The organism is Flavobacterium inviolabile (genome assembly GCF_013389455.1).
Classification (GTDB): Bacteria; Bacteroidota; Bacteroidia; order Flavobacteriales; family Flavobacteriaceae; genus Flavobacterium; species Flavobacterium inviolabile.
The window spans coordinates 1,326,446-1,441,788 of the sequence record NZ_CP058278.1 but is presented as its reverse complement, the minus strand read 5'-3'; the positions used below and the strand labels follow the sequence as shown (position 1 = coordinate 1,441,788).

General features: G+C 40.5%; 91 protein-coding genes, 3 tRNA genes and 1 riboswitch (2 of these 95 running past the window's edge). Of the genes, 34 read left to right on the top strand and 60 right to left on the bottom strand.

The annotated features are described in order from the left end of the window. Positions 1-437, top strand: the 3' portion of a protein-coding gene (locus tag HW120_RS06270) for an SIMPL domain-containing protein (protein ID WP_177732150.1). It extends 295 nt beyond the left edge of the window; only the last 437 of its 732 coding nucleotides appear in the window; the start codon falls outside the window, past its left edge; its stop codon occupies positions 435-437. A 63-nt stretch (positions 438-500) separates the two neighbouring features. On the opposite strand, the gene queA is transcribed toward HW120_RS06270, so the two are convergent. From queA to HW120_RS06205, 13 genes are all read right to left on the bottom strand, one after another. Further along, positions 501-1,550: a tRNA preQ1(34) S-adenosylmethionine ribosyltransferase-isomerase QueA gene (queA, locus tag HW120_RS06265; RefSeq protein ID WP_177732147.1), complete on the bottom strand. Its 1,050-nt coding sequence runs from the start codon at positions 1,548-1,550 to the stop codon at positions 501-503. 87 nt (positions 1,551-1,637) lie between these two features. Continuing rightward, complete coding sequence (locus tag HW120_RS06260) at positions 1,638-2,873, bottom strand: 3-phosphoshikimate 1-carboxyvinyltransferase (RefSeq protein WP_177732144.1); 1,236 nt, start codon at positions 2,871-2,873, stop codon at positions 1,638-1,640. 37 nt (positions 2,874-2,910) lie between these two features. After that, positions 2,911-3,237 (bottom strand): nucleotide pyrophosphohydrolase, encoded by a 327-nt coding sequence (locus HW120_RS06255; RefSeq protein WP_177732141.1) that lies wholly within the window; start codon positions 3,235-3,237, stop codon positions 2,911-2,913. Between the two features lies 1 nt (position 3,238). Continuing rightward, positions 3,239-5,176: a DUF3857 and transglutaminase domain-containing protein gene (locus HW120_RS06250; protein WP_246297044.1), complete on the bottom strand. Its 1,938-nt coding sequence runs from the start codon at positions 5,174-5,176 to the stop codon at positions 3,239-3,241. 71 nt (positions 5,177-5,247) lie between these two features. Further along, a complete protein-coding gene (locus tag HW120_RS06245; protein WP_246297043.1) occupies positions 5,248-7,152 on the bottom strand; it encodes a DUF3857 domain-containing protein in 1,905 nt (634 codons plus the stop codon). Positions 7,153-7,242: 90 nt separating this feature from the next. Next, positions 7,243-9,186, bottom strand: coding sequence for a DUF3857 domain-containing protein (locus HW120_RS06240; RefSeq protein ID WP_177732139.1), 1,944 nt, complete (start codon positions 9,184-9,186; stop codon positions 7,243-7,245). Positions 9,187-9,274: 88 nt separating this feature from the next. Continuing rightward, on the bottom strand, positions 9,275-9,727 hold the full coding sequence (dtd, locus tag HW120_RS06235) for a D-aminoacyl-tRNA deacylase (RefSeq protein WP_177732136.1): 453 nt from the start codon (positions 9,725-9,727) through the stop codon (positions 9,275-9,277). 11 nt (positions 9,728-9,738) lie between these two features. Then, on the bottom strand, positions 9,739-10,707 hold the full coding sequence (gene rsgA, locus HW120_RS06230) for a ribosome small subunit-dependent GTPase A (protein WP_177732133.1): 969 nt from the start codon (positions 10,705-10,707) through the stop codon (positions 9,739-9,741). Between the two features lie 71 nt (positions 10,708-10,778). Next, positions 10,779-12,434 (bottom strand): hypothetical protein, encoded by a 1,656-nt coding sequence (locus tag HW120_RS06225; protein ID WP_177732130.1) that lies wholly within the window; start codon positions 12,432-12,434, stop codon positions 10,779-10,781. A gap of 53 nt (positions 12,435-12,487) precedes the next feature. Next, a complete protein-coding gene (locus tag HW120_RS06220; protein ID WP_177732127.1) occupies positions 12,488-13,570 on the bottom strand; it encodes a bifunctional 3-deoxy-7-phosphoheptulonate synthase/chorismate mutase type II in 1,083 nt (360 codons plus the stop codon). Beyond that, positions 13,560-14,453: a prephenate dehydrogenase gene (locus HW120_RS06215; RefSeq protein WP_177732124.1), complete on the bottom strand. Its 894-nt coding sequence runs from the start codon at positions 14,451-14,453 to the stop codon at positions 13,560-13,562. Before HW120_RS06215 ends, HW120_RS06220 begins: the two co-directional genes overlap by 11 nt. After that, complete coding sequence (locus HW120_RS06210; RefSeq protein WP_177732121.1) at positions 14,453-15,598, bottom strand: pyridoxal phosphate-dependent aminotransferase; 1,146 nt, start codon at positions 15,596-15,598, stop codon at positions 14,453-14,455. The genes HW120_RS06215 and HW120_RS06210 overlap by 1 nt, the downstream gene beginning before the upstream one ends. Then, entirely contained in the window at positions 15,595-16,422 is an 828-nt protein-coding gene (locus HW120_RS06205; RefSeq protein ID WP_177732118.1) for a prephenate dehydratase, read from the bottom strand. The genes HW120_RS06210 and HW120_RS06205 overlap by 4 nt, the downstream gene beginning before the upstream one ends. A gap of 294 nt (positions 16,423-16,716) precedes the next feature. On the opposite strand from HW120_RS06205, the gene gldA reads away from it, so the two are divergent. Further along, on the top strand, positions 16,717-17,619 hold the full coding sequence (gldA, locus tag HW120_RS06200) for a gliding motility-associated ABC transporter ATP-binding subunit GldA (RefSeq protein ID WP_177732115.1): 903 nt from the start codon (positions 16,717-16,719) through the stop codon (positions 17,617-17,619). Between the two features lie 2 nt (positions 17,620-17,621). On the opposite strand, the gene HW120_RS06195 is transcribed toward gldA, so the two are convergent. The 12 genes from HW120_RS06195 to HW120_RS06140 form a co-directional block, all read right to left on the bottom strand. Then, the gene (locus tag HW120_RS06195; RefSeq protein ID WP_177732112.1) at positions 17,622-18,383 is read right to left on the bottom strand and encodes a head GIN domain-containing protein; all 762 of its coding nucleotides are present in this window, start codon (positions 18,381-18,383) and stop codon (positions 17,622-17,624) included. After that, the gene (locus HW120_RS06190) at positions 18,383-19,474 is read right to left on the bottom strand and encodes an acyloxyacyl hydrolase (RefSeq protein ID WP_177732109.1); all 1,092 of its coding nucleotides are present in this window, start codon (positions 19,472-19,474) and stop codon (positions 18,383-18,385) included. Before HW120_RS06190 ends, HW120_RS06195 begins: the two co-directional genes overlap by 1 nt. A 192-nt stretch (positions 19,475-19,666) precedes the next feature. Continuing rightward, positions 19,667-20,623 carry a methylenetetrahydrofolate reductase [NAD(P)H] gene (gene metF, locus HW120_RS06185; protein WP_177732106.1) on the bottom strand — a complete coding sequence of 319 codons (957 nt, stop codon included), beginning with the start codon at positions 20,621-20,623 and terminating at the stop codon, positions 19,667-19,669. Positions 20,624-20,647: 24 nt separating this feature from the next. Continuing rightward, the gene (gene metH, locus HW120_RS06180; RefSeq protein WP_177732103.1) at positions 20,648-23,329 is read right to left on the bottom strand and encodes a methionine synthase; all 2,682 of its coding nucleotides are present in this window, start codon (positions 23,327-23,329) and stop codon (positions 20,648-20,650) included. Continuing rightward, positions 23,329-24,330 carry a homocysteine S-methyltransferase family protein gene (locus HW120_RS06175; protein ID WP_177732100.1) on the bottom strand — a complete coding sequence of 334 codons (1,002 nt, stop codon included), beginning with the start codon at positions 24,328-24,330 and terminating at the stop codon, positions 23,329-23,331. Before HW120_RS06175 ends, metH begins: the two co-directional genes overlap by 1 nt. Positions 24,331-24,510: 180 nt before the next feature. Beyond that, positions 24,511-24,632: riboswitch (SAM riboswitch) on the bottom strand. A 77-nt stretch (positions 24,633-24,709) separates the two neighbouring features. Then, positions 24,710-25,882, bottom strand: a complete 1,173-nt coding sequence (locus tag HW120_RS06170) for a trans-sulfuration enzyme family protein (RefSeq protein ID WP_177732097.1) — start codon at positions 25,880-25,882, stop codon at positions 24,710-24,712. 40 nt (positions 25,883-25,922) lie between these two features. Next, positions 25,923-28,334 carry a bifunctional aspartate kinase/homoserine dehydrogenase I gene (gene thrA, locus HW120_RS06165; RefSeq protein ID WP_177732093.1) on the bottom strand — a complete coding sequence of 804 codons (2,412 nt, stop codon included), beginning with the start codon at positions 28,332-28,334 and terminating at the stop codon, positions 25,923-25,925. Continuing rightward, positions 28,331-29,323 carry an alpha/beta fold hydrolase gene (locus HW120_RS06160; protein ID WP_177732090.1) on the bottom strand — a complete coding sequence of 331 codons (993 nt, stop codon included), beginning with the start codon at positions 29,321-29,323 and terminating at the stop codon, positions 28,331-28,333. Before HW120_RS06160 ends, thrA begins: the two co-directional genes overlap by 4 nt. Before the next feature lie 108 nt (positions 29,324-29,431). Next, the gene (locus tag HW120_RS06155) at positions 29,432-29,890 is read right to left on the bottom strand and encodes an OsmC family protein (RefSeq protein ID WP_177732087.1); all 459 of its coding nucleotides are present in this window, start codon (positions 29,888-29,890) and stop codon (positions 29,432-29,434) included. Continuing rightward, positions 29,887-31,185, bottom strand: a complete 1,299-nt coding sequence (locus HW120_RS06150; protein WP_177732084.1) for an O-acetylhomoserine aminocarboxypropyltransferase/cysteine synthase family protein — start codon at positions 31,183-31,185, stop codon at positions 29,887-29,889. The genes HW120_RS06155 and HW120_RS06150 overlap by 4 nt, the downstream gene beginning before the upstream one ends. 564 nt (positions 31,186-31,749) lie before the next feature. After that, entirely contained in the window at positions 31,750-32,685 is a 936-nt protein-coding gene (locus HW120_RS06145; RefSeq protein ID WP_177732081.1) for a T9SS-dependent choice-of-anchor J family protein, read from the bottom strand. A gap of 177 nt (positions 32,686-32,862) precedes the next feature. Next, positions 32,863-33,861: a T9SS-dependent choice-of-anchor J family protein gene (locus tag HW120_RS06140; RefSeq protein ID WP_177732077.1), complete on the bottom strand. Its 999-nt coding sequence runs from the start codon at positions 33,859-33,861 to the stop codon at positions 32,863-32,865. Positions 33,862-34,172: 311 nt separating this feature from the next. Between HW120_RS06140 and metK the strand changes: the two genes are divergently transcribed. Beyond that, positions 34,173-35,423: a methionine adenosyltransferase gene (metK, locus tag HW120_RS06135; RefSeq protein ID WP_177732074.1), complete on the top strand. Its 1,251-nt coding sequence runs from the start codon at positions 34,173-34,175 to the stop codon at positions 35,421-35,423. A gap of 56 nt (positions 35,424-35,479) precedes the next feature. Here metK and HW120_RS06130 read toward each other — a convergent pair whose 3' ends face one another. Both HW120_RS06130 and HW120_RS06125 read right to left on the bottom strand, forming a co-directional pair. Continuing rightward, a complete protein-coding gene (locus HW120_RS06130; RefSeq protein WP_177732071.1) occupies positions 35,480-38,191 on the bottom strand; it encodes a TonB-dependent receptor in 2,712 nt (903 codons plus the stop codon). A 132-nt stretch (positions 38,192-38,323) separates the two neighbouring features. Then, positions 38,324-39,169: a GLPGLI family protein gene (locus HW120_RS06125; RefSeq protein WP_177732068.1), complete on the bottom strand. Its 846-nt coding sequence runs from the start codon at positions 39,167-39,169 to the stop codon at positions 38,324-38,326. Between the two features lie 142 nt (positions 39,170-39,311). Here HW120_RS06125 and HW120_RS06120 point away from each other — a divergent pair, with 142 nt between their 5' ends. After that, positions 39,312-40,733: a sensor histidine kinase gene (locus tag HW120_RS06120; RefSeq protein WP_177732066.1), complete on the top strand. Its 1,422-nt coding sequence runs from the start codon at positions 39,312-39,314 to the stop codon at positions 40,731-40,733. Then, positions 40,726-41,406, top strand: coding sequence for a response regulator transcription factor (locus HW120_RS06115; protein WP_177732064.1), 681 nt, complete (start codon positions 40,726-40,728; stop codon positions 41,404-41,406). The genes HW120_RS06120 and HW120_RS06115 overlap by 8 nt, the downstream gene beginning before the upstream one ends. A 102-nt stretch (positions 41,407-41,508) precedes the next feature. Here HW120_RS06115 and HW120_RS06110 read toward each other — a convergent pair whose 3' ends face one another. Then, positions 41,509-42,387, bottom strand: a complete 879-nt coding sequence (locus HW120_RS06110; RefSeq protein ID WP_177732061.1) for a GLPGLI family protein — start codon at positions 42,385-42,387, stop codon at positions 41,509-41,511. 122 nt (positions 42,388-42,509) lie between these two features. Between HW120_RS06110 and HW120_RS06105 the strand changes: the two genes are divergently transcribed. The 4 genes from HW120_RS06105 to HW120_RS06090 all read left to right on the top strand — a co-directional run bounded on the left by HW120_RS06105 (position 42,510) and on the right by HW120_RS06090 (position 45,475). Next, complete coding sequence (locus HW120_RS06105; protein WP_177732059.1) at positions 42,510-43,301, top strand: hypothetical protein; 792 nt, start codon at positions 42,510-42,512, stop codon at positions 43,299-43,301. Continuing rightward, positions 43,301-43,915 (top strand): deoxynucleoside kinase, encoded by a 615-nt coding sequence (locus HW120_RS06100; protein WP_177732056.1) that lies wholly within the window; start codon positions 43,301-43,303, stop codon positions 43,913-43,915. Before HW120_RS06105 ends, HW120_RS06100 begins: the two co-directional genes overlap by 1 nt. A gap of 456 nt (positions 43,916-44,371) precedes the next feature. After that, positions 44,372-44,737 (top strand): hypothetical protein, encoded by a 366-nt coding sequence (locus HW120_RS06095; protein ID WP_177732053.1) that lies wholly within the window; start codon positions 44,372-44,374, stop codon positions 44,735-44,737. 141 nt (positions 44,738-44,878) lie between these two features. Next, a complete protein-coding gene (locus HW120_RS06090; protein WP_177732050.1) occupies positions 44,879-45,475 on the top strand; it encodes a DUF6705 family protein in 597 nt (198 codons plus the stop codon). Between the two features lie 248 nt (positions 45,476-45,723). On the opposite strand, the gene HW120_RS06085 is transcribed toward HW120_RS06090, so the two are convergent. From HW120_RS06085 to HW120_RS06055, 7 genes are all read right to left on the bottom strand, one after another. Then, the gene (locus tag HW120_RS06085; RefSeq protein ID WP_177732047.1) at positions 45,724-48,207 is read right to left on the bottom strand and encodes a beta-mannosidase; all 2,484 of its coding nucleotides are present in this window, start codon (positions 48,205-48,207) and stop codon (positions 45,724-45,726) included. Then, positions 48,207-48,875, bottom strand: coding sequence for a copper homeostasis protein CutC (locus HW120_RS06080; RefSeq protein ID WP_177732044.1), 669 nt, complete (start codon positions 48,873-48,875; stop codon positions 48,207-48,209). The genes HW120_RS06085 and HW120_RS06080 overlap by 1 nt, the downstream gene beginning before the upstream one ends. Next, on the bottom strand, positions 48,876-49,871 hold the full coding sequence (locus HW120_RS06075; RefSeq protein WP_177732041.1) for an isoaspartyl peptidase/L-asparaginase family protein: 996 nt from the start codon (positions 49,869-49,871) through the stop codon (positions 48,876-48,878). Beyond that, positions 49,871-52,144, bottom strand: a complete 2,274-nt coding sequence (locus HW120_RS06070; protein ID WP_177732038.1) for a glycoside hydrolase family 20 protein — start codon at positions 52,142-52,144, stop codon at positions 49,871-49,873. The genes HW120_RS06075 and HW120_RS06070 overlap by 1 nt, the downstream gene beginning before the upstream one ends. A gap of 80 nt (positions 52,145-52,224) precedes the next feature. After that, the gene (locus HW120_RS06065; protein ID WP_177732035.1) at positions 52,225-52,758 is read right to left on the bottom strand and encodes an inorganic diphosphatase; all 534 of its coding nucleotides are present in this window, start codon (positions 52,756-52,758) and stop codon (positions 52,225-52,227) included. A 112-nt stretch (positions 52,759-52,870) separates the two neighbouring features. Beyond that, a complete protein-coding gene (locus HW120_RS06060; protein WP_177732032.1) occupies positions 52,871-55,384 on the bottom strand; it encodes a DUF5686 and carboxypeptidase-like regulatory domain-containing protein in 2,514 nt (837 codons plus the stop codon). 63 nt (positions 55,385-55,447) lie between these two features. Beyond that, a complete protein-coding gene (locus tag HW120_RS06055; protein ID WP_262888440.1) occupies positions 55,448-56,449 on the bottom strand; it encodes a pyruvate dehydrogenase complex E1 component subunit beta in 1,002 nt (333 codons plus the stop codon). Positions 56,450-56,701: 252 nt separating this feature from the next. Between HW120_RS06055 and HW120_RS06050 the strand changes: the two genes are divergently transcribed. The 6 genes from HW120_RS06050 to HW120_RS06025 all read left to right on the top strand — a co-directional run bounded on the left by HW120_RS06050 (position 56,702) and on the right by HW120_RS06025 (position 61,031). Next, positions 56,702-57,448, top strand: a complete 747-nt coding sequence (locus HW120_RS06050) for an electron transfer flavoprotein subunit beta/FixA family protein (protein ID WP_177732026.1) — start codon at positions 56,702-56,704, stop codon at positions 57,446-57,448. Between the two features lie 34 nt (positions 57,449-57,482). Beyond that, positions 57,483-58,451: an electron transfer flavoprotein subunit alpha/FixB family protein gene (locus tag HW120_RS06045; RefSeq protein WP_177732023.1), complete on the top strand. Its 969-nt coding sequence runs from the start codon at positions 57,483-57,485 to the stop codon at positions 58,449-58,451. A gap of 226 nt (positions 58,452-58,677) precedes the next feature. Then, complete coding sequence (locus HW120_RS06040) at positions 58,678-59,304, top strand: bifunctional nuclease family protein (RefSeq protein ID WP_177732020.1); 627 nt, start codon at positions 58,678-58,680, stop codon at positions 59,302-59,304. A 33-nt stretch (positions 59,305-59,337) separates the two neighbouring features. Continuing rightward, positions 59,338-60,162 carry a thymidylate synthase gene (locus HW120_RS06035; protein ID WP_177732017.1) on the top strand — a complete coding sequence of 275 codons (825 nt, stop codon included), beginning with the start codon at positions 59,338-59,340 and terminating at the stop codon, positions 60,160-60,162. Positions 60,163-60,207: 45 nt separating this feature from the next. After that, the gene (locus HW120_RS06030) at positions 60,208-60,549 is read left to right on the top strand and encodes a 2TM domain-containing protein (protein ID WP_177732016.1); all 342 of its coding nucleotides are present in this window, start codon (positions 60,208-60,210) and stop codon (positions 60,547-60,549) included. Continuing rightward, complete coding sequence (locus HW120_RS06025) at positions 60,546-61,031, top strand: dihydrofolate reductase (RefSeq protein ID WP_177732013.1); 486 nt, start codon at positions 60,546-60,548, stop codon at positions 61,029-61,031. Before HW120_RS06030 ends, HW120_RS06025 begins: the two co-directional genes overlap by 4 nt. An 82-nt stretch (positions 61,032-61,113) precedes the next feature. Here the strand turns inward: HW120_RS06025 and HW120_RS06020 are convergent, their stop codons facing one another. Next, positions 61,114-61,428, bottom strand: a complete 315-nt coding sequence (locus HW120_RS06020) for a hypothetical protein (RefSeq protein ID WP_177732010.1) — start codon at positions 61,426-61,428, stop codon at positions 61,114-61,116. A 184-nt stretch (positions 61,429-61,612) separates the two neighbouring features. Between HW120_RS06020 and ubiE the strand changes: the two genes are divergently transcribed. Both ubiE and porT read left to right on the top strand, forming a co-directional pair. Then, positions 61,613-62,344: a bifunctional demethylmenaquinone methyltransferase/2-methoxy-6-polyprenyl-1,4-benzoquinol methylase UbiE gene (ubiE, locus tag HW120_RS06015; RefSeq protein WP_177732007.1), complete on the top strand. Its 732-nt coding sequence runs from the start codon at positions 61,613-61,615 to the stop codon at positions 62,342-62,344. A 1-nt stretch (position 62,345) separates the two neighbouring features. Next, the gene (gene porT / locus HW120_RS06010; RefSeq protein ID WP_177732004.1) at positions 62,346-63,047 is read left to right on the top strand and encodes a type IX secretion/gliding motility protein PorT/SprT; all 702 of its coding nucleotides are present in this window, start codon (positions 62,346-62,348) and stop codon (positions 63,045-63,047) included. 3 nt (positions 63,048-63,050) lie between these two features. Here porT and HW120_RS06005 read toward each other — a convergent pair whose 3' ends face one another. Then, positions 63,051-63,779 (bottom strand): TrmH family RNA methyltransferase, encoded by a 729-nt coding sequence (locus HW120_RS06005; RefSeq protein WP_177732001.1) that lies wholly within the window; start codon positions 63,777-63,779, stop codon positions 63,051-63,053. A 36-nt stretch (positions 63,780-63,815) separates the two neighbouring features. Between HW120_RS06005 and tamL the strand changes: the two genes are divergently transcribed. From tamL to accD, 3 genes are read left to right on the top strand one after another with little or no spacing between them, the layout of a single operon-like run. Next, positions 63,816-66,374: a translocation and assembly module lipoprotein TamL gene (gene tamL, locus HW120_RS06000; protein ID WP_177731998.1), complete on the top strand. Its 2,559-nt coding sequence runs from the start codon at positions 63,816-63,818 to the stop codon at positions 66,372-66,374. Positions 66,375-66,421: 47 nt separating this feature from the next. Then, positions 66,422-67,489, top strand: a complete 1,068-nt coding sequence (gene fbaA, locus HW120_RS05995; RefSeq protein WP_177731995.1) for a class II fructose-bisphosphate aldolase — start codon at positions 66,422-66,424, stop codon at positions 67,487-67,489. A 42-nt stretch (positions 67,490-67,531) separates the two neighbouring features. Next, positions 67,532-68,386 (top strand): acetyl-CoA carboxylase, carboxyltransferase subunit beta, encoded by an 855-nt coding sequence (accD, locus tag HW120_RS05990; protein ID WP_177731993.1) that lies wholly within the window; start codon positions 67,532-67,534, stop codon positions 68,384-68,386. Positions 68,387-68,415: 29 nt separating this feature from the next. Here the strand turns inward: accD and galE are convergent, their stop codons facing one another. Continuing rightward, positions 68,416-69,435, bottom strand: coding sequence for a UDP-glucose 4-epimerase GalE (gene galE / locus HW120_RS05985; RefSeq protein ID WP_177731990.1), 1,020 nt, complete (start codon positions 69,433-69,435; stop codon positions 68,416-68,418). Positions 69,436-69,471: 36 nt separating this feature from the next. Beyond that, positions 69,472-70,602 (bottom strand): DegT/DnrJ/EryC1/StrS family aminotransferase, encoded by a 1,131-nt coding sequence (locus HW120_RS05980; protein WP_177731987.1) that lies wholly within the window; start codon positions 70,600-70,602, stop codon positions 69,472-69,474. Between the two features lie 177 nt (positions 70,603-70,779). On the opposite strand from HW120_RS05980, the gene HW120_RS05975 reads away from it, so the two are divergent. From HW120_RS05975 to HW120_RS05960, 4 genes are all read left to right on the top strand, one after another. Further along, the gene (locus tag HW120_RS05975; protein ID WP_177731984.1) at positions 70,780-72,024 is read left to right on the top strand and encodes a 3-deoxy-D-manno-octulosonic acid transferase; all 1,245 of its coding nucleotides are present in this window, start codon (positions 70,780-70,782) and stop codon (positions 72,022-72,024) included. Continuing rightward, entirely contained in the window at positions 72,008-72,457 is a 450-nt protein-coding gene (locus HW120_RS05970) for a GNAT family N-acetyltransferase (RefSeq protein ID WP_246297042.1), read from the top strand. The genes HW120_RS05975 and HW120_RS05970 overlap by 17 nt, the downstream gene beginning before the upstream one ends. Before the next feature lie 103 nt (positions 72,458-72,560). Continuing rightward, positions 72,561-74,702 carry a S46 family peptidase gene (locus HW120_RS05965; RefSeq protein WP_177731981.1) on the top strand — a complete coding sequence of 714 codons (2,142 nt, stop codon included), beginning with the start codon at positions 72,561-72,563 and terminating at the stop codon, positions 74,700-74,702. A gap of 206 nt (positions 74,703-74,908) precedes the next feature. After that, positions 74,909-75,157, top strand: coding sequence for a hypothetical protein (locus HW120_RS05960; protein WP_177731979.1), 249 nt, complete (start codon positions 74,909-74,911; stop codon positions 75,155-75,157). A gap of 46 nt (positions 75,158-75,203) precedes the next feature. Here HW120_RS05960 and HW120_RS05955 read toward each other — a convergent pair whose 3' ends face one another. Then, positions 75,204-75,353: a hypothetical protein gene (locus tag HW120_RS05955; protein WP_177731976.1), complete on the bottom strand. Its 150-nt coding sequence runs from the start codon at positions 75,351-75,353 to the stop codon at positions 75,204-75,206. Positions 75,354-75,357: 4 nt separating this feature from the next. Beyond that, positions 75,358-76,884: a GH3 auxin-responsive promoter family protein gene (locus tag HW120_RS05950; protein WP_177731973.1), complete on the bottom strand. Its 1,527-nt coding sequence runs from the start codon at positions 76,882-76,884 to the stop codon at positions 75,358-75,360. A 147-nt stretch (positions 76,885-77,031) separates the two neighbouring features. Between HW120_RS05950 and HW120_RS05945 the strand changes: the two genes are divergently transcribed. Further along, positions 77,032-77,826 (top strand): DUF2797 domain-containing protein, encoded by a 795-nt coding sequence (locus HW120_RS05945; RefSeq protein WP_177731970.1) that lies wholly within the window; start codon positions 77,032-77,034, stop codon positions 77,824-77,826. Between the two features lie 30 nt (positions 77,827-77,856). On the opposite strand, the gene HW120_RS05940 is transcribed toward HW120_RS05945, so the two are convergent. Beyond that, positions 77,857-80,454: an AsmA-like C-terminal region-containing protein gene (locus HW120_RS05940; RefSeq protein ID WP_177731967.1), complete on the bottom strand. Its 2,598-nt coding sequence runs from the start codon at positions 80,452-80,454 to the stop codon at positions 77,857-77,859. Between the two features lie 190 nt (positions 80,455-80,644). After that, complete coding sequence (gene sppA, locus HW120_RS05935) at positions 80,645-82,411, bottom strand: signal peptide peptidase SppA (protein ID WP_177731964.1); 1,767 nt, start codon at positions 82,409-82,411, stop codon at positions 80,645-80,647. Positions 82,412-82,559: 148 nt separating this feature from the next. Here sppA and folK point away from each other — a divergent pair, with 148 nt between their 5' ends. After that, positions 82,560-83,696, top strand: coding sequence for a 2-amino-4-hydroxy-6-hydroxymethyldihydropteridine diphosphokinase (gene folK / locus HW120_RS05930; RefSeq protein WP_177731961.1), 1,137 nt, complete (start codon positions 82,560-82,562; stop codon positions 83,694-83,696). On the opposite strand, the gene HW120_RS05925 is transcribed toward folK, so the two are convergent. Next, complete coding sequence (locus HW120_RS05925) at positions 83,693-84,229, bottom strand: RNA methyltransferase (RefSeq protein WP_177731958.1); 537 nt, start codon at positions 84,227-84,229, stop codon at positions 83,693-83,695. The two genes, folK and HW120_RS05925, sit on opposite strands and share 4 nt — an antisense overlap. A gap of 159 nt (positions 84,230-84,388) precedes the next feature. On the opposite strand from HW120_RS05925, the gene mutS reads away from it, so the two are divergent. From mutS to HW120_RS05890, 8 genes are all read left to right on the top strand, one after another. Continuing rightward, the gene (mutS, locus tag HW120_RS05920) at positions 84,389-86,995 is read left to right on the top strand and encodes a DNA mismatch repair protein MutS (protein WP_177731954.1); all 2,607 of its coding nucleotides are present in this window, start codon (positions 84,389-84,391) and stop codon (positions 86,993-86,995) included. A gap of 145 nt (positions 86,996-87,140) precedes the next feature. Further along, a tRNA-Gly gene (locus tag HW120_RS05915) sits at positions 87,141-87,213 on the top strand. A gap of 15 nt (positions 87,214-87,228) precedes the next feature. Next, positions 87,229-87,314: transfer RNA gene (locus HW120_RS05910), tRNA-Leu, on the top strand. Positions 87,315-87,552: 238 nt separating this feature from the next. After that, complete coding sequence (locus tag HW120_RS05905) at positions 87,553-89,109, top strand: OmpA family protein (protein WP_177731951.1); 1,557 nt, start codon at positions 87,553-87,555, stop codon at positions 89,107-89,109. A gap of 4 nt (positions 89,110-89,113) precedes the next feature. Further along, positions 89,114-89,248 (top strand): hypothetical protein, encoded by a 135-nt coding sequence (locus tag HW120_RS17780; protein WP_262888438.1) that lies wholly within the window; start codon positions 89,114-89,116, stop codon positions 89,246-89,248. A 70-nt stretch (positions 89,249-89,318) separates the two neighbouring features. Then, on the top strand, positions 89,319-89,657 hold the full coding sequence (locus HW120_RS05900; RefSeq protein ID WP_177731948.1) for a YegP family protein: 339 nt from the start codon (positions 89,319-89,321) through the stop codon (positions 89,655-89,657). A 201-nt stretch (positions 89,658-89,858) separates the two neighbouring features. After that, positions 89,859-89,944: transfer RNA gene (locus HW120_RS05895), tRNA-Leu, on the top strand. A gap of 179 nt (positions 89,945-90,123) precedes the next feature. Beyond that, positions 90,124-90,288, top strand: coding sequence for a hypothetical protein (locus HW120_RS05890; protein ID WP_177731946.1), 165 nt, complete (start codon positions 90,124-90,126; stop codon positions 90,286-90,288). 490 nt (positions 90,289-90,778) lie between these two features. Here the strand turns inward: HW120_RS05890 and HW120_RS05885 are convergent, their stop codons facing one another. The 16 genes from HW120_RS05885 to HW120_RS05810 all read right to left on the bottom strand — a co-directional run. Further along, complete coding sequence (locus HW120_RS05885) at positions 90,779-91,609, bottom strand: hypothetical protein (protein ID WP_177731943.1); 831 nt, start codon at positions 91,607-91,609, stop codon at positions 90,779-90,781. Positions 91,610-91,617: 8 nt separating this feature from the next. Continuing rightward, positions 91,618-95,742 carry a DNA/RNA non-specific endonuclease gene (locus tag HW120_RS05880; RefSeq protein WP_177731939.1) on the bottom strand — a complete coding sequence of 1,375 codons (4,125 nt, stop codon included), beginning with the start codon at positions 95,740-95,742 and terminating at the stop codon, positions 91,618-91,620. Between the two features lie 167 nt (positions 95,743-95,909). Continuing rightward, positions 95,910-97,220, bottom strand: a complete 1,311-nt coding sequence (locus tag HW120_RS05875) for an ATP-binding protein (protein ID WP_177731936.1) — start codon at positions 97,218-97,220, stop codon at positions 95,910-95,912. Between the two features lie 288 nt (positions 97,221-97,508). Then, the gene (locus HW120_RS05870) at positions 97,509-102,377 is read right to left on the bottom strand and encodes a pyocin knob domain-containing protein (RefSeq protein WP_177731933.1); all 4,869 of its coding nucleotides are present in this window, start codon (positions 102,375-102,377) and stop codon (positions 97,509-97,511) included. Position 102,378: 1 nt separating this feature from the next. Then, a complete protein-coding gene (locus tag HW120_RS05865; protein ID WP_177731930.1) occupies positions 102,379-102,810 on the bottom strand; it encodes a hypothetical protein in 432 nt (143 codons plus the stop codon). Between the two features lie 201 nt (positions 102,811-103,011). Further along, complete coding sequence (locus tag HW120_RS05860; RefSeq protein WP_177731926.1) at positions 103,012-103,209, bottom strand: hypothetical protein; 198 nt, start codon at positions 103,207-103,209, stop codon at positions 103,012-103,014. Between the two features lie 53 nt (positions 103,210-103,262). Further along, on the bottom strand, positions 103,263-106,139 hold the full coding sequence (locus HW120_RS05855; RefSeq protein WP_177731924.1) for a hypothetical protein: 2,877 nt from the start codon (positions 106,137-106,139) through the stop codon (positions 103,263-103,265). Between the two features lie 93 nt (positions 106,140-106,232). Next, positions 106,233-107,672 (bottom strand): BspA family leucine-rich repeat surface protein, encoded by a 1,440-nt coding sequence (locus HW120_RS05850; protein WP_177731922.1) that lies wholly within the window; start codon positions 107,670-107,672, stop codon positions 106,233-106,235. Positions 107,673-107,676: 4 nt separating this feature from the next. Then, the gene (locus HW120_RS05845; RefSeq protein WP_177731919.1) at positions 107,677-108,036 is read right to left on the bottom strand and encodes a hypothetical protein; all 360 of its coding nucleotides are present in this window, start codon (positions 108,034-108,036) and stop codon (positions 107,677-107,679) included. Between the two features lie 159 nt (positions 108,037-108,195). Continuing rightward, complete coding sequence (locus HW120_RS05840; RefSeq protein ID WP_177731916.1) at positions 108,196-109,854, bottom strand: BspA family leucine-rich repeat surface protein; 1,659 nt, start codon at positions 109,852-109,854, stop codon at positions 108,196-108,198. An 81-nt stretch (positions 109,855-109,935) separates the two neighbouring features. Further along, the gene (locus HW120_RS05835) at positions 109,936-111,270 is read right to left on the bottom strand and encodes a hypothetical protein (protein ID WP_177731913.1); all 1,335 of its coding nucleotides are present in this window, start codon (positions 111,268-111,270) and stop codon (positions 109,936-109,938) included. Between the two features lie 170 nt (positions 111,271-111,440). Beyond that, positions 111,441-111,608: a hypothetical protein gene (locus tag HW120_RS05830; RefSeq protein ID WP_177731910.1), complete on the bottom strand. Its 168-nt coding sequence runs from the start codon at positions 111,606-111,608 to the stop codon at positions 111,441-111,443. Positions 111,609-111,621: 13 nt separating this feature from the next. Beyond that, a complete protein-coding gene (locus tag HW120_RS05825) occupies positions 111,622-113,133 on the bottom strand; it encodes a BspA family leucine-rich repeat surface protein (RefSeq protein ID WP_177731908.1) in 1,512 nt (503 codons plus the stop codon). Continuing rightward, positions 113,133-113,492 carry a hypothetical protein gene (locus HW120_RS05820; RefSeq protein ID WP_177731905.1) on the bottom strand — a complete coding sequence of 120 codons (360 nt, stop codon included), beginning with the start codon at positions 113,490-113,492 and terminating at the stop codon, positions 113,133-113,135. The genes HW120_RS05825 and HW120_RS05820 overlap by 1 nt, the downstream gene beginning before the upstream one ends. A 752-nt stretch (positions 113,493-114,244) precedes the next feature. Further along, positions 114,245-114,976, bottom strand: coding sequence for a hypothetical protein (locus tag HW120_RS05815; RefSeq protein WP_177731902.1), 732 nt, complete (start codon positions 114,974-114,976; stop codon positions 114,245-114,247). Positions 114,977-115,320: 344 nt separating this feature from the next. Then, positions 115,321-115,343 carry the end of a hypothetical protein gene (locus tag HW120_RS05810; RefSeq protein ID WP_177731899.1) on the bottom strand. Its footprint extends 373 nt past the window's final position, so only the last 23 of its 396 coding nucleotides appear in the window; its start codon lies off the right edge, out of view — the gene reads right to left on this strand; the stop codon is at positions 115,321-115,323.

Genomic DNA, 115,343 nt, shown 5'->3' with positions numbered 1-115,343 from the left:
ATAAGGATTTTGAAAACACTTATGACAACGACGGCAACACCCGTCAGCAAATCTTTACCGGTTTTTCGCTTTCCCAGAATGTTCAGATAGAAAGTAAAGAGGTTGATAAAGTAGAAGGCATTTCGCGTGAAGTGACCGAGCTGATCAATTCGGGTGTGGAACTTTATTCCAATCCGCCGGAATATTATTACACCCAACTTGCCGCACTTAAATTGGAAATGATTGCAGAAGCAACTAAAGACGCCAATTCCCGTGCCGAAAAGATTGCCGAAAATGCCGATGCTAAATTGGGTAAATTGAAGCGATCGGATATGGGGGTTTTCCAGATCATCGCCCAGAACTCATCTGAGGAATACTCCTGGGGCGGTTCGTTTAATACGGCTTCCAAAAAGAAAACTGCCAATATTACCATGAAACTGGTATATCAGGTAAATTAAAAATATGTCATAAAAAAAACGTTCCGGAATGGAACGTTTTTTATTTATATTATAATTCTCAGATTACAAGATTAACATAGCATCACCGTAAGAGTAGAATTTATAGCCTTCTTTGATTGCTTCATCATACGCTTTACGCATTAAATCATGTCCGCAGAATGCTGAAATCATCATTAATAAAGTCGATTTCGGAGTATGGAAATTGGTTACCATACAATCGGCTACACTGAAATCGTAAGGAGGGAAAATAAATTTATTCGTCCATCCTTCATACGGATTTAATGTTTTAGCAGAAGACACAGAACTTTCCATTGCACGCATGGTTGTTGTTCCGATAGCGCAAACTCTTTTTTTGTTGGCTTTTGCCGTATTCACTATTTCACAAGCTTCTTCGGTAATTCTCAATTCTTCCGAATCCATTTTGTGTTTGGATAAATCTTCTACCTCAACCGGGTTGAATGTTCCCAAACCTACGTGTAATGTTATTTCGGCAAAATTAACACCTTTAATTTCCAAACGTTTCATTAAGTGTTTTGAGAAGTGCAATCCTGCGGTTGGAGCAGCTACAGCACCTTCTTCTTTAGCATAAATAGTCTGGTATCTTTCTGCATCTTCCGGCGTTACATCACGGTTGATGTATTTTGGTATCGGAGTTTCTCCCAGTTCCAGTAATTTTGCTCTGAATTCTTCGTAAGAACCGTCATATAAGAAACGTAGTGTTCTTCCTCTTGAGGTTGTGTTATCAATAACTTCCGCTACTAAGGAATCATCATCACCGAAATATAATTTATTACCAATACGGATTTTACGGGCAGGATCAACCAATACATCCCATAAACGCTGCTCGGCATTTAATTCTCTCAATAAAAAAACTTCAATTCTTGCTCCCGTTTTTTCTTTGTTACCATAAAGACGAGCCGGAAAAACTTTAGTATTATTCAACACCATTACATCTCCTTCATCAAAATAATCCAGAATGTCTTTAAAAAGCTTGTGCTCGATAGTTTGTGTTTTTCTGTTCACAACCATCAAACGAGCTTCGTCTCTGTTTTCAGCAGGAAATTCCGCCAACAATTCCGCTGGCAAATTGAAATTGAAATGAGATAACTTCATTGTACAAATTTTAAATTGAGTGCAAATATACTATCGCACGATAGGGGTTGTCAAGTCTTTTAAGGTTTATTTTTAAAAACTTGGATTTTACTCATTTATTTCCTGTATTTTAAAGCCGATTTTCTTAAGATCTTCCCAAAAATCCGGATATGACTTTGAGACTACTCCGGCTTCCTCTATAACTAACGGAACCCGTAATGCCAAGGGTGCAAAAGCCATCGCCATGCGGTGATCCTGATAGGTTGCAATACGGACGTCGGGGTTTATAACCGCAGCGGCTCCCAGCGTAAGACTGTCATTAGTGACTGTAATTACAGCGCCTAATTTTGTCAGCTCATTTTGCAATGCCAGCAAACGATCCGTTTCTTTAATTTTTAAAGTGTGCAAACCGCTAAGGTGGCAGCTTATTCCCAAACCAAAACAAGTCACGGCAATCGTCTGGGCGATATCCGGCGTGTTCTGCAGGTTAAACGATAGTGCGTCTTCGATCTTTACAGCTGTTTTTTTCAGCATAAGCGTATTGTTCTCAAAAGCGGATTCGACTCCAAAATGACGGTATAGTGCCACCAGGTCGCTATCGCCCTGAAAGCTGTTTTCTTTATAGCTGGTCAGTGCAATCGTTGTTCCGGGTTTTGCCATGGCGGCAATCGAATAAAAATAAGATGCCGAACTCCAGTCGCTTTCCACCGTTACTTCCTGTGCTGTGATTGTTTTTGCCTGATGGGCAACCGTGATTGTATTGCCTTCAAATGTTGTGGCTATCCCGATTTCGGCTAACAATGCCAGTGTCATTTTAATATATGGAATAGACGTGAGTGTTCCTTCCAGCGTGAGCTCCAGTCCGTTTTCCAGACCGGGTGCCACTAAGAGCAATGCCGAAATATACTGGCTGCTGACATCCGCTTTCAGGCTTACCTGCCGTTTCTCAATTTTTGTTCCTTTTATACGGATGGGCGGATACCCTTCCGTTTTTTCGTATGTGATATCGGCACCCAATTGTCGCAGCGCATCCACTAAAATACTGATCGGGCGTTCCTGCATTCGGGAAGAACCCGTTAATACCACTTCTCTGCCCTGCTGAACTGCAAAATAGGAAGTCAGAAAACGCATCGCTGTTCCGGCATGATGGATGTCCACAACCGTTTCTTCCGACTTCAATGCTTTGGTCATGACCTGACTGTCATCGGAATTGGATGTATTTTTTAAAATCAGTTCCGGATACAAGGCCTGCAGCAATAACAGCCTGTTGGTTTCACTTTTAGAGCCGGTTATGGCAATTGCAGACGAACTGTTTATTTCGGAAGGCAGGAGTTTTATTTTCATTGTTCCAGGTATTACAGGCACTTATGCCCTGATGCGTCTATTTTAATTTTTCATTGTTGTGATGACGATCGTGATCCCGCTTTGTTTTTAAGTCCAGTTTTTTATCAAACGCCGCCTGTAAATCGACTCCCGTTTGATTCGCCAGACATAAAACCACAAAAACAACATCTGCCAGTTCTTCACCCAGATCTTTATTTTTATCACTTTCTTTTTCCGATTGCTCCCCATAACGGCGGGCAATGATTCGGGCTACTTCTCCAACTTCTTCTGTAAGCTGCGCCATGTTCGTCAGTTCGTTAAAGTAACGAACCCCGTGGTTTTTAATCCAGTTATCAACGTCCTGTTGTGCGTTTTTTATATCCATCTTATGCTTTTTTAAGAACTATTTTTTCTGTTTGTTTTTCAATAATTGTCTTATAGAAATTTTTAAGTATTTCATAGTGACTTGCCGGAACCAATGACCAGTTAATATCTACAGATGCCACCAGCTGTACTTTATTTCCGGAAGTATTAATATTAAAATTAAAGCTTCCCATGTCTTCTTCCATTGCCATACTTATTGGCGCCGGAACCGATTCTACCACATAACCATCCGGTATGGTCAGGTTAATCATGTATTTTTCCTGATTCGGGAAGGAGAAATCAATCGGATATTCTCTTTTTTCCTGTTTAAAAGGATTTTCCGTCTGGGCAAAAAACAACATCGGATCAACATATATTTTATCGCCAATTCTTTCAACTATTGCCTCATGCGTAAAATTATAATCTTCTACAACTGGTTTCGCCATATCCTTTGCATTGGCTACTTTATAGGATTCTATCTGAATTCCGGTATATTTCTTCTCCAGTTTTTCCAGATATTTTTCCTGATTTAAATCGCCATACAACGCTCTGTACATATAGGCAAAATAATCGAAATGCTGTTCGCGTACCATTCCTTTCAATACTCCGTCTGCCCCAATGGTTGCCATGATATTTACTACGTTTCTGGACAGGTTTTTAGGAACCAGTTCCACATCGTCTGAACTTCCGTCTTTACGCACCATTCTTCCAAACCAGTTCAGCGCTCTGAAAGGCATAATATCGACACCTGCATTCTTATCTGTCGCATCTAAAAGCAACAAACGATCACCAGACTGAACTCCGGCTATAACATAGTTATAAGAAGATCTGTTTGGGAAAAAGGCAATTCCGTTGCTTCTTGTACTCAACAAAATAGGATTCACATCTATTCCCGCTTCTCTTAGCATCGCTATCAGGATCAGGTTTATTTCTGCGGTGTTTCCTACTTTTTCCTTATAGGCTGTACGCACTCCTTTTTCGCAGATATAGCCCACATATTCATTCCAGGTCATTCTGGATTTTACAAAGTTAAAAATAGTTGTAATCTTTTCATCCGGATTACTGATTCCTTTTAATATTGCCGCCAGATCCTCTTCAAAATAACTTCTTTTGTTCAGCTCGCTTCCAAACTCTCCTTCATAAATTCTTTTTACCAGCGTATTCCAATCTGTAGAAAGATCTTTATATGGCTGGTTCGGATATTTAATGGACGTCAGTTCATGCAGTAATGCCGTTCTGTAATTATTGATGTTATTGATATAGCTTTCATCTTTCATTGCCGGAATATCTTTTAAGGTATAGGTGATGTTCGCTTCCTGATAATCCAGATCCAGATTGGATTTTACATTACTGTATCCTCCGTCGCCATTTACTTTTTGTGTTACCTTTCCTCTATAACTTCCGGTAGAACTTGTCTTTTCTATTTTTGGCACAAGTGCTCCTTTCATTTGTGTCTTATAGATATAATATTCCGGAATTTGCGTTACATACTCCGAATGATTCACCGGAATTGCCATCTGGAAGTTCCAATCTTTAAAAGCACCGATAAACGGAGATTCCTGGGTATATTTAAACTCAATAACCGACAATTCCTTTACGTTAGGAAGTACAATTTTGTTGCGCTCTCTGTATTTATTGGTTTTTTCAACAAAAATACCTTCGCTTTTCAGCTTGGTTTTTTCAATTTTCCCGTCAACTAAGTTATATGTACAGGCATTGGTAAACGAAACATTCTCCTTGGAATTATTGTCTACATAATTATCAATGACAAAATTTGCCCAGTCGTAACCTTCTTTTTTATAAATTTTAATTCGTGTTTCCACCTCCGTAATGGTTCGAAATCCTTTGTCCGGGTGAAACTCAAAATAGGTTCTTCCTTTTTTATACAAAACAGCCGCTTCTGCTTTGGGATCTTTAGGGTGTTCCGTTTGTTTTAATTCTTCAACCGTCACTTTTCCCATATCGAACTTTTGGGCAGATATTTGTACCGTTATGAAAAAAAACAAAGCACTAAGTAATGTTACTCTCATCATTATTTATTTTTAATTAAGCTAATTTTTGCATTGTCATTTCTGGCAATGAGTTCCTGGAATTTTCTAAAATCTTCATATTCTTCTTTTGCATAATACCCTCTGAATATTGTTACAGAGCGTATCGCAAGCAATTTGTCCTTTCCTTCAAGTTTATAGTCTGTTTTATACTCGCCAAACTTTGTTTTTAAGGCAATATTCTGCGGTAATCCTTCCACAGAAAATCCTTCCGGCAACTGTACCGTTACTTCGTCATAATCATGGTATCCCCTACCGATTTCAAACGGCAGTTTTCTGTTTCTGTAACGTTGCGGCAATTCCCGGCTTACATTAAAAGCATTGACAGGAAAAAGCATTCGCTCCCCGGAAATAGTAGCATATCGTTCTGCCTGAACCGCAATATTTTCCAGGAATATTACCTTGTCCCTATCATTTTCAAACTGAACTTTATTAATTTTCAGGTTATTGATATTGGAAAAATAGTGTTTATAAAACCGTTCCTGGTCTTCTTTGGATTTTCGTTCCATCAGGTATTTGTTCTCATACTGCGTTCCTCCGGATCGAATAGCAATTTCGCCGCTAAAGTTTCCTTCCGGATCAATGGTATAACGTCCCTTTGATTGCTGCGCATTGTCTTTATCCGGAATATCATTCGTTTTGACCAGTTCGCCTCCATCCGGTTTTACAATTAAAGCATAGCGGTCATCTGTAAATTTTCCCTGATAGGCAAAAGGATACACCTGGCTGGTACATTCCAGAAAATAATACTGTCCATTGTCCGGCACTGTTAAAATAGCATGATTCCCCTGGATTGAAACAAGATCGTTTTGCAGGTTTTCCTTTTCTTTTCCGCCATAGATCACGGTATAATAAGAGGGGATTCCAACCACATTCAATAACGATTTTGTATAATTAGACAGCGCTTTACAGTCGCCATAACCCAACCTGTCTACATCTGCGGCTTTCATTGGTTTCCATCCCCCAATACCTACCTGAATACTGACGTATCTGGTTTTATCCTGTACATACCGGTATATTTTTTTCGCCTTTTCTATCGGGCTCTTTTCATTTTCCACCAGTTTTTTTATCGTGTTCTGCGTTTCTAACGGCAGTTCCTGTACATCCTGAAGCAATTTATCATTCATCCACAATCCGAAGTCTTTCCAGTTGTCTGCCACACCATCCGTGCCTTCTAACGAGAATTTGCCAAATCCAAACCGGACATAGGGTATTAACTTCGTGAAACCGGGTGCATATTCTTCATATTTTAAGGCCGGAACATTTTCGAGTACAAAAACAAGTTCGGTACCTTTAGCTGTTTTTACGGCTTTAAATTTATCCAGATTGTATTCCTTATACTTAAGCTTCAGGTCATACGGATAGGTAATCCTGTATTCACTTTTCATCAGGCTCTGTCCATAGCCGGTAATCGGATACCAGGTGGTTACAAATCCGGTATTGGACGTTTCCGTTTCGCTGTTCAGCTCAATCGTAAACGGATATTCCGTGGCAACATAGTTTAATGTAAGTGCCCTGTTATCTGAAAAAACAGAAAAACCATCTGCCACACTATGGTCAAAAAAATCTTTTCGCTTTAATTTTTTGATCTCTTTTCCGGATTTGTCATAAATAATCGCTTCAACATTTTTTATTTTAGTTGAGTTATCATAATACAAATCCCCTTCGATACTGGAAAGCCCTTGTTCATTGAGTACAATGACCGTTTTCTTTTTACTGATCAGCATATTCCTGACCGACAAAACCTGAATTAGCGTTTTATCCGTTTTTACAATGGCATTTGCATTTTCCCGAAGACTGTCAGGAATAACAACGGCTTCCTGAGCAAATGCCCACAGCGAACAAAACAGGATCAACAGTACGGTATATTTAGTTTTTGAATTCATCATTATGGCTTTAATTCTATTTCCCTTTCTGCAATTAAATAACATTCCCCGTTACTTTCACGACCGACCTGGCCGGATAGAAACGTTAGGATTTCAGCTTTTTTTAAGTACAATTTTTTCTGTCTGCTTCTTAATGACCTCATTAAAAAAACCTTTCAGGTTATCATAATACGATTCCGGTATATTGGCATAATTAATATCAAACAACACCATGAGTTGCAGTTGCCGGTCATTGTCAACAATATCGTATTTAAAAGTTCCTATTTGCTCTTCCATCGTAATGGTCGCCGATTTTGGCAACGATTCAACCACATAACCTTCCGGAACTTTGATACTGACTACATATTTCCACTGAAAAGGATAAATAAAATCAATCGGATATTGTCTTTTTTCCAGTTTAAAAGGATTGTCGTTCATTGCCAGAAACAATAGCGGCGCAAAATACAATCTGTCGCCAATTGCCTCAATCATATTGCTATGCGAAAACGAATAATCTTCGGTTACCGGTTTAGAGAAATCTGCAGGATACACTACCGAGTAGTCCCCCAATTCGATTCCGTCGTACTTTTTCTCGATATTTTCAATCCTTTTCTCTTTTGTAAAACCGCCATAATCTCCTTTAAATTCAAAAGCATTATAGCCCTGGTATTGTTTTCGGATCTTGCCTGAAAGCACGCCTTCCTTATTCAGCTCGGCCATTATCATACTGTTTTCTCTGGATTTAAATTTCGGCATCAGCTCTACTTCTTCCGAACTTTCATCTGCTCTGATTATTCTGCCTACCCAGTTTATTGCCCTGAAAGGGATAATATCCGGTTCGGCATTTTTATCTGTTGCATCCAGAAAAATGGTTTTATCTGCAGTTTTAACGGCGGCAATAACATAATTAAAAGCGGTACGGGAAGGAAACGGGGCAATACCATTATTCCTGGTACTGACCAAAACAGGATTGGCATCCAATCCAGCATACCGCAACATTGCCGTGAGCATTAAGTTAATCTCGGCCACATTACCCGCTTTATTCTTAAAGGCTGTTTTTACACCATCCCGGCACAGGTAACCGTTTTTTTCATTCCAGACCATTCTTTGCCTGACAAAATCAAAGACCGTTTTCATTTTTTCATCCTTATCTACGGCTCCTTTTAAAACCAGCCCCAGTTCTTCTTCAAAATAGGATTTAAGATTCAGCTGTCTTCCGAAATCGGTATCCTCATATATATTCTTCGCTACATCATTCCAGTTCTGAGCAAAGGATTTACTTCCCAGTTTATTACTGGCTGCTACCAACTCAAATTTTAAGCTTGAAATATAGTTTTTGATATTGTTCACATATTTTTCTTCTTTGATGGCAAGAATATCTTTTACGGTATAGGTTAGCTTTGTTTCCGCATAATCTCCGTTCAGACTACTTGCCACAGCCGATTCCTTATTGATGGTTGTTGATCCGGTAATGATCTGATTATAGACCAGATGGCTTGGAATATTGATCTGGTAGGTCACAAAATCTGCCGGGATGGAATATTGAAAGTCCCAGTCCCGTAAATCTGTAATAAACGGAGAAACAATCGTATACTGATATTCCACGACCGAGCCTTCCTTTACGGCAGGCATAACAATCTTTTTAATATCCCAGTTTTCGTTGAACTTTTCTTTAAACTCCCCTTCTTTATTCAGTTTTGTTTTTTCTATTTTGCCATCCACTAAATTGTAGGTAAAAGCATTTTCGAAGACTACTTTTTCACCGGCTCCCTCATTATTGTAATACGGCACCTGCTTGTTTGCATAGCCATAACCTTCTTTTTTATAGATCTTGATCCTTTCCTGTACTTCCGTATAGACATACCATTTGGAGTCGGTACCTACTTTAAATGTTGTCAGCCCTTTTTTAAACACGACTGCAGCGGCAGCACTGGTATCTTTAAGATGCCTTTTCTGCTGCAATTCTTCGGCAGAAACCCTGCCCAGCATTCGTGTCTGGCCATAGCTGCCGGCTACCACACAAATCAGAGCATAAAAAAATAGTAATTTTCTTCTCATTCCTTAATTATTAAGATGTTAGTGTGGGGGCTTTATTTTAGTAACAGTCCTGAGAATGCCTTTAGCATTACGCCATCGATCTGCTGTTTTATTCTTTATTCTTCGTATCAATAATGATCGTTACCGGCCCGTCGTTTAACAAGCGGACTTTCATATCGGCACCGAATTCACCGGTCTGGATTTTTTTACCGAGTTCTGTCTCCATCTGGCGCACAAAACCTTCATAAAGCGGTATGGCAACATCGGGTTTTGACGCTTTAATATACGACGGGCGATTGCCTTTTTTGGTCTGGGCATGTAAGGTAAACTGACTTACCACGATCATCGCGCCATCAACATCTTTCACGGATAAATTCATCACCTCATTTTCGTCGCCAAAAATGCGGAGATTCGCTATTTTAGAAGTCAGCCATTGTATGTCGTCTGCTCCGTCGGCATCTTCTATTCCTATTAACACCAATAGTCCTTTTTGAATTTCGGCGGTAATTTTTCCGTCTATGGTTACCGAAGCTTCCGAAACCCTTTGTATTACTGCTTTCAAATCGTATTTTTTTATTCGGTATCTTTTGCTTTTCCTTCGCCGTAAATATCCGTTCGGTAATGTTCGTCTTCTCCTTCCAGAATCTGGATATAACTTTTATAACGCGACCAGGCTATTTCGTCATTTTCCAGAGCATCTTTAACCGCACAATGCGGTTCTTCTTTATGCAGGCAGTTATTGAATTTACACTGGTCTTTTAACGCAAAGAATTCCGGAAAGTAGTTTCCTATTTCCTGTTTTTCCATGTCTACAATTCCAAATCCCCTGATGCCCGGCGTATCGATGATGCGGGCTCCGAAAGAAAGTTCGAACATTTCTGCAAAAGTGGTCGTATGCTGTCCCTGCTGATGCTGATCGGATATTGCTTTGGTTTTTAAATTCAAAGTAGGCTCCAGAGCATTAACCAGTGTTGATTTCCCCACACCCGAATGTCCGGAGAACATGGATACCTTATCTTTCATCAGGCTTTTTAGTTCTTCAATCCCTTTACCTTCAGTTGAAGAAATACGCAGGCATTTGTAACCGATATTAGAATAAACATATTGCAGATACAATTGCTCGTCCAGCGTTGCCTCATCGTAAGTATCGATTTTATTGAACAGCAACACCGCTTCAATTCCGTAAGCTTCCGCTGTTACCAGAAAACGATCGATAAAACTGGTTGTGGTTGGCGGATTATTAATTGTCACCAAAAGAAAAACCATATCGATATTCGCCGCGATAATGTGCGTCTGCTTCGACAGATTAACCGATTTGCGGACAATATAATTTTTCCGGTCGTGTATATTGTGAATAACACCGGCAATTTCATCGGTGGAATTGTCCAACTCAAAATCAACAACATCACCCACTGCAATAGGATTGGTACTCTTAATACCTTTCATTCGGAATTTACCTTTTATACGGCATTCAAAAACCTGATTATCTTCGGTTTTAACGCTGTACCAACTTCCTGTAGATTTATAAACAACTCCTGTCATACTGCAAAGATAGCCATCTTTATTTATTACAAAAAAAAGGTTGCTTTTTAAGCAACCTTTTCTGAATCTTATTATTGTAAAACCATTCTTCCTAACTTATCCTGAGATTTTCTGGATGCATAGATCAAGAATTCTTTCTCATTTTTTCTGTAGTAAATTCCTGGTCGGATTACAAGTTCATTTTTAATTGCTTCTTCCGGATCTTTTCTGGAAATCTGCCCTTTATCATCAAAAACAAATACCGTAGGAACCGCATTATTATAGTTTCCTAACGATTTGATCTCTTCGATATCGGTAATTCCTTTATTCTTTTTATTGTCATTGAAAAGGATACTCAACTGCCCGTCTTTATAAATAGGAATAGCACTTAAATACTCCGGTCCTTTCCCCATAACCCCTAACGGGATCGATAATCCCAGTGCTACGTTAAAGTTTGACGATCCGCCTCCTACTCCAAAGAAGTTCAGCGAAGCCACCGTAACGGTAGCCGACTGGTCTTTTGCCACCACATTACTCCAATCCAATGAACCGTCCGGTTTTAACGACGTAACAATCATTTCGTTAGTTGTATAGGTTATCGGCTGTACTCCTAACGGTCCGATTCCCTGTTTCTGACCAACATATACAAATCGGTATTCTGAGATCACGATAAGCCCGCCGTCATTTTTCTCAATAATAGAGTGAATGATATACAACGGTTTTAAATCCTTCCCTTTTTTCGCTCTTCTCTCTCCTAACAATTTCACTTTGGTTGCATAATCGAACTCGTTAAATTTCAGATTATCGTTCGTATTAGTCCCTAAATTAATTGTAGCATTGTAAACGCCTTTCAGCTCTTTATTCGCTTTTCCGTTTTCGCGGACACTGGAATAAAAACCTACCAATTGTACCGTGTTTTTACTGGTTGACAACATTTTACAGTTAATAATTTCTTTTCCTGTAAAATTGATATCAATCACATCTTTCTTGTATCCGTTTTCATTTTTGAAAGCAAATACCTGAAATTTCTCTACTTTTTCTTTTTTCTTTTTGTCGCGGTAGCTTTCATTGATTACCACAAAAGCATCGTCTTTGGTATTCACGTCAAAATCGGCAATTGTGAATTCAAAATCTTTCTTATCGTCATCATACGACACTTTTTCAATGTTCGTAAAAACCGGTTTCAGACTTGGATCAAACAATTTCAATTCATATTTCATCGCATCTTCTTTTTCATAAAGCGCCGTGTGCATGGCAAGCAGCATGTGCTCGTCCGGCGATGTTTTAAAATAGAATCCGCCACGGTCTGAACTTCTGGCAACCTGTGCCTCAAACATCGTGGTCATGTTATTGCTCAGCTTACCATCTTCCGAATATTCGATTCCTACCAATGTAAAAACCTTGTCTTTTCTGTGGTAAACACTTCCAATCACATACAGTCTGCCGTTCAGTATAACTATTTCCTCAAAATCAATGTCTTTGTCTTTCAGTTCCGGCAATACAATAGGCTTATTCGAAATCAGCTTCATTGCTTTGGATTCGAAGATCTTTAAGAAATAATCGCTTTTCCCTTTCAGACCCAGCGCATAAATTTTGTTATTGGTCTCTCCAATAATCTTGATAATTTTACCTTTCTCTTCGGTGATCTCTTCACCGTAAGTCATGGAAACATTTTCCATTTTATACTGTGAGAAAGCTGAAAAATTACTGAATAACGTAACAGCCAATAATAGTAATAGTTTTTTCATACATCGTTTTTTAAAAAATCCCGCGATGATACGAATTTTCTTCAAAAAAACTGTTAACTATTTATAATTTTTTCCTGATGCGCAATACTTTCCTGGTGAATCGCTTTAAACATTTTCAAAATAAACTCTTCACTCAACCCTCTTTCTTCTCCTTCAAGTACCATTTTACCTAAAATCTCATTCCAGCGTTTGTTTTGTAAAACCGCAACATTGCGTTCTTTTTTCAACGCCCCGATACTGTCTGCGATCTTCATTCTCTTTCCTAAAATATTCAGAAGCTTGCTGTCGATTTCATCAATCTGCGTACGCAGTCCGGCTAATTTCTGATTGTATTCATCTGCTTCGTCCGTTTCCTTACGGATTCGCAGGTCTCTGAAAATTTGTTTTAAAGCTGCCGGGGTTACCTGCTGTGCGGCATCGCTCCATGCATTTTCAGGATCAATATGGGTTTCAATAATCAAACCGTCATAATTCAGATCCAATGCCTGTTGCGATACTTCCAGTATCATATCCCTTTTTCCGGTAATGTGCGACGGATCACAGATTAGCGGCAAATCAGGGAATTTGCTTTGCAGCTCTATCGGCAGCTGCCATTCCGGATTGTTTCTGTATTTTGTTTTCTCGTAGGTCGAAAATCCTCTGTGGATCACTCCCAGCTTTTTAATATTCGCATTGTACAAACGCTCTACACCGCCCAGCCATAAGGACAAATCGGGATTCACCGGATTTTTAACCAATACGATTTTATCGGTATCTTTTAAAGCATCGGCAATTTCCTGAACGGCAAACGGGTTTACCGTTGTCCGGGCACCAATCCACAACACATCCACATCGTGCTCCAATGCCAGCTGCACATGGTGGGCATTGGCCACTTCCACAGCCAGTAACAGCCCTGTTTCCGCTTTTGCACGCTGCAGCCATTTCAAACCGATAGCGCCCACGCCTTCAAATCCGCCCGGTCTTGTTCTCGGTTTCCAGATACCGGCTCTGAAGATACTCACGTCAGAGTCTTTTAATTCGTGTGCTATTTTTAAAACCTGTTCTTCTGTTTCGGCACTGCATGGTCCTGCAATTACCAGCGGATGGCTTAAATTGAATGCGTCTAACCATGTTCTCATTCCTGCATTATTCTCCATAACTTATCTCTTTTCTTAAATGTATTCCTTTTAATATCTCTTTTATCTTATTGGTTTGCTCCATTTCGGCATAAACCGATCCGAAGTCTTCTGTTACTAATAATTCTTTAAAATTATTCAAATTGTCAATGTATTCCGAAAGGGATTTTAATACCATCTCCTTATTTTGCTGAAAAATGGGCGTCCACATAGCCGGGGAGCTTTTTGCCAGCCGCACCGTACTTTCGAATCCGCTTCCGGCCATATCAAAAATATCCCGCTCGTTTTTTTCTTCTTCAATAACCGTTTTTCCTAACATAAACGAACTGATGTGCGACAGGTGCGAAACATAGGCAATGTGTTTATCATGCGATTTCGGATCCATATAACGGATTCTCATTTTTAGCTTTTTAAACAGCTGCAACGCTTTTTCCTGAATGGTAAAAGCCGTTTTTTCAACTTCACAGATAATATTTGTCTTTCCTTCAAACAATTTTTCCTGTGCTGCGGACGGTCCGGAAAACTCGGTGCCCGCTATCGGATGCGTAGCAATAAAATTACGCCTTTTAGGATGATTTTCAACGGCTTTACAGATTTGTTCTTTCGTGGAACCCACATCCAAAACTACGGCATCTTCTTTTACGATATCCAGTATTTCCGGCAAAACGCTTACCATTTTATCAACCGGAATGGCCAGTATGACCCAGTCGGCTTCCGGCAGGGCTTCAAAACCGGCTTTCCGGTCAATGATCCCCAGCTGTAATGCTTCTTCCAGATGGGCATCGCTATGGTCTATTCCATAAATAACCGCAGCGGCATTTGCCTTTTTGATATCCAGTGCCAATGAGCCGCCTATCAATCCCAATCCTATTATAAAAACATTTTCTTTTTCATTATCCTCCATCAAAACCGGTTTAGAATTTCTTTTATTTTCGCTTCTTCCACACACAATGAAAAACGGATATATCCTTCTCCATTGCTTCCAAATATAGTTCCGGGTGCGATAAATACATCTTTATCGTACAATAACCGGTCTACAAAGGCTTCCGCCGATGTTTCCCCTTCCGGAAGTTTTGCCCAGACAAACAGGCCCACACTGTTTTCATCATACGTACAGTTCAGCTTTTGTGCCAGTTCAAAAACTAGCTGCCGCCTTTGGGTATAGATCTCATTTTGCTGTCCGAACCAGGCGGCATCACTTTTCAGGGCTTCAATAGCGCCTTTCTGAATGCCGTAAAACATACCGCTGTCCATGTTGCTCTTCACCTTTAATACGGCCTGGATCAGTTTGCTTTCGCCCAGCACCATCCCTACTCTCCAGCCAGCCATATTAAAGGTTTTGCTCAGTGAGTTTAGTTCCAGGGCTACTTCTTTAGCGCCTTCCACCTGTAAAACAGACTGCGGATTGTCATTCAGTATAAAACTATACGGGTTGTCATTTACCAGTAATATATGATGCTTCTTCGCGAATGCCACCAGTTTTTCGAACAATTCCAGGCTTCCGGTGGCTCCGGTTGGCATGTGCGGATAGCTTACCCACATTAATTTCACGTTGGAAAGGTCCTGTTTTTCCAGGGCTTCAAAATCCGGTTCCCAATTGCGGCCGGCCTTCAGATCGTAAAAAATACTTTCTGCTCCTACCAGGTTGGCTACGGATGCATAAGTCGGATAGCCCGGATTGGGAATTAACACTCCGTCCCCTTCATTTAAAAACGCCATTGCAATGTGCAATATCCCTTCCTTTGATCCCATTAACGGTAAAATCTCCGAATCCGGATTTACCGTCACATGAAAATTCCGGCTATAAAAATGAGCCATCGCCTCACGGAGTTCCGGTAATCCCTGATAACTCTGATATTGGTGTGCCATAGGTTGTAACATTGCTTTTTGTACCGCTTCCATTACTGCGGTGGCCGGTGCTAAATCCGGACTTCCGATTCCCATATTGATTACCGGTTTTCCTGCAGACTGTAGTGCTCTCACTTCCCTCAGTTTCCGGGAGAAGTAGTATTCCTGCACGTGGTCTAATCTTCTTGCTGTTGTTATCATACCGCTCCTTTTTTATATTCTCCAAGAACTTTAAATTCTTTTGTATCCGCTTCCAGTTGTTTTCTTGCTTTTTCGTAATCTGCATAGTCGTTAAACGTGATGTCCACAAAAAAAGAATACTGCCAGGGCGTTTCTATTACCGGCATCGACTGAATTTTAGTGAGGTTCAGCCTGCATTCATTCATGATATTCAGAATCCCGGCAAGGCTTCCCTGCATGTCGTCCAATTCAAATTTTAAAGACGCTTTGTTGATCTCATTTTTCGGTATCACGGAATTTTCAGCTTTTACGATTACAAATCGGGTTTTATTACTTTTTACGGTGTGTATGTTTTCGGCAATAATGGGCAGTTCATACATTTCGGAAGCTACGCTGCTGCCTACTGCGCCAATACCGGTTAATCCTTTTTCGCGGATGCGTCTTGCGGTTTCCGCAGTATCGGCATCTTCCACCAGTTTGATGTGCGGATAGCCGCTAAAAAACTTTTTGCATTGTAGCAGGGCTATCGGATGTGAGTGTACTTCCTGAATATCTTCAATCGTTTGCCCGGGTAATGTCATCAGGTTCATCCGGATATCCAGATAGTGTTCCCCGATGATGTGCAGCCGGTTGTTATCGATTAAAGCATAGTTCGGAATGATCGAACCCGCTATTGAATTTTCCAATGCCATGATGCCTAAATTCTGGTTGTTCCCTACTACATTTTTAACCAATTCATCAAACGACATGCATTCAATCAACAATTTATTTTCGTTGAAATACTCTTTTGCCACCTGGTGGTGAAAAGAGCCTTTTATTCCCTGAATTGCTATTTTTCTTTCCATAACGCCAAAAAAAAATCCCGATGAGACCATCGGGATTGTGTGTACTATAGTTGTTTACTAAATTTTTGATTTCAATCAAATAACCATACGACAATCCCTTTCTTCTCTCCAGAAAAAATAAAAGAAATTGTTGTAATAAAAAGTGTTATTTGAATTCATTGCTTTTTTTGCTAAGCGATTTGAAGGACAAAATTAGTAAAAAATTATTTCCAGCCTACATTTTTTGAAAATTTTAAGTTTTTAAAAATAATCCGCATCATTTTCTTCTTATTTTTGCTCCAAATCAGGTATTATATGTCTATTGAGGTTCTAAATATATCTAAGAATTACGGCGAGCAAAAAGCTTTGGACAGTGTTTCTTTTTCCATTAAAAAAGGTGAAATCGTTGGTTTTCTGGGCCCTAACGGCGCGGGAAAATCAACTTTAATGAAAATATTAACGACTTTTTTAAACGCCGATGAAGGCACTGCTTCCGTAAACGGAAATGATGTTAATGCGGCTCAGAAAGCGGTACAGAAAGCCGTGGGTTATTTGCCGGAACACAATCCGTTATACCTTGATTTGTACGTTCGTGAGTATTTGTCTTTTAATGCCGACGTATATAAAGTTCCGAAATCGCGTATTGACGATGTGATCGCTTTAACCGGATTAACACCGGAAAGCCATAAAAAAATCGGAGAACTATCAAAAGGATACCGTCAGCGTGTCGGGTTGGCAACAGCCTTATTGCACGATCCTGAGGTATTGATCCTGGATGAACCGACAACGGGTCTGGATCCGAATCAGCTGGTTGAAATCCGCGAGTTGATTAAAAGCATCGGTAAGAACAAGACCGTTTTTCTTTCTACACACATTATGCAGGAAGTGGAAGCCATCTGCGACCGCGTCATCATCATTAACAATGGTAAAATCGTTACCGACAAGAAACTGAACAACCTGATGTCTGAAGAAAAAGAACAGGTTATCGAAGTGGAATTTGACTATAAGATCGAGGAGGAATTTATTGCTAAGATCTCTAACCTGAAGTCCTACAAGAACATTCACGATAATACCTGGGAGCTTACGTTTTCGACCGATAAGGACATGCGTCCTGTTGTTTTTGATTTTGCGCAGGATAACGGATTAAAAACGTTACAGCTGAATCTTAAAAACAAGAATCTGGAAGCTGTTTTCCGTGAAATGACCAAAAAGAAATAAGTTTAATTATAGATTAAATGCCCGGTATAATGCTGGGTAACTTCTACCGTTGACGGCGTACTTTTGAGCACGACATTTCCGGTGCTGTAAATATTGCCTTTTATTTCATGGAGCGGTTTTACGATAATATCGTTGGTACTTCTCTGGAATACATAAACATTCTGAACGCTTAGGTTTTGTCCTTCAAAACGTTCTTCCCCGGAGTAAAAAGCGATATTCAAGTTTTCGGTATACCCGGAAATCCGGTATAGGCTCGCGCGGTTGTCTTCTACAACAAGATTCGTACAGTTTACCTCCAGCTCAAAAATACCGGAAGCCGTGTCGGCAAACATTCCGGATTGCAGTTTAAAATCGGGAAAGTGTAACACTCCGTCTGATTTCACATTAAACTGTGAAGCCGAATAAATGTTCTTCAAATCCGGAACGGTTACATATACTCTGGTGGTGTTATATTCCCGCAGCCAGTTACAGCCATTGGAGTTTCGCAAAAACAGCTCTCCGTCAGCTACCGAAATACTGATTCCCGGAACCAGGTTGGTACCGGTTTCCAGAACCACTTTGGTTTCCGCTCCCTGTTTTACAATCAGTTCAATTCCTTCGGCTATATTGATTTTATCAAAATCTGCTACAGCAATCTCATTGGAAACGATTGTTCCAACAGACATCAGGCAATCCGGTGCATTCCCGGAATCGCAGGAAGAAAGCCCCATAAAAGCGAGCAGGAGCAGGTAAATAACGGTATGTTTTTTTGTTACTTTCATCATTACAATCGGATTCCCAGACCAAATTCAAGCGCTTCCGCTTTTGCCGCATGGGTCTTTAAGCTTAAGGCGCCAAATATTTTATCAGACAAATAATATTTCAATCCTATCCGCTGGTATAGCGATCCGTTAATTTTTGCCGGATTATAAACATAGGCTCCCAATTGTGCTTCAAAAGAAAGCTTATTAACAAACAGTTCATGCCCTACAAAAACACCGGCTCTCCTATAATCTACATCGGGATCATTGTTTTTTTCATAATAGGCAATTGCCATATAGCGGATGTATTCTTCCTGAAATTTAGACCAGAATATTTCTCCTCCCAGCTGCAAAGCACTTTTCCGGCCAATGCGTTTGTCTACATAGGCAGAAAGTACATAAAACGGATATTGTCCGCTGCCAATCACATCACTTTCATTCACTCCGCTGCGAAATACCACATTGTATTTTAAAGGCTGTGTAAAACGCACGCTGTCTTTTGTGTGCTGATATTCCGGTTCCTGCTGTTCCAGGTTGTAGTTGAGTCCGAGGTTAAAGGCCAGCGTATTCGTACTGGTATTGGGCGCTTTGATATTGGCATTCGAATGGTGAACCAGTAACAATCCCGCCTGTAATCCCAGCCCTTTCCAGATTTGCTGCCGGTTATAATTCAGCATAAAATAGGTGGACGGCATCAGGTGGGTACTATAGGCAAAATTCCTGAAGTTATTTTCTTTATCGTACGGATTGGTATTGTAAGCGATTCCCTGCCCTACACGGAATTGCAGGTTTCGCTTTAAAAAGTAAAAACTGTAATGCCCGTATACCCCGTACATATTTCCCAGGGCTTCATTTTTATTGTGCTGGTACTGGAAAGAAAGTCCGTAATCCGGGAAATTATATTCTGCCTGCCAGGCTTTATCGCCAAAAGTTTTACGGCTCACACTAAGCAAAACGCCTTCCGGATGTGCCGTTATCAAATGCTTGATTGCGTTATTGTGCGGGAGTATGTTTCCGTAAAAGTAATTGGCATCCACAAAATACTGCTTTTCCTTTGCAGTTTGTGAGAAGGCAATACATGAAAAAAGTAATAAAAGATTAAAATAAACGCGCATCTGATTTTTTGAAAACAAGCAAATATATAAGAATATATTTATTTCAGGCTAATTTTCGAAAATGTGTTTGGCTTGTACCGGGATTCCGCTGCCTCGTGCCGGAATGATACCTTTGTAAGGGGCATTCCACAAAAAAACACCTGCCAGATTTTAAAAATCCGCCAGGTGTTACGTCCGTAAGATGTTCCGGATCTAAAAAACCGCTTCGGCTATTTGTTTGATGTTTTCGGAACGGCCCATCGAATAGTAATGTAAGACCGGTATTCCGGCCTTTACCAATTCTTTGCTTTGTTCAATACACCATTCAATTCCGATCTGTTTGACTGCTTCGTTATCGGCTGCCTTTACGACTTCCATAATAAGGTCATCCGGTAAGTCCACTTTAAATCGATGTGGTATCTGGTTTAATTGTTTCTTTGTCGATATTGGTTTTAGCCCCGGTATAATCGGAACTGTGATCCCTTCTTTGCGGCATTTGGCTACAAATTCAAAAAACTTACGGTTGTCAAAAAACATCTGGGTGATGATATAATCGGCTCCGTTGTGTATTTTTTGTTTCAGAAAGTGAATGTCACTGTCCAGGCTGGGCGCTTCCATGTGCTTTTCCGGATAACCGGCCACACCAATGCAAAAGTTGGTCTTGTTCGTGTTTTGCAAATGATCATCCAGGTAGATCCCTTTGTTCAGGTTGCTGATCTGGGTTACCAGTTCACTGGCATAATGATTTCCTTCTTTTTCCGGTTTAAAGTAAATCTCACTTTTTACCGCATCACCACGCAATGCCACAACATTATCGATCCCCAAAAAGTCCATATCAATCAGGAAATTTTCGGTGTCTTCTTTGGTAAACCCGCCGCATAAAATATGCGGAATGGCATCCACCTGATATTTATTCTGAATTGCCGAACAAATACCAACTGTTCCGGGACGTTTCTTCACGATCCTCTTTTCGAGCAGTCCGTTTGGCAATTCTTTATATTCGTATTCTTCCCGGTGGTAAGTCACGTCTATAAACGGCGGTTTGTATTCCATTAAAGGTTCAATGTTGTCAAAAATACACTGGATGTTCTGTCCTTTTAAAGGCGGTAATATCTCAAAGGAAAATAATGATTTTCCCTGGGCGTTTTCTATATGTTGGGTAACTTTCATTTCAGTACTATATTATTTGTTCGTTTAGTCGGCGATATTCGGGTTAAGCCATTTTTCGGCATATTCATAGGAAACATTTCTTCGTTTGGCATAATCCCGGACCTGGTCTTCTTTGATTTTCCCGAGTCCGAAATACTTGCTTTCGGGGTTGCCGAAATAGTATCCGGATACAGAAGACGCCGGCCACATCGCCAGGCTTTCCGTTAGCGTTACCCCTATATTTTCTTCGACTTGCAATACTTTCCAGATGGTACTTTTTTCCAGGTGATCCGGACAGGCCGGATATCCCGGAGCCGGACGAATCCCTTTGTATTTTTCGGAAATCAGTTCGTCATTACTCAATACCTCATCGGAAGCATACCCCCAGATTTCTTTTCTGATCTTTTCATGCAGGTATTCGGCAAAAGCTTCCGCAAAACGGTCGCCTAATGCTTTTATCATAATGGAGTTGTAATCGTCATGTTCCGCTTCAAAAGCCGCCGCTTTTTCATCGACACCAAATCCTGTGGTCACGCAAAAAGCGCCCATATAGTCTTTTTTGCCAATGGTTTTCGGCGTGATAAAATCGGATAGCGCTATATTCGGTGCTCCTTTTGTTTTTTGGGATTGCTGGCGCAACGTCAAAAAGGTGTCGAGTACATTTCCGTTTTCATCATACAGTTCTATATCGTCATCATTAACCTGGCTGGCCGGAAAGATGCCGTAAATCCCTTTGGCTTCCAGCCAGTTTTCGGCAATTAATTGCTGCAGCATTTTTTGCGCATCCTGGAATAAGATCACCGCCTGTTCGCCTACTACCTCATCTTCTAAGATATTCGGGTATTTCCCGTGTAAATCCCAGGTTCTGAAAAACGGTGTCCAGTCGATATAATCAACCAGTTCGCTTACATTCAGGCTTATTGTCCGGATTCCTGTAAAATTGGGCTGCTGTGCCGTAAAACCATCCCAATCCAACTGAAGTTTGTTTTTTCGTGCTTCTTCAATAGTCAGGAAGTTTTTATCACGGGAACGATTCAGGAATCCTTCGCGCAGTTCATCATATTCGGAACGGATGGTTTTCGCATAATCAAGCTTTACATGCTGATTAATCAGGTTTCCGGCAACGGTTACCGCTCTAGAGGCATCGTTTACATGGACTACGGTGTCGGAATATTCCGGTGCAATCTTCACTGCCGTATGTGCGCGTGAAGTGGTCGCACCGCCAATCATCAACGGAATTTTGATATTCAGTTTGTCCATTTCTTTGGCCAGGTAAACCATTTCATCCAATGACGGCGTGATCAGTCCGCTTAATCCGATAATATCGACCTGCTCTTTTACCGCCGTTTCAATGATTTTTTCGGGTGGTACCATTACTCCCAGATCGATAATTTCAAAGTTGTTGCATCCCAATACTACCGATACGATGTTTTTACCGATATCGTGTACATCGCCTTTTACGGTTGCCATCAGTATTTTTCCGGCAGAACGGGAAGCCCCTCCTTTTTCCGCTTCAATAAAAGGTAACAGATAGGCAACCGCTTTTTTCATAACCCGTGCCGATTTTACAACCTGTGGCAAGAACATTTTTCCGCTGCCGAATAAATCGCCCACGACATTCATACCGTTCATCAGGTTGATCTCAATTACTTCAATAGGTTTCGCTGCCTGTAGTCTTGCTTCTTCCACATCTGTTTCTATAAACTCATCGATTCCTTTTACCAAAGCATACGTGAGTTTATCCTGTACCGAACCGGTTCGCCATTCCTGAGCCTGTTTTTCGGTTGTTTTTACATCGCCTTTTACATTTTCGGCAAATGCCAGCAAGCGTTCGGTGGCATCGTCCCGGCGGTCTAACAATACATCTTCTACATGTTCCAGTAAGTCTTTCGGGATCTCATCATATACTTCCAGCATTTCCGGATTGACAATACCCATCGACATACCGTGCTGAATGGCATGGTATAAAAAGGCTGAGTGCATCGCTTCCCGTACCCTGTCGTTTCCTCTGAAAGAAAAGGAAACATTGCTCACCCCGCCGCTCACATTGGTATACGGCAAGTTTTCCCGGATCCATTTTGTTGCCAGAAAGAAATCGATCGCATTACGGCGGTGTTCTTCCATTCCGGTTGCTACCGGGAAAATATTGGGATCGAAAATAATATCTTCGGGCGGGAATCCTACTTTATCTACTAAAACGTCATACGAACGTTTACAGATTTCGAGACGGCGTTCGTAAGTATCGGCTTGTCCGACCTCATCGAAGGCCATGACAATTACCGCTGCACCATATCGTTTTACGAGTTTGGCATGATGAATAAACAGTTCTTCCCCTTCTTTTAAGCTGATGGAGTTTACCACACATTTTCCCTGGGCTACTTTTAATCCGGCTTCAATGATTTCCCATTTGGAACTGTCAATCATTACCGGAACCCTTGAAATATCCGGTTCGGAGGCAATCAGATTCAGGAATTTTGTCATGGCATAAACACCATCCAGCATTCCTTCATCCATATTAATATCAATAATCTGTGCCCCTCCTTCTACCTGCATCCGGGCAATATCTAATGCTTCTTCATATTTCTCTTCTTTTATCAAACGCAAAAATTTTCGCGAGCCGGTAACATTGGTACGTTCCCCGACATTCACGAAAATACTTTCCGGTGTGATTAACAACGGTTCGAGTCCTGATAATTTTAAATATTTTTTACAGTCTGCTTCTGCCATTATGCGTTTACTTCTAAAATTCTTGGTTTGTATTCTTTTGCCACTTCAGCAATTAGTTTGATGTGCTCCGGCGTTGTTCCGCAGCATCCTCCGATGATGTTGATCAGGTTGTCGTCTAAGTATTCTTTGATCAGCAACTGCATCTCTTCCGGCGTCTGGTCATATTGTCCAAAAGCATTCGGCAATCCGGCATTCGGATGTGCCGATACATTAAAGGACGTGTTGTGTGCCAATCGCTTTAAGTAGGGTTTTAGCTGATCGGCTCCCAAGGCGCAGTTAAAGCCTACGCTTAACAAGGGGATATGAGAGATGGAGATCAAAAAGGCTTCTACGGTTTGTCCGGATAATGTTCTTCCGGAAGCATCGGTAATTGTTCCGCTCACCATGACAGGAATATCCAGATTGCGTTCTTCCTTTACCTCATCTATTGCAAATAAGGCCGCTTTGGCATTGAGCGTATCGAAGATGGTTTCGACCAAAAGGATATCGCTTCCGCCATCGATCAACGCTTCTACCTGCTGTTTATAGGCAATTCTCAAATCGTCGAAAGTAACCGCCCTAAATCCGGGGTCGTTTACATCCGGCGACATGCTTGCCGTACGGTTGGTCGGCCCGATGGAACCGGCAACAAATCTTGGTTTTTCAGGGTTTAAGGACGTAAACTCATCAGCGACTTCACGGGCTATTTTAGCCGATTCGTAGTTGAGTTCGTACACCAGGTCTTCCAGATGATAATCGGCCATACCGATAGTAGTGCCGGAAAAAGTATTGGTTTCCACAATATCGGCTCCGGCTTCAAAGTATTTGGCATGAATTTCACGGATTGCCTGCGGCTGAGTGAGCGACAGCAAGTCGTTATTTCCTTTTAAAGGATGTGGAAAATCTTTAAAACGTTCGCCTCTGAAATCTTCTTCAGAGAAGTTATAGCGCTGCAACATGGTTCCCATTGCTCCGTCGAGAATGAGTATCCTGTTTTGTATGGCTTCTTTAATTTTTGACATTGGTTTGTTTTTTATTTTGTTCACAAACTTTGCCAAAGCACAATACTGTTTACAACGCAGTTGACGTATGGATATACGAAAACCGGGACAGTTTTATATTGTCTTTAGCAGCTTCCGAACCGGGTCCGGAATAAAAAAATGTCATCAGAAAATTGGAGGAGAATACCAGAAAAGTATTCTTTGTTATCTATCCTTAAACCGAAACAGGTTCCGTTTATAAGGTAGAATGTAGCACCTTCTTTATAGATAAAGGGTTGCTAAGGCTTCAATGGGTCTAATCCCTCCGCCTTTCGTGATAACATTTCAGTGTGTATAAGAACAGTGCAAAGTAAAGCAATTGTTTTATACCAACCAAATCTATCTTATAAGTTATTGCTTATCAGGATAGCGCCTGTTTTAAATCGTTAATAATATCGGTTATCGTTTCCAGTCCTACCGATACGCGTACCAGTCCATCGGTAATGCTCACTGCGAGTCGTTCTTCTTCCGTCAGTTTACTGTGTGTTGTCGATGCCGGATGTGTTACTATCGTCCGGGTATCTCCCAGGTTAGCCGACAGGGAACACAATTGTATCTTATCCAGAAATTGTCTTCCGGCGTCAATACCGCCTTTGATTTCAAAAGCGACAATATTTCCGCCCAATCGCATTTGCTTTTTAGCGATCTCATATTGCGGGTGGGATTTTAAAAACGGGTACTTCACCGTTTTTACATTCGGGTGTTCTTCTAAAAATGCCGCTACTTTTTCTGCATTTTCACAGTGCTTCTCGACTCTTACCGCCAAAGTTTCCAGGCTTTTAGACAATACCCAGGCATTGAACGGCGATAAAGACGGACCGGTATTCCGGGAGAACAGATAGATCTCACGGATCAGATCTTCTTTTCCTACCGTGATACCGCCCAGTACCCTTCCCTGACCGTCTATTAGTTTTGTTGCCGAATGGATCACCAGATCGGCACCAAATTGTATCGGGTTCTGGATATAGGGTGTTGCAAAACAGTTGTCGATAATCAGGATCAGGTTGTGCTTTTTCGCAAGCGCTCCCAAATATTCCAGATCCAGTATATCTACAGCAGGATTCGTTGGCGATTCGGCATACAGGATTTTTGTATTCGGCTGAATATAACGTTCAATCGTTTCCGGTTCGGCAATGCTAAAATAGGACGTCGTGATATTCCATTTCGGGAAGTATTTGGTAAACAGCGTGTGTGTAGAACCAAAGACACTGCTGGCGGAAACAATATGATCTCCGGAGTTCAGCAATGCGGCAAAGGTGGAATAGACCGCTGCCATTCCGGTTGCAAAAGCATATCCGGCTTCGGCTCCTTCCATCTGGCAGATTTTCTCTACAAACTCGGTCGTATTCGGATTGCTGAAACGGCTGTAGATATTCCGGTCTTTTTCTTCGGCAAAGGAAGCCCTCATGTCTTCGGCATCTTCGAAGACAAAACTTGACGAAAGGTATAAAGGCACGGAATGTTCCAAATATTGTGAACGTTCTAACTGCGAACGTATGGCCCGGGTTTCAAATCCGAAGGTTTCAGTACTCATTTTATTTGTGTATTAAGTTGTTGCTGGTTTTGTTTTATGCTTATTTTTTTTCCGATAGTCTTAGTATGTCGCCAAAAACGCCTCTCGCCGTTACGGAAGCGCCTGCACCGGCTCCCTGTATTACAATGGGACGATCTCCGTATGAATCGGTATAGATTTCAAAAATTGAATCGGAACCTTTTAGCTGTCCTAAGGCGGAATCACTTGGTACAGAAACCAGTTTTACTTCGAGATTGCCTTTTTCCTGCTGCAGGTCGCCGGATAATTCCCCGATATAACGCAACACATGATTTGGTTTTTGAGCAGCTTTCAGCCCGTCATAAATGCTGTCCAGTTCTTTTGTTCGCGTCAGGAATGCTGCTGCATTACCGGCTCTCAGGTTTTCCGGAATGAGGTTCCGGATCTGAATTTCTTCAAACTCGTTCTGTAAATCGAGCTCTCTGGCCAGGATCAGTAATTTCCGACCCACGTCATTTCCGCATAAGTCTTCTCTTGGGTCCGGTTCTGTAAATCCGTTGTCGATCGCTTCCTGCAGCACTTCGCTGAAAGGCCGGTTCTCCACCGAGAAATGGTTGAATAAATAGCTCAATGTTCCGGAAAAAACACCTTTGATTCGGGTAATATTCTCCCCGGAAAGGTGTAGCAATTTAATCGTATCAATTAACGGTAATCCGGCACCAACATTAGTTTCATACAGGTAATTCTTCTGATTTTCGGCCAGTACTTTTCTGAGTTTTTTGTAGAAATCATAGCTTACTGTATTGGCAACCTTATTGGAAGAGATCAGGTCAAAACTGTTTTCTGCCAGGGCAATGTAGTTTTCAATAAAGGTACTGCTCGCCGTGTTGTCTATTGCGATCAGGTTTTCCAGATGATGTTCGTTTGCATAGCCGATAATATCCGCTACCGTATAAGCCGCTCCGTTTTCCCGGATATCATTTTTCCAGTCTGCAGTAATTCCGGATTTGTTGAACAAGGCTTTTTTAGAATTGGCAATCGCAAAAATGTTGATTTTTATGCCTTTTATTTTTTCAATGTTTTCTGCCGAAGCCAGGATCTGGTCGATTAATGTACCGCCTACGAGTCCGTGCCCGAAAACCGCAACATTAATTTTTTTGGACACCCCGAATATTTCACCGTGGATCACATTCAGCGCTTTGTGGATTTGTCCTTTCTGCACTACCAGGCTCACATTTTTTCCGGTAACGGTATTATTGAAAAGGATTGGTACTATTTTGTTTCGGATCAGGGCTGTGTACGGTTTGTGGAAAGTACTCAGGTCCTGCCCTATTATCGAAATCACCGCAACATCATCTGTCACCGAAATTTTATTGACGTCTTTGGTATAAAAATCGTTTTCAAATTCTTTTTCCAGCCCGATAACGGCTTTGGTGGCTTTATCGGCAGCGACCACAATCCCGATTCCTCTTTCGGAAGACCCCTGCGAAATAATGCTTACACTGATATCGTTTTCTGCCATTACCCTGAAAATACGGGCATCGACTCCGGTTTTACCCAAAAGCCCTCTTCCTTCCAGGTTAATCAAGGCGACATTGTCCAGTACCGAAAGGGATTTGATTCCTTCATTATCGGATACGGAAGTGATCAGGGTACCGTGATTGTTATTGTTAAACGTATTCAGAATGCGCAGCGGGATGTTTTTCTCGATTAAAGGGATAATCGTTTTGGCATGCAATATGGTGGCTCCGAAGTTGGCCAGTTCGTTGGCTTCATTAAACGACAGGCGGTCTATTTTTCTGGCATCTGTTACCAGATCGGGATTAGCGGTATAAATACCGTCAACGTGGGTATAGTTTTGCAGTTCTTCTGCTTCCAGGTAATTGGCAATCAGTGACGCGGTGTAGTTGCTTCCGTTCCGGCCCAATGTAGTTGTTTCATTATTGGCATTGGAACCAATGAATCCGGTAATTACATTAATGGTTGTACCGTTGTTTTGTTTGAAGTGATTCAGTACGTTCTTTCGGGACAGTTGTTCCAGCGGTTGGGCACTTCCGAAACGGGTATCGGTTTTGATCAGTAAGCGGGCATCCGAAAAATTGGCATTCAGTCCTTTTTCTTTTAAAGCATCCGTTACAATTTTAGCGGCGATGACTTCTCCCTGTGCCAATACGTTATCCTTGATTTTCGGACTGTAATCTCCCAATAGTGCCACTCCTTCAAACAGTTTTTCCAAAAGGGAGAATTCGTTTGATAAATCGACTGCCCGCCTGCCTTGCTGTTGTTGTTTAAAGTGGTTTAATTGTTCTGTATAGGTTTGGTTTTTTGAGGCTGCTTCCAGTATCTGTTCCAGTTCATTTGTGGCATTCCCGATAGCGGAAACCACAACAGCTATCTTTTCCTGTTTATCTGCCTTATCCTGAATAATGCGGAGTACCTTATCAAATCCGCCATCATAGGCCAGTGATTTTCCTCCAAATTTTAAAATCTTCATTGTATTGTTTGTTTTGTTGTTATAAATATGTGTTTGAGTATGTTGTTCAATTGCTCGAATTCAATCAAAAAGGCATCGTGCCCGTGTATGGATTGGATTTCGTGATAGTAAACGTCTTCTTTAACCCTTTTTAAAATTTCATAGGTTTCTTTATTTTCCGCTGCGGTGAAAAAATAATCACTGTCTACGGCAACGATGTGTATCTGTGCTTTGGTTTCTTTTCCCAGTCTGAGAAAACTGCCGCAATTCAAATCTTCGCCTATGGTTTTTAAAAGGTGGTTCATCAGTTTGTAGGATGCCAACTGAAATCTGCCTTTCAGTTTTTCGCCGTGGTGCAGCAGCCAGCTTTCAATCTGGTAAATGCTTTGTGTTTCGTTTTTGGTTCTGTTGAATTTCTGCTTTAGCGATTGCGGTGTGCGGTACAGTAACATGGCATGCAGTCGGGCATCATGGACAGGATTATCGGAGTTGTTCAGTATTTTATCCTGAACCAGCACATTGGCAATGAGCCAGTCTGTCGCTTTCCAGTCTGCTGCTATCGGAATGAGGTGCCGAATATTTTCCGGCTGCAGTAACGTCATTTCCCATGCAATTCCTCCGCCAAGGCTTCCTCCTATTACTGCAAAAAGTTGTTTGATTCCTAAAAACTGTAAGCCTTCCCAAAATATCCTGGCAATGTCTTTTGTGGTAAAGTCCCGGTAATTATGGATCAGGCTTTCGGTTTTTCCGTCATAGCCGTTTCCGGGAATATTAAACGCGATCACAGTGTAAAAACCGGTATCGATCACGGCATCCGGTCCAATCAGGCTGGTCCACCATCCGTTTTGTCCGGTTACCTGCGAATTGCCCGTTAACGCGTGATTGACCAACACTACCGGAGCGGTTCCTATCGGTTGTCCGAAGACCTGATAGTACAACGACAGCCATCTTTTATTTACCCCGTTGTGTAACGTAAAATCGAAAAGATCTATTTTTTTCAGCGTATCCATTTTTACATTTTTAAAAACTGCCTCTAACTTTTTGCAGACTCGTTAGAGGCAGTATAAACAAACAAAACAACTTAATTTTCCTTTTTATGATCCCTAAGCGGGATTGCTTTATGCTACTTCCGACTGGTTGTATTCCTTAACCAGCGTTAACAAAACCGGTGTGGTGTTGAGCAGATTGTCTCTTAGCGGGCATCTGTCTTTTACCGTGTCGATCCATTCTTTTAATAAGGTCAGCGGTGCATCGGTAGTGGGTTTTACCACTACTTCTATTCTTCTGAAACCCGGTCTTGATCGGGTGGCAATTCCTTCGGCTTTATTGGTTTCCAGTTCTCCGGAAATTTCCACCTGAAGTGATTTCAGGTTCAGGTTCAGTTCTTTGGCAACCAGCTGTCCTACAGCGTTGATGCTTCCGGCAAATCCGGCTAATAAAAATTCTACCGGACTGGGTCCTTCTGCCGAGGTTCCGGCAACATTGCTGCTTATTCTTACTTTGAAATCCTGCGCTTTTACTACAAACTGCGCGTCATTCCCTACAAATCCTAATACGTTTACTATTTTAGTGCTCATGATGTTATCGTTCTTTTTGCTTTGACTATTGCAAATGCTGCTGCCAAATCTGTTTTTAAATCTTCTATATCCTCTAATCCTACCGATAAGCGGATTAAATCTTTTGTTACTCCCGTTGACAATTGTTGTTCTTCCGTTAATTGCTGATGCGTGGTGCTCGTTGGGTGAATAATTAAAGATTTAGAGTCTCCGATGTTTGCCAGTAGAGAGAAGATCTTCGTGGTATCGGCTACCTGCCGTGCCGCTTCAAATCCTCCTTTTAGTCCGAATGTTACCACTCCGTTTTGTCCTTTCGGCAGGTATTGCAGGGCTAAGTCGTAATATTTACTGGAGGGTAATCCCGGATAGTTTACCCAGGCTACTTCTTCCTGTTGTTCCAGCCATTTTGCCAGTTCCAGGGCATTTTCGCTGTGCTTTTTTACCCGGATATCCAGAGTTTCCAGACCCTGAATGATCTGAAAGGCATTGAACGGACTTAAAGCGCCTCCGAAATCCCGCAGTCCTTCTATTCTCACTTTGGCAATAAAGGCTGCATTTCCTAAGGCTTCATGGTATACCAATCCGTGGTATCCTGCTGACGGTTCTGTGAATTCCGGGAATTTCCCGTTGCTCCAGTCAAAGTTTCCGGCGTCTATGATGGCGCCGCCTAAAGAGGTTCCGTTTCCGGAAATATATTTTGTTAACGAGTGAATCACAATGTTGGCACCGTGTTCAATCGGATTCAGTAAGTATGGAGTAGCTACCGTATTGTCCACGATAAACGGAACTTTAAATGCCCTGGCTGCTTGTCCGATGGCTTTCAGGTCCAGTACATCCAGTTTCGGGTTTCCTAAACTTTCCGCAAAAAAGGCTCTGGTATTTTCTTTTGCTGCCTTAGTGAAGTTTTCCGCATCGGAAGGATCCACAAATGTTGTTGTGATTCCCAGTCTTGGCAAGGTAACATTCAGTAGGTTATAGGTTCCGCCATACAGGCTGCTGGAAGCTACAATGTGGTCGCCGGCTTTTAGCAATACTAAAAGTGCTGTGGCAATTGCGGCCGTTCCCGAAGCAGTCACAACAGCTCCGATTCCTCCTTCGAGGGCGGCAAGACGTTGTTCCAACACATCATTTGTCGGGTTATTCAAACGGGTGTAAATATATCCTGCTTCGGTAAGACCAAATAGGTTTGCTGCATGTTCTGCATTGTTGAACACATAGGAAGTGGTCTGATAAATCGGTACCGCTCTGGTTCCTGCGTTTTTAGTTACGTCGTGTCCTGCGTGAAGTGCGTTTGTTGAAAATTTTTGAGTGCTCATGTTTTATAGATTTTGAAGTTAGATTTCGATTAAAAAAAAAAGTCCTTTCGGTGCTTTTACCAAAAGGACTTTTACAGTTTGAACTATAACAAGATTAAGTCGTTCGCTTTTGGCAATAGCAGAGTGGGATATACATGGAAATGCACATCATTCGTTTCATCATTATTTTTTTTGTTGCTATTGCTTTCATTTTCTTCTGTTTAGTTTTCTGAATTTCTTTTCGTTTTCGTTTTTTCAATAATTGCAGAAAACAAAAAAGCCTCTGCTTTGGGCAGAGGCTTATGCTGTATATTTAAAATTGAAATTTCAAATTAAGCAATGGTATCCTCTGCGGAACATTTCCACATCATCATACACATATATCGCTTAATTGATTTCATTATTTTTTCTTCTGTTTTGATGGAGCAAAATTGAAAACTAATTTTGAATTGACCAAACAAAAACAGAAATTTTAACATTTATATTTTTTGGTTATATATATAAATACTACGTATTTAAATTTTTTATAAATTTCTAAAAACCAACAGGCAAACGGGATGTTTTAGTAATTCATTCGCTGTTTTTTTAGTTTTTGAGAAACTTGGAAACCGCATTTCCGTCATTTGTCTGCACCGTAATCAGGTACATTCCGGCGGTCAGATCGGACACATTGAGCTGTAATGCTTCCACTGGCGGCTGCTCTATTTTTTTTACGGTTCTGCCGTTTAAATCGGTGATCTGAATCCCTTTAATCCCGGTATCGTTCTTAACCGAAACATGCAGCACCTCATTTGCCGGATTCGGGAAAATTGTAAAATGCTGATTAAAAAAGTCCCGGGCTCCCAATGTGGCTGTGGTGACTTTAAAATCGTCAACCATAAAAAAATACCGGTTTACAGAAACACAGTGTATCCCGATCCGCACCGTCTGATTGGCATAGGCATCCAGGTTAAAGGTTTTTTGTTCCCAGTTTGGAAAGGGTGCCGTTAGCGATCCGCCGCCGGAAATAAGCGTAAAATCGGAAGAAGCTGCCGGTACACCGGAACCGGTATATACCCCAACCGTATAATTTTCCAGTCCATAGGAGCTTGACATTGATTTTACCCAGAAACTGACAACATTATCCGAGGCTCCAAGCGGGATGGGAGGACTTACCAGCCAGTCATTATTCGGACCGGTTCCGCCAACGCCGTCACCTGGTAAAACCGCCGCCCATGAGCCGGCATATTTGCTTCCGGTTTTCGGATCGTAATTGCGGAGTTCATTACCCGAAGCAGCGTTTGTGACTCCGGCTACCGAAGGGTTAAAAATGATAAATGCCTGTGGTAAAAATTTATTACTCCAAACTATCGTACCGTCATCAGCATACGTAGTAGAACCGTCTAAATCGAGCGTAATCCAGGAACCAATGTTCTGAATGATAAAGTCATTATACGCCTCAAAACTATCCTCAAAAAGAGTTGTCTGAGCACCCGCTGTTATTGATAATAACAAAAAAAGTGAAAGTAATTTTTTCTTCATGATTCTATTTTTAAAAGTTCATAATCCCCTAATATAACCTTTTTACCGCACTGAATCACAATGTTTTAATACCAAAAACTACTTTTAACATTTGCAATCCCCTAATAACCAGCTTTTACAGCATAAAAAAACCTGCCCGGAACCGGACAGGTTTTAATATTCTAAAACGTTATTTTTTTAGTTCTTTAAGAACTTAGATGTTGCGTTTCCATCATTCGTTTCTACCGAAATAAAATATGCTCCGGCAGTCAGATCCGCTACATTGATCTGTACTTCTGCTTGTGTTTGCTGATTCATTTTTTTCACCACTCTTCCGTTCAAGTCCGTGATCTGAATTCCTTTGATCTCGGTATTGTTTTTAGCCGTGATATTCAATACATCGTTTGCCGGGTTAGGGAAAACGGTAAAGTTTTTAGCAAAGAAATCGCTTGTTCCTAATGGTCTGTCTACAGAGAATGTATCGATTCCGATAATATCCGAGTTAGAACCGTTAGGTCCTGCATTTGTTACAAAATAACGGAAACCTAATTTAACTGCAGTTGGTCCTGATAATCCTGTAACGGTATATGAAAACTGCGTCCACGTTGTCGGGTAAGACGTTAGGTTTAACGCCGGGTTGATTTCTACCAACAGGTTTGTAAAATCACCAAGATTTGTTGGTCCTCCTGCAGGATTCACAGTTGCAGCACCATTAGTACTCATTCGCAATTGTAAATTATCTGCAAAAGATGCTGCACCGGTAGCGGAGTATTTCCCTAATCTTGAGTAGAAGGTAATAATATCCCCGTTTTGTACAGTAACAACAGGCGAAATTAACCAGTTACTGATTGTTGCTCCCGAAGTAGCAGAACTTGATGTACTGGTAAAGTTAACCAATGCAAATGTGTTTGGTGTTCCATCCTGTCCGTTTGGTATCGGACAGGTCTGACCGTTTGTATACGCCTGATTCTGAAACGGAGTAGCCTGTACCGGTGGTACTCCCAGGGTATTAACTACAACCGGAGTATAAGAACCAACTGTCCAAAGTGTGGTAGAAGCAGATGTACTTTGATTTGTTCTTACCCAACCTGCAGTCGTCATGTCGGCCGTTGTACCGTTGAATCCGTAATTGTAAAGATTTTGTGCCTGGCCTAAAAAAGGAACACAAAATAAAAGAGAAAGTAAAGTTTTCTTCATGTTTATTATTTTTTAAGAGTTATTGTGACGGCAATGTAATAATTTAAATACATTAAAGAACAATTCGCAATTGTTAAACTTACCTTTTTCACAACTACTGCTCTTCTTGTTATTTTTTTTTGTTATTTTTTATTTAGTTTAAAAAACTCTTTCATACATTTGCAACAAATTTCAGAGGAAAAATTTGAACTGATTGCAACCTCTATTACCAGATTTCGTTTTTGGTACTAAAAAATGCTAAAGCAGTACATACTTCTTTAGGCATTACCTGCAATATTTTTTCCTCGCTTAATTATTAAAAATCTAATTTTATGGCTTATTTATTTACGTCAGAATCCGTTAGTGAGGGACATCCAGATAAGGTTGCCGATCAAATTTCTGATGCTTTAATTGATAATTTTTTAGCTTTCGATCCGGAATCGAAAGTAGCTTGTGAAACGTTAGTAACAACCGGGCAGGTTATTCTTGCCGGTGAGGTAAAGTCGAAGATTTATCTTGATGTGCAGCAAATTGCCCGTGAAGTGATCAAAAAAATCGGTTATACCAAAAGCGAGTACATGTTTGAGGCCAACTCTTGTGGTGTACTTTCTGCTATTCACGAGCAATCTCAGGATATTAACCAGGGTGTTGACCGTTCCAGCAAAGAAGAGCAAGGTGCAGGCGACCAGGGAATGATGTTTGGTTATGCTACAAATGAAACGGCAGATTTTATGCCATTAGCATTAAACCTTTCTCACAAATTACTTCAGGAATTATCGGCCTTACGTCGTGAGAATAACGAAATCACCTATTTACGTCCGGATGCAAAATCGCAGGTAACGTTAGAATATGACAACAATAACAAACCGGTTCGTATCGATGCTATTGTAATTTCTACACAACATGATGATTTTGCTGATGAGGAAACAATGTTGGCAAAAATCAAAAAAGATATTATTGAGATTTTAATTCCCCGTATTATCGCACAGAACCCTCAATATGCTCATTTATTCAACGATAAGATCCAGTATCATATCAATCCAACCGGAAAATTCGTTATTGGTGGTCCTCACGGAGATACCGGATTAACCGGAAGAAAGATTATCGTAGATACTTATGGTGGTAAAGGAGCTCACGGTGGTGGTGCTTTCTCCGGAAAAGATCCGAGTAAAGTAGACCGTAGTGCGGCTTATGCAACCCGTCATATCGCTAAAAACCTTGTGGCTGCCGGTGTAGCCGATGAGATTTTAGTTCAGGTATCCTATGCAATTGGTGTTGCTAAACCAATGGGTATTTACATCAATACTTACGGTACTTCGAAAGTAAACTTAACCGATGGTGAGATCGCTAAAAAAGTGGAAGCTATTTTTGATATGCGTCCTTATTTTATCGAGCAACGTTTAAAATTAAGAAACCCTATTTACAGTGAAACTGCTGCATACGGACACATGGGAAGAACTCCAGAAACCGTTACCAAAACTTTTATCGCTCCGGGCGGAAAAGAGAAAACAGTTACCGTTGAATTGTTCACATGGGAAAAACTGGATTACGTAGCGACTATAAAAGAAGCTTTCGGTTTGTAACCAACGTTTTTATAAAATAAAAAAGCCTGCTCGATGCAGGCTTTTTTTATGGGTTGCTATAAGTTATATTTCAGGCTTAAAATAATATACCTCGGCTGTATGATATATTGTGAAAAACTGCTGGAACCTCCCAACTGACTGAAACTGCTGTCGTTCAGGGAAGTGGTATTCAGCAAATTGGTTGCCGACAGTTTGTATTCCCATTTGCTGTCTTTCTTCTGGTAGATCAGACTGGCATTCAGGAAATCATATTCGTTGTTAATTGTATTATCCTTGTTCCTGTTGTGGTAAAAAGTATAATCGGAAGTAAATGAAAAGGCATCCAGGAAATAATATTCCAGCGTTACCGAAGGGCTGTCGACAAAGAAGGTATCACTGAAAAAATCATTTTTAGTAAAGCCATATCCTAGTTCGATATTCGGGATTCTTTTAAAGTTTGTTGCCAGTTTCACGTTGTAATTCTGCGTATACGAATCGGTTGTCTGGGTTTCTTCCACACCGCCCTGGAACACCCTGATGTTGTTATTCTTACTCCAGTTAAAGTTTCCGCCCACCGAAGCTTTGTAGTATCTCCAGAACGATCTTCCATAATTGGCACTGGCAGAAAAGCTCTCATCTGCAAAAGCAGAATTCATGTTTACCGAAGACGATACCTGGTTCACACCGTCAAAAAAGGCTTTGGATTTTACGGCATCCGTTTGACGGGTATAAGTAATGTTCGCAAAGATGTTTTCGAAATTGAACATATTGTATTTGAAGTAACGCAGGGAATGCACTTGCGACAGCGAGTTTTCCAGCATTTTGTTACCGCTGAACAAGCTGTTGTAATTGGAAAAAACATATCCTTCGGCTACTTTACTAATGTCGGTAAAGTTATTGGCCAATGAGAAATTATAGGTTAGGGTTTCCGACTTTTTAATTTGATACAAGGCATAAAAATCGGGCAACACTCTAACGAAATCATTTTTAAACTCACTGTTCAGCTGTTGGTTATTCATCGTATAACTGTGCAGGCTGAATCCCGGATTAAAGGTAAATTTCCCGGTAATGAACTTATAATGCAATCCTACAAACACATCATTAAAGGTGTAATTCACCTCATTATTATTCTGCGGATCGGTTAAATTATTGGTATTCCCGTTGTCCAGAATCTGGAAAATATTCGAATTAAAGTTCTGATGCGAATAGGTATTGCCCACCGTTACATTAATATTGCTTTTCGGCGTCAGCATATAGTAGTAATCAAACTTGGCATCTGCTTTATTGGTTTTCACAAAGCGGTTCTGTGTTACATCATTCCGGTTTTGTCCCGGAAGGTAACCGGATAACTGGAACGGCTGTAGTTTCAGGTTGGCGTTATAAAACGGGTCTTCTTCCTGGTACAAATGCTGCAATTCAAAGGCAAATACGTTTTTATTGTTCAGCGTATAATAGTAATTCAGGTTCTGATTAATGGAAAACGGTTTTTGTTTTTTATTGGTATAGATGTCATCCAGCAAACTCGAAAAAACGCTGTTCGATTCTTTCTGATCGGAAATTTTAAAGAAGCCGTCATAGTCAAAATGTACTTTATCGGAAGGCACATAGCTTGAGCTCAGTTTCAGCATGCCGAGGTTGGTTTTCTGCCGGGTCAGTTCCTGGCGCTCTTCGGTAACGGTAGCCGATGTTCCGTCTGGCAGTTTATCGGTTCTGACTGTTCTCGAATTGGTTTCCAGATCGGTTTTATTGGCAGAAAAAATACTAAAGCCGCTAATCGTCCAGGCTTTGGAAGGATTATAGCTAAAGTTTGCCGCACCGAATTTAACGTCTATTTCTTTGGCTCTGTTGTTGCGCAGTCCCAATATTCCCAAATCGTTCGAAGACACGTTAAAATTGGTTCCTCCTTTTCGCATCATGTTCTTGAACCCGCCCGAGAATTTAAAATAATCCTGCATCGTGAGCGGCAGTTCCCCGATATTGTTCAGGTTCCCGATAACGTTCACGCTGTATTTCGGGTTGTAATAAAACAGTTTCGGATTCAGGATATGCCGGTCTTCCTTATGCCCTGCTCCGATTCCCGCCATCATTTCCCCAAACCAGAAGTTTTTCTTCCCTTCTTTCAGCTTGATATTCAAGGCTACATTTTCTTCATTATTTTCCAATCCTTTCAGGTTGGATACTTCGTTATAGTTTCGCAATACCTGGATTTTATCCAGCGCATCGGCAGGAATGTTTTTTGTCGCAATCTTAGTATCACCGTCAAAAAAATCTTTACCTTCCACCATGACCTTCTGTACTTTTTTGCCTTCTACTTCAATTTCACCATCGGCATTAACCTCAACGCCGGGTAATTTTTTCAGCACATCTTCCAGTTTTCGTTCTGTTCCGTTTTTAAACGAATCGGCATTGTAAACAATCGTATCGCCTTTTATCGTTACCGGCATTTCTTTTACAATCTGCACGCCCTGTAAATCGATACCTTCCCGCAGCGCAATAGCCCGGCTGATGGCGGTTGTACCCGTTTTTACCGTTTCTTCAAAAGCATTGAATCCGATATAACTGGCTTTTATGGTATAACTGGTATTGGCTTTTAACACCAGTTGGAATCTTCCGGCATCATTGGTAATCGCATAGGAATCCATGGCTTTGGTTTCCTGATTGATCGCCATAATATTCGCCATTTCCAGCGGTACGCCTGTGGAATCTTTTATCGTGCCTTCAAATTTTACGTTTTGGGCATAACCGGCAATAGACAATAAACAAACAATTAAATGTAAATATTTTCTCATTTTTATTTTCGCTTTTCTGATATCGTGCTGATAAGACTTTAAAAACCGCATAAGGTTCAATCTCTTAGACGAAAAAAAATTCCTTTTGTTACTTTAATTCGCTATTATCAGGCAATTAATATTTTTCCCGCCTTATCCTCCTACTCTGATGATCGTTTTTCCTTTACTGTTTTGGAACGATTCCAGCTGTTCTTCCATTTTTTTCTCCAATATTGCGTCATATTCTTTCTGGGTTACCACCTTACCGTTTTTAGGTTCTTTCACCTCTTTTTTTTCTTTAGGGTTTAAAACAATTTTAGAGCAGAGAATAACACTTTTCTTTTCGTTTATTTCCAGTATTAAACCCGGCAATCCCCAGTAATCATCCGGTCCCTGGCTAATCGGTATTTCCGGTGCATACCAGGCTGTTATCGTTTCCGAATCGGGTGTTTCGAGGTCTTTTAACAGGGAAGTCGTTTTTGCTTTCCCGGAACTTTCCTTGTCTTTAAAACCGGATTTTTCCACTTTCCGCACCAGGGTTGCCTTATAACAGGTATAATCGCCGATTTTCCGGGTTTCATTTTCCAGTTTCCAGTTCAGTTTAGGCAGGGAGTCTTTAATCAGGAATTCTTTGCCCATTATTTCCGTTGCCAGTGCATATCTTTTCTCTTTTATGTTTTTATATTTTTTGCCGCTGCCGCCAACCGTGATCTGCATGCCGCTGCCGCCACTGCTGCTCAAAGGCGATTTCAGTCTTTCTTCTTCTTCATATAGTGACGCCGACTTGTCAAAAGAGAGGGTATAGGTTTTTTCAAAATTCTTTTTAACCTTTTCTTCCAGGCTTTTTTCAATTTCCGGGGTTATTCCGCTTCCGGAAAATGTTATTTTCGGGGCAGTCATTTTGGTTTCATAAACCGCTATACCGCTATAGTCCTGAGCAAAGATTTTCCCGATGCTCAACAACAATAATCCTACAATGATAATACTAATTCGAATCATGATTATTTTTATTATGTTAGTTATTTCTTTTACGCTGTAAAGAGTAATCAAAACTAACAAAGCGAGTTTTAACCGGATTGTAATTAGTGTTAACGTGTGTTAACGGTGAAAAAAGTAGAAGAACAGTTCTTACATTTGATTTATGAAATCCTTTTTTCGTCATAACGGTATGCTTCTGATTGCAGTTACAGTGGTCCTGATTACTGTAATCATTCAGATATATTGGAATATCAATAATTATGACACCAATAAGCAGCGTATTATCCTTGCTGCCCAAAGTGCTTTAGACAGCAGTATCGACAATTATTACAATGACAAGGCAAAGTCCAATATTATTTATTCGACTACCGGCAAAGATGTGGCACTTCCAATGCCGATCCATTCGAAATTACAGCGCGATGCCAAAAACATTAAATTTTACCATACCGAAATTCATACGGATTCCACCGCACCAAAACGGAAAAAAGCGACCACTATTTTCATTTCCAACGAAGCCGGACTTCCCAAACCGGACAATATTAAAGATGTCCGGGTTTTAGCCGAAAAGATTGTGATCTCGGTGCGGCAGGACAGCGTTGATCTAAAAAAAATCGCCCAATACATCGATAAAGAGTTTGCCCGGAAAAACCTTGATTTTGATTATGCCTTGCTTTATAAAGTGCATTTCAATACCGTTTCGCAATACCATAATCCGGAAGACAAAAAGTACCTTTTCTCCACGCGTTCCAAGTCTTCCTTCCTGCCTCAGAACAGCAATATCGAGCTGTTTTTTCCGGATATATTTTACCCGGCCTTACAGGAAGGTATGCTGGGCATTATGTTATCGCTGGTGTTATCGCTGAGTATTATTTTCTGTCTTTTTTATTTGCTGCATATTATCCGCAAACAGAAACAGCTTGCGATCATTAAAAACGATTTTATCAGTAATGTTTCCCATGAGCTTAAAACGCCTATAGCGGTTGTGAACAGTGCTCTGGAAGGTATTGAAAAGTTCAATTCGGACAATGAACCCGAAAAAACAAAGAAGTACCTCGAAATTTCCAATCAACATTTGTCCAAACTGAACCTTATTGTAGAGAAAATACTGGAAACCTCTATTTTAGAAAGCGACCAGCTAAGGCTGCAAAAAGAACCGGTTGCGCTTATCGGACTGATAAACACCGCTATTGACAAGTTCCGGATCAATACCGATAAAGCAATTGTATTCCACAGTCCGGATACACCCGTGATTATTTTTGCAGATACGTTTCATTTTGAAAATGTCATTTCTAACCTCATCGACAATGCCCTGAAATACGGCGGCGACTGCATTACCGTTACCCTGCAAAAAACGGATGCCGGTGTGGAGATTGCCGTTTCGGATAACGGGAAAGGCATTGACAAGATCCACCGTCAGAAAATATTTGAGAAGTTTTACAGGGTACCCAAAAACAATCAGCATGACGAAAAAGGATTTGGCATCGGTTTGTATTATTGTAAAAACATTGTCGAAAAACACGGTGGCAAAATAGACCTCATCGCAGAAACACAGACAACTTTTAAAATTTTCATTCCTCATGAGTAGCAAGGTGACTATTTTACTGGCAGAAGATGAAGCCACTCTGGGCCTGATTATCAAAGAAAGCCTGGAAACCCGGGATTTTAAAGTAACGCACTGTCTAAACGGTGTAGAGGCTTTGGCTCATTTTATACATGAAAAACCGGATGCAATCGTTCTGGATATAATGATGCCGAAAAAAGACGGCTTTACGCTCGCCCAGGAAATCCGGAAAACAGACAAGACAATTCCGATTATTTTTTTAAGTGCGAAATCGCAGGTTCAGGATGTGGTGGACGGTTTTCAATATGGCGGCAACGATTATCTGAAAAAGCCTTTTAGTATGGAGGAATTAATCGTCAGAATCCATGCCCTGTTAGGCCGGACCGGCAAAAGCAATCCGGAAGAACAGCTGAATATTGGCCGTTATCGTTTTAATTACAACAAGCAGACTTTAGAGCACCAGGCACTGGTTTTTTATTTAACCCACCGGGAAGCTTTGGTTTTAAGACTGTTGCTGGAAAACAAAAATGAAATTGTAGACAAGTCGTTTGCCTTAAATAAGATATGGGGTAAAGATGATTTTTTTAACGGCAGAAGTATGGATGTGTTTATTTCAAAATTGCGAAAAAAACTGGCACTGGACAGCAGCATCCAGATCATTAACATTCGTGGAAGAGGTTATAAACTGATCTGTTAAGCGTTCTTTTCTGCATCCGTATTATTATAATTAAAAAAACCGGTTTCCCGTATGATTATTACAATCAGGAGAAACCGGTTTGGTCATATATAGTACTGAAAACTATCGGCCCATTCGCATCTGCATTCTGTTTCCGCCCTGTTGTCCTTTGGACATTTCCCGCATCTCTTCCATTTTTTTCACTACAATATCGTCGTATTCTTTTTGTTTTACGACTTTACCGTTTTTAGAGGCTTTTATTTCCACTTTATCTTTTGCATTCAACACAACCTTAGAGCAAACAATTACCGTTTTACCGTCATTTACTTCCAAAATCAGTCCCGGTAATCCCCAGTAACTTTCCGGTCCCTGGTTAACCGGAACATCCGGAGTGTACCAGGCCGTTATGGTTACTTCTTTCGGCATTTCGAAATCTTCCATAAAGTTTGTTGTTTTCTCTTTTTTAGCCTCATCGCTCTTCGTGTCCTCTTTTTTTCTTCTGAAGTTTCGGAAATCAGACTGGCTGACCGGCTTTACAGCTGTTGCCTTAAAACAGTTATAGTCCCCGATTTTTTTGGTTTCACTTTCCAGTTTCCAGTTCAGTTTGGGTAAGCTGTCCACAATTAAGAATTCTTTTCCCATAAATTCTTTATCAACAGTATAACTTTTCTCTTTTACATTTTTAAAGAAAGTACCACCGCTTCCCATCATCGAGTTCATCATTCGGGAGCCTGGTCCCTGTTGTCCGGGTGCATCCAGTTTTTCTTCTTCTTTATAGATTGAAGTGGAACGGTCAAAATTCAGGGCAAATGTTTTTTCCAGCATTTTTTTCATTCGCTCCTGGATCATTTTCTGCATTTCGGGCGTGATGTCCCTTCCCTCCATTTTGAAATCGGATATTGTTGTTTTGGATTCATAAACCGCCATTCCCTGAAAATTCTGGGCAAACGACGTGATGGCAAAGCCGAATACTGCAATCGCGGTTACTATTTTCTTTTTCATAATGTTATTGTCTGGTTTGTTTATCTCATAAGACTTCTCAGCCTTGATTTTGTTACAATCAAAAATTATTTTTGTATTGGACTTTTTATATCATAAAAGGTTTATTCGTAATTTGCAGCATTATGCAGCAAATACTCCTCTATCTTTTTTTATCCTGTTGTTCCCTTGCTTTTGCCCAGCAAAAAAGCATTGACGCAGTTTTTATTGCCAGTGACAATACCGAAGGAGCTGTTTTTGTAGGGAAAGATCCTTTTGGCTTTTCCTATACCATCAAAGATAACGAATTCCGGAAGAGCAATGCGACGCAAAAGTTTCAGTACCGCAACCTGACTTTCGGACGAATCAAACAGGTAGATTTACAGAGTCCCTTGCAGATCGTTTTGTATTATAAATCTTTTAATGCTGCCGTATTGCTGGACAACCAGTTAAATGAAACCACAAAAATAAATTTTTCAGAAAGCAACCCGGAGCTTTTTCCTACAGCCGTGAGCCTGGCATCGCAAAACCGGTTGTGGCTGTTTGACCAGAATTCCCAGAAACTGGGTTTGTACGATATTTACAAAAATACCTTTAGCGCTGTTTCATCGCCCATAAAAGACACTCCGGTACAATACCAGTCGGATTACAATTATTTTTACTGGATAGACGGGAATCAGAACTGTTATGTTTCCAATATTTTCGGAAAGATCAGCTTCCTGGGAAAAGCACCGGAAGCCGATGCGATACAATTTATCAGCACTTCTCAGGTTTTATTAAAAAAAGGCAATCTGTTGTCCCTTTATAATTTAGAAAATCAAACGGCTCAAATTGTTCCGATACTGGAAAAAAGCATTGAAAGTTTTTATTATAAAGAGCAAATTTTATCTATTTTTACCGATAACGAAATCAAGAATTATAAAATCATATTACCATAATGCATATAGCTGTAGCAGGAAACATTGGCGCCGGAAAAACAACATTAACCCGACTTTTAGCAAAACATTTCAAATGGGAACCCCATTTTGAAGATGTGGTTGACAATCCTTATCTGGACGATTTTTACCACCAAATGGATCGTTGGTCTTTTAACCTTCAGATTTATTTCTTAAACAGTCGTTTCCGCCAGGTTTTACAAATTCGCGAAAGCGGTAAAAAAATCATACAGGACAGAACCATATATGAAGATGCACATATTTTTGCACCCAATCTTCATGCTATGGGATTAATGACAAATCGTGATTTCAGCAATTATACGTCTCTTTTCGAATTAATGGAAGGTTTGGTCGCTCCGCCGGATCTATTGATCTATCTGCGCAGTTCCATTCCGAACCTGGTTAACCAGATCCATAAAAGAGGACGTGAATATGAAAACACCATTTCTATTGATTATTTAAGCCGGTTAAACGAGCGTTATGAAGCCTGGATCCAAACGTATACCAAAGGAAAATTGCTGATCATCGATGTAGACAATATCAATTTTGTAGACAATCCGGAAGATCTTGGAAACATCATCAACCGAATTGATGCCGAAATCAACGGTTTATTTTAGAATAAAAGTTTACACAAATACATCAAAACAACCAAAAACGATTGTAAATAAGTGATTTACAATCGTTTTTCTTTTTAGGTGATATAACACACCTACATACTTTTACATTTGGTGCATCATTTTATACCCGTTCTGTCGCGGATGAAAAGAAACTTTTACTACCATACCTCAACCCCCTACCGGAACATTTGACCGAAAAGGGGTGACACCATCAATAGCACGGTGTTTTTCTGTATTACAAACCATTATCCCCATCGCGATACGGTTTGACTCTGAAGCCGCTAACCTGTTAGTCTATACTATTTTAAGTATTCGTGATACCTGTTGTAAGAAAAGTAAAAGGTTTTACTACGCATTTATACTCATTTTGGGTACAAAATACCTTAATTACGGGTTTTCCGTAATTGTTTTGTTTTTCAGGGAGTAATATTTGCAAACACATTTTTATAACAATTTATGAAAACTGTTTTTAAAATATGGCTTTTTATGACCCTGGTGCTGCTGGCAGGCTGCGAGCTGAACGAGGAAGTAGTCCGCAGGGAAAACTATACAGCAAAGATCAAAATCAGGGAAGCCTCTCTGGATGAACTACTTGGTGAGCGTAAGTTTATGGCTGCCTACAATAAAATTTACACCACTAAGGAAAAATCCCGCACAATGATGGAAGCCCAGTATGGTTTTACTATTGTGCCACATGGTGCAAAGGTAATAGAGGCTGACAACAGGACTTCCTACACCTTTAAAATAACAAGGGAGCATAATAGTCCAGCCTATTTCGAGAACCTGGTTATAAACGTTGATAGTCTGGGTTGCAAACGATAAATACAATCTGGATATCGCTATTTATCAAGCCGGCAATAATGATCTTTACGGCGCAAATCCGAACTGGTCTAAGGTAATAATAGACCTGAATACTCCAAACGAGGTAACAAGTATACCATGTAACCAATAAAATTCTAAAACATGAAAAAAACACTTGTAATAATAGTACTTCTCATCAATACCATTGTAAGTTATTCTCAAAATCAATATCCGCTATATCTTTCTTCCGATGCGATCACCGGGGGATATTATAAAGACATTGACAATGATCTGAATAAATTTCAGGGGACATGGAAATATAGCGATGGAACCACTTCATTAACCATAGTACTAAAGAAGAAAAATCAAGTGACTGTTCCTTACGGGGATTATATGACCGATATACTGGTAGGTGAATATTCATTTGTCTACAATGGAACACAGCAGACCAATACGCTTAACAGTCTTGAACAAAATGCAACAACCTACGGGGCAAATAATATTTATGCTACAATTATCAGGAGATGTGACGAATGCTTACCGGGACAGCGTAAAGTAGTAATAGGAATATTTAAGGACCCTGTAGTTGAGTATTTGGGAGCACGAATGAGTTTATCATATTATACAGAAAATGGCACAGAAAAGCTGAAACTGGGGTTAAAGCCGGAAACATACGTATATACCGACGAACTTCCGCCAATACCCGCAGGATACGAAAGTGTACCTATTGGAAAATACATTTTGACGAAACAGCCGTAATTTTCAGGCAGTTTGCCCCGTTCCTGCAAACCGCCAGAAAGCAAACCGTTCTTTCAACACTTAAAATCAGGAACTCACAGGTTTAGCTTTATCCAAGATTATATCTCTTGGTTTATCCTAAAAGTTAGCAGCTATTTTTTATGTCTAACTAATTGATCTGAATAAAAACTCATTAGAAAAAGCACTTAAAGCATATTTATAATGAATACAACGAAACAACATTGATATTCAACAAAAAGTATTTACTATTATTTTTTAGACTGTACTTCGTAAAGGTTTTTGCAGTCTGGCAGCTTTCCTTCACCCGTCATTTTTATAAGTCGTTTTTCTTGGGGTAACAGGTCAAAGTAGTTATCACTAAAATGGGTTCCCTCTGCCGACAGCTGAATATTTTTCGCCAAAACATCGGTAGTAATTTCGAGTGTTCCGGCATCCTTTTTCTGAATGGTAATAGTAGGTTTCGGCAACAGCAAATCCTTGTTTTTCTCAAAATAGTACAAGGCATTTTTTATACTGCCATCCTGAAGCTGCAACCGGACGGACAAGACTATTTCTTTAGTATTGTAACGCGCCAGGGTCTTGGCATTCAGCACAGCCTGTTTTGCACTGCTGTTTCCAGCAAATGTTACTGCCTGTTTTTCCTGAAACAGCACCCTGCCTTTAAAATCCAGCAGTTCCATTTCCAGCGTTCCCTGTTGCGGAGTCAGCAAATCGCTGACAATAAAAACCGCATAATCATCTGCTTCTTTGTTTACCGACAGGATTATGTTCTCAAAACTCTTTTGTACCTGATAGTGCAGTGCTTTCCAGTTCCCGTTAAAGTCAACGGAACTCCACGAGGTCACCGGCCAGCAGTCGTTGAACTGCCAGTACAAAGTTCCCATACAATACGGCTTTGCCCTGCGATGTGCCTCTATAGCTGTTTTCATGCCTTCTGCCTGCAGCAATTGCGAAACGTATATATAATCCTCAAATGCATCCGGAACGACAAAATCACGCGCCATATAGGTTTTTATCGTTTGATAACCCGTTGGATGTTTCTGATGGTTTTTCACAGCTTCCGATTCCAGGTTCCGGTCGTCTGGATTCGCTATTGCTTTAAAAGTACTCCGATCGGGCATGGATTGGAATCCGTATTCCGACATGAACCGGCCAACTTTGTCTTTGTATATTTCAAACGGTTCCATTCCCCACCAAACACCCCAATAATGGGAATCGCCTTCACGCAGGCTTTGTTCTTTCCCCCACCCAATGGAAGGCGAAGACGGCCAGTAAATGTTTTTCTCTTTACCCAACAGGCTGTCCAGCGTTTGCGGTATGACTTCGTGAAACAGTTTTTTATAGTCGTTCCGGATTTTTGTGGAATCCGCAGCGGTATATTGATATTGTTTTTGCCAGCCCCAGTTTTGCCAGCCTTCATCATTTTCGTTGTTCCCGCACCATAGTGCAATCGAAGCATGATGCTGCAACCGGTTCACGTTGTCGATTGTTTCTTTTTTTACATTATCCAAAAACGAAGCATCACCGGGATACATCGCACAGGCAAACATAAAATCCTGCCAGACCAGTATCCCGTTTTGATCACAGGCATCATAAAAAGCGTCATCGGCATACACCCCGCCGCCCCAAACGCGGAGCATGTTCATGTTTGCTTCTTTTGCATCTTTTACAATGTTGTCATAACTTTTTTTGCCGGCTTGCGGCAGGAAGCTGTTTACCGGGATATAATTGGCACCCTTCATAAAAACAGGAACGCCGTTTAGTTTAAAGTAAAAACTTTTTCCTTTATCATCTTTTTCCTGAACCAGCTCAACCGTTCGCAAACCGATCTGCAAAGATTTTGTTGCAAGGGTTTTCTTTTTATGATCTGCCAGGCTTACCGAAAAAGGATACAGATGTGCTTCGCCCAAACCGTTTGTCCACCATCTTTTAGGGTTTTCTATAGGATATTCCATTTCTATAGTATTGCTGCCTTTCTTCAAACGGACTTTTGTCTGCCGCTCGTTGATTGTCAAATAAAAGGTTCCGGTTTTCCGGCTGTCAACCGTAACGGTAAACGCTAAAAGCGCCTTATCCTCCTGCAATATTTTTTGGGCATACCGGATGGTATTGATCTTTCCGGTATTCCAGAACCGGAGGGTTACAGGCTTCCAGATTCCGGCGGTAACCAGGCGCGGTCCCCAATCCCATCCATACTGGTATTGGGCTTTCCGGGTGAACACTTTTTCATCTCCGGGTAAGATATAGGGTAATTTTGAGGCTTCCGATTTTCCTTTTTTAACAGCCGATTCAAACAGGATATACAGCGTATTCGTTCCGGCTTTCAGTTCCTTACTGACTGCGACTTTCCATGTCCGGAACATATTATTCGCTTCCAGTATGAGCTTGTCGTTTAAATAAACTTTGGCATAGGTGTCCAGTCCGTCAAATTGCAATTCAACATTTTCCTGTGCTATTTCTTCTTTTGTGAGTGTAAAAGTGGTTTGACACTCCCAGTCTTCGTTTTCAATCCACTGTAACTTTTTTTCATTATCTGCAAAAAAGGGTTCCGGTATCACGCCGTTTTCTCGTAAATCCGTGTGGACCGTTCCCGGTACTTTAGCTGTTAACCAGCTGGTTGTTCCCTTTTTTTTAAAAACCCATTTTTCGTGACTTAAGTCTTTTTCCAAAACCTGGGCCTGCAGCAGGAATGGCAGTAAAACGATCAGGCATCGAAACACGATCTTTCCCATTATTGCAGGTTTTTTTTGAGCGCCACAACCTCATCAATACTGGCAACAGCCGTTGCATCGGTAATTGCCGAGGAGTGGTAATAAGCCGCTTTGGTCGTTTCCATAAGCGACCGGATATTCGTGGAACGCAGTCCGCCGCCGGGCATGATCACAATACGGTTTGCTGCCCGGGTAACCAATCCGGATAAGGTATTGCTGCCTTCCGTTACATTTTTGGCGCCGCCAGAAGTTAAAACCGTCTGAAATCCGCATTCGATCACTTCTTCCAAAGCCCGGGATACATCCGGAACTTCATCAAAAGCGCGATGAAACGTGCAAGGTAACGGACTTGCCAAAGTTACCAGTTCGGTATTAATCGCGATATCGATGGCATTGTTATCCGTTAAGACACCAAATACAAATCCGTTAACGCCCATTTTTTTAAATTGGCGGATATCCGACCGCATCTGTTCCAGCTCCGTTTCGGAATAGACAAAGTTTCCGCCCCGCGGACGAATCATCACAAAAAGATCGATTGCCAGTGCTGTTCTTGCCTGTTCCGTTATGGCATAGGCCGGCGTGGTTCCGCCTTCCTGTATCGTATCGCAGAGTTCTACCCTGTCTGCTCCGCCTTGTTGTGCAATCACGGCCGATTCCGGATTAAAACAGGCTATTTCTAATTTTCTCATTTACTTAAAAAAATAATCCGCATCAATTAAGCGGTTTCCGGAATTATCATATTTCGCATAGTTAAATCCGCCCTGAACACAATAAGCTCCGTGTTCTCCTTTTTTGTTCAGCGCAATAAACCCGACCTGGATATCTTTCAGGTCCTTATTTCTGTTTTTGGTTAGTTTTACAATTCTGGACACTGCTTCTTCGCAGGCCTGTTGCGGCGATCTTCCCTGCCGCATCAGTTCGACAACCAGATGACAGCCGGCAATCCGGATCACTTCTTCACCGTGACCGGTGGCTGTGGCAGCACCTATTTCATTGTCTACATACAATCCGGCTCCGATGATAGGTGAATCACCCACCCTACCATGCATTTTAAATGCCATACCGCTTGTTGTACAGGCACCGGACAGGTTACCGGCCCCGTCAAGGGCAATCATTCCAATAGTATCGTGATTTTCAATATTGGCAACGGGTTTATAGTTACTGGTTTTCAGCCATTCCCTCCATTCTTTTTCGGATGCCTCCACCAGCAGGTTTTCTTTTTTATATCCCTGTAAAAGGGCAAATTGCAAAGCACCTTCACCTACCAGCATGACGTGTGGTGTTTTTTCCATAACGGCTCTGGCTACCGATATGGGATGTTTAATATGTTCCAGGCAGGCAACAGAACCGATATTGGAAAATTCATCCATGATACAGGCATCCAGGGTTACGCGTCCGTCCCTGTCCGGTCGTCCGCCATAGCCTACACTTCGTTCGTTTGGGTCGCCTTCGGGTACTTTCACCCCGGCTTCTACCGCATCCAGAGCCCTGCCGTTATTCTTAAGCACTTCCCAGGCAGCTTCATTGGCAGCAATACCAAATCGCCAGGTGGAAAGCACGATCGGTTTTTTAACTTTTCCGGCTGCCGGAATACTGTCTGCCGTTTTCTGCGCTTTAAAGGATTGTAACGCAACAGCTACCGATGCCATTGCCGTAGTTTTTATAAAGTTTCTTCTGTTTCCCATTATTCTATCATTATTTCGTCAACAAACAACCATGAATCGGCTCCGGCTCCGGCTTTCCCATCGGGTATTTTTCCGGCATTCCTGGCAATGACTTTGACAAATCTTGCCTGTTGTTTGCCGATATTCATGGCAATTATTCCTTTTAAACTGCTAATTTCCGCAGCCGAAAGTACTTTCACCTGCTTAAAGTCTTTTCCGTTTTCGGAAAGCAGTACCCTTACTTTTTCAGGATAATAAATCCAGCTTCCTTCGTTTGCCAAAACATCCAGCGTGACTTTGGTCAGTTTCGTTTTTTTGCCCAGATCAATAGTCGCTTCGAGGTCTTTCCCCCAGAAACCAATCCAGTCCCTGCCGTACTTTTCCATGTTTCCCCTCATTCCGTCTACTAATGTAAAGGCTCCGCCTATGCCGTAATTTTCATGAGGCTGGCTGACCAATGTTATTTTTTTACCGGTCGATTGTGTCCTGTAAAAAGCCTGTTCGATAACGGCGCTTTTTTGTGTTCCGTTTTCAAAATAGGCCGCTTTTACAACCGTGTTTCGGGTAATGGGAATCGGTTTTGAATACGCCGGCGCTTTTGCTGTTGGCGGTGTACCGTTTGTCGTATAATGGATGCCTTTATTATCCTGTGCCGATCTGAGCCAGAACAATACGCCTTTTTTATTGTCGGACGGGCTTACTTTTGACGTGATTTCAAACAGGGCTTTACTGTAACGGATTCCTTTTTTGTCCAATACCGCAAAATGCTGCAGCAGGCGTTTTTGGAAGTTATTGTATTTGCCGGGCTGCGACGTTCCCCAGACCACTTCGGCAAGTGCCTGCATTCTGGGCATAATCATATATGTTGCCTGCTCCGGAGTTTTGATATATTCTGTCCAGAGATTTCCCTGTGCTCCTAAAATATATTTTGCTTCTTCCGGAGTGAGCACTTCCGGAGTGGGATTGAACGAATATACTTTTTCTACTGTGGTATAACCGCCAATAGCCACCGGTTCGTTTTTGGGTTCTCCCTGGTAATGGTCGAAATAGCAGTAGGCTCCGGGAGTCATTACCGCAAAGTGTTTCTGCCGGGCGGCGGCGATTCCGCCTTCGGTTCCTCTCCAGCTCATTACGGCGGCATTCGGCGCCAGTCCGCCTTCCAGAATTTCATCCCAGCCGATAATCTTTTTTCCTTTGGTATTCAAGAATTGTTCTATCCGCCGGATAAAATAGCTTTGCAGTTCGTGTTCGTCTTTGAGGTTTTCTTTTTGGATCAGTGCCTGACAATGCGGACAGTTTTTCCATCTTATCTTAGGGCACTCATCGCCACCGATATGGATATATTCGGAAGGAAATAAAGCCACGACTTCCGAAAGTACATTTTCGAGAAATTCGAAAGTGGTTTCTTTCGGACAGTACACCTCATCCAAAACGCCCCACTGTGTGGCGACTTCAAAAGGTCCTCCGGTACAGGAAAGTTCCGGATAGGCTGCCAGAGCTGCCTGCGAATGTCCCGGCATTTCTATTTCGGGAACAATGGTGATATGCCGTTTTTGGGCATAGGCTACGATTTCTTTAATATCTTCCTGCGTATAGAATCCGCCGTACCGTTCGTTATCAAACCGCTGGTCGTTATAATGTCCTACCATGGAGCCTTTCCGCCAGGCTCCGATTTCTGTTAACCTCGGGTATTTTTTAATTTCAATACGCCATCCCTGGTCTTCCGTTAAGTGCCAGTGAAAGGTATTCATCTTGTACATGGCCAGATAGTCGATGTATTTTTTAATGAAGTCTTTTGTAAAGAAATGGCGCCCGGTATCCAGGTGCATTCCTCTCCAGGAGTATTTCGGTTCGTCTTTTATTGTCACACACGGAATGCTAATCGTGTCTTTTGCGGCTACCGGTAATAATTGCAATATGGTTTGCAGCGCATAAAAAACGCCTTTATTTTCTTTTGCTTTAATCCGGATCTGTGCACTTGTGATTTCCAGCGAATAGCTTTCCGGAGCCGAAGCGGCATCGGTGTCTTTGACGATTGTTAGGGTGTTTAACGGACTTTTACTGTTGCTAACAACCGGAAGTTCCCAGCCGTAACCGGATTGTAATGCCTGATTGAACAAATCGGCTTCATTTTGAAAAGCGCTATCCGGGAGCAGTAATAAGGTTCCGGCACTCAGTTCAAAATTTCCGGTTTCTTTTTTGATTTCTTTGGGCTGCGGAATCAGCGGCAGCAGTTCCTGAGCGAATATACTATTGGCCAGCAGTAAAAACAGAAATGTTAATTGCTTAAACATTTTGAGTTGTGTTTGTAGTTTTTGTTAAGAATATTTAAAACTACAAAAAAAGCCTCATAAAATTATGAGGCTTTCTGAAATTATAATTTGATAGAGTAGCTATCTTTTTTGGCCTGGTCTAATGCCTGAAAACGTTTCGAACATTCGTCAATCATGGCTACTGCCTCGTTAACGTCTCCCCAGCCCTGTACATCAACTTTTTTGTTTTCAAGGTCTTTGTATACTGCAAAGAAATGTTCTATTTCCTGGATTGTATGAACATTGATATCTGAAATATCTTTTAATTTATTCATGATCGGATCAGAAACCGGTACACAAACGATCTTTTCGTCCGGTCCTTTGTCATCGGCCATTTTGAAAACAGCGATTGGTTTCACTTCCACCAAACATCCCGGGATAGATGGCTCTGTAAACAATACTAAAACATCCAGAGGATCTCCGTCTAAAGCTAAAGTTTCCGGAATAAATCCGTAATCTGCCGGGTAGAACATTGCAGAATATAACATTCTGTCAAAACGGATTCTTTTTTGTTCAAAATCGTATTCGTATTTATTTCTGCTTCCTCTTGGGATTTCGATAAGTGCATCGAATGATTCAATATTTGCTGTACTCATTTTTACTTTTAGTTCTAAATTTAGCGACTGCAAAGGTAAAATAAAATTGATTTTTTACAAGTTTAATTACACATAATAGTCTGCTTTTGAAAAGCTTTACCGGATGTTTTTGTTAAAATTCAGGGAAAAATCCGAATCTTACGCCAAAACCTGGTGATTCTTTCCCGTTTACGTTGGTAAAATCTGTTCTCCAGATAAAATCGACTCTAAAAGGTCTGAAATTACCATATCCGATATTTTCAATCCCGAAACCATATTCGCTGTACACTTTATTGGACGGTGCCGCATATTGAATAAAAGAACGGTTCATGTCGATATTTTTCTGGGAAATACTTCCGTATGCAAACCGGTACAACAGTAAACTTCTCCATTTTAGTTTCTTTATCAACGGAATCCTGTTCAGGATAAATCCGTTGAAGTGGTGTTCAAAATGAGCTGTGAAATAGGTATCGGTTACAAAATCATAATAGTTCAGCAACGAGAAAGAGTTCGGTACTACCGAAAAGGTCTGATCGGCCGAAATAGGATTAAGCAACGGTAGTGGAACCGGGTCAAATACTTTTCCGAATTCGAAATTGGTTCTCAGGATTCCGAAATTACTCAGGAATATAGGTTTGTTCAGCGATAGCTGGATTTTATTATAATCGAAGTCGCCTCCAAAAACACCTTTATTACCGCGGATGTATTTTAAAACAATGGTCGGATATAAGGTTGTTCCTATTTTCTGGTCTACTCCAAAACCGTACACATAACGGGTTGGCGTGTAAATCAGGGAAATATTACTGGTCACATCGGTCAGTTCGTTTCGGATCAGTCCGGTATCCGGTGCCAAGTAATCAATAGAAAAATGTTCCGGATCGGCTGCTTTTATTCTTTGACGAACGGTAGATACGTTAATGTGCAGGTTATTGCTAAAAGCAAAGTCAAAATTCACCGACGTTCGCATTACTCTCGACAGGAAATAGTTTTCTCCCCGCCCGATAATCACATTGGTGTTCAGGTTTTTCGGCAGCAATTCATCGGTTTCAATCAGTCTTCCGCCCAATTGCAGGTTATCGTCCAGATGGGATGCTCCTACTACAATTCTCGGTTTAAAGCTCAGCAGGTATTTTGCTTCCGCACCATATTTGAATTTTTCATCTTTTGTTCCGTATGCGCCGTAAACCATTGCGCGGAACCGGTCGTTATCTGTTTTATAGGTTCTGAAACCGGCGCGAAGACGCAGTCCTTCCACGTTGTTGTTGGAAATCAGCTGCCATAAAAATCCGGCCTGGATACCATCAAAAACGCCCACATAGCCTGTTGACAGAACGGTAATAATATCGGTTACGCCTTTTACCTTTTTATTGGATTTCAGGTCTTCAATAACTTTCCGGGTTTCATCGGTTTTGAGTTCCGTTGCTTTCAGTGATTTCCAGTAGGCATCACTTTGCTCAAACTGGTCTCCTCTCACCTGGATGATTTTTTCATCGTAAAATGAAGGCTGCTTAGGTTCGTTAAGAATATAATCGTTGTACACTAAATTCTTCTTCACATAAAATCCTTTTTCATCGTCGTTTTTGGTAAACAACGTGAAGTCCCCTTCATAATAATCCCGCGTTGGCAGGTACATGGTATCGTTTAATGTTTCAAAATATTTTTCGAAATAAAGATTACGCACCAAACTCAGGTTGATGTTTTTATTGGTACGCATGGAGATTTCGGTCAGCGCAAACGTTTTATCGGTCACTTTAAAGTTTCCTTCAAAAACCAGGTCTTCCGATTGTCTCGGGAAGAAGTAAATCGTATAGATCTTTTTCTCTCCTTCCATGATACTGTCTTTCAACAGGTATTCATATACACCGTATCCCCGGGTGGAAATCGGGCTGATAAATGCTTTATTCAGGATCTGGATATCGTCTGCATAAACATCAATAGTGGTAAAGGTATTGCTGACCCTGTCAAAGATAAATCCCCGCTGGTTCAGTCCGGTACTGCGCTCCCCTTCCATGTCAATTCTTTCTTTGTCTAATGCTGTATCTCCGTATATATGTTCGTTTGTTTCTTTCATATAGATCGGAATGACAAATTTATCCTGGCGTTTGTCTTCTTTTACAATTTCGGCTACCGAGTCGTATCCGCTGCCTACAATTTTGCGCAGGAACACGCTGTCCAGATTACTCAGCCCCAGACTAACAGACGAATAGCGTTTATAGTCGTAGGATTTGGCAAGCTTCAATCCGTTTTTCTTTTTATTGGCCCAGATGCCCTGTAGAATTCTATAAGCAGGATTTTCTTTTTTAGACAAGTGTTTTTTAGGCTTACTAACGATCAACACTTCCTGAAGTTCTTCTCCGGTGGTTAGTTTGACTTTTAAATTTTCCGTAACCGGGTTTTTCAGCACTACTTCCTGATTGGTATAGCCTACGAAGGAGACTACCAGAATTTTTTGATTGTTTTCTGATGCCAGCGTAAATTTACCGTTCTCGTTTGTTGTAACTCCTATAGTGGTTCCCTTGAAATAAACACTTGCAAAAGGCATGGGTTCATTTAATTCGTCGTATACCGTTCCACTAACTTTTGTCTGTGCCTTAATTCCTATGGAAAACAAAAAGAGCAAAAGTGTTGCGTAATAAATTTTCTTCATAAGCTAAAAAAAAAGCTTCATCTGCATGACACAGATGAAGCTCCAAATATAAATGATATTTTCTTATTTATAAGTAACTTTCTTCACAGCTTTTACAACATCACCTGCATTTGGCAACCATTCTTTTAAAAGAACCGGCGAATACGGTGCCGGTGTATCGGCAGTAGTGATTCTCTGGATAGGTGCATCTAAATAATCAAAAGCTCTTTCCTGAACCATGTATGTAATTTCTGAAGCCACACTTCCAAAAGGCCATGCTTCTTCCAATACTACCAGACGGTTTGTTTTTTTAACCGATTTCAGAATAGCTTCCTGGTCCATCGGACGAACTGTTCTTAAATCGATTATCTCGCAGGAAATACCTTCTTTTGCCAGTTCATCGGCAGCGATATAGGCTTCTTTGATAATTTTTCCGAAAGAAACGATGGTTACATCTGTTCCTTCTCTTTTGATTTCGGCAACACCTAACGGAATGGTATATTCTCCGTCCGGAACTTCTCCTTTATCACCATACATCTGTTCGGATTCCATGAAGATTACCGGATCGTTATCACGGATAGCCGATTTTAATAATCCTTTTGCATCATAAGGATTTGACGGAACCACTACTTTTAATCCCGGTGTGTTAGCAAACCAGTTCTCAAAAGCCTGAGAGTGTGTTGCTGCTAATTGTCCGGCAGAAGCTGTTGGCCCTCTAAATACAATTGGCATTGAGAATTGTCCGGCAGACATCTGACGCATTTTTGCTGCATTGTTAATGATCTGATCAATACCAACCAATGAAAAGTTAAAAGTCATAAACTCCACAATCGGTCTGTTTCCGTTCATTGCAGATCCTACTGCAATACCGGCAAAACCAAGTTCTGCAATCGGTGTATCAATAACTCTTTTCGGACCGAATTCATCCAGCATACCTTTGGAAGCTTTGTAAGCTCCGTTATATTCTGCTACTTCTTCACCCATTAAATATATCGATTCATCGCGACGCATTTCTTCGCTCATAGCTTCGCAAACCGCTTCTCTAAACTGTATCGTTCTCATGTATTTTCGTTTATCCTTATTTATTTGATTCGCAAAAATAAAAATTTTAAATCACTTAACCTCAACATTCTTTTAATTATAACATTCTCTTTGGTTAGTATAAAAAAGTCCCGATTTCGCAAAAAAGCATTTATTTTCAATTATTTTTTAAAATTATTAAGAATTTATTCTCATTTTCATTACAAAAAAGACATTTATTATGCGTGCATAGTTTTTTATTGAAATAAAATCATTACTTTCGTTGCTCGAAAAATAATCAACTTTAACTTTAATAAAATGAAAATATTAGTTTGCATCAGTCATGTGCCTGATACTACTTCAAAAATTAACTTTGTTAATGGCGATTCAGAATTTGACACTAACGGTGTTCAATTCGTAATAAATCCGAATGACGAATTTGGTTTAACCAGAGCGATTTGGTTTAAAGAACAACAAGGAGCAAATGTAACGGTGGTAAACGTAGGCGGACCGGATGCAGAGGCAACTTTAAGAAAAGCTTTAGCAATTGGTGCTGACGAAGCAATTCGTGTGAATGCAGTACCAACCGATGGTTTTTTCGTAGCAAAACAATTGGCCGAAGTGGTTAAAAACGGAGGATATGATTTGGTAATTGCCGGAAAAGAATCATTAGACTATAACGGCGGAATGGTTCCGGGAATGTTAGCTGCTTTAATTGGTTCAGACTTCATCAATTCCTGTATTGGTATTGAAGTAAACGGAACCAGCGTAAAAGCAGTCAGAGAAATTGACGGTGGAAAAGAAACCCTTAGCGCTAACTTACCGTTAGTAGTAGGCGGACAAAAAGGTATCGTTGAAGAGAAAGATTTAAGAATTCCGAACATGAGAGGAATTATGACTGCAAGAACCAAAGCGCTTACAATTCTTGAGCCGGTTGGAGCAGAAAACACTACAAAAGCTGTTAAGTTTGAAAAACCTGCTGCTAAATCGGCAGTAAAATTAGTAAGTCCGGACAACATCGACGAACTAATCAACCTTTTACATAACGAAGCAAAAGTTATCTAATTTTTCATTCATTAAACATTAAACAAAGAAGATCATGTCAATTTTAATATATGCTGAATCAGCAGAAGGAAAATTTAAAAAAGTAGCTTTCGAGTTAGCTTCTTATGCTAAGAAAGTTGCAGAAAAAATGGGAACAACAGTAACAGCTGTTACAGTAAATGCTGCTGATGTTTCTGCTTTATCAAAATATGGAGTAGACAAAGTTTTAAAAGTAGCAAACGACAAACTGGCTTCTTTCAACGCAAAAGCTTATGCTGATGTTATCAAACAGGCTGCTCAGAAAGAAGGTACTAAAGTAGTGGTGTTATCCTCAACTACAGACAGTTTATACTTAGCACCTCTTGTTGCCGTTGGCTTGAATGCAGGGTATGCTTCCAATGTGGTGGCTTTACCGGAAAGCACAGCTCCGTTTACCGTAAAAAGAAATGCTTTCTCTAACAAAGCTTTCAACATTACTGAAATCACTACCGATGTAAAAGTGGTTGGTCTGGCTAAAAACTCATTCGGTTTGATCGAATCGGCTTCTTCATTAACGGAAGAGGATTTCACACCAAGCTTAAACGATGCTGATTTCTCTGTAAAAATGGAAAGCGTTGAAAAAGTAACCGGAAAAGTAACGATTGCAGATGCTGAGATCGTTGTTTCTGCAGGTCGTGGATTAAAAGGTCCTGAAAACTGGGGAATGATAGAAGATCTTGCAGCGGTTTTAGGAGCCGCTACGGCTTGTTCAAAACCAGTTTCCGATTTAGGATGGAGACCTCACAGTGAGCACGTTGGACAAACCGGAAAACCGGTTGCTGCCAACCTTTATATTGCTATTGGTATTTCGGGAGCGATCCAGCACATTGCGGGAATCAACTCTTCTAAAGTAAAAGTAGTCATCAATCCGGATGCAGACGCACCTTTCTTTAAAGTGGCCGACTACGGTATCGTAGGAGATGCATTCGAAGTAGTACCGAAATTAGTTGAAAAATTAAAAGAGTTCAAAGCACACAACTCATAATTTTTAACACAAATATATTAAACGGGCTTTCTAATTTAAAGATTTAGTATCTTTGTTAGTAAGCCCGTTTTTTTTATTTTTAAAAGCGAAAATTTTAGGCTTTCTTTGCAAACCTTTTTCCGGTAATAACCGCACCGTTTTCGGTTGCAAATGATATGCCCGCAGAAAGATAAAACAAAAAAGGACTTTAAACAGTTCGTTAAAGCAATAATGTAGCAACCCTCAAATGAGTTTAGTAAAATTAACGATAAAAGGAATTTCTTACAGTCAAACGCAAAATGGCGCTTACGCCCTGATTTTGAACGAAGTTGATGGCGAACGAAAATTACCAATAGTAATAGGCGCTTTTGAAGCACAATCCATAGCCATTGCTTTAGAGAAAGAGATCAAACCACCCAGACCGCTTACCCATGATTTGTTTAAAAATTTTGCCGACCGGTTTGACATCGTGGTAAAACAGGTCATTATCCACAAGCTTGTTGACGGTGTTTTCTTTTCAAGCATTATCTGCGAAAGAGATCGTATTGAGGAAATTATCGACGCCCGTACTTCCGATGCTATTGCTTTGGCATTGCGTTTTAACGCTCCTATATTCACCTATAAAAACATACTGGACAAAGCCGGTATTTATTTAAAAGTGAATCCTATTGAAGAAGGAAAAAAAGACGAAAACGATGATCCGCTGAGCAGTCCGGAAACTTTCGGATTAACCGAGGATGAAGCTGTAACCGGAGAAGCCTACGCTCAGTACAGTCTTTCGGAATTATACGATTTATTGGAAAGTGCCGTTCAGAATGAAGACTATGAAAAGGCGGCAAAAATCAGAGATGAGATTTCTAAAAAAGAATCCTAAATAACCCATTACCGACACACCCAATCAGCACCCATGAAACAGTATTTAGATTTAGTAAAGCACGTTTTAGAAAACGGAAATCAAAAAGGAGACCGAACCGGAACCGGAACCAAGAGTGTTTTCGGCTACCAGATGCGCTTCGATTTAAGCGAGGGCTTTCCTATGGTAACGACTAAAAAACTGCATCTGAAATCGATCATTCATGAGCTGCTATGGTTTTTAAACGGGGATACCAACATTGGTTACCTTAAAGAAAACGGGGTAAAGATATGGGATGAATGGGCAGACGAAAACGGCAATCTGGGTCCTATATACGGGCATCAGTGGCGCAACTGGAACAGCGAGGAAATCGACCAGATCACGGAACTGATCGACACCCTGAAAAACAATCCGAACAGCAGAAGAATGCTGGTTTCGGCCTGGAATCCGAGTGTATTGCCCGATACGTCAAAATCGTTTGCAGAGAATGTTGCCAACAATAAGGCGGCACTACCACCCTGCCATGCCTTTTTCCAATTTTATGTTGCCGACGGAAAGTTATCCTGCCAGTTATACCAGAGAAGTGCCGATGTATTTTTAGGAGTACCGTTTAACATTGCTTCCTATGCGCTGTTTACCATGATGGTTGCACAGGTTTGCAATTTGGAAGCCGGAGAATTCATCCATACTTTCGGTGACGTCCATATCTACAACAACCATTTCGAACAATTGGAATTACAGCTCACCCGCGAGCCGCGAAAACTTCCGAGAATGATTCTGAATCCGGAAATAAAAAACATCTTCGATTTTAAATTTGAGGATTTCACGCTGGAAGATTATGACCCGCATCCACATATTAAAGGCGCTGTTGCTATATAATTTTTAAAAGAAATTACTTATCTTTATTTCCGTAAAACTTTAAGTATGGAAATAAATCAACACGAACTGTATGAATATGCCAGACAGCGTTTGAAACAAAAAAAACGCTTGTACTTTCATTTTATCCTGTTTTTTCTGGGAAGCATCTTCTGTATTGTAGCCAATAAATTACTAAATGTTAAACCGGAAATAGACTGGTACCTGTGGGTTATTACCATTTGGGCTTTCTTATTTGTATTGCACTTTATTCGTGTTTTTATAACAGACAGTTTTATGAATAAAAAATGGGAACGTGCTCAAATTGACAAACTGATGCTCAAACAGGAACGCAAAATAGAGCAACTGGAAAAAGACCTCAACAAAAACAACGAGTCCCCTGCAAAATGATCACTTTAATCGCTGCTGTAGCAGAAAACAATGCTTTAGGAAAAGACAATCAGATGATCTGGCACCTGCCGGACGATTTTAAACGTTTCCGCCAACTTACCACCGGACATTATATCATTATGGGACGCAAAACGTTTGAAAGCCTGCCAAAGCTGCTTCCCAACCGTACCCATGTAATCATATCCCGCCAGAGCGATTACCAAACCCCGGAAGGCTGCATTGTTGTTAACGCTCTTAATGCGGCGATAGAAGCCTGTCCGGAACAGGAAGATGTATTTATAATTGGCGGCGGTGAAATTTACAAACAGGCCATTGCCATAGCCGACAAAATTGAACTGACCAAAGTGTTCACCTCACCGGAAGCCGATGCTTTTTTCCCGGAAATAGACCCGAACGAGTGGCAATTAGTATTTGAAGAATTCCATTCGAAAGATGAAAAGCACGCTTTTGATTTTAGCTTCCTGACGTATTTAAAAAAATAACCGCATAAAAAATCCCGATAACATCTTACCGGGATAGTTTATTACAAATAAGCTAATAAGCATATCAAATTTCATTTTGAATTTATTCAAGTGAAAGTACCTGATAACATAAAATAAAAATTGCCACTGTTAACAATACTCCGGAAATGAAGATAATAACATTGGCAAATCGCTGAGAATACATCTCAAAAAAGCCTTTAATACCAAATACCACAAAAGTACTAAAGACAAAAAAAACTAAAATTTCCAAAAACAAATTTAACCCAAAGAACGTTTGCGGTACCCCATATTCAGCAGGATTAAAAACCCCGCTGTTGATACTTTCTACCAGAACCAATGTAACAACCAGTACCAATAGCATCCATTTTAATTCAGATAAAAATAATTTTGATAACATAGCTCATTAATTTGTATGATGTAAAATTCCACATTAATACAACACCAAACAATCGCTAAATCCTTGTATTTTTCATCTCACTAAATTTAGTGAGGCCCAACTAACTAATTATTCAGGAATAACAAAATGAGTTCTTTTTATATCCTTTACTTTCTATTATCTTTGTCTCAAATTTTCTTTTAGAATGTCAAAAAACATAACGCCTTATAAAGATTCCGAATTAGGAAAAAAAGAACAAGTAACCCAAATGTTTGATACCATTTCCGGTAAGTATGACGATTTGAATCGTGTCATCTCTTTTGGAATTGATATCAAATGGCGTAACAAAGTTTTAAAAATTGTTTCCGACAAAAAACCACAGGCGGTTTTGGATATTGCTACCGGAACCGGCGATCTGGCAATACTGATGACAAAAACTTCAGCATCAAAAATTATTGGTTTGGATATTTCTTCGGGAATGCTTGAAATCGGGAAGAAAAAAATTGCCGAAAGAAACCTGTCGGACAGAATCGAAATGGTTTTGGGCGATTCGGAAAACATTCCTTATGAGGACAATTATTTTGATGCGATTACCGTGGCTTTCGGGGTTCGTAATTTTGAAAACCTGGAAAAAGGATTATCCGAGATACTGAGAGTACTGAAACCAAACGGTGTTTTCGTGATACTGGAAACTTCCGTTCCAACAAAATTCCCTTTTAAACAAGGCTATTATTTCTATACCAAAAACATACTTCCCCTAATCGGAAAGCTCTTTTCTAAAGACAAAGTTGCCTATTCTTATCTTTCAGAATCGGCTTCAGTTTTCCCTCATGGTGAAGCGTTAAACAATATTTTGAGAAAAGTTGGGTTTATAGATGTGAAACATGCGCCGCAAACTTTCGGAGCAGCAACCATTTACTCAGCGTCAAAAAAATAATATGAAGAGACTACTCCTAATTTCCATGCTAATCCTTTCACTAAACGGCTTTGCGCAGTCAATGTTTAGTAAAAACCCTGTTATCAACCTGGAAAACTTTGACAAACAAAGGGTTCACTGGGGCTATTTCTTAGGATTCAGCAGTTATGACTTTAAGTTTGACTATATCAAACCGGGCACCGATATTGAAGTAAAAAGCACTACCGGTTTTAACGTTGGATTGGTTGGAAACCTACGTCTTATGGAATATCTGGATCTTCGATTCGAACCGGGATTATATTATACGCAACGTGATTTAACCTTCCACGATCCCAGCCTTACCCGTCCGGTTGAGCAGCTGCGTGAAGTAAAATCAACCTATATCCATTTCCCGTTATTACTAAAATTCTCTTCACAGCGTTTTGGAAACGTTCGTCCTTATGTCGTGGGCGGTCTTTCCAAATCACTGAATTTGGGCAGTAACCACGACGCAACCGACGACAACTATGCTTATCGTTTTAGAATGACCCGCTGGTCCACTAACTATGAGCTGGGTTTGGGTGTTGATTTCTACCTGGAATATTTTAAATTTTCACCGTCCATCCGCGGTGTATTCGGAATCAATGACGAGATAATCCGCGACAACAATCCGGACAGTCCATGGACCGGAAATGTAGCATCCATGAAAACACGTGGTATCTTCATCAACTTTACATTCCATTAAAATTTAAAGTCCTCTTTTAAATTCGCTTAAAATAATAGCGGTGGCAGTGGCAACATTTAAACTTTCCGTTTGCTGCAGGTCGCCAAAACGCGGAATAGAAAGCCTGTTTGCCGCCAATTTTTCAATGGCAGCCGAAATACCATTGGCCTCATTTCCCATTACCACGATTCCTTTTTCGGGAAGGCTTTGTTTGTAGATATTGGCACCGTCCATAAAGGTTCCGAAAACAGGAAGGTTTGTTTTTTCCAGAAAAGCTTCCAGATCAGTATACACCACATTTACCCGGGTAATAGACCCCATAGTAGCCTGAACTACTTTGGGATTATAAATATCAACGGTTTCGTTCGAACACACCACATGCTGAACGCCAAACCAATCACTCAGCCTTAAAATCGTACCCAGGTTTCCCGGATCGCGAATGGCATCCAAAGCAATGATCAGTCCGTCTTCCGCTACCGGTTTTTCATCCGGAATCAGGAATAATGCCAGACAGCTATTGGGTGTTGTTAAAGCGCTTATTTTTTTTAATTCGGCTTCCGAAATAAACGTGATTTTACGCTCCGGAACATCCGGAAAAAGATCTTCAACCGTAAACAAATGATACAATTCAAAATTGGAATTCAGCAATTCTTGAATTACCTTTATACCTTCGGCAAAGAACATTTTATGCTGTTTCCTATATTTTTTTTGCTGTAAACTCGTTATTAGTTTGATTTGGTTTTTACTAACCATAAAAAAATGTATTTTTGACTTACTATTGTAAACGATTTGAAAAATAATTTATCAAAAATAGCACTATTTCTTGTATTAGGTGCAATTTTATACTCTTGTTCTCTTGTAAAAAGAGTACCCGAGGGTCAGTATCTTTTAATTGAGAATACTGTAAATGTAGACGGGAAAAAGGAAAAAAGCGAGGCAATCCTCAATCAGCTTTACCAGAAACCCAACAGTTCGATACTGGGTTACCGTCTCCGACTTCAAATGTACAATTTAGCCCGAAAAAGCCCCGAAGCCGACTATCAGTTATGGCTGCAAAAAAAACCGAAACGCCACCAGTTTTTAAAAGATCTATTGTCTGAAAAACAAGTGCAGCGACTAGGACAGTCTTTTTTTGTTTCCGGTGCCAGCACCTTCCTTAAAAAAACAGGAGAACCGCCGGTGATTATTGACGAAACAAAATCGCAAAAATCCCGAAACCGCCTTTTATCCTACTATTTCAACAGCGGTTATTTTAACAGTAAAGTGAGCTATAAGATTGATTCGCTGGAAAACAAACGCGGAAAAATAGCCTACAACATTAAGCTGGGTGCTCCCTACATTATTGACAGCATCACCACATCTATTAAAACACCGGCTTTGGATTCGTTGTTTCACAAAATCAAGGATCAGTCCCTGATTGTTAAAGGAAAACAATACAATTCCCAGAATTTTATTGACGAGCGAAAACGTATTGCCACCAATTTCAGAAATAACGGCGCTTACTATTTCCAGGAAACCAACATCGAATATGATGTGGATACCGTGGCGACCGGACATAAGGCAAATGTGGATTTCCTTATTGACAACCAGACGATAAAAAAAGGAGATTCATTAATTAAAGTTCCTTTTAAACTGTACACCATCAGCCAGGTAAACATCTTTACCGGGAACAGCAACAATAAAAGCAAAGAAAAAGTTGCCGACAGTATTACATACAACAACTTTAACATATACAGTTCTGACAAGCTGAATTACCGCCCGAAAGCAATTACCGATGCTATTTTCATCACCAAAGGAAGTAAATTCAGCGATTTCAGAAGACAGTTAACATCCCGTTCCCTGAGTAATCTGCGTGTTTTCAACTATCCGAACATTGAGTATGAAGAAGACAAAACCGATACTACCGGAACGTCGCTGATTGCGAATATCGTTTTGTCGCCAAGAAAGAAATTCAACTTTAATGCTACTGCTGATTTCATGCATTCCAACATTCAGGATTTTGGTATACTGGGTAGTACTTCCCTATCGATACGTAACATTTTCCGTGGTGCCGAAATTCTGGAAATCGCCCTTAGAGGGAACATTGGTTCCTCCCGCGACCTTGCGAATCCGAACAATGTATTTTTCAATATTTCCGAATACGGAGCCGATGTAAAACTATCCTTTCCAAGGATCTTTTTCCCTTTAAATACCGAAAAGATCATCCCGAAAAATACGCTTCCGACCACACAGATCAGTTTTGGTATGTCGCGTCAGCAAAACATCGGACTGGACAAAGAGAACTTTACCGGAATATTCAACTATACCTGGAATCCGAAAAGAAATACCAATATCCGTTTTGACCTGGTAAACCTGCAATATGTGAGAAACGTAAACCCGGGGAATTATTTCAGCGTTTACCGTTCATCCTATAACCGACTGAACGATCTGGCACACGTTTACAACAACGATGGCAGCTATCTGGACAACGAAGGTAACCTGACCATAGCCGGAGGCGGAACTGCCGGTTTTATCAATGATGTCCTAAACGGGCAAACGGTATTGACCCAAAACGACAATGATTATTTCGTGGTGCGCAGTATTGAAGAACGCCGTTTGCGTCTGACCGAAAACAACCTGATACTTGCGTCCAACATTACCTATACCAAATCGAGCAGAACAAACATTACGGACAATGACTTCTTTACGTTTAAAACGAAATTAGAATCTGCCGGAAATACTTTAAGCCTGTTTTCCAAAATACAAAACCAGGAACCGGACATTAACGGCCGAAAGAAATTTTTTAATGTAGAATATTCACAATACATCAAAGGGGAATTAGACTTTATCAAAAACTGGGATTTTGGCAGCAAGCAGGTTCTTGCCGCAAGAAGTTTTGTGGGATTAGCCATTCCGTATGGCAACTCCAACTCCATCCCGTTCTCCCGAAGTTATTTTGCCGGAGGTTCGAACGACAACAGAGCGTGGCAGTCCTACAGCTTAGGCCCGGGGCGCAGCGGCGGATTAAACGATTTCAATGAGGCTAACTTTAAAATCGCGTTAAGTGCCGAATACCGTTTTAATATTTTCGGGAAATTAAACGGTGCCTTTTTTGCCGATGCTGGTAATATCTGGAACGTTTTTGACAACGTAACCGATGAAGAAAGTGTATTTGAAGGCTTCAAATCGTTAAAAGATATGGCATTAGGAACCGGAATTGGTTTCCGTTACGACCTGAACTTCTTTGTAATCCGTCTGGATGTGGGCTTTAAAACCTACAATCCGGCCAAAGCAATGAGTGAAAGATGGTTTAAAGATATCGTTCCAAACCGTGCCGTCTTAAATATTGGAATTAATTATCCGTTCTAATTTTAGAAATTATTATTTTTGTCGAAATAAACTAAAACAACAACACAATGGCTCATAATATAAAACCAGGAGTAGCGACAGGCGATCAGGTTCAGGAGATTTTTAATTATGCAAAAGAAAAAGGCTTTGCCTTACCAGCTGTAAACGTAACAGGATCAAGCACTATCAACGGTGTTATGGAAACTGCTGCCAAATTAAACGCACCTGTTATCATTCAGTTTTCAAATGGAGGCGCTTCCTTTAATGCCGGAAAAGGACTTTCTAACGAAGGACAGAAATCGGCTATATTAGGAGCAATTGCAGGAGCAAAACACATTCACACGCTGGCAGAAGCTTATGGTGCTACGGTAATTTTACATACAGACCATTGTGCTAAAAATTTATTGCCATGGATTGACGGCCTGCTTGACGCCAGTGAAACGCATTTCAAACAAACCGGAAAACCGTTGTTCAGCTCTCACATGATCGATCTTTCCGAAGAGCCGATTGCAGAGAACATTGAGATCTCTAAACGTTATTTAGAGCGTATGAGCAAAATGGGAATGACACTGGAAATTGAATTGGGTATTACCGGCGGTGAAGAAGACGGTGTGGACAATTCTGATGTGGACAGTTCAAAATTATACACCCAGCCGGATGAAGTAGCTTTTGCTTATGAAGAACTGATGAAAATCAGCCCTCGTTTCACGATCGCTGCAGCATTTGGAAACGTTCACGGTGTTTACAAACCCGGAAATGTAAAACTAACCCCGAAAATCCTGAGAAATTCACAGGAGTATGTACAGCAAAAATTCAACACAGGCCACAATCCGGTTGATTTTGTTTTCCACGGCGGTTCCGGTTCTACATTAGAAGAAATCAGAGAAGCGATTACCTATGGAGTAATCAAAATGAATATCGACACCGATTTGCAGTTTGCATTTACAGAAGGTGTTCGTGATTATGTTATTGAAAAAATAGATTATTTAAGAACTCAAATCGGGAATCCGGAAGGAGAAGAAGTTCCTAACAAAAAACATTATGACCCTAGAAAATGGGTTCGTGAAGGAGAAATTACGTTTAACACACGCTTGGAGCAAGCGTTTAAAGACCTGAATAACGTTAACACTTTATAATTTAAAGTAAACACCATTCGGGATTAATTCAAATTTAAGACTATGGCTTGGTTTAAAAGAACAGCAAAAGGAATTCAAACCGCAACAGAAGATAAAAAAGACGTTCCTAAAGGACTTTGGTACAAATCTCCAACCGGAAAAATCATTGATTCAGAAGAATTAGCTAAAAATCTTTGGGTAAGTCCGGAAGACGGATACCATGTTCGTATTGGCAGTAAAGAATATTTTGAAATCTTATTTGACAATAATGAATTCAAAGAATTGGATGCCAACATGACTTCTAAAGATCCATTAAAATTCGTGGATACTAAAAAATACAGTGATCGTTTAAAAGACGCTATCGAAAAAACCAAGTTAAAAGACGCGGTAAGAACGGCTGTTGGAAAATCGAAAGGGAAAGACCTGGTTGTTGCCAGTATGGATTTCGCCTTTATTGGTGGTTCTATGGGAGCTGTGGTAGGTGAAAAAATTGCCCGTGCGATCGATTATTCTATCAAACACAAAGTTCCTTTTGTAATGATTTCCAAGTCCGGTGGTGCCCGTATGATGGAAGCGGCCTACTCACTAATGCAGTTAGCCAAAACATCGGCTAAATTAGCGCAATTGGCAGAAGCAAAAATCCCGTACATTTCCTTATGTACCGATCCGACTACCGGAGGAACAACCGCTTCTTATGCGATGTTAGGTGATGTTAATATTGCCGAGCCGGGCGCTTTGATCGGTTTTGCAGGACCTCGTGTTGTTAAAGATACTACCGGGAAAGATTTACCGGAAGGATTCCAGACATCTGAATTCCTTTTAGAGCACGGTTTCCTTGATTTCATCACACCGAGAAAAGAATTGAAAGACAAGATTAATCTATACCTGGATCTGATTTTAGATCAGCCAGTACGATAATAAAAAAGCCCGGTTAAACCGGGCTTTTTTTATGACTTATTTCTTATTTTCTGTTCCCATTTCCAGGCAGAACCCAGAGCTTCTTCCAGCGTTGCTTCGGCTTTCCAGCCTAAAACCGCATTGGCTCTGTCTGTATTGGCATAGGCTTCTACAATATCTCCTTCTCTCCTGCCTACAAATTTATAGGGTAGTGGTTTTCCGCTTACTTTTTCAAAAGCCTGGATCACTTCCAGAACAGAGCTTCCGGTTCCGGTTCCCACATTGAAGGTTTCCACTTTTTCCAGGTTTTTATTTTCCAGCAGGCGCTTCATCGCCACAACATGTGCTTTTGCCAGATCCACTACATGGATATAATCGCGAACACAGGTACCGTCGGCTGTTGGATAATCATCGCCGTAAACCGACAATTCATTTCGCAAACCTATTGCCGTCTGGGTAATGAATGGCACCAGGTTTTGAGGAACACCAACCGGCAATTCGCCTATTTCTGCCGTGGCATGTGCCCCGATAGGATTAAAATATCGCAGCAAAACAGCCTTTATCCCGGACACTTTTGCCACATCGCGGATGATCTCCTCTCCTATTCGTTTGGTGTTGCCATAAGGCGACATGGCCGGCTGTACTGAAGCACTTTCGGTAATCGGCATTTTTTCCGCCTGTCCGTAAACCGTACAGGAAGAACTGAAAATAAAACACGACTGATCTTTTTGCTGCAATTCCTGCAGCAAATAAACCAGCGCGCCAATATTGTTTTCATAATAGAGTAACGGATTTTCGACACTTTCGCCCACTGCTTTTGAAGCGGCAAAATGAATCACTCCGGCAACATCGGTATACTGTTTGAAAAACCCGGCTACACTTGTTTTATCGCGCAAATCAAGCTGTACGAATACCGGTTTTTCCCCGGTGATCTTTTCAATACCTTCCAAAACATCAATTGACGAATTGGACAGATTATCGATGATAACCACTTCAAAACCCTGATTGTATAATTCTACTACGGTATGTGAACCTATAAAACCTAAACCTCCTGTTACAACTATTCTCATTTATTTTTTTAGTATTAAACCAGATTTTAACGAATACTATCCTAAGAATTCCAGAATACTGTCGGTTATGAATTTAATTTGCTCATCGTCTAATTCTGTATGCATCGGCAAGGAAATTACTTCATTAACCAATTCATTGGTTACCGGGAATGCTTCTTCCTTATAACGGGAATCGGTATAAGCTTTCTGGCTGTGTAACGGAATCGGGTAGTAAATGGCACAAGGAATACCTTTATCCAGTAAATGCTGCATTAAAGCATTTCTGTCGGTATTAAGGATGCGCAGGGTATATTGATGAAATACATGACTTCCGTCTTCACCTTTTACAAAAGGAGTAATAATATTCGGATGATTGGCTAAAGCCGCATCATATTTTTTAGCCGCCAGCTGGCGCGCCTCGTTATAGGCATCCAGTTTGGGCAGTTTTGCATTTAAAACCGCTGCCTGAACACTGTCCAGGCGGGAGTTAACCCCCACTACATCATGATGGTAACGCACGTACATTCCGTGGTTTACAATACCGCGCAATTTATAAGCCAGTTCATCATCATTGGTAAAAATAGCACCGCCATCGCCATAGCAGCCTAAATTTTTTGACGGGAAGAAAGAAGTAGAGGCTACATGCCCGATTGTTCCCACTTTCTTTTTTGTTCCGTCGGCATATTTATAATCGGCTCCGATTGCCTGTGCATTATCTTCAATTACATACAGGTTGTGTTCTTCTGCCAAAGCCATAATTGCTTCCATATTGGCCGCCTGTCCGAACATGTGAACCGGAACAATCGCTTTTGTTTTTGGCGTAATCGCTTTTTTAATTGCGTCTACCGAAATATTAAAAGTATCCACTTCCACATCTACCAAAACCGGTGTTAACTGCAATAATGCAATCACTTCCACGGTTGCGGCAAAAGTAAAATCGGCGGTAATTACCTCATCACCCGGTTTCAGGTCCAGCCCCATCATGGCAATCTGCAACGCATCGGTTCCGTTAGCACATGGAATAACGTGCTTCACTTCTAAATAATCTTCTAATGCTTTCTGGAATTGGTGTACCTGCGGACCGTTTATAAAAGTTGTGGTATCCAGAACTTCCTGGATGGATTGATTTACAGTTTCTTTTATCGCTTCATATTGACCTTTCAGGTCAACCATTTGTATTTTTTTCATCTGTTTACGTATTGTTTTTATTGTCACATGCTTTCAGACTGTAATGAAAAAACGCCATTACAAGACCTGTTTCATCTGAAAAAAAGTTTTTAAAACAAGCAAAAATAGTCATTTAATGAGTTTACACCAATCAAATTAACGTAAAGAACCGTAATTTAGCGACACAAATTTTCGCTTATGTTTTTTCTCTACGATTTATTAGTTCGATTCGTTGGTTTCCTCCTGAAATTCATTGCTTTACTGAGTCCGAAAATCAAACTTTTTGTGGAAGGCCGAAAAATTGTTTTCCCGGCATTAGCAACGGCAATACAGCCATCTGACAAAACGATCTGGTTTCATGCCGCTTCACTGGGAGAATATGAACAGGGACTTCCGGTAATGGAAAAAATAAAAGAAAAGTTCCCCGGTCATAAAATTGTCGTTACTTTCTTTTCGCCATCCGGCTACGAAGTACGAAAGAACAATACTACTGCCGATGCCACGGTTTACCTGCCTCTGGACACCAAAAGCAATGCTATAGCTTTCCTGAAAGCCGTTCATCCCGATATGGCTTTTTTCATTAAATACGAATACTGGCCAAATTACCTGAACAAGCTGAAAAAGCAGAATATCCCGACCTATCTGATATCGGGGATTTTCAGGGAAAAACAATCGTTCTTTAAATGGTACGGCTCTTTTTACAGAAATGCGCTGAAAAGCTTTAACTACTTTTTTGTACAGAATGAAAAATCCAAACAACTATTGCAAAGCATTGGTTTTTCGAACGTAAAAGTTTCCGGCGATACCCGTTTTGACCGCGTAGCTGCAATACTGGAACGCGACAATACCCTGGATTTTATCGAAAACTTTAAAAACGACAGTCCGGCAATTGTGATTGGCAGTTCCTGGCCAAAAGACGAAACCCTGCTGGTTAATTATATCAACAACACGAGCGATGCGGTAAAATTCATCATCGCACCACACAATATCAAACCGGAACAAATATTATCCTTACAAAACAGCATTACCAAAAAAACGGTACTGTTTTCTGAAAAAGAGGGAAAAGACCTTTCCGGTTATGACGTTTTTATTATCGACACCATAGGCATACTGACCAGGATTTACAGTTATGCCGACATTGCCTACGTTGGCGGCGGCTTTGGAAATCCCGGAGTACACAACATTCTGGAACCGGCCACTTTTGGCGTACCCATTGTAATTGGCCCCAACTATTCCCATTTTGCCGAAGCCACCGCTTTGGTGAACATGGAAGGCTGTATTTCCATTTCCGGTCAGCAGGAACTGAACGAAGCGTTCACCGACCTGATCCGCAATGTAGACATTCGTTATGAAAAAGGGCATATTTGCAGCACTTTCGTACAGATGAATAAAAACGCAACCAATAGTATTTTAAACCACATTATACATGAGCACCATCTTTAAACCGTTAACCAAAGCAGACATTCCTGAAGCAGTAACCCTGATGCGTGATTTTTATGCCATCGATAATTACCATATCGACCCGGCAACTTCTGAAGCGCTGTTTACAGAGTTTATCAGTAATGACAACCTGGGAAAAGCCTGGCTGATCTATTCCGATAACGAACTGATCGGCTATACCATTATCACTTTTATATTCAGTTTTGAATACAAAGGCCGGTATGCTTTTCTGGATGAACTATACCTATCCGAAAAGGCAAGAGGAAAAGGAATCGGGAAACAGGCAATCGAATTTATAAAAGCAGAAGCTCTTAAATTAAAGTTAAAAGTAATCTACCTTGAAGTGGAAAACCATAACGAAAATGCTCAAAAATTGTATCTTGCCCAGAATTTTACAGTACATCATCGTAAAATGATGAAATATATTGTAGCATAAACACCAAAAATCAATTAATACCGGTAACCCTATGATGTGCTTTTAACCAGAGCTCATTACAGCGTTCCGGCTGATTCATTACAAACAAATAAATAACAAACAGATGAAATTTTTAAGACTACTTGTCGTATTGTTCGTTTTACCCGTTTACGCCCAGCAAGGCGGAATGTGGATTCCCTCCTTACTAAAAGGAATGAACGAAAAGGAGATGAAAAACTTAGGGATGAAAATATCGGCTGCCGATATTTACGATGTAAACAAATCCAGTTTAAAAGATGCGGTTCCGCATTTTAACGGAGGCTGTACTTCCGAAGTGATTTCCTCAAAAGGTTTACTTTTAACCAACCACCATTGCGGTTATGGCGAAATCCAGTCGCACTCTACAATCGACCATGATTATCTTACAAATGGCTTTTGGGCTATGAAAATGGAAGATGAATTACCAAACAAAGACCTGGTGGTAACCTTCATTGTAAAAATAGAAGATATAACCAATAAGGTATTAGAAGGTGTTGCCGCACTTCCTAACGAATTGGACAAACAAAAGAAAATCCAGGAAAACATCGGTATACTAAGCAGAACATTGCCAAAAGAATCCTGGCAGGAAAACAAGATCAGAACTTTCTATGACGGAAACCAATACATCCTTTTTGTAACGGAAACCTATAAAGACGTTCGTTTGGTTGGCGCACCGCCTTCATCTATCGGAAAATTCGGTTCGGATACAGACAACTGGGTTTGGCCGCGCCACACCGGAGATTTCTCTTTATTCCGGATCTATGCCGACAAAAACAACCGTCCGGCGGAATATTCCAAAGACAACGTTCCGTATACACCAAAACATTTCTTCCCGGTTTCTATAAAAGGGGTTAAGGAAAACGACTTTACTATGGTAATGGGATATCCGGGCAGAACCCAGGAATATTTGCCATCGTATGCTGTAGAGCAGATTGTAAACGACTTGAATCCTGCAAAAATTGAAGTTCGTGATGCGGCTTTAAAAGTACAGGACGGATTTATGCGTAAAGACAATGCTATCAAAATCCAGTATGCTTCCAAATATGCCAGTATTGCCAACTACTGGAAAAAATGGATCGGAGAAACCAAAGGTTTAAAAAAATCCAATGCGGTTGCCATCAAACAGAAATTTGAAAAAGACTTCCAGAACAAAGTGAACAAATCCGGTAAACAAGCCGAATACGGAAACTTACTGGCTGACTTTAAAAAGAATTATGCCGACATTGCTCCGTATGCCCTGAGCAGGGATTATTTCACAGAAGTAGTGCTAAAAAATACTGAATTACTAAGCTTCGGACACCGTCTGTACCAGTTAGAGCAGGTGTATACCGCTAAAGGAGAACAAGCTTTTAACGACAGAAAAAACAATCTTATCGCCGGTTTTGAAGATCTGTATAAAGACTTCAATGCTAATGTTGATGAAAAAGTTTTCGAACAGTTAATTACCTTATACTCCACAAAGTCGCCAAAACAATTTTTACCGGCAGCTTTCAGCACGGTTGATGCTAAAAACCTGACGGCAGAAGTGTACGGAAAATCAAAACTGACCAGCTATAACGGTTTAAAAGAATTATTAAGCGGTGATGCTAAAACGGTTATTGAAAAAATCAATCAGGACAAAGGCTATCAAACGGTAAAAGCAATGGCAGACAGCTACAACAAAAATGTAGCACCAAAATATGACGAGTTAAATCTGAAAAATATTGCTTTACAACGCACCTATATGAAAGCGATACTGGAATTATTCCCTAACGATCGTCTTTTCCCGGATGCAAACAGCACATTGCGTGTAACCTATGGTAAAGTAAAAGGATACAACCCAAGCGATGCGGTAGTGTATGAACCGATGACTTTCCTGGACGGTGTCATGGAAAAATATGTACCGGGTGATTATGAGTTTGACGTACCGGAAAAACTAATCACTTTATACAACAATAAAGATTACGGACAATATGGCGAAAAAGGCAAAATGCCGGTTTGCTTTATCGGAACCAACCACACTACCGGAGGGAATTCCGGAAGCCCTGCTCTGGATGCGGAAGGTAACTTAATCGGACTGAATTTCGACCGTGTTTGGGAAGGAACGATGAGTGATATTTACTACGATCCGGCGATTTGCCGCAACATTATGGTGGACATCCGCTATGTTTTGTTCATTATTGACAAATATGCAGGCGCAAAACACCTTGTTGACGAGATGAAACTGGTACAAAACAAGAAAAAATAGTCGTTTTTTAACACTTTAACAAAACATTAAAAATCAGATAGTTACACGCTTAAACCCTTTGAAATCGGGCGTTTTTGACCATAATTATCTGATTTTTCAAAAAAAAAGTAAACCGGAGCGAAAAAATATTTTACGAAATATTATTACGTATTAAAAATTTTATATCTTTGCTCCGAATTAATAATTAACCTTTATAATTTAGTAAGATGAAAAAAGTTGTTTTAAGCTTAGCATTAGTAGCTATGATGAGTGTTTCTTTCGTTTCTTGTAAAGAAACTAAAACTGAAGAGCCTGTAACTGAAGAAGTTGCTGCTCCTGCTGAAGAGGCTGTAGAAGCTGCTGCTACTACTGTTGATTCTGCTGCTGCTACTACTGAAGCTGCTCCAGCTACTGACGCTGCTGCTGCTCCAGCTACTGACGCTGCTGCTCCTGCTGCTGACGCTGCAAAAAAATAATTAGAACTTTCTAAGAATTTTAAAACCTCGCAATAGCGAGGTTTTTTTATGCCCTTTCGGTAGCTTTCTGTATTACTTTATCCGATGGATGCCCGATTGTTTTTACTTCACATCTTCTTGGTCCGCACCCCATCCGTTTGGGACCGCAGGAGGCAAGAACTGCCCCCAGCACAAGGAAACCTATCACTTTTTTCATATTATCATTCTATTTGGATATATTGCAATGCTTTCAGTCTGTCTAAATATTCCCGGCTATTGGACAACCTTGGTATTTTGTGCTGTCCTCCCAGTTTATCCTGCTCTTTCAACCAATCATAAAAAAGATTCGTTCGCGCCACATTCAACACTAACGGATTCAGTGTCATATTATTATACCGTTTCGCTTCATAATCGGAATTCAGGCTTTGCAGCGCTTCATCCAGGTTTTTACGAAACAGCTCAATATTTTCCGGTTTTTTCCGGAACTCGATCATCCATTCATGCGCTCCTTTTTCGCGTCCTTTCATAAAAATAGGCGCTACCGTATAATCAATCACTTCCGAGCCGGTTTCATGACACGCCCTGGCGATTGCCCTGTCTGTGTTTTCCACCATCAATTCCTCACCAAATACATTGATATGATGCTTGGTTCTTCCGGTAACTTTAATACGATAAGGATTCAGCGAAGTAAAACGAACCGTATCCCCTATTAAATAGCGCCACAAACCGGAATTGGTCGTAATCACTACCGCATAGTTCTTATTCAGCTGCACTTCCGATAACCGGATGGTTCGCTGCTGTAAGGTTCCAAAAGTATCCATCGGGATAAATTCATAGAAAATCCCGTAATCAAGCATCAGCAGTAAATCATCGGAATTGTTCAGATCCTGGATGGCAAAAAATCCTTCGGAAGCATTATAGATCTCATAATATTTAAAATCCGCTTTCGGCAGGATCCGCTTGTACTGTTCCCGGTACGGTTCAAAGCTCACTCCTCCGTGAAAGTAAACCTCAACATTAGGCCACAGTTCAAACAGATCGGTTTTTCCGGTTTCTTCCAATACGCGGTTCAGCAGCACCAGCATCCATGACGGAACACCGGCAAAACTGGTTACATTTTCCAGAACCGTTTCGTGAATGATCGCCTGTATTTTGGACTCCCATTCACTCATCAGGGAAACCTTATTACTTGGCGTACTGCTGAATTCTGCCCAAAAAGGCATATTATCAATCAGGATCGCCGAAAGATCGCCGAAAAAAGTATTGTTATCTTCATACAACTGCTTACTGCCGCCCAATCGCAGGCTTTTACCCGTAAACAGCTGTGAGTTTTCATTGTTATTCAGATACAGGCACAGCAAGTCCTTACTGGCTTTATAATGGCAGTCTTCCAACGCTTCGTTACTCACCGGAATAAATTTGCTTTTAGCATTGGTCGTACCACTGGATTTTGCAAACCATTTGATAGGCGTGTTCCAGAAAACGTTCTGCTCCCCTTTCCGGGTTCTTTCGATCAGCGGTTCGAGCTCTTCATAAGTCGATACCGGAATACGCTCCGAAAAGGTCTTGTAACTCTTAATTGTTCCAAACTCATATTTCTGGCCAATAATTGTATTTTCTGCTGTTCTCAGCAAACTAAAAAGCAATTCCTCCTGTACTTCATTCGGGTATTTAAGAAACAATTCCATCTGGTGAATTCTCTTTTTTAATATCCAAGAAGCAATTGAGTTAATTATTGTTAATGCCATAATACTAGATTCCGGTTAAGAAGATTTGTTTTTGGGATAATTCAAATCAAAGTTTGTACTTTTACAACATTACCAAAAATAATAAAAAAACCGCAGTAACGACGCTGTTAATCTGCAAATCCTAACTCTTAAATCTGAATTTACAAAATGCAATACGAAGGCGTACTTACAAAAATGCAAACGGAAATAGGAAACCCGATCCAATATTATCTTGTTTTCGAAAATAGCTTTTTGAATGTCAACCAATTACTCAATAAAGAAATGGAGATTTCCTTCCAGGGATACCAATGTTTGAATTGCGGTAAGAAAAAAAAGATTTTCAGACAGGGTTTTTGCTACGACTGCTTTATGTCGAGTGCCTCAGCCGGAGACTGGATCATGAAACCGGAGCTAAGCACCGCACATCTGGACATTGAAGACCGCGACCTGGAATATGAAAAAAGAGTACAGTTGCAGCCGCACATCGTTTACCTGGCACTTTCAAGTGAAGTAAAAGTGGGCGTAACCCGAAAAACACAGGTTCCGACCCGCTGGATCGATCAGGGCGCCATTGAGGCTGTTCCGATAGTAGAAGTACCGAACCGTTACCTGGCCGGAATTACCGAAGTTGCTTTAAAGGATCATTATTCGGACAAAACAAACTGGCGGAAAATGCTTCAGAATGAAATTCCAGCCATGGATATTATTTCCGAACGCAACAAACTGGAACCGCTTTTACCCGATGAAGTAAAAGAGTATTTCCATACAACACCCGAAAAAATGTACCATCTGGAATATCCCGTTTTACAATACCCGAAAAAAGTAAACAGCTTAAGCCTTGACAAAACACCTGTTTTTAACGGAAAATTAGCAGGTATTAAAGGACAATACCTGCTTTTTGAAGACGGCACCGTTTTTAACATCCGTACTTTTGAAGGTTATGTTGTAAAAATCACGCTATAAAAAAAGCCCCGCAATTGCGGGGCTTTTTCTTTATTCTTGTTTTTTCTTCTTACCAAACAAATCTTTAATGGCATTTGTTGCGGCATTTTTAATATCGTCTTTCGGTTTTGTTTTGGTCGTATCGGCCGTAGTTCCGGTATTCTTCTTCCCTCCTCCTAAAAGGTTTTCCAAAGCTCCGGTTCCCTGGTTAATCAGCTTGTCTTTTTGCTGCTTGATTAACTGGTTCGAAATATTGGTAACCGCCTGGTTTAAGTCGGTAGATACTTTAGGACTTTTAAAGTTCCCGGTTAAGATAGCATTTACCGGTACGCTTTCTATTTTATTTGCATCTGAAGGCGATAATTTTGCCAGAAGCTTGTTCACATCCGATCCCAGGTATTTGGCAGGAACATCAAACTTCAGGTTATAATTCATGCTCTGGTCAAAACCGTGCTGTCCGCCAACCGTTACTTTGATATCCTGGTATTTAATATCGAACGGTTTTACGTTTACTTTTCCGTTATCGAACGACAAATGGGCTTTCAGGTTGTTCAGGTTCAGCTTATCCAGGTCTACGAATTTTAAATTGCTGTCCAGCGCATTTAGTAAATTGGAATTTTTCGCATTAACAGAAGTCGAAAGCAATTGCCCTACTAAATCTCCGGAAATTGTTTTTAAATCCGGCGTCATTTCCTTAGCATCCAGGTTACCCGACAGTTTAATGGTTGAATTCAGTTTACCGCTAATAACTCCGGCGATAGGCGCGATGGATTTCAACATGTCCAGCTGCGTAAACGATTTGGCAATATCCACGGTATTCAGTCCTAAATCCATATTAAAGGATGGCACAGCACCTTTAGTCGAAACGGTACCGTTTACCCCGATCTGACCGTCAAAAATATTGGTTTTCACATTTTCCAGTTTTACCGCTTCGTCCTTAATGATCATTTTTCCGGAAACGGCTTTCAGGGTCAGGTTATCGTACACCACCGTATTGGCATTTGCCGTAATGGTACAATCCAGAAAGGCCGGAATTTTCACAGCTTCTTTCGGCTTCACATTACCTTTTGTCGCTTCAGGCGTTGTTGGCGTCATAAAATCGGACACTAACAACTGGTTGGAGTTCATGGTAAAGTTTCCTTTCAGCACTTGTTTTTTAAATACAAAACCATAGAAATTATCCAGTGTTCCGGTTACTTTAATATCCGATTTTCCGGTTACCGCATCCAGTTGGTTCAAACGGATCTGATTCGGATTAAAGGCAACGGTTGCCTGTTTGATCTGAATTGGTTTTGCCATTTCCGGACCGGCATAGTTGAATCCGGTAAGGCTGATATTTCCGGAATTCTGGATATTCTGATACTGGCTGGTTTCCACCGATTTCATATCGAATTTGGTCACTACATCGGCTTTTAGAATCCCCGACAACGGTTTTTCCAGTTTCACCGGATAGGCTTTTGTCACATTAGCCAGGTTGATAACACCTTTTAATTCGGCATTTACCAAAGCGTTTTGTGAAATATTTTTAATGTTTGCTTTTGCATTGAAAACATCCTGATCGATCCGGAACGACAATTTATCCAGATTTACATACGTATCGTTCATCAATCCGGTTTCGTTTATGATCCGGGTATCAATTACAATATTCTGAACCGATTTCGGCAAGTCCGGATATTGGAAGGAAGCGTTATTGGACGCTATTTCAATATTGAATTTCGGGATTGTTGTATCGGTAAGTACTCCTTTAACCGTTCCATCTACTTTAAAATCACCGGTTGTTTTAACCGTATTCAGGTTGCCGGCATAGGCTTCCGGAACCAGTCCCAGGAAGTTTTTAAAGGACGATGTAGGCGTTTTGAATTTCAAGTCATATTCCTGCCCGTTTTTCAGCATTTGAATAAATCCGTCAAATTCCAACGGCAGCTGATTGATCAACGCCTTATTTTCTTTAAAGGTATATTTTTGTTTGTCCAGATCAATACCCAAAACAGCATCCAGATTCAGCGATACGTTTTTCATGTATTGCATCTTATCCATCACCAATGATAATTTTGCCGATGATTTTGTTACCAGATCCAGCTTTTGCGCGGCAAAATTACCGGTTCCTTCATGATCCAGGCTATCGACTACCATTTTGATTTTTGACTTTTCATCAAGATATGTGAATCGCAGGTTTTTTATTTCATATTTCTTAAGGGTCAACGCAAACGGCTTACTTTCTGAAGGGTCATTTTCTTTTTCATCTTTTAAGGCAATGTCAAAATTTCCCACACCGTCTTTATTGAAGATGATGTTCACAACTCCGTTTTCGGAATAGAATCCGTCCACTTTCATCGTTTCCCCGTCTTTTTTAAAGAGTTCCTTAATGGACATTTTCAGGTTTACCTCACCGGCATAAAACAAGGTATCACCGGCAAAAGGCGCCTTATTAATGATGCTGATCTTATCAATGGTGACATTTGCGTTCGGAAAGCTCTTAAACAGGCTTAAATCCACATCATCAAAAGCCACTTTGGCATCCACTTTATCATTAATGGCTTTTACCACCAATTCTTTTATTTTGTCTTTAAACAAAAACGGAACAGCGGCTAAGGTGATTATTGACAGCAATAAAAACACACCGAAACCTTTTAGAATTTTCTTTAACATAACTCGAAATATTTATCTTACGAATTTACTACAAAAATTAAACCAACTTATTTAATGCGAACAGAAAATAAGTTGGTTTAGTATAAAAATCGTTGAATAGTACGTTATTACGTCCGTTTCCGGAACCCGTTTTGTTTCAACACGATTACTGATGTTTGTGCTGTAGCATTTTTCTACAGTACGTTGGGGATTATCGGATCACTAACTGGAACGGCATTAACGCCTGTACGCCTCTTTGCTGATTGGCTTTTCTGATCTGCTCCAGAATCTGGTAGCTTTCTTCACCTATCTGCTCTTTGATCAAAGCTTCTCTTCCCTGGAACATGGATATTCCGGTAAAATTGTGAAGCATATCCTGCAGCGTTTTATCATATTCCGGAAAACTTTCCGTTTTGTATTCTTTAATTTTGGCTAAAGAAGCTGCATGTTTGATGGCTTCATCCATACCGCCCATTTTGTCGACCAATCCTACTTTGATTGCATCTCTTCCTGCCCAGACACGTCCCTGCGCAATGCTGTCTACCTGTGCGAAAGTCATTTTTCTTCCGGTTGCCACACGGCTCACAAATGTTTTATAGATGTTTTCCACACCTTCTAAAACCACATTTTTGTAGTTCTCGTCAATCGGTTCAAAAACGCTGTATCCGGATGCATTCTGATGGGTTCTTACCTGTTCGGCATTGATCCCTATTTTTTTAGCCAGCGGACTAAAGTTCGGCAAGGTTCCGAATACCCCGATAGAACCGGTGATTGTATTGGGTTCTGCAAAAATAGTATTGGCATTGCAGGCAATATAATATCCGCCGGAAGCTGCCAGGTTACCCATGGAAACCACTACCGGTTTTTTCTTTTTGGTCAGTTCAATTTCTCTCCAGATCAGTTCCGATGTTAAGGCACTTCCACCCGGGCTGTCGATTCTCAAAACAATCGCTTTTACATTATCGTCATTACGGGCCGCTTCCAAAGAACGTCGCATTGAACCTTCACCAATGTAGGTTACATCCCCTTCACCCGATAAAATTTCACCCTGTGCATAAATAATAGCAATTCTGTCTTTCGTTGAATACTCTTCATTGGTCGTCGCTACATTACGGGCATAATCCAGTATGTTCACTTTATTGTATTCTTCTCCTTTTTCAACTTTTAAGGCTTTACGGATACCGTCGTGGAATTCGTCTTCATAACCGATCTTATCGATCAGTTTTTTGTTTTTTGCCATTTCCGGAGTTCTTGCTCCAAGATTTGTTGCAATAACATTCAGGCTGTCCACCGGTATTTTTCTGCTTTTCGAAATATCATCAACTACCGTTGTCCAGACAGAGTTTAATAAAACGGTCATTTGTTCCCGGTTTGCCGGACTCATTTCGTTTTCCAAAAACGGTTCTACAGCACTTTTATATTTTCCGTGACGGATAACTTCCATCTTGATCCCTGATTTTTCCTGAAAATCTTTGAAGAATAAGATTTCTGTAGACAGTCCTTTAAAGTCCAGTTCTCCCACCGGATTCACATAAAGTGTATCGGCAACAGAGTCTAAATAATATTCTCCCTGCGTATAGGCATTGGCGTAAGCCACAACAAATTTTCCTGATTTTTTAAATTCTTCCAGTTTGTTACGAACGGCTTTTCTTTGTGCCATTCCCAGCATGGAAGCATTGTTTACAATAGAAATCCCTTTGATCCGATCGTCTTTTTTAGCCGCATCGATTGCATTTAAAACATCGACTACCCCATCATGCTTTGCTTCAAAATAATTAAAATCGGTGAAGTTAAATTTCCCGCCATAATCATGCGTCACTTCAGACAAATCCAGTTCTATAACGGAATTATCTTTTACTTTTATCTTATCATTATCGCCTCCAAAGATTGCTCCGATCAGCACAATCCCAAAAAACAACATCATAAAAAAAACGAATAGTCCGACTACAGTTGCGATTACATTTCCTATAAATTTCATTTTATTTCTTTTTACTATAAGTAGTTTTTTTTCGATAAATGTTACAAAAGAAGTCAAAGAAAGCTGTTTGGCCCGGCTTTATCAAGAACTTATCAACACTTCCCACAAATATACTCCAATTCTAAAATTCTTTTAGTTATTTTGCCGTATGCGCAGTCAGAATCAAGTTGTATTATCATTAGGAAGCAATCAGGGAAATCGTTTGGAAAACATCCAGCAGTGTATCAATCTGATCCACAAAAGTATAGGAACCGTAATTCGCGTATCCCGCCTGTACGAAACACCCGCATGGGGTTTTGAAAGTGATGCTTTTTACAATTGCGCCATTGTACTTCACACTTATTTTTCTGCCGAAACCATCCTTAAAAAGATTCTTTCTGCTGAAAAAAAGCTGGGAAGAACCCGGAACGAACAGCAAGGTTACCAAGCGCGAATGATCGATGTAGACATTATTGCTTTTAACGAAACGGTAATAACTACTGACGAACTAACGATTCCGCATCCGCAAATGCAAAACCGTCTTTTTGTATTACTACCTTTTAAAGATTTAAATCTGGAATGGGAACATCCGGTTTTAAAGAAAAGTATTTCAGAGCTAATCGCCACTACAGCAGACACCAGCCACTGCACAATTGCCGGCAAGCTTGTTTCTCCGGTGGAGAAGTTTGAAATGCATCATTTTAATTATATTGCAATTGAAGGCAACATCGGCGCCGGAAAAACGACTCTGGCTACCAAAATTTCCGAGGATTTTAACGGTAAACTGATTCTGGAGGGTTTTGCCGACAATCCGTTTTTACCCAAATTCTATAAAGATCAGGCCCGTTATGCGTTTCCGCTGGAAATGTCATTTTTAGCCGATCGTTATTTGCAGTTGTCGGATGACCTGGCACAGTTTGATTTGTTTAAAGATTTTATCGTTGCCGACTATCACATTTTTAAATCGCTGATTTTTGCGAAAGTGACATTAGGGTCGGACGAGTTCCGCCTGTATAAAACCATGTTTGACATTATCTATAAAGAAATGCCCAAACCGGGATTGTATGTATACCTCTACCAAAACACGGAACGCTTACTGCAAAACATCAAAAAAAGAGGCCGTTCTTATGAACAGGAAATTCCCGCAGAATACCTAGACAAAATTAACCGCGGCTATCTGGATTATATCAAATCGCAGACGAGTCTTAATGTGTTGATTATTGATGTTTCCGACTATGATTTTGTGGAAAACCAGGAAGATTACCTGAGCATTCTGGAACAGATCCAGGAAAAAATGCAGTCTTAACCGGGAAACTGCAGTTTTTTAAATAAATCCCAAACCACAATTCCGGCACTAACCGAAATATTCAACGAGTGTTTCGTACCCAATTGCGGAATTTCAATTGTCCCGTCACATTCATGGATTGCCTGCTGCGAAACGCCTTTTACTTCGTTTCCAAAAACCAGTGCATATTTCTTACCAGTTTCCGGTGTGAAATCCTGCAATAAAACGGAGTGTTCCACCTGTTCAATCGCAAAAACAGCAACCTCTTCTTTTTTCAGGTTTTCAATTACTTCCAGCACGTCTTTGGCATATTCCCAGCTTACCGTATCGGTTGCGCCCAATGCAGTTTTGTGGATCTCTTTATTGGGAGGCGTTGCCGTGATACCGCACAAATAGATTTTTTCAATTAAAAAAGCATCGGCTGTTCTAAAAACCGAACCGATATTGTGCAGGCTGCGGATATCGTCCAGTATAATGACAATTGGTGTTTTTTCCGCTTCTTTAAATTCCGCTACATTCTTTCTTTCTAATTCGCTATTGGCAAGTTTTCTCATCTTGTTGTAAATAATTGAGGGCAAAATTAATTATAAAATTTGACAGAATCCCCGAATGTTTTTCTTTTTGCTTTTAAAACATTATGTTCAAAACATCTTATTTTTCTATTATAAAAAATCCTTAATTTCGCTCTTTACGAATATTTAAATCTTTAAGCCTTGTCAACAAAAGAAAAAACTCCGAAAGAAACGCCCCTAATGAAGCAATATAATGAAATCAAAAGGAAATATCCCGATGCCTGTTTGCTGTTCCGTGTGGGTGATTTTTACGAAACTTTTGGTGATGATGCTGTTCGTGCTTCCCAGATTTTAGGAATCACCCTGACCAAACGCGGTGCCGGTTCGGATTCTGAAACCGCTTTAGCCGGATTCCCGCACCATTCGTTAAATACGTATTTGCCCAAACTGGTAAAAGCCGGACTTCGTGTTGCGATTTGCGACCAGCTGGAAGATCCCAAGATGACCAAAACCATCGTGAAACGCGGGGTTACGGAACTGGTTACTCCGGGTGTAGCGCTAAACGATGAAGTGCTTAGCTCTAAATCCAATAACTTTCTGGCTTCCGTTCATTTTGGCAAAAAACTTTTAGGTGTATCTTTTCTTGATGTTTCTACCGGAGAGTTTTTAACCTCACAGGGTAATGAAGAATATATCGACAAACTGTTGCAGAATTTCAGTCCGAGTGAAATCCTGGTTCAGAAAAACCATAAAAATCAGTTTAAGGCGGCTTTTGGCGAAAATTTCCATGCTTTCTTCCTGGAAGACTGGATCTTTAAAGAAGACTATGCTTTTGAAACGCTGACGAATCATTTCCAGACCAATTCATTAAAAGGGTTTGGTATTGAAGAACTTCCGGAGGGCTTAATCGCTTCGGGAGCTATTTTATATTATTTATCAGAAACACAGCATAACAAAATACAACATATCACTTCCATTCACCGTATCGCCGAAGATGCCTATGTGTGGATGGACCGTTTTACAATCCGGAACCTGGAATTATACCACAGTACGAATCCGAATGCCGTAACGCTTTTAGACGTTATCGACAGAACGCTTTCGCCTATGGGAAGCCGTTTGCTGAAACGCTGGCTGGCACTTCCGCTGAAAGATGCGCAACGCATTAAAGACCGCCATGAAGTGGTGGCTTATTTCAAGGAAAACGGAGACGAGTTACAAAAAGTACAGTATCAGATTAAACAGATATCCGACCTGGAGCGTCTGATCTCAAAAGTAGCCACCGGAAAAGTAAGTCCGCGTGAAATTGTATATATGTGCAACTCGCTGGATGCTATTGTCCCGATCAAAACGCTGGCAATGGAAAGCGCCAATGCTTCGTTGCGAAATATCGGAGACAAATTAAACGCCTGCGAAGTACTGCGTGAAAAAATCAAAGCAACTTTAAATCCGGAAGCACCGGTTTCGATCAATAAAGGAAATGCTATTGCAACCGGAATCCACGAAGAACTGGACGAGCTGCGCAGTATCGCTTTTTCCGGAAAAGAATACCTGGAAGCACTGGAAGCACGCGAAAGTTCGAAAACCGGAATTCCTTCTTTAAAAATATCCTTTAACAATGTTTTCGGGTATTATATTGAGGTTCGTAACACACATAAAGACAAAGTTCCTGCCGAATGGATCCGCAAGCAGACCCTGGTGAATGCCGAGCGTTATATTACGGAAGAGTTAAAAGAATACGAAAGTAAAATCCTGGGCGCTGAAGAGAAGATCTACAAACTGGAAGTAGAATTATTCGAACAGCTGGTACTCTGGATTTCGACTTATATCAAAGTAGTTCAGCTAAACGCTAATTTAGTAGCGCAGCTGGATTGCCTTACCTCTTTTACACAGCTGGCAATCGAAAACAATTATATACAGCCGGTACTGGACGAGAGTTTTGAACTGGATATTAAAAACGGACGCCATCCGGTAATTGAAAAGCAGTTACCTGTGGGTACGCCTTATATTGCCAATGATGTTTTCTTAGACAACAAAACGCAGCAAATTATCATGATTACCGGACCGAACATGTCGGGTAAATCAGCCATATTGCGCCAGACAGCCCTTATTGTATTACTGGCACAGATGGGCAGCTTTGTTCCGGCTGAAAGTGTACGAATGGGCATAGTCGATAAAATCTTTACCCGTGTGGGCGCTTCCGACAATATTTCGATGGGAGAATCGACGTTTATGGTGGAAATGAATGAAACGGCATCTATTTTGAATAATATTTCCAACAGAAGTCTTGTTCTTCTGGACGAAATCGGCCGCGGAACGAGTACTTATGACGGTATTTCCATTGCCTGGGCCATTGCCGAATATTTACATGAACATCCGGCAAAACCAAAAACATTGTTTGCCACACATTACCACGAACTGAATGAGATGGAAGTGATCTTTGAAGGGGTTCAGAATTTCAACGTTTCCGTAAAGGAATTAAAGGATACGGTATTATTTATCCGTAAACTGGTAAAAGGCGGCAGTGCGCACAGTTTTGGTATCCATGTGGCTAAAATGGCAGGTATGCCGCAAACGGTAATCCAGAAAGCCCAGAAGTTATTAAAGAAACTGGAAAAAGATCATTCGAGCGAAGCTTTAGCCGGTGTTAAGTCGGATAAAGAGGAAATGCAGCTGAGTATTTTCAATCTGGACGATCCGCTACTGGAAGAAATCAAAGAAGAGATTCTCAATATTGACATCAATACGCTGACTCCTGTAGAGGCTTTAATGAAGCTAAACGAGATTAAACGGATGTTAACCAAAAAATAATTTATTTTTAAACCAAAGGTTATCAATAAATTAAAAAAAAGTTTTGTTTTTTTTCTGAATATTTCTTGTGTAATTAGATTTATGTACTAAATTTGCATCCGCAATACAGAACAAGTATAGCGAAGTTCAAAAAGAGAATGAAAATGCGAAAATAGCTCAGTTGGTAGAGCGCAACCTTGCCAAGGTTGAGGTCGCGGGTTCGAATCCCGTTTTTCGCTCAACTACCTTACAATGCTCGAGTGGTGGAATTGGTAGACACGCTGGACTTAAAATCCAGTGAACAGTAATGTTCGTGCGGGTTCAAGTCCCGCCTTGAGTACAAAAGCTTCAAACTAACGTTTGGAGCTTTTTTTATTTATATAAATATCACATTTTCACGCACTTTTGTTATTTCTTAAAGTTTTACGAAATTCTCAAATTGTAGTCTTTATTTTACACCGTTGCACTTTATCGATTATTTACATCCGTTTAAAGATTTATTAACGTAATCATAATAATCGGGTATATATTCGTCACATCCATAAAGATTATACCAGAAACGTTGATAACATAGCAAAATGAAACCCTTCAAAATTATTGTTTGTTCTTTATTATTTTCATCACAATTATTCGCCCAGGGGCAGAGTAATTCCAATAAAACATATAAATTACCGCAAAGTAACGGTTTAAGCTTTACTACATTCGATTCAGGCGTAAATACTGAGTTATCCGAAGTAGGAACAGCTTTCTTTATGAACAAGTACCTTATTTTGTCTAACAAAAAAAGAGGGTTTGCCAAAGTTTCCGTTGATCCGGTAACGAACACGCCTTACAACAATCTTTTCTGTACCGATCTTGACAAAAACGGAAATCTTTTACGCCCGGTTATTTTCTCGAAATTACTGGATGCCGATACCGATGAAGGCGGAGTGACTTTTTCTCCGGATGAGAAAACAATTTACCTAACAAAAGCGAAAGAAAACAATCCTAATCAATATTCGCTTCAAAAGGCGACGCTTGATCTGGAAACAAAAGGATACTGGAAAGACATCCAGGAACTATCAATAAACGGTGATTATTCAATCGAAACGCCTTATATGAATGCTAACGGCAAGAAGATTTATTTCGCGTCGGATATGAAAGGTGGTTTTGGAGGATTTGATATTTACAGTGCCGATGTACTTGCTGACGGAACATTGAAAAATGTAACCAATTTGGGTCCAACGGTAAACTCCGATAAAGACGAGAAATATCCTTATGCTACTGCAGACCAGAAATACATTTATTTTTCTTCCAAAGGACACGAGACTTTTGGCGGATATGACGTTTTCAGAGTTTCTTTAACAAACAAGGCTATCACCAATCGTTCCAACCTGGGAGAAACCATCAACACTCATAATGATGAGATTGCGTTTACCTTCAGCAATAACGCTAAGGGATATATTTCTTCGAACAGAAAGGCCGACAAGTCCGATTTTGACATTTACAAATTCGAACTGGTAGAACTGGAACAAAATTTCAATGCCGTAGTAGAAGAAAGCATCACTAAAACCGCTTTACCCAATGCCAGCATCGTTATTAAAAATGAGTTTGGCGAAATCATCAAGAAAACAACATCTGATGCTCATGGTAACATTGCCCTGAAAATGAATCCGCTATCGGCTTACAGCATCGAAACAAATAAAGAAGGTTACCTGCCAAATACTATATTTTTCAAACCGGACGGTAACGCCACACATTACAACAAACACATTGCCCTGGTTCAGACAAAAGCCAACATAACAGACAGCGCTATTGAAATTGAGAATATCTATTTCGATTTTAACAAAGCATCGCTACAAAAAGAATCAGAGCTTTCGTTAAACAAAATTATCGATGCCCTGGAAGCGAATCCGGACATGAAGATCAACATCAATGCACATACGGATTCCAAAGGAAAAGCAGATTACAACATGACCTTATCCGAAAAACGTGCTGCAGCAGCTTACGCTTATCTTATACAGCACGGTGTTAGTGAGAACCGCCTGGCTTACAAAGGATACGGTAAAACACAATTAAAGTTTAAATGCAAAGGGAATTGTTCCGAAGAGCAGGAAAGCAAAAACAGAAGAGTAGAATTTATAATACAAAAATAGAATCATGAAAAAATTAATTTTAGCGGGAATTATTTCTGTTTCCGTTTTATCAGCATCATGCTCAGGAGGTTGGAACTGCAAATCAAGTTATGTTAAAAACGACGTAGCGAAAAAGAAAGAAATGCAGAAAGAAGCATAAAGAAAAGTCCCGTAAATCGGGACTTTTTTGTTAGTTTTGCCGTCCGAATTTTACAAGAAAGCAGCACTAAATGGGAGCATTTGTTATTACAAAAAGAGAAAACGGACAGTATCGTTTTAATTACACTTCCAGGAAAGGTAAGATAATTTTAACCGGAGCCAGCTACAATCAGAAAGTAGAATGCGTGAGAGACATCCAGATCATGAAGATCTATTTTGAAAAGATGTTGTTTCTCCGATTTAAGACTTCCAGCGGCAAGTATTTTTTCAGAGTGGTGGTTCAGGATCAGATTTGCGCTACCAGCAGAAAATTCACCACCGAATTGCGTATTGCGAAAGGTATTGAAGAGATACAGCGCAATGTTGAAGCGGCAGAAGTGCTGGATTTTACCGAAGAGATATTCTTTTAAGTTATTGCCTTAGAAATAATCCCACATTTATCGGGCCGATAATCCTCCTTACCTCAGCAATATACCGTATTCCCTGTATTTTTTTCATCCGTATTCCTTAAGAAAGCTTGTGAAATTAAAATTTAATACTACCTTTGCAACGCAATACAGAAACGTATCGCATTATTCTCAAAATCGATTTTATATTTTCAAAGAATATAAGCTTGAGTGGTGGAATTGGTAGACACGCTGGACTTAAAATCCAGTGAACAGTAATGTTCGTGCGGGTTCAAGTCCCGCCTTGAGTACAAAAGCTCCAAACGATGTTTGGAGCTTTTTTTGTTTTATAGCTGTTTGTAATGTACAATATTCTTTTACTTCAAACTCACTCACCACGTCTTATTATATTAGGTTATACGAATCAGAAAAAGAATAAAGCGACCGTTTAACAATCTTAGATGGCAATTACATTCTAAAACCACAAAATTTGCAATACGAACAGATACCTGAGAATGAGCATTTATCCATCAAACTGGCAGCATTATTTAAAACAGCTGTTGTTCCGTCAGATATGATTCGTTTGGTTTTGGGTGAATTATGCTATATTACAAAACGTATGGCCTATCAACTTCAAATACAAAAAATTATCTAATCGATTTTCATCAAATTTAGAACTGGAAGACAAATCCATTGGCGAGTCATCAATCAATACATTACCCAACAAAGCCCACTTCTTTTTTAAATTGGCTTTATTTAATTAGATCATTAGCAATAACGACATGAATCTATCAGACATTGGCTAGCATTGTCTCCCACTTATGATTAAATAATTTTATAAAAGGATAAAGAAGACACCACATTACTCCCTAAGAGGCAAAAAGATGTATTTCGACAAATTCTATTTTAGCCGATTTGGAACAGTTTTAGGCGTAAACGAAAAACAGATTCATTCTGTTTGCTCCCAAAAGCTAAAACCCCGATTGAAATCTCTTTTTTTTAGATGACTACAAAAAAGCAAGGTATAATGATTTGATTATAGAACGCACTCGTTTATTTTTGGATTAAAAATGATTAAATAATAAAAAGCGAAGCCTCTATAAAAGAGGCCTCACTTTAGTTCACTAACATAATAATGTATGGTATTATGAATTTAACGCTTTTTCTAAAGCATTACATCTTTCTTTAAAATAGGTCAAATCTACATCCGGAAACAATATTGGGAATCGTTTAATAATATTTTTCATTTGATGCAAGACTCCTTCAGCTGAAGTCGTAAGCGTCCCATCCTTAAATTTATCACTAAACGAATGAGGACCTTCTACATATTTAGCCCCATACTCTATAAAAACAGGTTTAAATTTGCCAAGTTTTTTCACAATCTCTTCTGTATCTATATAAAAATATTGCCAATAATATACTGCTTTGCAAGCAATCATGGTGTTGTAATATGTTTCCAGATTCATTTTCATTTTAAACCAGACCCCTGAATCATAAAAATAAAGAGGGCAAGGATAAATACCTTCTTCACGAAGGAGACACCCAAAAGTACCATCACTACCGTGCCCCGATCCATTAATATAATTAAGTTTAGGTAAAAATTCTTCCCAAATAGCTTCCGCTTCAGGTTGCGGATTATTTTTCCAAAAACGTGGGCTATCATTATAACGTTTCCAAAAATTAGACCGAGATGATAATGCTGATGAAAAAGTATGAAGCTGAAAACCTCCCCACAGATAATCCTCATTAGGCTGATCCGTGACAGCGTCCCAGTCTAAATTTAAGCTCCCCAAATCCTCATATTTCCATTCTTCTTTAGGAACTTTTATTTTTAATTCGTCATAAACTTCTTCAAAGTTTTCCTCATAATCAATAAATTCAAGAAGCTCCCTATTATCCTGAACACCATCTTCATTAACAGAAACAAAATCATTGCCCTTTAGAGCACTAATAAAATCTTCAAATTTTTCTAACATACTGTTCTTTATTTAAAATCAAAAGTTATAAATTCAGGTGTCGTTTTTCTCATTGCATCAACAGCTACTACTCCCTCTTCTCTTTCAGCATCTTTAGAAACCCGGTTTAATGAATAATATTGTTTCATTCTCAATCTAAAATTAGCCATATCTTTAAATGCTCCTTTATCATTACGCACTATAGCAACTGCTTTAGCGAAGTTAGCATTTAATTTTAATTTATCAACTAATAAAGTCTCACCAAGATCGTTAATATTATATGGCATCGCAGGTCTACCTTGCGTAAATACAGCTCTCTTAACATCAACAAGAGTTCCCTTAGCATCATACAGTCCCTCACTGTTTTTATATTCACCCCACTCTACTGTTATTTGTTGTGGAAAGTATTGATCCCGTTCATCATTCTTCACATCATAATAACTATTTACAGTAGTTTTATATCCCATAATGCGATTTTTTTCCTCAAGTACTTTCTTTCCTTCTCTTTCAGCATCTTTTTCCATTCCCGAGTTCATCACTCTGGTGATAGGTACTAAATTCCATTTTACCCCCGGACCATGTATATTATCGTTGAGTAAGTGACCTCTAATATAAATATTTTCACGTATATCCCCTTTAGTATAGTCCCAACCTAACGGATCTTGATACGGACTACTACCTTTTGTATTACCAGCCATCCAGGTTAATGGTTTTGCTTCAACTTTAGAAGCTCTACCCATAGAATCTTGCTCAAAAGTTACCATAGTTTTCACCGTCGTCGGCTCTACTCCATCATCAAATTTGATCATTTTAAACAATTGAGCTAACTTGTTTAAAACATTATCCTGCGTTATATTCTGCTTTTTAATAGCCTCTTCATTAGCCTTTATTTTAGAATCATTTTTACCATCTTTGTTATTATCCAGCAGTCTTTTACGGTCTTTTTCCAGTTTCCACAATGCATTATTTGAAGGCAAAACACTACCATTATAATAGTTCACACCATCTGACACCGCTTTCTTTTCTGCTGGTGTTTTAGCCTCACTTTCTGCATTATCCAAATGCTTTAAAACATGATCATCCTTACTATGCATGTAGAGTTTTGCATTTTCACCTTCTCCTCTAAAGTATAATGTATGATCTACATTTTCTACATTTTTAAACGGAACTACATCATCCCATGATTCAATAGTATCTGTATTTGACTTACTCGGTTCTTTTTTATCCTTTTTCTTATCGTCTTTCTTCTTATCATCTCTCTTACTTCCAATACCAACTTTATTCAATAGCCCTTTCCCCTTCTCCTTCACAAAGTTCCAAAACTTGGTAATTCCGGCCACAATACGCTGACGTATCTTTCGGATCACAGCAAGCACCTTATCAGCCAGTCCGCTGATACCTAATATCGAGGCTAACAATCCAATCAATACCGGTATGGCTTTTGCTAATGCATTTTCAATCGCTACGGCCACTGCACCCACTTTACCACTGGCAATTGCTGCCACACTATCCATAAAGGCTTTAATTAATTCGGCAATCTGTGCGGCACGCTGTACAAAGAATTTTACTACATCTATAATAGCCATAATAGCTTTTACAAAGGCTCCCACAGGTGATAACAATCCTAAAATCCATTTAATACCGGCCTGAATAACCTGGTTTTGAATGATATCCATAATGGCATCCATAACGGTTTCCTTCAAATCCTGGAATTGATCTTTCAGATATTCCCAAAGTCCTGCAATACCATCTTTTCGTACTACCTGTACTATTTCAACACCTGTTTCCAGTACTTTCATTAACGGTTCCCCTACTACAGTGGCCCCGATAGAACGTATACCTTCCCAACCTAGGCTAAGTACCTGCATGGTTATCGAGAAAATTCCTTTTAATGAGAAGATATCTTCCGGCATGGTAATCGTAATCCCTTTTGACGCTCCTGTTAACCAACTAAAGAATCCGGTTTTAAGGTGTGTCCAGATATTTGTCGTAAAGTTTGAAAATCCTTGTCCAACACCCGCGATAAGATTACCGAAGAATCCTATAGGGTCCATAATAATAGCTCCTACTACCTCAACCACTTTCGCCAACAGGCTCATCAATGTGTTTTTCACTTCAATGATGAAGGCAAAAACACCGCTCAGGGCTTTTAACGCCATACCCACTAAACCGCCGTTCAGTTCTTTTAACGCTTTAATTCTGGCATCGACAGCTTCAATATTTTCAACATATTTCTTAGCCAATACATCAATAAGTGCATCTTTTTTACTGTCTACGTCTTTTTCAAGCGCATTGAATTTACCCTGGATTTCGCTGATCGCAGCTGCTCCCAGTTTCTTTAAACTTGGCGATAACGTGTCTACATAATTTTGCACCTCTTTCTTACCGGTAGCAATTCTTCTTTTTGCTGCGTTAAGTTGTGATGCTACAACATTAGCGATATTGTCAATGTAAACATCCATCGTTTTGATATAAACTTCTTTTCCGCTTGTAAAGAATTCATTAACTTCCGGTGGAAGACCTACAACGGCATCTTTTACACGTTTTAGATTTCTCCAGTCCAACCAGGAATCGCCGTAACGTTTCTTTTTATAGGCTGTCATTTCCTTGTCCACATGGTTTTCAAAAGCAATTTTTGCAGCTTTACTACCTGCTGCAAATTTACCCGCAACGGTATCATCAAGACCATTTAGAATATCATCAACATCTTTTTTGGTATCCCCATAAATTTTATTGATCTTATCCGCAATCTCTTTACGTTTCTCGGTATCTTTCGACGCTGTTTGCTGTTGGTTTCCAAGCACTTTATCCAATCCGCCCTTACGCGTGCCATGCATACCCGAAATTTGCTGTGCCGCTTGTGCCTGAGCTTCATTCTGAGTTTTGTTTATTTGCTGACCTTCCTCGGTTCTAAACTGGTTTGTAGCCGCCTTACTTTGCTCTTTTGCTTTATTTTTCTCATCTAAAGCCCCTTTAAATGAAGGTTCATTAGAGTTGGCAAGCATGCTATCCGTAACACCATGCTCTTTCATCTGGTTATCAATGCTGTCTGTTTCTGACTGAATCGGTTTTTCAATGTTAGCCGCATCTCTTTTTGACGGCATTGCCTTAGACGCATTAATAGCTGACGGAGCTTTACCATGATCCGGTGTTGGCATTTTGGCAACATTTCGAACAGGTTGTGCTCCTGTATCCGGTTTTTGAGATGTCGTATTCGCGATACTTCCCGAAGCGGCATTTTTCTCTTTTTTCACCGAGCCCATTGCCTGCTCGTTTACCTGTTTGATGTTGTTATTTTTTTCAAAATTGTCGGCCTGCTCTTCATTTTTAGGAAGCTGCATCCCGGCAATTTTCTTTTTCAGTTCGGCTTTAAAAGCAGCTGCACTAAACGTACCCGGTTCCTGTTCACTCATTTTTTTCACCTGCCCGGCTTGTGCCTTACTTTGGCGCTCGTTTGACGGAGAAGGTGCTGCAGCCTGTGCATCCTGTGATGCTTTACCGGCTGGTCCATGTTTTCGTTGTGCTTTTGCTGTTGTCGTTATCTGATCCTGCATTTCCAGGAAAACAGGATTGGCCGTAGCCGTCTTCGGTGTTGCATCTTCAGCTTCCGGTACTTCCTCTTTATCGGCAACCGGTTCCAACGATTCTGCATTCACCACTTCTCCTTTATCAACAATTGCTGGCGATTTAAGCGGAGCATCCGTACTGGATGTACCCGCGGCAGTAGCCACCGGAACCAGTTCCTCTTTTTTATCTGCCTGAGCCGCTGCAGCTGGTTTCGCTTCCGCCGGCTTAGCATCGTGGTATTCCCTCAATTCACTAATGCCCAGCGTACTCTTATACTCCATCTCTTTCTGTTTGGTATCAGGATGATCCAATTCCCCTGTTTTCTCAAGACTGGTCTGAAGTTGTTGGTACTTTTGTTCAGCACCATCGGAATACGCCGGACTGGAGCCATGAACCGCCGGAATGCTTTCATTACCGGACGTCGGGCTGCTATTCTCAACGGAAGCTGGTCTTTCCTGTATATTTGGGTCCTGCGTTTGAGAATTGGCATTCTCAGTTTCGCGCAGAGAAAGAGGCAAAATCACTGCCTGTTTCTGTTCTTTCTTATGCGCTGCTTTCTTCGGATTACTCTCTTTCTCTGCGTTCATTTACCTTACTATTATATTATTTTCTTGGTTTTGTGATACAGTTTTGCACTATACAAGGCGTAACGGTATGCGTTACATCCCCTATAGCACATTACTGTCTGAAAAAAAATCAAAAAATCAGACGATTGTAATTTGATTTTGGAAGGCTTAATCGATTGTTAAGCAGTTTATGCGAATATTCGATCTTCTTTTAAATATTCTTTTTGAATACTTTCCTTCAATACGTCCAGGCTTACTTTGTAATCGGCCGATTTTGAGGCTATTGTTTTCAAACTTATATCCTGAATGACATTCATGATATTTGAACCTGTCAGTTCATAGCGTCTGGCGATATCATTTAAGTCAATATTTTCTAAGTTCAATTGTTTAGGCAAATTATGTTGCCAGATACGCAGACGCTCCTCATGCTTGGGACTATTGAATCTGATGCAGCTATGAAAGCGTCGCGTAAAGGCTTTGTCCATATTGTTTTTATAGTTTGATGCCAGTATGATCAATCCCGAAAAGGTTTCGATTCGCTGTAACAGATAGGAAACTTCCTGATTGGCATATTTATCGTGTGCATCGCGAACGTTGGTACGTTTACCAAAAATGGAATCGGCTTCGTCAAAAAACAGTATCCAGTCTTTGTTTTCTGCTTTATCAAAAAGTTTGGCCAAATGTTTTTCCGTTTCACCAATGTATTTCGAAACCAGCATGGAAACATCCACTCTAAAAACAGGCCGGTTTATATATTTCCCCAAAAGGCTTGCGGCCAATGTTTTACCCGTACCCGGATCGCCATAAAACAACACCCGGAAGCCTGGTTTTAAGGTTTTTTGCATACCCCATTCCTCCATGAGTATATTACTGCTACTGTACCAGGCTTCTATGCTTTGAAGTTCGTTTAACGTGGATTGGGGAAGTATGAGGTCGCTCCACGATCTGCGGGTGTGTAATTGTTCTGCCGGAAAATCTTTACTCATTTTTGGCAATAATTCTATGCCCTGCAGGATGCGGTTAAAAGCTTCCTGCGTGACATTTATCTTACTGCCAATTGCGTCTTCATCCTGATTTGCCAGCTTTATAATGTTTTCTTTTATTAAGATATTCGAGTCATCAAAATATTGCAATACCTGTAATCGCCCTGCAATACAGCTTCCTCCTAAAATATACTGTATCGCTTCGACTGTTGGATAAAAAAGCCTGCCGCTATCATTGGTTGAACATACGTCAAACAATACACTATTGGGTACCTCTAAATAAATACGTCGTAACAACGCCGGGTCCAATCTTGGCATCAATGCCATTAAGAGAATGACAACTTCCTGATGGGCAAGCTCTTTTTCCGAGATATAGTCTCCTAGTGGAAAGCCTTCATGGTCACTAGTGCTAAATCCAGGTGCTTCTATATTGAAATCTTTTGAAGGATTGTTAATTCGCCAGATAATTACTTGTTCTAGATAACTGAATATTTGCTGTAATTTTTTTGACTCCATTGTATTTTTGGTGTTTGTTTTTTAAACTTCTGAAGTTCAAAATTCACTATTTTTTTTCTCAAAAAGTATTTTTTCGGGCGCTGTATTCAGTAGTTGCAGTAAGTCATAAAATTTACCGTTTTAAAAAACCAAACAACTAAATATCAACCACATACCAATAACCGCGCACAAGCCGGGAAAACCCGGATTGTAATACTTTATGTGTCTGTTTTTGATTGTTCTTCCGGCTAAAGCAGTATGCCTTAAAAAACCTCACAGGCAGATTGGAATACCTGTGAGGTTTTGTGTTTAGTAGTTCCTTTTTATATAGTTGACTACGATATAGCTCTTGTCTGCCATATTGAAAGAGAGCATACCTTCTTTATCAAAGAATTCGTAATTGTGCGGTTCAACAATGTATGGTGAAAAATACTTTCCGTCATCTGTCCTGAAACATACTATGTATTTTATTTGTGCATTTACCAGGTCCTTGTCTTCATATTTTTCGGACGGATTATGATAAAACGTAAGGATTTTCAAATAGCCTTTCTCATTTTTATCTCCAGGCTCCATAGCTAATTGAGCTAAATTAACAGCCCCATTAGGCGATGTAGCAGGAGCAATGGTCAGCTCACCCGAAAAGTTACCAGTTCCCTCAACATCTAATCTTGCTACAGGTACCGATGTCCCTATCCCGACATTACCTCCCTGCCTTTGCAGACTTATATCCTTACTGTATTTCTGGCCGTAATTGCCTCCCTGTATATTCGGTATCTGCAGTTTATTAGTCTCCAGTCTTAGTGAGCTATCCTCGGATTTATCCAGAGAAGCAAAAGCACCTTCAATTCCTAAATTTCCTGTTTTTGTTTCATTTCCTGTTTTGCGCAGATAATCGCCGCCACTATTGGTCATACCATTCCAGGGAGACCACTCCCCGTTATAAAATGCACGATGGTATATCATATTGTTCGTTCCATAGGTATGGTAAGTTTGATAGCACATCACCTCATCTTTATAATTTCTGACAACGGTTAACATCCCTGCCATAAATGAAGGATAATTCTTGCCTGATCTCGCTGCTTCATCAGAGTTTTGAGAGAAAATACCGGTTTCCCTGTACTCGTTTAAGTCCTCATCATACCCCAACTGTCCTCTAACATTTAAAGTGCCTTGTACGTCTGCTTTATGGGCCAATCCTTCATACATAACGGTTATACTTTCAGCAAATTTCGCATCCACATCGGCGGCATTCGCTTTTGACGCTAATCCCTGATACATTTCGGCGGCACTTACTTTTTCGGCTAATCTGGCATTCACTTCAGCAGTGTTTGCCTTTAATGCCAAACCGGCATTCAGATCGACCACTCCTACTTTTTCAGCTAATTTGGCATTCACGTCAATCGTATTTGCTTTTTCGGCAAGTCCTGAACTTAAATCGGCTTTATTAGCTTTTAATGCCAAGCCTTCATGCATAATGATGTTTGTTTCCGTAAATTTCGTATCCACATCACTTGCGTTGGCTTTTCCGGCTAATCCTGAATTCAGATCGGTTATATTCGCTTTTGCAGATAATTTCCCATCAACATCAATAGTGTTGGCTTTTAAGGCCAGACCGGCATTCAAATCGACCATGCCTACTTTCTCTGCTAAACCTGAACTCAAATCGATTTTGCTTGCTTTTAAAGCTAAACCTTCTTGTATAACAGTACTCGTTTCCGCAAATTTCGTATCCACATCACTTGTGTTGGCCTTTCCGGCTAATCCTGAATTCAGATCGGTTATATTCGCTTTTGCAGATAATTTCCCATCAACATCAATAGTGTTGGCTTTTAAGGCCAGACCGGCATTTAAAATGGTAGCACTTTCCGTGATCTTTGCATTTACATCAGTGATATCCGCTTTTAAAACCAGTTCCTCATGAAGTTCTGTCGCACTTACTTTCTCTGCTAATTTTGTATCGACATCGAGTATATTGGCTTTTGAAGCAAGCCCTGCGTTCACATCAGTTATATTCGCTTTTACAGCAAACTTTGCATTCACATCGGTGGTATCGGCTTTTAATGCCAATCCTTCATGCAATTCTGTCGCGCTTACTTTCTCTGCTAAACCTGAACTCAAATCGATTTTGCTTGCTTTTAAAGCTAACCCGGAATTCAAATCCGTAATGTCGGCTTTTAATACCAGGCCAGCATTGATAACGGTAGCACTTTCCGTGATTTTGGCATTTACATCAGTGATATCTGCTTTTAAGACTAATCCCTCATGAAGTTCTGCTGCGCTTACTTTCTCTGCTAATTTTGTATCGACATCGAGTATATTGGCTTTTGAAGCAAGTCCTACGTTTACATCAGTTATATTCGCTTTTACAGCAAACTTTGCATTCACATCGGTGGTATCAGCTTTTAAAGCTAATCCTTCATGCAATTCTGTCGCGTTTACTTTCTCCGCTAATTTTGTATCAACATCCAGTATATTGGCTTTTGAAGCAAGTCCTGCGTTTACATCAGTTATATTCGCTTTTACAGCAAATTTTGCATTGACGTCAGTTGTATCGGCTTTTAATGCCAAGCCCTCTTGTAATTCTGTCGCGCTTACTTTTTCGGCTAAACCTGCACTTAAATCGATTTTGCTTGCTTTTAACGCTAACCCGGAATTCAAATCTGTTATGTCGGCTTTTAAAGCCAGGCCGGCATTGATAACGGTAGCACTTTCCGATATTTTTGCATTCACATCAGTGATATCCGCTTTTAAAACCAGTTCCTCATGAAGTTCTGTCGCGCTTACTTTCTCTGCTAATTTTGTATCGACATCAAGTATATTGGCTTTTGAAGCAAGCCCTGCGTTCACATCAGTTATATTCGCTTTAACAGCAAACTTTGCATTAACATCAGCTGTATCAGCTTTTAATGCCAATCCCTCTTGTAATGCTGTTGTACTTACTTTTTCAGCTAAACCTGAGCTCAACTCGATTTTACTTGCCTTTAAATTCAGATCCGTAATGTCCGCTTTTAAGACTAATCCCTCATGAAGTTCTGTCGCACTTACTTTCTCTGCTAATTTTGTATCGACATCGAGTATATTGGCTTTTGAAGCAAGCCCTGCGTTCACATCAGTTATATTCGCTTTTACAGCAAACTTTGCATTCACATCTGTGATATCTGCTTTTAAAACCAGTTCCTCATGAAGTTCTGTCGCACTTACTTTCTCTGCTAATTTTGTATCGACATCGAGTATATTGGCTTTTGAAGCAAGCCCTGCGTTCACATCAGTTATATTCGCTTTTACAGCAAACTTTGCATTCACATCGGTGGTATCGGCTTTTAATGCCAAGCCTTCATGCAATTCTGTCGCGCTTACTTTTTCGGCTAAACCTGAACTCAAATCGATTTTGCTTGCTTTTAGAGCCAAGCCGGAATTCAGATCCGTAATATCTGCTTTTAATGCCAGACCAGCATTGATAACGGTAGCACTTTCCGTGATTTTTGCATTTACATCTGTGATATCCGCTTTTAAGACTAATCCCTCATGAAGTTCTGTTACGCTTACTTTCTCTGCTAAACCTGAACTCAAATCGATTTTGCTTGCTTTTAAGGCTAAACCAGCATTCACATCGGTTATATCCGCTTTTAATGCCAGGCCAGCATTGATAACGGTAGCACTTTCCGTGATTTTGGCATTGACATCAGTGATATCTGCTTTTAAAATTAATCCCTCATGAAGTTCTGCTGCGCTTACTTTCTCTGCTAATTTTGTATCAACATCCAGTATATTGGCTTTTGAAGCAAGTCCTGCGTTTACATCAGTTATATTCGCTTTTACAGCAAACTTTGCATTCACATCGGTGGTATCGGCTTTTAAAGCTAATCCTTCATGAAGTTCTGTCGCGCTTACTTTCTCCGCTAAACCTGAACTCAAATCGATTTTGCTTGCTTTTAACGCTAAGCCGGAATTCAAATCTGTTATGTCGGCTTTTAAAGCCAGACCGGCATTGATAACGGTAGCACTTTCCGTGATCTTTGCATTTACATCAGTGATATCCGCTTTTAAGACTAATCCCTCATGAAGTTCTGTTACGCTTACTTTCTCTGCTAATTTTGTATCAACATCGAGTATATTAGCTTTTGAAGCAAGTCCTGCGTTTACATCAGCTATATTCGCTTTTACAGCAAATCTTGCATTCACATCGGTGGTATCGGCTTTTAATGCCAATCCTTCATGCAATTCTGTCGCGCTTACTTTTTCGGCTAATTTCAAATTGACATCGCTGGTGTTGGCCTTTAAGGCTAAACCGGCATTCAGGTCGGTTATATTCGCTTTTACTGCGAATTTTGTATTCACTTCAGCCAGGTCGGCTTTCAAAATTAAGCCATCATGCAATTCAATAGCACTTACTTTATCGGCTAATTTTGTATTGACATCGGTTAGGTCTGCCTTTAAAGCCAGACCGGCATTAACATCAGCGATATTCGCTTTTACAGCAAACTTTGTATTCACTTCAGCCAGGTCGGCTTTCAAAATCAAGCCATCATGCAGTTCGATAGCACTTATTTTATCGGCTAATTTGGAATTCACTTCAATAGTGTTTGCTTTTAAAGCCAGTGCATCAGCAACGCCACCACTTGAAACAGCATTATTACTTCCTGCTGTTGGTGTGCTATCCACATCGGTTGCTTTTGGCACACGTCCCCAGGCAGTACCATTAGAAATAACCCAATCACCAATTTTGAAATTGTTACCCTGCTGGGCTCCTTCAACATTTACCACCCAATATTTTCCTTTATTAACCGATGCGGCCGGTAAAGCAGGATTATTTGTTGCCGCATCATACGTTCCCTGATAATTAACCGCCCCAACAAGGGCATCATTAATTTGTGAAAGGGGTATTTTTCCGTCAACAAGGTCCGCTTTATTCAAGAACCCGGCATTTAAGAAGTCAATTGCGTCCTTTAGCTGCTGATCAAAACCCAGCGCTGTCCATTCCGTTCCATTATGTCCTTCAAACTTTTCAGTCATTGGATTAAAACGAATACGTCTCTTAAGTGCAACATTCGGCAATACATGCGCCTCAGAATCCTCAGGAACCTGCATAACAGTTGTAGCACTTACACCACCAAGATATTCCGAAATTATAACTTCGTCTCCTGTTGTAATTGTTTTACCTTGTGCATTGATTTTCATATTATCGTTTTGTATAAAGTATTATATATTGTGTGTTTGCTCTAAAATCCCAATTCGATAAAGTCCCGGTTATCGGGTCCAGTTGTATTACATCCATATCTATCTGCCCCATATACATCACTGCATTCAGCGTGGTATTTTTAAGCGCATCAACCTGCAGTTCAGAAGTGTCAACGGTTGGAAAAACGGGTAAAAACCGATACGGTGTCGAAACCCTTGCAAATAGTTCAGCATGGGCATTCATGTCTGTTGCATGAATACCGAGCGATGCTTTTTCTGCTTTATTATCAAGATCGGCTTTAAGATTCTGAATTTTAGCCTGTGGAATAATATCGTCTTTATGCCAATAGCTTTCCATCCATTCCCAAAACTGGGATTGTGTTGGAAACAAGCCCGTTTTAAACCAATTTTTTAAAATATTCTTACTTGCCATAATTATCCTTTAAATTCAATAAACATTACTATTTTTTATAAGGGCTCCTTATTTCAAAGGTTTGACCACCATTTGTTATCGTTGCTGGATTCCCCTTATCCGAACCCAATGCCTGAAGGCAGCCTGATTGCTTTATTCTTAAATTCTGTTGCCGAATTAAAATTCCGGCAGGCTTTTTCATCCTGCCGTCATTACTTTTACCTATACCGTTGGTTCGGCGTCTTTATTCGCCTGTTTTGCAGGTGGTTCCTGCAATCTTAATTTAAGCGCTCCACATACTGCCACAAATATTCTCAAAGCAGCTCCCACCCATTCCGGTGCATTAATTTGTTTTAAGAACAAAGGCATAATGTCTGTTGTCTGATCGATCACCGCTAAAATGATTACTACTGCGAACAAAGTCCAATTTTTAAATTTTTCCATAGTCTATTTGGTTTTATTTGGTTACTGCTTTATGTCCATCTTGACGTATCGATTGGCAGCCTCACCCAGTTATTGGTGTCTACGCAAAAGTATACGTATGAAGATCCTACTCTTATTTCGCCTTTTCTGCCGGTGTCTGTCTGCGATGTCGGAACGGTATAGCCTATATTGGCATCAAAGTATTTTTTGATCCCTCCGGCCGTCACATAATTCAGATCATTGTTAAACTCGCTACCGGAGTGATCCGTTACGTTTCTAAGACCGTAGTTATAGGCATTTACTAATATTCCGTGTCCGGATGCATCGGAAGCTCCCAGTTTCAGAAATGTTTCAAATCCGAAATAGTCTCTAACATACAGTTCTGCATTAGTGCCGGTTCCGGTATCGAATAAATCCAGTTTGGCGCTACCGTAGGCAAGCCCTGGTCCTATCTGATCATTACTTTTAGATTCAATTCTTACCAGGCCTCTTTTTTCAGCAATTGAATTGACTGCTAAAACTTCCTGCAATCCGGAAGCCGGAGGAATAACCGGTATCTGATCCGTAGTTGCCAGAGTACCGTTTCGCTCCGGTACGTTCAGGTTGTAGGTAGCGGCTGTTACACCGGAAGTCGGAAAGTTCAGGTTAACGCTGCCGGTAGCAGCATTTTGAATACTTATCCCGTTTTTTTTATAAAATGTTTCCGCCAGATTCCCCGTTGTGGCTTTAATCATCATCCCGCCGGGATCTGAAGTATATGGAACCGGATTTAATATTGTAAACTCATTGGTATTGTTTAACGTAATGCTATTGAATGCAGCACTCGACCTGGTATTAAGAACCGTATCTAATCCGGGCGATACTGAACTTCCTTTAAAAAGATTACCGGATTCATCTGTTACAATGGGTTTATAATAGCTGTCATTGCCCGTTGCTTCCATTAGCTTCATGTTAACAACTGCCGGTTTAACCGTTGGCTGAAAATAGGATATCGGAGTTACCACCGTTCCGATTGTTCCATCATAAACAAAATATCGGTATTCTCCTATCATTATTGACGAGAAGCCATACACACCAACAGCTCCGTCTACATCTAACATAACCGCTACTTCATTACCAAGCTGGTCAGACAGGTTATAATGTATGTTAAGTCTTAAAAAGGTGTAGTTGTCATAATCCGGATACCCTGTGTCATTGCCCACTATTTCGATATTGGCATATTCGCCAAAATGCTGATACGGTATATTTTCCACTACGGCTTTACCCGTTAATTCCACATAGGACAATTCTTTTAAAACAAGCGCTTCCGATGCATGACTAACGGAACCATTGTCATTCATCAGCATGACTCTTTTTATGCCTGTTTCCGGTTCTCCGGAATCGGGAGGAACCTGCATTCTGACATCGGCATAGTTTAATTTCCGGTACTGGTAGTTTCCGGTCATCTCTATCGAAATGGTATTCTCATCATCCCAAAGCTGGTAGTTGGAACAATACATTATTCCGCCTCTGTCGCCAAAATCTTGTTTTGTAAAGGTGTAGTAATCCGTATAAGTATCTTCGTTTTCGGTTATGGTTAACTCAAAGTTTATTTCATTACTATTTGTTATCGCACTACGGTCCTCGTTGAATATAAAAGTTCTGTTCAAAAGGTTCCCGTCAGGGATGTCTGCCCTTACCGGTACTAATATAAGTGCCGGATCGGTTTCACTGGCATCCGTATCATCACCTAACAAAGCAAAGGTTCCGACTTTGTTGTAAGTAAAAGAATTATAATCCATGTCTACCGACCTGTCATCGTCCATCTCGTTATCTCCTGTTCCGAATTTGTTACCGTTAACCATCTGAACCAGGTCCTGCTGCGCTTCTATTTCGCCGCTAATTGTTCCCCAGGTAGCCGTTCCGGAACTACCACCATCTATAGTAATATTTCCTTCTTTATCGGCAGGCTTGCCATTTACGGTAATGGGTATGATATACGGATTTGAACCGGGATCATTTCTTCTCGGGCTGGCTGGCCACACATAGAAATGCCTGCCTTTATAGGCAGAACCCATTTCATGCTGCAGTCCGATATAAACATCATATTTAGGTTCTCTGCTATAGCCGCCATAAAGCCTGTAACCGGAATCATAATATTCGGCATAGTTGTCGTCTGTATCGGCTGTTCCGGATCTGGATATTATTACATTTTTCCTGCTGACATTTCCCTTATTGGTTACTTCATTTAATGTTGTCGCCGGCAGCACATTGTAAATTGGGGTCTTTTTTAGTTTGTCACCTTCAACAACAACAACTTCCTGTCCCATTCCTTTATCCATAACAGGTGGTATTCCTGCAATTATATCGGAATACTTTTCACCTACGAATCCCTGATATTTATATGATCCTCCAGATAAAAACTCAGACCTATAGGTCCATTTCCGGTTGTTTGCATCATAATTAACATAGAAGCCTTTCGGGAAATAAGGAGCTCCGTCTTTTGAAATCAACAGCTGTAAATATCCGCCGGGAGGCGTGTAGCTTATATTGCTTCCATCGGCTCTGTAAATTGTACAAACCCCTTCCGTTTCGTCATTTTCTAAAATAACTGTTCCCTCATCCTGAGCCGTCAGCTCTTCTATGTTTCCATAAGGTGTATAGTTGTTGATTATGAAATCGCCAGCATGGTCAAACTTCATATTCTTTCCGTTCATATCCACAAACCGGTGGTTGATCCCAGCCGGCATTTTATTGTCCTCTATACCGAATCTGCTTCCGGCACCTTTTTCGGCTTTATTCTCAAGGTCGGTTATAAGGTTTTGAATTCTGGATTGCGGAATAACCTCGTCTTTATGCCAAAACGAGTCCCATGTTGCCCAAAATTGTATTTGTGTTGGCTTCAAACCGGTTTTGAACCAGTTTTTTATTTCTGCTAAACTTGCCATATAATGTTTTTTATTATTTACGTTCCTGTTTATTGTGTCTTCCGGTAATTATCGCTGCAAAATCCGGTTTGTATTTGTGATCCTCTTTTTATTTTATCCGACAATTGTCCATCCTTTATTGGTCGCAATAGCCCTTTCTTCTGCAGTGAGTAATGAAGAACCCCAGTTATTGGTAATGGTTACGGTTTTTGACGCCACACCCGATGCCAGGTTGTTGAATATATCAACCAAGGCACTTTGTGACAGTTTTGAATTAGCATACGTAATTGTATTTTTCGTTCCTGAGAGCGCCGCTTTACTCAAGGAGCCGCAATTGATGAATATGTCGGTGAGATTTGTTCCATTAGACGTATTCAATGCCGGAACAATATCCAGTTTACCGCATGAATGAAACATGATACTGAAATCTGTTCCATTTACCGTATTCAACAGCGGAACGGTTCGCAAGGCAGTACATTCAAAAAACATACTGTTGAATTCGGTTCCACTTACAGTATTCAATAAGGGAACGGTTCGTAAGGATGTACATCCTAAAAACGTGGCAATAAAGCCCGTCACTTTTGACGTATCAAATAAAGGAATGGTTCGTAAAGCAGTACATCCCAGGAACATGGCATTGAAGCTCACGCCATTGGATGTATTGAATAGCGGAACGGTTTTTAATGCCGCACATGAGGCAAACATATTCGTAAAAAAAAGTCCTTTTCCCGTATCAAATAAGGGCACTTTTTGCAATGAAGTACAGGATCTGAACATATAACTGAAATCTGTTCCGTTTGAAGTATCAAACAGGGGCACTATTTCCAGTGCTGTACAGGAGGCGAACATATTGGTAAAATTCGTTCCGTTTGAGGTATCCGATAATGAAACGGATTGCAGCAGACTGCATCCCTGAAACAATTTACGGAAGTCGGTCATTGCATTATTGCCTAAAAAACAAAACGCTTCTAAATATCCGTGATACATTACTGATCCGCCAATAGCGAGACTCGTCATGTTTTTTCCGCTTAGCCTGATATCCATCCATCCGGAACTGTAAAAATTCAGGAAAGCCTGTTTGTGCTTTCGCTGCAAATTGATACCGGTCAGATTCTGGCCCGCCTGAGGCGTAATCGTAACAATAGCCTGCCGGCAACCGCCTGTCGTTTCCGTTCCTTCAAAAGAGCCATACGAATAGGTATGATAGGCCGTAACTCCGGAGGCGAAATTTTCAACAACACCATCACCCCAATCTACCGTATAATCTGCTGTAGCAGCAAGCGAAATAAAGTTACTATCTTCCAATACCGCATATAAGCCCACGAATTTCTGATCGCCGGCCACTACCTTGTTTTCTATGGGTAACCAATCTGCAGGGCGCACCCATTCCAGCGGATCTTTTTCGTTATCCGCTGTCGTTATTTCAAGAATCTTACCGGCATATTCCCTAAAGGTGGTTTCCGCAGGAACCGTAACGCCTTTTAAAATGATAGCCTCCCTTATTTCGGCTTTCGTCTGGCCCAAATAGGTTAGTTTATCTGCAATTGTTCCCATCCTGTTAAACTATTTGTCCGTTAATGATATCCATAGCATTCCCTATAGTTCCTATGGCCCCATTTACCGCATCCACTGTGGGAAACTTTGTTCCCGTGCCATCCGGCGTCAGACTATTTTGTTTGTATCCACTATTTTCTTTAGATGCAAACAGAACAGTATGAGCCTGCTCGTCTGTGAGGTGTGCTGTAAATTGTACCTGTCCGGCCTTTTGGTTAAGCATCGGTTCCAAACCATCGATTTTATTCGCTGGAATTACCTCATCCTTATGCCAAAAAGACCGGAATGTTGCGTCAAAATGTAACTGCGTCGGTTTCTTACCCTGTAAGAACCATTGTAGCAGGTCATTAAATGGTGTTATCATATTATATGCTCTGTATTTGATGAAATTATTACGCCATAGGGATCCACTACCCCAAGAGGTAGCCTGCTTCCTTTTATAGTTTTCGGTTTTGTCCTGGTCAGGTTCCGATGCCTGAAGATGGCTTTTTAAATACTGGTTATTCCGATAGTCTATCCGGTTTTATCCCACGATAGTCCATCCTTTATCGGTAGCGACAGCCCTGTCTTCTGCTGTTAGTAATGCTGCGCCCCAGTTATTCGTGATGGTAATGGTTTTAGCGACCACACCCGAGGCCAGGTTGCTGAAAACAGCGACCAAAGCTGTCCGGGAAAGCTTGCAGCCTGTATAGGAAATATTTTCTTTGGTTCCTGAGAATGACGCTTTGCTCAATGTCCCGCAATTGGTAAACATGCTGTCAAAACGAGCAACGTTTGAAGTGTTCAATAGCGGAAGCGTTTCCAATGCATAACATCCCGAAAACAGGACACTAAACTCTGTTCCCTTTGAAGTATCCAATAACGGAATGGTCTGTAATAGTGTACAGCCACTAAACATGCTACCAAAATTAGTACCGTTTGCTGTATCCAATAAGGGTATTGCCTGTAAGGACGCATTTGAGGTAAACATGCTACTAAAATTAGTCCCTTTTGCCGTATCCAATAAGGGAACGGTTTGTAAGTTGTAACACATAGAAAACATGCCGCTAAAATCTGTTCCATTTGCTGTGTTTAATAACGGAACCGTTTGCAGGGAGGTATTTGAGGAAAACATGTTATTAAAGTTAGTTCCTTTTACCGTATTCAATAAGGGTATTTCTTGCAATGCGGTACAGCTCTGGAACATACTACTAAAATTAATTCCCATAGAAGTATCAAATAGAGGAACCGTTCGCAATGACTTACAGTTTTGAAACATATAACGAAAGTCCGTTCCTTTTGCCGTATCAAAAAACGGGACGGTTTTTAAGGAAATGCAATCCTGGAACATATTACCAAAAACAGTTCCTTTAGCAGTGTTAAACAATGGAAGCGTTTGCAGCGCAATACAACTCTGGAACATACTACTAAAGTTAATGCCTTTGGAAGTATCGAGCAAAGGAACGGATTGCAGTAAAGTACAAACCTGAAACATATATTTAAAATCCGTCCCGTTAGAAGTATCCAACATGGGGATGGATTGCAACACATAACATCCCGAAAAAAAACGGTTAAAATCTGTTATTGCATTATTGCCTACAAAACAAAAAGACTCTAAACATCTATGGTAGATGGTTTGTCCGCCAATAATAAGGCTTGCTATGTTTTGCCCGCTTATCCTGATATCCAGCCACCCGCTGTTATAAAGATTATTCAATCCGGCCTGGTTGTGCTTTTTTTGTAAATTGATACCCGTCAGGTTCTGTCCGGCCTGTGGTGTAACTGTAACTATAGCCTGGCGGTAACCGCCTGCCGTTTCTGTTCCCGGAAAAGCATCATAGGAATATAGATGATACGCCTGAGCTCCCGATGTAAAATTTTCGACCAGGCCATCACCCCAATCCACCGTATAATTTCCGGTAGCAGTCAGGGAAACAAAGTTACTGTCTTCATAGATCGCGTGTAAACCCACAAACTTCTGATCGCCGGCAACCACTTTGTGTGCTATCGGCAGCCAATCGGCCGGACGTGTCCATTCCGCAGGATTTGTGTTTCCTTCTTCTGAGGTTATTTCACGGATCTTACCGGCATACTCCCGAAAAGCAGTTTCTGCAGGAACCGTGATGCCTTTTGAAATGATCGCATCCCGTATTTCGGCTTTTGTTTGTCCTAAATATGCTAATTTATCTGCAATTGTTCCCATTCCCTACTGTTTATCCGTTAGTATTCTCCGATTGTTATCCCGGTCCTGTTTCGATCATTAAAGCTGATTTTATCATTCTTTTTAAAAAATTCTGAAATAGAACCGGTTTTCTTTTTCGCTGCCAATAATTTCCGCCCAACCATTTGCCGGTATCGTTACCGAAGTATTCGATACTCCTGCTACCCAAAAGGTCGTTATTCCAACCCTGTTAATGGTTATGGAGTGTCCGGTATTGTTGATAATCGTGTACCTGTAGCTGCTAAAATTCTCTGCCGGAATTGCCCAGGTAGCATTTGCAGTACCATTATAAACCAGCGTTGTGTGCAATGCTCTATAATCACCACCACTGTTGTCCAGCGGGGTTATCAGGGTATTTAACTGCGAATCCGTTAATGTTGCTGCCGTAGTAGCAATCGTTCGGTGGATCAATGCCGGCAGTTCTGATTTAACCGGCAAATGCCCGCTCTTTTTAGGCAATACTACCTCGGCCGGATTACTATTTCCCTGTGCCATGTTTGGAATTACCGATACTGCATACCGGCAGGAAGGGTTATTGTAGTGCGATTCAAAGCGTACTCCGTTCAAGGTATAAGAGGCAAACCTGTCGTTACCCGAGCCATCATTTGCATTATAGGCAATCAAAGAGCCTTCGCCGTTTACCTGATTTCTGTTGTGGTTATCGTTCGTTCTGAAATCGACATCTGCATTTATGGTATTCCCGCTTGCCGCAAGTATGCTATCGATATCCGGAATTCCCGGCGCTGCCGCTTTTAGCGTTCCGTCGGGTTGTACCCGGACTACATTATCATACAGGAATCCGCCCATATAGTCGGTATCCGCCGGCAGGTTCAATTTAACCGCGTTAGGCGCTATTCTATGTACGGTTGCTCCATCCAAATAAATATTGGTGTAGCCTGTTAACGCAGGCATTGTCCACGTAGGACCATAACCGGTTGTCGCTGCAAAATGGTCATTCTTGGTAAAAACGTAGTTTCCGGAATGATCGTCAACCGATAAGCGTACGGTAATTGTTTCACTTTGGATATTTTCATCAAAGCTACCCGGATCAAGAGCAAAAAAGAATAAACCGTCAAACTCCGGATATTCCGGTGTCGGATTAATACTGTCAAAATACATATTCCCCGTTTCAGATCCGCCAAAGCTTGAATACCATTCGAAGCCTGGTTTGACATTACCTTTTAACTCTAAATCGCCTTGTATCGTCTGCTTGTCTGTAAAGGTATTTTCTCCTTTTAGATTCGCTTTATTTTCAAGATCGGTTTCGAGGTATAGAATATTGGCCTGCGGGATAATCTCTTCTTTATGCCAAAACGAGTCCCATGACAACCAAAATTGCATTTGTGTTGGTTTGAAACCGGTTTTAAACCAGTTTTTCATTTCTGTTAAACTTGTCATATTAAAGTGCTTTATTTTTTAAAATTCCTGTTATTTCGACAATATATCCGGTTGTATTTTTATTCTGTTGCTGCTCTTTTATCTATAAATAATCCAGCTTTTGTGTAACTATGGCGCTTTTTTCTGTCCGGAATCGCGTTCCGTCAAGTTCTTCGCTCCTGCCCGGCAGCTTATGCTTCCGGAGTACTTTCAGTAGGTACCGGTTCTCTTTCGATCCAGCCACTCAAATCCGTACCGATAGGTGCCGTAACTCTGTTGGTCTTTTCCTGTCCGTTAAATAATTCCATTCCTTCTCCGGCAATTATTTCTACAAAATATTCGGTTGTATTTGTTATCATATTTTTATTTTTTTTATCCGACAATGGTCCATCCTTTACCGGTAGCGATTGCTTTTTCACCGGCCGTTAATAATGGTGCTCCCCAATTATTTGTTATTGTTATTGTTTTAGACGATACTCCGGATGCTAAGTTGTTAAAGATGTCAACTAAGGCCGTTCGGGAAAGTTTACAGCCCGCATAGGAAAGTACATTTTTAGTTCCTGTAAAGGATGCTTTACTCAATGTCCCGCAATTAGTGAACATCCCGCTAAAATTAGTTCCGGCGGAAGTATTCAGTAACGGAAGTGTTTCTAATGCCGCACACGATCCGAACATGTTACTAAAATTGCTTCCCTTTGCCGTAACAAGTAGTGGAATGGTCTGCAAAGCTGTACATCCGAAAAACATGTTACTAAAGTCCGTTCCGTTTAACGTTTTAAATAAGGGAACGGTTTGTAAGGAAACACAGCCCTGGAACATATAACTAAAATCGGTTCCTTTTGACGTTTCCAATAACGGCACGGTTTTCAAAGAAGCGCATGATTCAAACATGCTGGTAAATGCGGCTCCGTTTGAAGTATTCAGTAACGGAATGGCTTGCAAAGCGGTACTCAGTGAAAACATCAGACTAAAATCGGTTCCTTTTGCGGTATTCAATAAGGGCACCGCCGGCAGTAAAGTACATCCGAAAAACATGCCGCTAAAACTCATTCCGTTTGATGTATCCAGCAAGGGAACGGTTTTTAAAGAAGCGCATGATTCGAACATATAACTAAAATCCGTTCCTTTTGACGTAACCAATAAGGGAATGGTTTTCAGCGCCGTACACGACGTGAACATATTACTGAAATTCGTTCCTTTGGAAGTGTCCAGTAAGGAAACGGACTGCAGGGCACTGCATCCTGAAAAGAATTTGGAAAAATCGGTTATTAAGTTGCTTCCTAAAAAACAGCATGCTTCTAAAGATCGGTGCATTATTGTGGCTCCGCCAATAACAAGGCTCGTCATGTTTTGTCCGCTCATTCTAATATCCAGCCATCTGGTACTGTACGAATTCAATCCGGCCTGCTTGTGCTTTCGCTGTAAATTTACGTTCGTTAAATTCTGCCCCGACTGCGGTGTAACGGTCACAATAGCCTGGCGGTAACCGCCCGTCGTTTCTGTTCCCGGAAAAGAGCTGTAGGTATAAATGTGGTAGGCCTGAACACCTGACGCAAAATTTTCGACAACGCCATCACCCCAATCTACCGTATAATTCCCGGTAGCCGATAGGGAAATAAAATTACTGTCTTCATATATTGCGTGTAAGCCCACGAATTTCTGATCGCCTTCCTTAACTCTGTTCTCAATGGACAACCAATCCGCCGGGCGTGTCCATACTACCGGATTTTCGCCTCCGCTTCCGGCTGTTATCTCACGGATTTTACCGGCATATTCTCTAAAGGTTGTTGCGGCTGGAACCGTTACACCTTTTGAAATGATCGCATCGCGTATTTCTGTTTTTGTTTGTCCTAAATAGGTTAGTTTATCTGCAATTGTTCCCATTATACTATTTGTCCGTTAATTATATCAATAGCATTACCAATGGTTCCTATAGCCTGATTCACAGCATCTACTGTAGGAAACTTTGTTCCGGTATTGTCCGGTGTCAGGCTATTTTGTTTGTTCGCTATATTTTCTTTGGCAGCAAACAACCCAGTATGAGCCTGCCCATCTGTGAGGTGTGCTGTAAATTCTGCCTGCCCTGCCTTTTGGCTAAGTGCCTGATTAAGACCATCCACTTTAGTTGCCGGAATGGCTTCTTCCTTATGCCAGAAAGATCTAAATGTTGCTTCAAACTCTGACTGCGTTGGTTTCTTACCTTGTAAGAACCATTGTAGTATGTCATTAAATGGTGTTGTCATATTATATGTATTTGATAAAAATTACTGCCTTATAAAAGTAGGTTGTATACAGAAGGTACTTTCCATTATGGCCGTTGCACCTTACCTTAAATTCCCGCTGTTTTGTGCTGTTTAAAACCAGGAAAAGCCTCTGAAATGAAGGCAATAATTAAAATTTTGGTGTTTTACTTCCGATAAAAATTCCTGTTTGAGCTTGTCTGCAATCAGGATTACTGTTTGGTCCTATGGAATTGTGAGGTTTTCAATTCCCGGGATATATCGGTACCCAAATGCATGGAGTACTTCTGTATGTGTATTTGGGGTATTACAATAGCAATCAGCACTTTGCCCTAAAGCGTATTCTGATCGTATTTCGATTGTACAAACACCCCTCATCAGAAGGCCGTTCCCAGACGGATGGTCCCACGGGTTTCCCCAGAGTCCTTCTCAAAAAGTATCCCATGCGGTTCCGGATCAGCTCCTGCGGTAGCAAGGAACCACACCCGACACACAAGGGCTACATACAAAAAGAACGTCCTACCTGGACAAGGGTTGTATTGTACTGTTTTAATCGAAATATTTTATTTTTTAAAGATAAACCCCGTCAGAAGGCCGTTCGCAGACGGATAGTCCCACGGGTTTCCCCAGGGTCTTGCTCAAAACGTATCCCATGCGGTTCCGGATCAGTTCCTGCCGTAGCAAGGAACTATACCTGACGCACAAGGGCTACTTACAAAAAGAACGTCCTACCTGGACAGGGTTATCCCTGATAATTAATCTAAAAGATAGTTTATGGAATCGGTATCGCCTGCAGAACCTAAAATGATTTTTAATCCTACGGGCTGCGACCGGTATGCAATACCGTTAATCAGTATTTCCACCTGCATGGTAATCGGTACAAAAGCTTTTCCATGTCTTGAGTACTTAAAAGAACCGGATTTATTGAGGCTTCCTGATGGCAAAAAGTTTTTATACGCCTTATTCGGTCTGAAATAGTGGATGGGTTCCAGGTCAAGAATCATTTCCCGTTCTTTCACAATGTATTCTGATTTTCTTTGCCATAGTTCTGCATCCGTCATTTTTTCCCGATAAAATCCGGACTTTTTCTTAAAGCCGCTACGCAGTCTTTTTTTCTGCTTGTAGCGCTTTATTATGATTTTCGGCTGGTGTGTTTCAATCTTAATTCCGCCAAGTAATTCTATATGCAATTTTTTATAGAACACTTCCCGGCTTAAGACATGATGATACCCGTTAAAAATCTGAGGATCCTTTCCTGCTTCCGATTCGATTATTATGTGGCCTGCTCCGGAATTAGCAACATCGTCAGCTTTATAAAAGTCATAATACTTATTGAATATTTCTGTGGCCGGCTTGATTGAGAGTCCGAAATTAAGTTCATTTAAATGAACATATCCGTCAATCAGTTCCGAAAACTGGCTCTCAGTAGGGCGGTCTCCTCTTTCAAAATATTTTTTGAGTTCCTCTCTCGTCGTTATATTTTTCATAATCTTGTTGTAATGTTCCTGATGGTTGCCTGTTTGTAACAATTCCACAGTCCGTTAAACATTTCTCAGTATTTTTTTGTTGTTTTTATAAGCCGGATATGCCTTCCGTTACTTATATGCAGCACTATTGTATCTGCTTATTTTATGGTTACAAAATTCAAATATTGGATTTGAATTTTAAGTATATTTTGTGTTTGAATTCTGTAGTTGCAGTAAGTCTTACCTTTCGGTTTTCCTGCTGTTCTTCTTATTGAACAATGCAAATTTCAAGTATTTTTATTTCATGCTATAGCTTTTCGGCTATTCTATTCTGTAGTTGCAATACTTCTGATTTTCTTCGAACGTTATTGTATCAGCAGCCCGCCCA

Excerpts from the sequence above, each read along its gene's own strand:
- HW120_RS06190 (WP_177732109.1), bottom strand. The coding sequence starts at position 19,474 with ATGCGCGTTTATTTTAATCTTTTATTACTTTTTTCATGTATTGCCTTC.
- HW120_RS05820 (WP_177731905.1), bottom strand. The coding sequence starts at position 113,492 with ATGACAACACCATTTAATGACATACTACAATGGTTCTTACAAGGTAAG.
- gldA (WP_177732115.1), top strand. The coding sequence starts at position 16,717 with ATGTCTATTGAGGTTCTAAATATATCTAAGAATTACGGCGAGCAAAAA.
- HW120_RS06115 (WP_177732064.1), top strand. The coding sequence starts at position 40,726 with ATGAGTAGCAAGGTGACTATTTTACTGGCAGAAGATGAAGCCACTCTG.
- HW120_RS05875 (WP_177731936.1), bottom strand. The coding sequence starts at position 97,220 with ATGGAGTCAAAAAAATTACAGCAAATATTCAGTTATCTAGAACAAGTA.
- HW120_RS05840 (WP_177731916.1), bottom strand. The coding sequence starts at position 109,854 with ATGGGAACAATTGCAGATAAATTAGCATATTTAGGACAAACAAAAGCC.
- HW120_RS06090 (WP_177732050.1), top strand. The coding sequence starts at position 44,879 with ATGAAAAAAACACTTGTAATAATAGTACTTCTCATCAATACCATTGTA.
- HW120_RS05845 (WP_177731919.1), bottom strand. The coding sequence starts at position 108,036 with ATGATAACACCATTTAATGACCTGCTACAATGGTTCTTACAGGGTAAG.
- porT (WP_177732004.1), top strand. The coding sequence starts at position 62,346 with ATGAAGAGACTACTCCTAATTTCCATGCTAATCCTTTCACTAAACGGC.
- HW120_RS05975 (WP_177731984.1), top strand. The coding sequence starts at position 70,780 with ATGTTTTTTCTCTACGATTTATTAGTTCGATTCGTTGGTTTCCTCCTG.
- HW120_RS06140 (WP_177732077.1), bottom strand. The coding sequence starts at position 33,861 with ATGAAGAAAACTTTACTTTCTCTTTTATTTTGTGTTCCTTTTTTAGGC.
- accD (WP_177731993.1), top strand. The coding sequence starts at position 67,532 with ATGGCTTGGTTTAAAAGAACAGCAAAAGGAATTCAAACCGCAACAGAA.
- queA (WP_177732147.1), bottom strand. The coding sequence starts at position 1,550 with ATGAAGTTATCTCATTTCAATTTCAATTTGCCAGCGGAATTGTTGGCG.
- HW120_RS06125 (WP_177732068.1), bottom strand. The coding sequence starts at position 39,169 with ATGATTCGAATTAGTATTATCATTGTAGGATTATTGTTGTTGAGCATC.
- HW120_RS05925 (WP_177731958.1), bottom strand. The coding sequence starts at position 84,229 with ATGAGAAAACTTGCCAATAGCGAATTAGAAAGAAAGAATGTAGCGGAA.
- HW120_RS06050 (WP_177732026.1), top strand. The coding sequence starts at position 56,702 with ATGAAAATATTAGTTTGCATCAGTCATGTGCCTGATACTACTTCAAAA.
- HW120_RS05980 (WP_177731987.1), bottom strand. The coding sequence starts at position 70,602 with ATGAAAAAAATACAAATGGTTGACCTGAAAGGTCAATATGAAGCGATA.
- HW120_RS06080 (WP_177732044.1), bottom strand. The coding sequence starts at position 48,875 with ATGAGAAAATTAGAAATAGCCTGTTTTAATCCGGAATCGGCCGTGATT.
- HW120_RS06220 (WP_177732127.1), bottom strand. The coding sequence starts at position 13,570 with ATGGAGAATAATGCAGGAATGAGAACATGGTTAGACGCATTCAATTTA.
- HW120_RS06105 (WP_177732059.1), top strand. The coding sequence starts at position 42,510 with ATGCAGCAAATACTCCTCTATCTTTTTTTATCCTGTTGTTCCCTTGCT.
- HW120_RS06030 (WP_177732016.1), top strand. The coding sequence starts at position 60,208 with ATGGAAATAAATCAACACGAACTGTATGAATATGCCAGACAGCGTTTG.
- HW120_RS05950 (WP_177731973.1), bottom strand. The coding sequence starts at position 76,884 with ATGGCATTAACAATAATTAACTCAATTGCTTCTTGGATATTAAAAAAG.
- HW120_RS06130 (WP_177732071.1), bottom strand. The coding sequence starts at position 38,191 with ATGAGAAAATATTTACATTTAATTGTTTGTTTATTGTCTATTGCCGGT.
- HW120_RS06250 (WP_246297044.1), bottom strand. The coding sequence starts at position 5,176 with ATGGGAAAAGTGACGGTTGAAGAATTAAAACAAACGGAACACCCTAAA.
- HW120_RS06260 (WP_177732144.1), bottom strand. The coding sequence starts at position 2,873 with ATGAAAATAAAACTCCTGCCTTCCGAAATAAACAGTTCGTCTGCAATT.
- thrA (WP_177732093.1), bottom strand. The coding sequence starts at position 28,334 with ATGAAGATTTTAAAATTTGGAGGAAAATCACTGGCCTATGATGGCGGA.
- HW120_RS06205 (WP_177732118.1), bottom strand. The coding sequence starts at position 16,422 with ATGGAAAGAAAAATAGCAATTCAGGGAATAAAAGGCTCTTTTCACCAC.
- HW120_RS06085 (WP_177732047.1), bottom strand. The coding sequence starts at position 48,207 with ATGGGAAAGATCGTGTTTCGATGCCTGATCGTTTTACTGCCATTCCTG.
- HW120_RS05870 (WP_177731933.1), bottom strand. The coding sequence starts at position 102,377 with ATGAAAATCAATGCACAAGGTAAAACAATTACAACAGGAGACGAAGTT.
- HW120_RS17780 (WP_262888438.1), top strand. The coding sequence starts at position 89,114 with ATGAAAAAATTAATTTTAGCGGGAATTATTTCTGTTTCCGTTTTATCA.
- metF (WP_177732106.1), bottom strand. The coding sequence starts at position 20,623 with ATGAAAGTTACCCAACATATAGAAAACGCCCAGGGAAAATCATTATTT.
- HW120_RS06155 (WP_177732087.1), bottom strand. The coding sequence starts at position 29,890 with ATGAGCACTAAAATAGTAAACGTATTAGGATTTGTAGGGAATGACGCG.
- HW120_RS06040 (WP_177732020.1), top strand. The coding sequence starts at position 58,678 with ATGAGTTTAGTAAAATTAACGATAAAAGGAATTTCTTACAGTCAAACG.
- HW120_RS06060 (WP_177732032.1), bottom strand. The coding sequence starts at position 55,384 with ATGAAGAAAATTTATTACGCAACACTTTTGCTCTTTTTGTTTTCCATA.
- HW120_RS05960 (WP_177731979.1), top strand. The coding sequence starts at position 74,909 with ATGAAAAAAGTTGTTTTAAGCTTAGCATTAGTAGCTATGATGAGTGTT.
- HW120_RS06095 (WP_177732053.1), top strand. The coding sequence starts at position 44,372 with ATGAAAACTGTTTTTAAAATATGGCTTTTTATGACCCTGGTGCTGCTG.
- HW120_RS05835 (WP_177731913.1), bottom strand. The coding sequence starts at position 111,270 with ATGACAAGTTTAACAGAAATGAAAAACTGGTTTAAAACCGGTTTCAAA.
- HW120_RS05900 (WP_177731948.1), top strand. The coding sequence starts at position 89,319 with ATGGGAGCATTTGTTATTACAAAAAGAGAAAACGGACAGTATCGTTTT.
- rsgA (WP_177732133.1), bottom strand. The coding sequence starts at position 10,707 with ATGACAGGAGTTGTTTATAAATCTACAGGAAGTTGGTACAGCGTTAAA.
- HW120_RS05945 (WP_177731970.1), top strand. The coding sequence starts at position 77,032 with ATGCAATACGAAGGCGTACTTACAAAAATGCAAACGGAAATAGGAAAC.
- HW120_RS06070 (WP_177732038.1), bottom strand. The coding sequence starts at position 52,144 with ATGTTTAAGCAATTAACATTTCTGTTTTTACTGCTGGCCAATAGTATA.
- HW120_RS06110 (WP_177732061.1), bottom strand. The coding sequence starts at position 42,387 with ATGAAAAAGAAAATAGTAACCGCGATTGCAGTATTCGGCTTTGCCATC.
- HW120_RS05850 (WP_177731922.1), bottom strand. The coding sequence starts at position 107,672 with ATGGGAACAATTGCAGATAAACTAACCTATTTGGGCCAGACGAAAGCC.
- HW120_RS05905 (WP_177731951.1), top strand. The coding sequence starts at position 87,553 with ATGAAACCCTTCAAAATTATTGTTTGTTCTTTATTATTTTCATCACAA.
- metK (WP_177732074.1), top strand. The coding sequence starts at position 34,173 with ATGGCTTATTTATTTACGTCAGAATCCGTTAGTGAGGGACATCCAGAT.
- HW120_RS06160 (WP_177732090.1), bottom strand. The coding sequence starts at position 29,323 with ATGGATACGCTGAAAAAAATAGATCTTTTCGATTTTACGTTACACAAC.
- HW120_RS06145 (WP_177732081.1), bottom strand. The coding sequence starts at position 32,685 with ATGAAGAAAAAATTACTTTCACTTTTTTTGTTATTATCAATAACAGCG.
- folK (WP_177731961.1), top strand. The coding sequence starts at position 82,560 with ATGCGCAGTCAGAATCAAGTTGTATTATCATTAGGAAGCAATCAGGGA.
- HW120_RS06100 (WP_177732056.1), top strand. The coding sequence starts at position 43,301 with ATGCATATAGCTGTAGCAGGAAACATTGGCGCCGGAAAAACAACATTA.
- HW120_RS06240 (WP_177732139.1), bottom strand. The coding sequence starts at position 9,186 with ATGAGAAGAAAATTACTATTTTTTTATGCTCTGATTTGTGTGGTAGCC.
- HW120_RS06245 (WP_246297043.1), bottom strand. The coding sequence starts at position 7,152 with ATGATGAATTCAAAAACTAAATATACCGTACTGTTGATCCTGTTTTGT.
- HW120_RS06225 (WP_177732130.1), bottom strand. The coding sequence starts at position 12,434 with ATGAAAAAACTATTACTATTATTGGCTGTTACGTTATTCAGTAATTTT.
- HW120_RS06005 (WP_177732001.1), bottom strand. The coding sequence starts at position 63,779 with ATGGTTAGTAAAAACCAAATCAAACTAATAACGAGTTTACAGCAAAAA.
- metH (WP_177732103.1), bottom strand. The coding sequence starts at position 23,329 with ATGGCAGAAGCAGACTGTAAAAAATATTTAAAATTATCAGGACTCGAA.
- HW120_RS06045 (WP_177732023.1), top strand. The coding sequence starts at position 57,483 with ATGTCAATTTTAATATATGCTGAATCAGCAGAAGGAAAATTTAAAAAA.
- HW120_RS06025 (WP_177732013.1), top strand. The coding sequence starts at position 60,546 with ATGATCACTTTAATCGCTGCTGTAGCAGAAAACAATGCTTTAGGAAAA.
- HW120_RS05825 (WP_177731908.1), bottom strand. The coding sequence starts at position 113,133 with ATGGGAACAATTGCAGATAAACTAACCTATTTAGGACAAACAAAAACA.
- HW120_RS06075 (WP_177732041.1), bottom strand. The coding sequence starts at position 49,871 with ATGGGAAACAGAAGAAACTTTATAAAAACTACGGCAATGGCATCGGTA.
- HW120_RS06255 (WP_177732141.1), bottom strand. The coding sequence starts at position 3,237 with ATGGATATAAAAAACGCACAACAGGACGTTGATAACTGGATTAAAAAC.
- HW120_RS05865 (WP_177731930.1), bottom strand. The coding sequence starts at position 102,810 with ATGGCAAGTAAGAATATTTTAAAAAATTGGTTTAAAACGGGCTTGTTT.
- HW120_RS06120 (WP_177732066.1), top strand. The coding sequence starts at position 39,312 with ATGAAATCCTTTTTTCGTCATAACGGTATGCTTCTGATTGCAGTTACA.
- HW120_RS06210 (WP_177732121.1), bottom strand. The coding sequence starts at position 15,598 with ATGATAACAACAGCAAGAAGATTAGACCACGTGCAGGAATACTACTTC.
- HW120_RS05885 (WP_177731943.1), bottom strand. The coding sequence starts at position 91,609 with ATGTTAGAAAAATTTGAAGATTTTATTAGTGCTCTAAAGGGCAATGAT.
- HW120_RS06170 (WP_177732097.1), bottom strand. The coding sequence starts at position 25,882 with ATGAGTACTGAAACCTTCGGATTTGAAACCCGGGCCATACGTTCGCAG.
- fbaA (WP_177731995.1), top strand. The coding sequence starts at position 66,422 with ATGGCTCATAATATAAAACCAGGAGTAGCGACAGGCGATCAGGTTCAG.
- HW120_RS06035 (WP_177732017.1), top strand. The coding sequence starts at position 59,338 with ATGAAACAGTATTTAGATTTAGTAAAGCACGTTTTAGAAAACGGAAAT.
- HW120_RS05880 (WP_177731939.1), bottom strand. The coding sequence starts at position 95,742 with ATGAACGCAGAGAAAGAGAGTAATCCGAAGAAAGCAGCGCATAAGAAA.
- galE (WP_177731990.1), bottom strand. The coding sequence starts at position 69,435 with ATGAGAATAGTTGTAACAGGAGGTTTAGGTTTTATAGGTTCACATACC.
- HW120_RS06150 (WP_177732084.1), bottom strand. The coding sequence starts at position 31,185 with ATGAGCACTCAAAAATTTTCAACAAACGCACTTCACGCAGGACACGAC.
- sppA (WP_177731964.1), bottom strand. The coding sequence starts at position 82,411 with ATGAAATTTATAGGAAATGTAATCGCAACTGTAGTCGGACTATTCGTT.
- HW120_RS05830 (WP_177731910.1), bottom strand. The coding sequence starts at position 111,608 with ATGATAACAAATACAACCGAATATTTTGTAGAAATAATTGCCGGAGAA.
- HW120_RS05940 (WP_177731967.1), bottom strand. The coding sequence starts at position 80,454 with ATGTTAAAGAAAATTCTAAAAGGTTTCGGTGTGTTTTTATTGCTGTCA.
- ubiE (WP_177732007.1), top strand. The coding sequence starts at position 61,613 with ATGTCAAAAAACATAACGCCTTATAAAGATTCCGAATTAGGAAAAAAA.
- HW120_RS05965 (WP_177731981.1), top strand. The coding sequence starts at position 72,561 with ATGAAATTTTTAAGACTACTTGTCGTATTGTTCGTTTTACCCGTTTAC.
- HW120_RS06215 (WP_177732124.1), bottom strand. The coding sequence starts at position 14,453 with ATGGAGGATAATGAAAAAGAAAATGTTTTTATAATAGGATTGGGATTG.
- HW120_RS05955 (WP_177731976.1), bottom strand. The coding sequence starts at position 75,353 with ATGAAAAAAGTGATAGGTTTCCTTGTGCTGGGGGCAGTTCTTGCCTCC.
- HW120_RS06065 (WP_177732035.1), bottom strand. The coding sequence starts at position 52,758 with ATGAGTACAGCAAATATTGAATCATTCGATGCACTTATCGAAATCCCA.
- HW120_RS05970 (WP_246297042.1), top strand. The coding sequence starts at position 72,008 with ATGAGCACCATCTTTAAACCGTTAACCAAAGCAGACATTCCTGAAGCA.
- HW120_RS06195 (WP_177732112.1), bottom strand. The coding sequence starts at position 18,383 with ATGATGAAAGTAACAAAAAAACATACCGTTATTTACCTGCTCCTGCTC.
- HW120_RS05815 (WP_177731902.1), bottom strand. The coding sequence starts at position 114,976 with ATGAAAAATATAACGACGAGAGAGGAACTCAAAAAATATTTTGAAAGA.
- HW120_RS06175 (WP_177732100.1), bottom strand. The coding sequence starts at position 24,330 with ATGTCAAAAATTAAAGAAGCCATACAAAACAGGATACTCATTCTCGAC.
- HW120_RS06020 (WP_177732010.1), bottom strand. The coding sequence starts at position 61,428 with ATGTTATCAAAATTATTTTTATCTGAATTAAAATGGATGCTATTGGTA.
- HW120_RS05855 (WP_177731924.1), bottom strand. The coding sequence starts at position 106,139 with ATGGCAAGTTTAGCAGAAATAAAAAACTGGTTCAAAACCGGTTTGAAG.